Source organism: Arthrobacter sp. Y3221114, from assembly GCF_059092625.1.
Genome location: NZ_JBNHHW010000002.1, coordinates 502,637 through 612,167 on the forward strand (window position 1 = coordinate 502,637; position 109,531 = coordinate 612,167).

The 109,531-nt window shown below is 65.3% G+C and carries 108 protein-coding genes, 1 tRNA gene, 2 pseudogenes and 2 riboswitches (1 of these 113 only partly in view); of the genes and pseudogenes, 54 read left to right on the forward strand and 57 right to left on the reverse strand.

Annotation, left to right across the window (positions count from 1 at the left end; translation table 11 throughout):
* The 3 genes from AC5RV3_RS06430 to AC5RV3_RS06440 all read right to left on the reverse strand — a co-directional run.
* Positions 1-361: the beginning of an extracellular solute-binding protein gene (locus AC5RV3_RS06430; RefSeq protein WP_494121404.1), read on the reverse strand. The gene continues 668 nt to the left of window position 1, outside the view; 361 of the gene's 1,029 nt are visible here — the first part of the coding sequence; it begins with the start codon at positions 359-361; its stop codon lies off the left edge, out of view.
* Positions 362-700: 339 nt separating this feature from the next.
* Complete coding sequence (locus tag AC5RV3_RS06435) at positions 701-1,054, reverse strand: DsrE family protein (RefSeq protein ID WP_494121405.1); 354 nt, start codon at positions 1,052-1,054, stop codon at positions 701-703.
* Positions 1,055-1,082: 28 nt separating this feature from the next.
* The gene (locus AC5RV3_RS06440; protein WP_494121406.1) at positions 1,083-1,277 is read right to left on the reverse strand and encodes a DUF8730 family Cys-rich protein; all 195 of its coding nucleotides are present in this window, start codon (positions 1,275-1,277) and stop codon (positions 1,083-1,085) included.
* Positions 1,278-1,453: 176 nt separating this feature from the next.
* Here AC5RV3_RS06440 and AC5RV3_RS06445 point away from each other — a divergent pair, with 176 nt between their 5' ends.
* The gene (locus AC5RV3_RS06445) at positions 1,454-2,869 is read left to right on the forward strand and encodes an MBL fold metallo-hydrolase (RefSeq protein ID WP_494121407.1); all 1,416 of its coding nucleotides are present in this window, start codon (positions 1,454-1,456) and stop codon (positions 2,867-2,869) included.
* Positions 2,870-2,951: 82 nt separating this feature from the next.
* Complete coding sequence (locus AC5RV3_RS06450) at positions 2,952-4,226, forward strand: MFS transporter (protein ID WP_494121408.1); 1,275 nt, start codon at positions 2,952-2,954, stop codon at positions 4,224-4,226.
* A gap of 110 nt (positions 4,227-4,336) precedes the next feature.
* On the opposite strand, the gene AC5RV3_RS06455 is transcribed toward AC5RV3_RS06450, so the two are convergent.
* A complete protein-coding gene (locus tag AC5RV3_RS06455; RefSeq protein ID WP_494121409.1) occupies positions 4,337-4,594 on the reverse strand; it encodes a metal-sensitive transcriptional regulator in 258 nt (85 codons plus the stop codon).
* 127 nt (positions 4,595-4,721) lie between these two features.
* Here AC5RV3_RS06455 and AC5RV3_RS06460 point away from each other — a divergent pair, with 127 nt between their 5' ends.
* From AC5RV3_RS06460 to AC5RV3_RS06480, 5 genes are all read left to right on the forward strand, one after another.
* Positions 4,722-5,315: a rhodanese-like domain-containing protein gene (locus tag AC5RV3_RS06460; RefSeq protein WP_494121410.1), complete on the forward strand. Its 594-nt coding sequence runs from the start codon at positions 4,722-4,724 to the stop codon at positions 5,313-5,315.
* Between the two features lie 90 nt (positions 5,316-5,405).
* Positions 5,406-5,702: a rhodanese-like domain-containing protein gene (locus AC5RV3_RS06465; protein ID WP_494121411.1), complete on the forward strand. Its 297-nt coding sequence runs from the start codon at positions 5,406-5,408 to the stop codon at positions 5,700-5,702.
* A 38-nt stretch (positions 5,703-5,740) separates the two neighbouring features.
* On the forward strand, positions 5,741-6,625 hold the full coding sequence (locus AC5RV3_RS06470) for a sulfite exporter TauE/SafE family protein (protein WP_494121412.1): 885 nt from the start codon (positions 5,741-5,743) through the stop codon (positions 6,623-6,625).
* Positions 6,626-6,703: 78 nt separating this feature from the next.
* Positions 6,704-7,075 (forward strand): thioredoxin family protein, encoded by a 372-nt coding sequence (locus AC5RV3_RS06475; RefSeq protein ID WP_494121413.1) that lies wholly within the window; start codon positions 6,704-6,706, stop codon positions 7,073-7,075.
* 93 nt (positions 7,076-7,168) lie between these two features.
* Positions 7,169-8,437 carry an MFS transporter gene (locus AC5RV3_RS06480; protein WP_494121414.1) on the forward strand — a complete coding sequence of 423 codons (1,269 nt, stop codon included), beginning with the start codon at positions 7,169-7,171 and terminating at the stop codon, positions 8,435-8,437.
* Between the two features lie 425 nt (positions 8,438-8,862).
* Here the strand turns inward: AC5RV3_RS06480 and AC5RV3_RS06485 are convergent, their stop codons facing one another.
* From AC5RV3_RS06485 to AC5RV3_RS06495, 3 genes are all read right to left on the reverse strand, one after another.
* A complete protein-coding gene (locus tag AC5RV3_RS06485; protein WP_494121415.1) occupies positions 8,863-9,435 on the reverse strand; it encodes a copper resistance CopC family protein in 573 nt (190 codons plus the stop codon).
* Positions 9,436-9,519: 84 nt separating this feature from the next.
* Positions 9,520-10,218 (reverse strand): YcnI family copper-binding membrane protein, encoded by a 699-nt coding sequence (locus AC5RV3_RS06490; protein ID WP_494121416.1) that lies wholly within the window; start codon positions 10,216-10,218, stop codon positions 9,520-9,522.
* Positions 10,219-10,285: 67 nt separating this feature from the next.
* Entirely contained in the window at positions 10,286-10,882 is a 597-nt protein-coding gene (locus tag AC5RV3_RS06495) for a hypothetical protein (RefSeq protein WP_494121417.1), read from the reverse strand.
* A 276-nt stretch (positions 10,883-11,158) separates the two neighbouring features.
* Here AC5RV3_RS06495 and AC5RV3_RS06500 point away from each other — a divergent pair, with 276 nt between their 5' ends.
* The gene (locus tag AC5RV3_RS06500) at positions 11,159-11,290 is read left to right on the forward strand and encodes a hypothetical protein (RefSeq protein ID WP_494121418.1); all 132 of its coding nucleotides are present in this window, start codon (positions 11,159-11,161) and stop codon (positions 11,288-11,290) included.
* 726 nt (positions 11,291-12,016) lie between these two features.
* On the opposite strand, the gene AC5RV3_RS06505 is transcribed toward AC5RV3_RS06500, so the two are convergent.
* Both AC5RV3_RS06505 and AC5RV3_RS06510 read right to left on the reverse strand, forming a co-directional pair.
* A complete protein-coding gene (locus AC5RV3_RS06505) occupies positions 12,017-12,685 on the reverse strand; it encodes a hypothetical protein (RefSeq protein WP_494121520.1) in 669 nt (222 codons plus the stop codon).
* A 303-nt stretch (positions 12,686-12,988) separates the two neighbouring features.
* Positions 12,989-13,420: pseudogene (locus tag AC5RV3_RS06510) on the reverse strand (DUF7793 family protein); the annotation flags it as partial.
* 709 nt (positions 13,421-14,129) lie between these two features.
* On the opposite strand from AC5RV3_RS06510, the gene AC5RV3_RS06515 reads away from it, so the two are divergent.
* From AC5RV3_RS06515 to AC5RV3_RS06530, 4 genes are all read left to right on the forward strand, one after another.
* Positions 14,130-14,630, forward strand: a complete 501-nt coding sequence (locus AC5RV3_RS06515) for a Fic/DOC family N-terminal domain-containing protein (protein ID WP_494121419.1) — start codon at positions 14,130-14,132, stop codon at positions 14,628-14,630.
* Complete coding sequence (locus tag AC5RV3_RS06520; RefSeq protein WP_494121513.1) at positions 14,551-15,234, forward strand: Fic family protein; 684 nt, start codon at positions 14,551-14,553, stop codon at positions 15,232-15,234. Before AC5RV3_RS06515 ends, AC5RV3_RS06520 begins: the two co-directional genes overlap by 80 nt.
* Positions 15,235-15,292: 58 nt before the next feature.
* Positions 15,293-15,454: an antitoxin VbhA family protein gene (locus AC5RV3_RS06525; RefSeq protein ID WP_494121420.1), complete on the forward strand. Its 162-nt coding sequence runs from the start codon at positions 15,293-15,295 to the stop codon at positions 15,452-15,454.
* Positions 15,455-15,540: 86 nt separating this feature from the next.
* Positions 15,541-16,128 (forward strand): hypothetical protein, encoded by a 588-nt coding sequence (locus tag AC5RV3_RS06530; RefSeq protein ID WP_494121421.1) that lies wholly within the window; start codon positions 15,541-15,543, stop codon positions 16,126-16,128.
* Positions 16,129-16,406: 278 nt separating this feature from the next.
* Here the strand turns inward: AC5RV3_RS06530 and AC5RV3_RS06535 are convergent, their stop codons facing one another.
* Entirely contained in the window at positions 16,407-16,895 is a 489-nt protein-coding gene (locus tag AC5RV3_RS06535) for a hypothetical protein (RefSeq protein ID WP_494121422.1), read from the reverse strand.
* 472 nt (positions 16,896-17,367) lie between these two features.
* Between AC5RV3_RS06535 and AC5RV3_RS06540 the strand changes: the two genes are divergently transcribed.
* From AC5RV3_RS06540 to AC5RV3_RS06565, 6 genes are all read left to right on the forward strand, one after another.
* Positions 17,368-18,378: a hypothetical protein gene (locus tag AC5RV3_RS06540; RefSeq protein WP_494121423.1), complete on the forward strand. Its 1,011-nt coding sequence runs from the start codon at positions 17,368-17,370 to the stop codon at positions 18,376-18,378.
* Positions 18,379-19,260: 882 nt separating this feature from the next.
* On the forward strand, positions 19,261-19,560 hold the full coding sequence (locus tag AC5RV3_RS06545; protein WP_494121424.1) for a hypothetical protein: 300 nt from the start codon (positions 19,261-19,263) through the stop codon (positions 19,558-19,560).
* 3,007 nt (positions 19,561-22,567) lie between these two features.
* Positions 22,568-22,807, forward strand: coding sequence for a helix-turn-helix transcriptional regulator (locus AC5RV3_RS06550; RefSeq protein ID WP_494121425.1), 240 nt, complete (start codon positions 22,568-22,570; stop codon positions 22,805-22,807).
* Positions 22,808-22,932: 125 nt separating this feature from the next.
* Positions 22,933-24,087, forward strand: a complete 1,155-nt coding sequence (locus AC5RV3_RS06555) for a tyrosine-type recombinase/integrase (RefSeq protein WP_494121426.1) — start codon at positions 22,933-22,935, stop codon at positions 24,085-24,087.
* Between the two features lie 19 nt (positions 24,088-24,106).
* Positions 24,107-24,403 carry a hypothetical protein gene (locus AC5RV3_RS06560; protein WP_494121427.1) on the forward strand — a complete coding sequence of 99 codons (297 nt, stop codon included), beginning with the start codon at positions 24,107-24,109 and terminating at the stop codon, positions 24,401-24,403.
* A gap of 15 nt (positions 24,404-24,418) precedes the next feature.
* The gene (locus AC5RV3_RS06565) at positions 24,419-24,568 is read left to right on the forward strand and encodes a hypothetical protein (RefSeq protein WP_494121428.1); all 150 of its coding nucleotides are present in this window, start codon (positions 24,419-24,421) and stop codon (positions 24,566-24,568) included.
* 88 nt (positions 24,569-24,656) lie between these two features.
* On the opposite strand, the gene AC5RV3_RS06570 is transcribed toward AC5RV3_RS06565, so the two are convergent.
* From AC5RV3_RS06570 to AC5RV3_RS06585, 4 genes are all read right to left on the reverse strand, one after another.
* A complete protein-coding gene (locus AC5RV3_RS06570; RefSeq protein WP_494121429.1) occupies positions 24,657-25,871 on the reverse strand; it encodes a mechanosensitive ion channel family protein in 1,215 nt (404 codons plus the stop codon).
* Between the two features lie 191 nt (positions 25,872-26,062).
* A complete protein-coding gene (locus tag AC5RV3_RS06575; protein WP_494121430.1) occupies positions 26,063-26,284 on the reverse strand; it encodes a hypothetical protein in 222 nt (73 codons plus the stop codon).
* A gap of 38 nt (positions 26,285-26,322) precedes the next feature.
* Positions 26,323-27,705: an AI-2E family transporter gene (locus tag AC5RV3_RS06580; protein WP_494121431.1), complete on the reverse strand. Its 1,383-nt coding sequence runs from the start codon at positions 27,703-27,705 to the stop codon at positions 26,323-26,325.
* Positions 27,706-28,153: 448 nt separating this feature from the next.
* Positions 28,154-28,630 (reverse strand): general stress protein, encoded by a 477-nt coding sequence (locus tag AC5RV3_RS06585; protein WP_494121432.1) that lies wholly within the window; start codon positions 28,628-28,630, stop codon positions 28,154-28,156.
* Between the two features lie 97 nt (positions 28,631-28,727).
* Between AC5RV3_RS06585 and AC5RV3_RS06590 the strand changes: the two genes are divergently transcribed.
* From AC5RV3_RS06590 to AC5RV3_RS06610, 5 genes are all read left to right on the forward strand, one after another.
* Positions 28,728-29,288 (forward strand): MarR family winged helix-turn-helix transcriptional regulator, encoded by a 561-nt coding sequence (locus AC5RV3_RS06590; RefSeq protein ID WP_494121433.1) that lies wholly within the window; start codon positions 28,728-28,730, stop codon positions 29,286-29,288.
* 299 nt (positions 29,289-29,587) lie between these two features.
* Positions 29,588-30,304 (forward strand): DUF2238 domain-containing protein, encoded by a 717-nt coding sequence (locus AC5RV3_RS06595; protein ID WP_494121434.1) that lies wholly within the window; start codon positions 29,588-29,590, stop codon positions 30,302-30,304.
* 433 nt (positions 30,305-30,737) lie between these two features.
* A tRNA-Val gene (locus tag AC5RV3_RS06600) sits at positions 30,738-30,811 on the forward strand.
* A 381-nt stretch (positions 30,812-31,192) separates the two neighbouring features.
* Complete coding sequence (betT, locus tag AC5RV3_RS06605; protein ID WP_494121435.1) at positions 31,193-33,457, forward strand: choline BCCT transporter BetT; 2,265 nt, start codon at positions 31,193-31,195, stop codon at positions 33,455-33,457.
* Between the two features lie 83 nt (positions 33,458-33,540).
* On the forward strand, positions 33,541-33,975 hold the full coding sequence (locus AC5RV3_RS06610; protein ID WP_493989900.1) for an acyl-CoA thioesterase: 435 nt from the start codon (positions 33,541-33,543) through the stop codon (positions 33,973-33,975).
* A 94-nt stretch (positions 33,976-34,069) separates the two neighbouring features.
* Here the strand turns inward: AC5RV3_RS06610 and rlmN are convergent, their stop codons facing one another.
* Positions 34,070-35,287 (reverse strand): dual-specificity RNA methyltransferase RlmN, encoded by a 1,218-nt coding sequence (rlmN, locus tag AC5RV3_RS06615; protein ID WP_494121436.1) that lies wholly within the window; start codon positions 35,285-35,287, stop codon positions 34,070-34,072.
* Between the two features lie 125 nt (positions 35,288-35,412).
* On the opposite strand from rlmN, the gene AC5RV3_RS06620 reads away from it, so the two are divergent.
* Positions 35,413-35,895, forward strand: coding sequence for a pyrimidine dimer DNA glycosylase/endonuclease V (locus AC5RV3_RS06620; RefSeq protein ID WP_494112312.1), 483 nt, complete (start codon positions 35,413-35,415; stop codon positions 35,893-35,895).
* Positions 35,896-35,999: 104 nt separating this feature from the next.
* On the opposite strand, the gene AC5RV3_RS06625 is transcribed toward AC5RV3_RS06620, so the two are convergent.
* The 3 genes from AC5RV3_RS06625 to AC5RV3_RS06635 all read right to left on the reverse strand — a co-directional run bounded on the left by AC5RV3_RS06625 (position 36,000) and on the right by AC5RV3_RS06635 (position 37,961).
* The gene (locus AC5RV3_RS06625; RefSeq protein ID WP_494121514.1) at positions 36,000-37,166 is read right to left on the reverse strand and encodes an aminotransferase class I/II-fold pyridoxal phosphate-dependent enzyme; all 1,167 of its coding nucleotides are present in this window, start codon (positions 37,164-37,166) and stop codon (positions 36,000-36,002) included.
* Positions 37,167-37,227: 61 nt separating this feature from the next.
* Positions 37,228-37,653 (reverse strand): universal stress protein, encoded by a 426-nt coding sequence (locus AC5RV3_RS06630; RefSeq protein WP_494112311.1) that lies wholly within the window; start codon positions 37,651-37,653, stop codon positions 37,228-37,230.
* A 104-nt stretch (positions 37,654-37,757) separates the two neighbouring features.
* Positions 37,758-37,961 carry a hypothetical protein gene (locus AC5RV3_RS06635; protein ID WP_494112310.1) on the reverse strand — a complete coding sequence of 68 codons (204 nt, stop codon included), beginning with the start codon at positions 37,959-37,961 and terminating at the stop codon, positions 37,758-37,760.
* A gap of 215 nt (positions 37,962-38,176) precedes the next feature.
* On the opposite strand from AC5RV3_RS06635, the gene AC5RV3_RS06640 reads away from it, so the two are divergent.
* Positions 38,177-38,635 (forward strand): VOC family protein, encoded by a 459-nt coding sequence (locus AC5RV3_RS06640; RefSeq protein ID WP_494121437.1) that lies wholly within the window; start codon positions 38,177-38,179, stop codon positions 38,633-38,635.
* A 252-nt stretch (positions 38,636-38,887) separates the two neighbouring features.
* Positions 38,888-39,328, forward strand: a complete 441-nt coding sequence (locus AC5RV3_RS06645; protein WP_494121438.1) for an arsenate-mycothiol transferase ArsC — start codon at positions 38,888-38,890, stop codon at positions 39,326-39,328.
* A 52-nt stretch (positions 39,329-39,380) separates the two neighbouring features.
* Here AC5RV3_RS06645 and AC5RV3_RS06650 read toward each other — a convergent pair whose 3' ends face one another.
* The 3 genes from AC5RV3_RS06650 to AC5RV3_RS06660 form a co-directional block, all read right to left on the reverse strand.
* On the reverse strand, positions 39,381-40,682 hold the full coding sequence (locus tag AC5RV3_RS06650) for an MFS transporter (RefSeq protein WP_494121515.1): 1,302 nt from the start codon (positions 40,680-40,682) through the stop codon (positions 39,381-39,383).
* 353 nt (positions 40,683-41,035) lie between these two features.
* Entirely contained in the window at positions 41,036-41,488 is a 453-nt protein-coding gene (locus AC5RV3_RS06655; protein WP_494121439.1) for a DUF4190 domain-containing protein, read from the reverse strand.
* 68 nt (positions 41,489-41,556) lie between these two features.
* A complete protein-coding gene (locus tag AC5RV3_RS06660; RefSeq protein ID WP_494112306.1) occupies positions 41,557-42,096 on the reverse strand; it encodes a TetR/AcrR family transcriptional regulator in 540 nt (179 codons plus the stop codon).
* A 109-nt stretch (positions 42,097-42,205) separates the two neighbouring features.
* On the opposite strand from AC5RV3_RS06660, the gene AC5RV3_RS06665 reads away from it, so the two are divergent.
* The 4 genes from AC5RV3_RS06665 to AC5RV3_RS06680 all read left to right on the forward strand — a co-directional run bounded on the left by AC5RV3_RS06665 (position 42,206) and on the right by AC5RV3_RS06680 (position 46,983).
* Positions 42,206-43,711, forward strand: coding sequence for an MFS transporter (locus tag AC5RV3_RS06665; RefSeq protein ID WP_494121440.1), 1,506 nt, complete (start codon positions 42,206-42,208; stop codon positions 43,709-43,711).
* An 84-nt stretch (positions 43,712-43,795) separates the two neighbouring features.
* A complete protein-coding gene (locus AC5RV3_RS06670; protein WP_494112304.1) occupies positions 43,796-44,152 on the forward strand; it encodes a metal-sensitive transcriptional regulator in 357 nt (118 codons plus the stop codon).
* Positions 44,153-44,192: 40 nt separating this feature from the next.
* Positions 44,193-44,417, forward strand: coding sequence for a heavy-metal-associated domain-containing protein (locus tag AC5RV3_RS06675; protein ID WP_494112303.1), 225 nt, complete (start codon positions 44,193-44,195; stop codon positions 44,415-44,417).
* Between the two features lie 121 nt (positions 44,418-44,538).
* A complete protein-coding gene (locus AC5RV3_RS06680; protein ID WP_494121441.1) occupies positions 44,539-46,983 on the forward strand; it encodes a heavy metal translocating P-type ATPase in 2,445 nt (814 codons plus the stop codon).
* Between the two features lie 12 nt (positions 46,984-46,995).
* Here AC5RV3_RS06680 and AC5RV3_RS06685 read toward each other — a convergent pair whose 3' ends face one another.
* Both AC5RV3_RS06685 and AC5RV3_RS06690 read right to left on the reverse strand, forming a co-directional pair.
* On the reverse strand, positions 46,996-47,271 hold the full coding sequence (locus tag AC5RV3_RS06685) for a DUF2277 domain-containing protein (protein WP_493989913.1): 276 nt from the start codon (positions 47,269-47,271) through the stop codon (positions 46,996-46,998).
* Positions 47,272-47,454: 183 nt separating this feature from the next.
* Positions 47,455-48,810, reverse strand: coding sequence for an MFS transporter (locus AC5RV3_RS06690; protein WP_494121442.1), 1,356 nt, complete (start codon positions 48,808-48,810; stop codon positions 47,455-47,457).
* Between the two features lie 347 nt (positions 48,811-49,157).
* On the opposite strand from AC5RV3_RS06690, the gene AC5RV3_RS06695 reads away from it, so the two are divergent.
* Positions 49,158-49,835, forward strand: a complete 678-nt coding sequence (locus AC5RV3_RS06695) for an NADPH-dependent F420 reductase (protein ID WP_494121443.1) — start codon at positions 49,158-49,160, stop codon at positions 49,833-49,835.
* Here AC5RV3_RS06695 and AC5RV3_RS06700 read toward each other — a convergent pair.
* Positions 49,819-50,823 (reverse strand): EamA family transporter, encoded by a 1,005-nt coding sequence (locus tag AC5RV3_RS06700; RefSeq protein WP_494121444.1) that lies wholly within the window; start codon positions 50,821-50,823, stop codon positions 49,819-49,821. The two genes, AC5RV3_RS06695 and AC5RV3_RS06700, sit on opposite strands and share 17 nt — an antisense overlap.
* A gap of 108 nt (positions 50,824-50,931) precedes the next feature.
* Here AC5RV3_RS06700 and AC5RV3_RS06705 point away from each other — a divergent pair, with 108 nt between their 5' ends.
* Entirely contained in the window at positions 50,932-51,480 is a 549-nt protein-coding gene (locus AC5RV3_RS06705; protein WP_494121445.1) for a CGNR zinc finger domain-containing protein, read from the forward strand.
* A 116-nt stretch (positions 51,481-51,596) separates the two neighbouring features.
* Here the strand turns inward: AC5RV3_RS06705 and AC5RV3_RS06710 are convergent, their stop codons facing one another.
* From AC5RV3_RS06710 to AC5RV3_RS06730, 5 genes are all read right to left on the reverse strand, one after another.
* Complete coding sequence (locus AC5RV3_RS06710) at positions 51,597-52,535, reverse strand: DUF4261 domain-containing protein (protein ID WP_494121446.1); 939 nt, start codon at positions 52,533-52,535, stop codon at positions 51,597-51,599.
* Between the two features lie 40 nt (positions 52,536-52,575).
* Entirely contained in the window at positions 52,576-53,004 is a 429-nt protein-coding gene (locus AC5RV3_RS06715; RefSeq protein ID WP_494121447.1) for a hypothetical protein, read from the reverse strand.
* Between the two features lie 102 nt (positions 53,005-53,106).
* Positions 53,107-53,718: a hypothetical protein gene (locus AC5RV3_RS06720; RefSeq protein WP_494121448.1), complete on the reverse strand. Its 612-nt coding sequence runs from the start codon at positions 53,716-53,718 to the stop codon at positions 53,107-53,109.
* 9 nt (positions 53,719-53,727) lie between these two features.
* Positions 53,728-55,062, reverse strand: coding sequence for an MATE family efflux transporter (locus tag AC5RV3_RS06725; RefSeq protein WP_494121516.1), 1,335 nt, complete (start codon positions 55,060-55,062; stop codon positions 53,728-53,730).
* A 49-nt stretch (positions 55,063-55,111) separates the two neighbouring features.
* Positions 55,112-56,266, reverse strand: coding sequence for an MFS transporter (locus AC5RV3_RS06730; protein WP_494121517.1), 1,155 nt, complete (start codon positions 56,264-56,266; stop codon positions 55,112-55,114).
* 189 nt (positions 56,267-56,455) lie between these two features.
* Between AC5RV3_RS06730 and bcp the strand changes: the two genes are divergently transcribed.
* Positions 56,456-56,920, forward strand: a complete 465-nt coding sequence (bcp, locus tag AC5RV3_RS06735; protein WP_494121449.1) for a thioredoxin-dependent thiol peroxidase — start codon at positions 56,456-56,458, stop codon at positions 56,918-56,920.
* A 125-nt stretch (positions 56,921-57,045) separates the two neighbouring features.
* On the opposite strand, the gene AC5RV3_RS06740 is transcribed toward bcp, so the two are convergent.
* Complete coding sequence (locus tag AC5RV3_RS06740; RefSeq protein WP_494121450.1) at positions 57,046-58,314, reverse strand: MFS transporter; 1,269 nt, start codon at positions 58,312-58,314, stop codon at positions 57,046-57,048.
* A 95-nt stretch (positions 58,315-58,409) separates the two neighbouring features.
* Here AC5RV3_RS06740 and AC5RV3_RS06745 point away from each other — a divergent pair, with 95 nt between their 5' ends.
* The 4 genes from AC5RV3_RS06745 (at position 58,410) to AC5RV3_RS06760 (ending at position 60,758) form a co-directional block, all read left to right on the forward strand.
* Entirely contained in the window at positions 58,410-59,507 is a 1,098-nt protein-coding gene (locus AC5RV3_RS06745) for a WD40/YVTN/BNR-like repeat-containing protein (RefSeq protein WP_494121451.1), read from the forward strand.
* Between the two features lie 12 nt (positions 59,508-59,519).
* Entirely contained in the window at positions 59,520-59,822 is a 303-nt protein-coding gene (locus tag AC5RV3_RS06750) for a MoaD/ThiS family protein (protein ID WP_494013556.1), read from the forward strand.
* A gap of 70 nt (positions 59,823-59,892) precedes the next feature.
* A complete protein-coding gene (locus tag AC5RV3_RS06755) occupies positions 59,893-60,108 on the forward strand; it encodes an Rv3202a family protein (protein ID WP_494121452.1) in 216 nt (71 codons plus the stop codon).
* A 65-nt stretch (positions 60,109-60,173) separates the two neighbouring features.
* Complete coding sequence (locus tag AC5RV3_RS06760) at positions 60,174-60,758, forward strand: LOG family protein (RefSeq protein ID WP_494112285.1); 585 nt, start codon at positions 60,174-60,176, stop codon at positions 60,756-60,758.
* Between the two features lie 107 nt (positions 60,759-60,865).
* Here AC5RV3_RS06760 and AC5RV3_RS06765 read toward each other — a convergent pair whose 3' ends face one another.
* The 3 genes from AC5RV3_RS06765 to AC5RV3_RS06775 form a co-directional block, all read right to left on the reverse strand.
* Positions 60,866-61,852 (reverse strand): ABC transporter substrate-binding protein, encoded by a 987-nt coding sequence (locus AC5RV3_RS06765; RefSeq protein WP_494121453.1) that lies wholly within the window; start codon positions 61,850-61,852, stop codon positions 60,866-60,868.
* A 181-nt stretch (positions 61,853-62,033) separates the two neighbouring features.
* The gene (locus tag AC5RV3_RS06770; protein WP_494121454.1) at positions 62,034-63,725 is read right to left on the reverse strand and encodes a long-chain-fatty-acid--CoA ligase; all 1,692 of its coding nucleotides are present in this window, start codon (positions 63,723-63,725) and stop codon (positions 62,034-62,036) included.
* Between the two features lie 113 nt (positions 63,726-63,838).
* Entirely contained in the window at positions 63,839-64,504 is a 666-nt protein-coding gene (locus AC5RV3_RS06775; protein ID WP_494121455.1) for a transglycosylase family protein, read from the reverse strand.
* A gap of 366 nt (positions 64,505-64,870) precedes the next feature.
* On the opposite strand from AC5RV3_RS06775, the gene AC5RV3_RS06780 reads away from it, so the two are divergent.
* Positions 64,871-65,068 (forward strand): DUF2795 domain-containing protein, encoded by a 198-nt coding sequence (locus AC5RV3_RS06780; RefSeq protein WP_494112281.1) that lies wholly within the window; start codon positions 64,871-64,873, stop codon positions 65,066-65,068.
* On the opposite strand, the gene AC5RV3_RS06785 is transcribed toward AC5RV3_RS06780, so the two are convergent.
* Together AC5RV3_RS06785 and AC5RV3_RS06790 are read right to left on the reverse strand one after the other, a co-directional pair.
* Entirely contained in the window at positions 65,065-65,577 is a 513-nt protein-coding gene (locus AC5RV3_RS06785; RefSeq protein ID WP_494121456.1) for a metallophosphoesterase family protein, read from the reverse strand. The genes AC5RV3_RS06780 and AC5RV3_RS06785 overlap by 4 nt on opposite strands.
* 22 nt (positions 65,578-65,599) lie before the next feature.
* Complete coding sequence (locus AC5RV3_RS06790) at positions 65,600-66,220, reverse strand: LysE/ArgO family amino acid transporter (protein ID WP_494121457.1); 621 nt, start codon at positions 66,218-66,220, stop codon at positions 65,600-65,602.
* A 70-nt stretch (positions 66,221-66,290) separates the two neighbouring features.
* Here AC5RV3_RS06790 and AC5RV3_RS06795 point away from each other — a divergent pair, with 70 nt between their 5' ends.
* The 3 genes from AC5RV3_RS06795 to AC5RV3_RS06805 all read left to right on the forward strand — a co-directional run bounded on the left by AC5RV3_RS06795 (position 66,291) and on the right by AC5RV3_RS06805 (position 70,553).
* Complete coding sequence (locus AC5RV3_RS06795) at positions 66,291-67,190, forward strand: LysR family transcriptional regulator ArgP (RefSeq protein WP_494121458.1); 900 nt, start codon at positions 66,291-66,293, stop codon at positions 67,188-67,190.
* A gap of 130 nt (positions 67,191-67,320) precedes the next feature.
* On the forward strand, positions 67,321-68,841 hold the full coding sequence (scpC, locus tag AC5RV3_RS06800) for a succinyl-CoA:acetate CoA-transferase ScpC (protein WP_494121459.1): 1,521 nt from the start codon (positions 67,321-67,323) through the stop codon (positions 68,839-68,841).
* Positions 68,842-69,039: 198 nt separating this feature from the next.
* A riboswitch (TPP riboswitch) is annotated at positions 69,040-69,149 on the forward strand.
* 30 nt (positions 69,150-69,179) lie between these two features.
* Positions 69,180-70,553, forward strand: coding sequence for an NtaA/DmoA family FMN-dependent monooxygenase (locus AC5RV3_RS06805; RefSeq protein WP_494121460.1), 1,374 nt, complete (start codon positions 69,180-69,182; stop codon positions 70,551-70,553).
* A gap of 18 nt (positions 70,554-70,571) precedes the next feature.
* Here the strand turns inward: AC5RV3_RS06805 and AC5RV3_RS06810 are convergent, their stop codons facing one another.
* The 3 genes from AC5RV3_RS06810 to AC5RV3_RS06820 all read right to left on the reverse strand — a co-directional run bounded on the left by AC5RV3_RS06810 (position 70,572) and on the right by AC5RV3_RS06820 (position 72,768).
* Positions 70,572-71,399: an oxidoreductase gene (locus tag AC5RV3_RS06810; protein WP_494121518.1), complete on the reverse strand. Its 828-nt coding sequence runs from the start codon at positions 71,397-71,399 to the stop codon at positions 70,572-70,574.
* 10 nt (positions 71,400-71,409) lie between these two features.
* Positions 71,410-72,477, reverse strand: coding sequence for a hypothetical protein (locus AC5RV3_RS06815; protein ID WP_494121461.1), 1,068 nt, complete (start codon positions 72,475-72,477; stop codon positions 71,410-71,412).
* Positions 72,478-72,624: 147 nt separating this feature from the next.
* The gene (locus tag AC5RV3_RS06820) at positions 72,625-72,768 is read right to left on the reverse strand and encodes a hypothetical protein (protein WP_494107199.1); all 144 of its coding nucleotides are present in this window, start codon (positions 72,766-72,768) and stop codon (positions 72,625-72,627) included.
* A 206-nt stretch (positions 72,769-72,974) separates the two neighbouring features.
* Between AC5RV3_RS06820 and AC5RV3_RS06825 the strand changes: the two genes are divergently transcribed.
* A complete protein-coding gene (locus AC5RV3_RS06825) occupies positions 72,975-73,787 on the forward strand; it encodes an SGNH/GDSL hydrolase family protein (protein ID WP_494121462.1) in 813 nt (270 codons plus the stop codon).
* A 259-nt stretch (positions 73,788-74,046) separates the two neighbouring features.
* A complete protein-coding gene (locus tag AC5RV3_RS06830) occupies positions 74,047-75,624 on the forward strand; it encodes an amino acid permease (protein ID WP_494121463.1) in 1,578 nt (525 codons plus the stop codon).
* 57 nt (positions 75,625-75,681) lie between these two features.
* Here the strand turns inward: AC5RV3_RS06830 and AC5RV3_RS06835 are convergent, their stop codons facing one another.
* Both AC5RV3_RS06835 and AC5RV3_RS06840 read right to left on the reverse strand, forming a co-directional pair.
* A complete protein-coding gene (locus AC5RV3_RS06835; protein WP_494121464.1) occupies positions 75,682-78,147 on the reverse strand; it encodes a zinc metalloprotease in 2,466 nt (821 codons plus the stop codon).
* Between the two features lie 7 nt (positions 78,148-78,154).
* Positions 78,155-78,931 (reverse strand): peptidoglycan-binding protein, encoded by a 777-nt coding sequence (locus AC5RV3_RS06840; protein WP_494121465.1) that lies wholly within the window; start codon positions 78,929-78,931, stop codon positions 78,155-78,157.
* A 427-nt stretch (positions 78,932-79,358) separates the two neighbouring features.
* Positions 79,359-79,460: riboswitch (glycine riboswitch) on the forward strand.
* A 432-nt stretch (positions 79,461-79,892) separates the two neighbouring features.
* Here AC5RV3_RS06840 and gcvH point away from each other — a divergent pair.
* From gcvH to AC5RV3_RS06855, 3 genes are read left to right on the forward strand one after another with little or no spacing between them, the layout of a single operon-like run.
* Positions 79,893-80,279, forward strand: a complete 387-nt coding sequence (gcvH, locus tag AC5RV3_RS06845) for a glycine cleavage system protein GcvH (protein WP_494121466.1) — start codon at positions 79,893-79,895, stop codon at positions 80,277-80,279.
* Complete coding sequence (gene glyA / locus AC5RV3_RS06850) at positions 80,276-81,601, forward strand: serine hydroxymethyltransferase (RefSeq protein WP_494121467.1); 1,326 nt, start codon at positions 80,276-80,278, stop codon at positions 81,599-81,601. The genes gcvH and glyA overlap by 4 nt, the downstream gene beginning before the upstream one ends.
* Positions 81,602-81,609: 8 nt before the next feature.
* Positions 81,610-83,025, forward strand: a complete 1,416-nt coding sequence (locus AC5RV3_RS06855) for an L-serine ammonia-lyase (protein ID WP_494121468.1) — start codon at positions 81,610-81,612, stop codon at positions 83,023-83,025.
* Positions 83,026-83,081: 56 nt separating this feature from the next.
* Here the strand turns inward: AC5RV3_RS06855 and AC5RV3_RS06860 are convergent, their stop codons facing one another.
* Positions 83,082-84,116 (reverse strand): AAA family ATPase, encoded by a 1,035-nt coding sequence (locus AC5RV3_RS06860; protein ID WP_494121469.1) that lies wholly within the window; start codon positions 84,114-84,116, stop codon positions 83,082-83,084.
* A 100-nt stretch (positions 84,117-84,216) separates the two neighbouring features.
* On the opposite strand from AC5RV3_RS06860, the gene AC5RV3_RS06865 reads away from it, so the two are divergent.
* Together AC5RV3_RS06865 and AC5RV3_RS06870 are read left to right on the forward strand one after the other, a co-directional pair.
* Positions 84,217-84,519, forward strand: a complete 303-nt coding sequence (locus AC5RV3_RS06865; protein ID WP_494121470.1) for an SCO6880 family protein — start codon at positions 84,217-84,219, stop codon at positions 84,517-84,519.
* Positions 84,509-86,064: pseudogene (locus tag AC5RV3_RS06870) on the forward strand (putative type IV secretion/conjugal transfer ATPase). Before AC5RV3_RS06865 ends, AC5RV3_RS06870 begins: the two are co-directional and overlap by 11 nt.
* Before the next feature lie 771 nt (positions 86,065-86,835).
* Here AC5RV3_RS06870 and AC5RV3_RS06875 read toward each other — a convergent pair.
* Positions 86,836-87,519 carry a FadR/GntR family transcriptional regulator gene (locus AC5RV3_RS06875; protein ID WP_494121471.1) on the reverse strand — a complete coding sequence of 228 codons (684 nt, stop codon included), beginning with the start codon at positions 87,517-87,519 and terminating at the stop codon, positions 86,836-86,838.
* 91 nt (positions 87,520-87,610) lie between these two features.
* Between AC5RV3_RS06875 and AC5RV3_RS06880 the strand changes: the two genes are divergently transcribed.
* Complete coding sequence (locus AC5RV3_RS06880; RefSeq protein ID WP_494121472.1) at positions 87,611-88,987, forward strand: alpha-hydroxy acid oxidase; 1,377 nt, start codon at positions 87,611-87,613, stop codon at positions 88,985-88,987.
* Between the two features lie 637 nt (positions 88,988-89,624).
* Here AC5RV3_RS06880 and AC5RV3_RS06885 read toward each other — a convergent pair.
* A complete protein-coding gene (locus AC5RV3_RS06885) occupies positions 89,625-89,858 on the reverse strand; it encodes a hypothetical protein (protein ID WP_494121473.1) in 234 nt (77 codons plus the stop codon).
* Positions 89,859-90,820: 962 nt separating this feature from the next.
* Here AC5RV3_RS06885 and AC5RV3_RS06890 point away from each other — a divergent pair.
* The 5 genes from AC5RV3_RS06890 to AC5RV3_RS06910 all read left to right on the forward strand — a co-directional run bounded on the left by AC5RV3_RS06890 (position 90,821) and on the right by AC5RV3_RS06910 (position 95,177).
* Positions 90,821-90,991, forward strand: a complete 171-nt coding sequence (locus tag AC5RV3_RS06890) for a helix-turn-helix domain-containing protein (protein ID WP_494121474.1) — start codon at positions 90,821-90,823, stop codon at positions 90,989-90,991.
* A gap of 426 nt (positions 90,992-91,417) precedes the next feature.
* On the forward strand, positions 91,418-92,041 hold the full coding sequence (locus AC5RV3_RS06895) for a hypothetical protein (RefSeq protein WP_494121475.1): 624 nt from the start codon (positions 91,418-91,420) through the stop codon (positions 92,039-92,041).
* Positions 92,042-92,046: 5 nt separating this feature from the next.
* Positions 92,047-92,550, forward strand: coding sequence for a site-specific integrase (locus AC5RV3_RS06900; RefSeq protein WP_494121476.1), 504 nt, complete (start codon positions 92,047-92,049; stop codon positions 92,548-92,550).
* 961 nt (positions 92,551-93,511) lie between these two features.
* The gene (locus tag AC5RV3_RS06905) at positions 93,512-94,405 is read left to right on the forward strand and encodes an MBL fold metallo-hydrolase (RefSeq protein WP_494121477.1); all 894 of its coding nucleotides are present in this window, start codon (positions 93,512-93,514) and stop codon (positions 94,403-94,405) included.
* Positions 94,398-95,177, forward strand: a complete 780-nt coding sequence (locus tag AC5RV3_RS06910) for an SDR family NAD(P)-dependent oxidoreductase (RefSeq protein WP_494121478.1) — start codon at positions 94,398-94,400, stop codon at positions 95,175-95,177. Before AC5RV3_RS06905 ends, AC5RV3_RS06910 begins: the two co-directional genes overlap by 8 nt.
* 288 nt (positions 95,178-95,465) lie before the next feature.
* Here AC5RV3_RS06910 and AC5RV3_RS06915 read toward each other — a convergent pair whose 3' ends face one another.
* The 14 genes from AC5RV3_RS06915 to AC5RV3_RS06980 all read right to left on the reverse strand — a co-directional run bounded on the left by AC5RV3_RS06915 (position 95,466) and on the right by AC5RV3_RS06980 (position 109,518).
* A complete protein-coding gene (locus tag AC5RV3_RS06915) occupies positions 95,466-95,954 on the reverse strand; it encodes a zinc-binding dehydrogenase (RefSeq protein WP_494121479.1) in 489 nt (162 codons plus the stop codon).
* Positions 95,955-96,092: 138 nt separating this feature from the next.
* Positions 96,093-96,395, reverse strand: a complete 303-nt coding sequence (locus AC5RV3_RS06920) for an alcohol dehydrogenase catalytic domain-containing protein (RefSeq protein ID WP_494121480.1) — start codon at positions 96,393-96,395, stop codon at positions 96,093-96,095.
* A gap of 240 nt (positions 96,396-96,635) precedes the next feature.
* A complete protein-coding gene (locus AC5RV3_RS06925; RefSeq protein ID WP_494121481.1) occupies positions 96,636-96,947 on the reverse strand; it encodes a hypothetical protein in 312 nt (103 codons plus the stop codon).
* The gene (locus tag AC5RV3_RS06930) at positions 96,944-97,753 is read right to left on the reverse strand and encodes an SDR family NAD(P)-dependent oxidoreductase (RefSeq protein WP_494121482.1); all 810 of its coding nucleotides are present in this window, start codon (positions 97,751-97,753) and stop codon (positions 96,944-96,946) included. The genes AC5RV3_RS06925 and AC5RV3_RS06930 overlap by 4 nt, the downstream gene beginning before the upstream one ends.
* A gap of 30 nt (positions 97,754-97,783) precedes the next feature.
* Positions 97,784-98,947 (reverse strand): LLM class flavin-dependent oxidoreductase, encoded by a 1,164-nt coding sequence (locus tag AC5RV3_RS06935; protein WP_494121483.1) that lies wholly within the window; start codon positions 98,945-98,947, stop codon positions 97,784-97,786.
* Positions 98,948-99,036: 89 nt separating this feature from the next.
* Complete coding sequence (locus AC5RV3_RS06940; RefSeq protein WP_494121484.1) at positions 99,037-99,822, reverse strand: enoyl-CoA hydratase/isomerase family protein; 786 nt, start codon at positions 99,820-99,822, stop codon at positions 99,037-99,039.
* A 76-nt stretch (positions 99,823-99,898) separates the two neighbouring features.
* On the reverse strand, positions 99,899-101,209 hold the full coding sequence (locus AC5RV3_RS06945; RefSeq protein ID WP_494121485.1) for an NtaA/DmoA family FMN-dependent monooxygenase: 1,311 nt from the start codon (positions 101,207-101,209) through the stop codon (positions 99,899-99,901).
* A 52-nt stretch (positions 101,210-101,261) separates the two neighbouring features.
* Positions 101,262-102,449, reverse strand: a complete 1,188-nt coding sequence (locus tag AC5RV3_RS06950) for a CaiB/BaiF CoA transferase family protein (RefSeq protein WP_494121486.1) — start codon at positions 102,447-102,449, stop codon at positions 101,262-101,264.
* 139 nt (positions 102,450-102,588) lie between these two features.
* Positions 102,589-103,374 carry an enoyl-CoA hydratase/isomerase family protein gene (locus AC5RV3_RS06955; protein WP_494121487.1) on the reverse strand — a complete coding sequence of 262 codons (786 nt, stop codon included), beginning with the start codon at positions 103,372-103,374 and terminating at the stop codon, positions 102,589-102,591.
* A gap of 50 nt (positions 103,375-103,424) precedes the next feature.
* Positions 103,425-105,239, reverse strand: coding sequence for an acyclic terpene utilization AtuA family protein (locus tag AC5RV3_RS06960; RefSeq protein WP_494121488.1), 1,815 nt, complete (start codon positions 105,237-105,239; stop codon positions 103,425-103,427).
* A 31-nt stretch (positions 105,240-105,270) separates the two neighbouring features.
* Positions 105,271-106,695, reverse strand: a complete 1,425-nt coding sequence (locus AC5RV3_RS06965; RefSeq protein ID WP_494121489.1) for a TRAP transporter large permease — start codon at positions 106,693-106,695, stop codon at positions 105,271-105,273.
* 78 nt (positions 106,696-106,773) lie between these two features.
* A complete protein-coding gene (locus AC5RV3_RS06970) occupies positions 106,774-107,319 on the reverse strand; it encodes a TRAP transporter small permease subunit (RefSeq protein ID WP_494121490.1) in 546 nt (181 codons plus the stop codon).
* A gap of 34 nt (positions 107,320-107,353) precedes the next feature.
* Positions 107,354-108,493 carry a TRAP transporter substrate-binding protein DctP gene (gene dctP / locus AC5RV3_RS06975; protein ID WP_494121491.1) on the reverse strand — a complete coding sequence of 380 codons (1,140 nt, stop codon included), beginning with the start codon at positions 108,491-108,493 and terminating at the stop codon, positions 107,354-107,356.
* An 893-nt stretch (positions 108,494-109,386) separates the two neighbouring features.
* A complete protein-coding gene (locus tag AC5RV3_RS06980) occupies positions 109,387-109,518 on the reverse strand; it encodes a flavin reductase family protein (RefSeq protein WP_494121519.1) in 132 nt (43 codons plus the stop codon).
* Positions 109,519-109,531 lie beyond the last annotated feature (13 nt).

Below are 109,531 nucleotides of genomic sequence, written 5' to 3' on the forward strand. Positions count from 1 at the left end.
CGCGCAGGTCTTCCGGGACCGCCTTCTCCAGCTCCTCCGAACGGACCGGCGCAAGCACGTCCTGGCGGGCAGCGTTCCAAAGATTGCCGGCATCCACAGTCATGAAAACATCAGAGGGAGTATCGCTGCCCTCCGCCTTCAGCCGCTCCAGCAGCTCCGCGTCGTCACCGGTAATGAATTCCACCGAGATACCCGTTTCATCGGTAAAGTCAGCGAAAGCGCCCTCCAGGTCATAGTGCCGCGCCGAATAGATCTGCAGATCGGCAGGAGGCTTACCGATACCCATGACGCCGCAGCCGGAAAGTGCCAACGCGGACACCGTCGACGCGACGCAAAGAGCATAAAGCTTGGGTCGATGCATGAAGAGGCACTCCTGAGGAAAGCGGCAACCACCGCGCAACGAAGGTAGGCAAGGCTTACCTTGCCTCAGACATTGTGTCTTAGGGCGCGAGAATAGGCAACATTCTCATTACGTAATCCCGTTGCATGGTTTACTGCGGACCACGCCGTCAGCGGATCGACATGTTGCCTACCAGCGGGGGCAGTACATCCACCAGGACATCGGGTCGCAGGAGGGGCCCGGTCCCCAAGAGGCCCGGAGCTGCTCCGAAATCAGCACGAATCACCGGCGATTGAGTGGCGTACGACTGAGTTCGCCTACGTCTGTGGGCGCCCTGCGGGAGGATCGAGTGGGGCGCTGTCAAATGCGGATGTAGGCGGCGCCGTCTAACTGGCGGCGGGCGAGGTGGGCGACGGCTGCGGGGACCATGGTTATGCCCTCGGCGAGGGAGGTTTCGTCGATGCCTGCCGAACGCATGCTGTTCCTGCAGACGGTGACGGCCGTATCGTCTTCCGCCGCGAGGGCGGAGGCCTCTGCCGCGGAGGAATCGCCTGTGGCCAGCTGGGCGACGGCCGGGCCTTGCACGACGAGTTCGATCTCCGCGGCGGGAAGCTCCGCCCGGGCATTGCGCGCTATGCGCAGCGCCGCGCCGAGATCGGGGAAGGGTGCCTCTCCCGGGCCCGCGAGGTGGAGGATTAACACAGCGTTCTGCATGCCGGCCACCTTAACACGCGTCCCCCGGTCAGCGACCCAGCAATTCTTTGATCCGGCCGAAGATCGAACTCCAGCCCGGACCGGACGGCGGACGCTGCCCAGCCGGGCCGGAACAGGTGCAGCGGCGGGACTGCGGAACGTTTTTCATGACTTGGTCCACATGGTTGCCGCATCCGGCCCAGGTGGCTTTCCCGCATTTCTGGCACGTGGCCACTCGGCACATACTGGCCTCCTTCTCGGTATATCGGGTAGGTGCAGGGACCTGAACCTACCGCAAAGTTTGCATACCCCTTGGGGTATCTTACCAACTCGGGGACGACTTGCGTTGATACCCCGGCGGGTATTATCGTGGGGCACGGACACGTAATACCCCCGGGGGTATAAGGAAGGGAGAAGCACATGCTGCTCGAACGTATTTATGACGAGGACCTTGCCCAGGCGAGCTACTTCATCGGTTGTCAGAGCAAGGGCGAGGCCGTGGTGGTCGACGCCCGCCGCGACATCGATCCCTACCGCCGGCTGGCGGCGGCGAACGGCATGAAGATCGTGGCCGTTACCGAAACTCACATCCATGCCGACTACCTCTCGGGCACCCGCGAACTGGCTGCCGCGACCGGCGCGGCAATGTATGTGTCCGGCGAAGGCGGACCGGAGTGGCAGTACGGCTTTGAAGCCAACCGGCTGCACGACGGCGACGCCATCTCGATCGGGAACATCAGGGTCCAGGCCCTGCACACCCCGGGCCACACCCCTGAGCACCTGTCCTTCTTGGTCACCGACGGCGCCTTCAGCGAAAAGCCCGGCTACCTGCTCTCCGGGGACTTCGTCTTCTCGGGCGACCTCGGCCGGCCTGACCTGCTGGACGAGGCGGCCGGCGGTGTCGACACCCGTTTCGAGGGCGCGAAGCAGCTGTTCGCGAGCCTCCGGGACAAGTTCCTGACTCTGCCCGACCATGTGCAGGTCTACCCGGGGCACGGTTCCGGCAGTGCGTGCGGCAAGGCGTTGGGTGCGATCCCGTCCACTACGGTTGGGTACGAGCGCCTGTACGCCTGGTGGGGCAAGTATCTGGAGGCCAATGACGAGCAGGGCTTCATCGATGAACTTCTCGACGGCCAGCCCGATGCCCATGCCTACTTCGGGCGGATGAAGCGGCAGAACCGGCTCGGACCGGACGTGCTGGGCGAGCGGGGCGAATTGCCCGAACTCGGCAACGAGGCGATCGCGCGGGACCTTGCCGCCGACAAGGTGACCTTCGTGGACACCCGCCCCAATGCACAGGTGCACGAGGGGACGGTGGCCGGGGCCCTGAACATCCCGGCCGGCAACAAGGCAGCCAGCTTCGGCGCCTGGGCCTACAATCCGGAAACGGACAGCCGTCCACTGGTCCTGCTTGCCTCAGATCAGGAGGCTGCGCTGCAGATGTGGGACCACCTGATCCGGGTTGGCATCGACCGGGTCGCGGGCTACACCCCGAGTCTGGCGGGGTTGCCTGTGGTTGTGCCGGCCCTGGTCCGGCCTGAGGACTTGGAGGACTTCGATGCCGCCTTGGTCCTGGATGTGCGGAACAAGACCGAGCACGCCGCCGGACACATTCCCGGCTCCGACCAGCTCAGCGCCGGGCGGGTGCTGTGGAATCTGGACAAGCTCCCGGCCCAGGGTCCCATAGTGACTTACTGTCAGAGCGGGGTCCGCAACTCCGTCGCGGCCAGCACCCTGCGCCGCGCAGGCTATGACGTCGTCGAACTCGCCGGCAGCTACGCGGGGTGGGAAAACTGGAAGAACTCCCGGGAAAGCGCAGACGTCCGCCAACCCTGAACCTGCAAGAAACGGACGGGGCCCGCACGAAGGTGTGGGCCCCGTCCGGTGTAACGATCATCTCGTCCATGGAAGGCACGCCATGCCCGGACATCCCACGATTCCTGCGCCCGTCCTGGGCCTGCGGGCCAACGCGGCCCAGTTCGCCCTGCTGGTTGCCGTGAACGCGCTCGTCGGCGGCATGGTCGGCCAGCAGCAAACCGTGCTGCCGCTGCTGGCCACGCTGGAGTTCGGGCTGACGGGCTTCACCTTCATCTTCACCTACGTGGCGGCCTTCGGCGTGACCAAGGCGGTCGCCAACTACTTTGCCGGCACGCTCTCGGACCGCTTCGGACGCAAGCCGGTACTGCTGGGCGGCTGGCTCTTCGCAGCACCGGTGCCGCTGATGCTCATCCTCGCTCCCGACTGGGGCTGGGTCATTGCGGCCAACGTGTTGCTGGGCATCAACCAGGGCCTGACCTGGTCCACGACGGTCGTGATGAAAATCGACCTCGTCGGCCCGCGGCAGCGGGGTCTGGCCATGGGACTGAACGAGGCGGCAGGCTATGGCGCCGTCGCCGCCTCCTCGCTTCTGGCTGGCTATTTGGCGGGGCAGTACGGGCTGCGCCCGACCCCGTTCCTGTTGGGCCTTTTCTACACCGCGCTGGCGCTGCTGATCTCCGGGGTGCTCGTCCGGGAAACGGCCGGCCATGCACGCTCCGAATCCCGGACCCATACCCCGCGCGCCGACGGGATCCACGACCACCTCCACGAGGACCTGTCCAACCGGCAGATCGTGAGGCAGACCAGCTTGCGCGAACCCGCCCTGTCATCGGCCAGCGTAGGCGGGCTCGTCAACAACATTAATTTCGGCCTCTCCTGGGGCCTGTTCCCACTCCTCTTCGCCACCGCCGGCCTGCCCATGGAACAGATCGGCCTGCTGTTCGCGCTCTACCCCGGCGTCTGGGGAGCGGCCCAGCTCGTCACGGGCGCACTATCCGACCGGATCGGGCGCAAACACCTGATTACCGCAGGCATGGCCACCCAGGCTGCCGCCCTGGCAGTCATCGCGGCCTCGAGCGGCTTCAGTGGCTGGGCCGCCGGAACCGTCCTGTTGGGGGCGGGCACCGCCTTGGTCTACCCCACCCTGCTGGCAGTGGTCGGGGACGTCGCCCATCCCGCTTGGCGCGGCAGGGCCGTGGGCATCTACCGGGTCTGGCGCGACCTCGGCTACGGCGCAGGCGCCGTCCTCGGCGGCATCACCGCCGACTTGCTGGGACTGCACGCCGCCGTCTGGGCAGCTGCAGCCCTCAGCGCCGCCACCGCCGCCGTCATCGCTGTGAGGATGTATGAAACGCTTCCTCCCCGGACCGGGTAGCCCCGGCGCACCACGCACACCATGAAGGTTGAGCCACGCAAAAAGGCGGCCCGGCGCAGTCCACTGCGCGGGGCCGCCTTTCCCGGTCCTGCCGGCGTGCCGGCTCAGGGTCAGGCCAGGGAGAGGAAGAGTTTTTCCAAATCCTTCTTATCCAGGGAGTTGTCCCCCTTGACCATGCACTGTTCCAGTCCGGAGGAGATGATCGCGAAGCCGGCGCGGTCCAGTGCCTTCGAGACGGCGGCGAGCTGGGTCACCACGTCCTTGCAGTCCCGCCCCTCCTCCAGCATGCGGGTCACCGCGGCCAGCTGGCCCTGGGCGCGCTTGAGCCGGTTGATGACCGGGGTGAGTTCGGCGGTGTCAAGTTGCATCGAAGGTCTCCTCTGGAACGGCTGGAAGTCTTTCCCCATCCTATACCCCCAAGGGTGTTTTGCATACCCCCGGGGGTATATGGCAGACTCTTAACGCAACATCCCCCGACCGGAAGGAACAGCCCCCATGGCTTCCGAAACTCAAACCGTCACCACCGTGGAGCCGCAGACCCTGCGTGATTGGATCGACAAGCACGAAGACCTGATCGTGATCGACGTGCGCTCCGCCGCCGAATTCGAGACCATGCACATCCGCGGCTCCTACAACGTGCCGCTGCCCTTACTGTCCGAGCACACCGATGACCTCGCCGAGCGCCTGGGCGCCCAGGTGGTACTGGTCTGCCAGTCCGGCGTCCGTGCCGAACAGGCCCGCCAGCGCCTGGGCACCGCCGGGATCGAAACCGCCAGCGTGCTCACCGGCGGTGTTCCCGGCTTCGCTGCCGCCGGCGGCGACGTGGTCCGCGGCGCCCGGCGCTGGGACCTCGAACGCCAGGTCCGCCTGGCCGCCGGAACCCTCGTGGTCGGCGGTTTGCTCGCGGGCAAATTCGTCTCGCCCCGGCTGCGGATGCTAGCCGGAGCCATCGGCACCGGCCTGACCTTCTCCGCGGCAACCAACACCTGCGCCATGGGCAAGGCCCTGTCCAAAATGCCGTGGAACAAGACCGCGGCCGAGCCCACCGCCGACAAGGCCATCGGGCAGCTGCCCAACAGCGGCGCCTGACCCCTCTCAGACCGGTTCCCGCCCGGGCCCCAAACCGGGCGGGAACCACCCACCCGAACCCACCCACAGACACCCCCAAGGAGGAGCGCCATGGCCGAGACCACCGTCCAGGACACCAACACCCGCCGCACCCGCGACCAAATCCTCGACGTCCGCGAAGACTTCGAAACCGCTGAAGGCATGATTCCCGAAGCCCTGCGCATCCCCATGGACCAACTCAACATCCGCATCGGCGAACTGGACCGGGAACGGGCCATCATCGTCGTTTGCCGCAGCGGCAACCGCAGCGCTTGGGTGGCCGACGCACTCAACGCCGCCGGCTACACGGCAGACACCATGACCGGCGGCATGACCGCCTGGCAGCGCGCCGGACTGCCCACCCGCTAAAACCCGGCCCACGCCCCTGACCCACAAGGACAGACCACATGACCGTCGCCCTCGCGGCCACCCTGCTGCTCTCAGTTGTCATCGGACTCTCCCTCGGCCTGCTCGGCGGCGGAGGATCCATCCTCACCGTCCCCATCCTCACCTACGTCGCAGGGCTCGATCCCAAGGAAGCCATCGCAGCCTCCCTCTTCGTCGTCGGGGCCACCTCCGCCTTCAGCACGATCGACCACGCCCGCAAAGGCCGCGTCCAATGGCGCACCGGACTGGTCTTCGGCGCCGCCGCCATGGCCGGAGCCTTCGCCGGCGGCCTGCTCGGCGGCCATATCCCCGGCACCATCCTCATGATCGCCTTCGCCCTGATGATGGTCGCGACCTCCGTCGCCATGATCCGCGGCCGCAAAAACAAAACCACCACCGGCAACAACAGGCTGCCCGTCCCCAAAATCATCGCCGAAGGTCTGGTCGTCGGCCTGGTCACCGGACTCGTCGGCGCCGGCGGCGGATTCCTCGTCGTCCCCGCCCTGGCCCTGCTCGGCGGCCTCCCCATGCCCGTCGCCGTCGGAACCTCCCTGGTCGTCATCACCCTGAAATCCTTCGCCGGACTCGGCGGCTACCTCACCACCGTCAGCCTCGACTGGGGCCTCGTCGCCGCCGTCACCGCTGCCGCGATCATCGGATCCGTCATCGGCTCCCGGCTCGCCGGCCGCATCCCCGAAACCGCACTGCGCCAAGGCTTCGGCATCTTCGTCCTGGCCATGGGCGTCTTCGTCCTCGTCCAGGAACTGCCCGCACCAGCCGGCGCCGCCACCGCGATCGCGGCCGCCGCACTAGCCGTCGCCGCCGTTGTCTGCTGGTTCGCGGCCCCGAAATGCCCGCTCCGGAAGACCAGCGCACCCGCCGAGCCGGCCCCTGCCGCCCGGTAGCGTTTCGCTCGCCACGCCACCCGAAATAGCGTTCACCAGTCCACCAATCAAGAATCACCAAACCTAAAGGAGACCCTCATGGCCACCATCAACACGACCGGACAGGACTTCGCGGCCACCATTCGGGACAATGACATCGTCCTGGTCGACTTCTGGGCCAGCTGGTGCGGGCCCTGCCGAGCCTTTGCCCCCACCTACGAAGCGGCCTCCGGACAACACGCCGACATCGTCTTCGCCAAGGTAGACACCGAAGCCGAACAATCCCTGTCAGCCGAAGCCGGAATCACCTCCATCCCCACCCTGATGGCCTTCCGCGAAGGCGTCCTGGTGTTCTCCCAACCCGGTGCCCTGCCCGCGGCCGGACTCGAAGAAGTCATCACCGCCGTACGGAACCTCGACATGGCCCAAGTCCACGCAGAGATCAACCGGCAGAACACGGATCCTTCCTAAAGCCAGCCCGCCCGATACATTTGCTTGGTCCGGATCGCCTTCACCGCGATCCGGACCGCTTGCCGTCCCTTCGCCTAGGAAGGTGCCCAAACCGTGGACAACACCACCACCTCAACAATCCGCTCCGCCCAGCGCCGCATCGTGTGGACCCTCGCCACCGCCCAGATCTTCTCCGGGCTGGGCACCGGTGCCACACTGGCCTTGGGCTCAATCCTGGCCGTGGACCTGTCCGGGTCCGAGGTTTGGGCCGGATCCGTGAACACGGCCCTGACCCTGGGCACCGCCGCCACGGCAATCCCGCTCTCCCAGCTGGCCCTGGCCCGGGGGCGCCGCACCGCGCTGGCCACGGGGCTCGCCGCCGCGATCGCCGGTACCGCGATGATGATCGGGGCCGTCATGACCGGGCTCTTCCCCGTGCTGCTCGGGGGCGCGTTCCTGGTGGGGCTGGCCTCGACCGTCAACTTGCAGGCACGCTTCGCCGTCACCGACCTGGCCGAGCCATCCCGGCGAGGGCGCGACCTCTCACTGGTGGTCTGGGCGATCACCATCGGCGCGGTTGCAGGACCGAACATGGTCGGTCCTGGCGCCCTGCTGGCCGGCTGGCTGGGCATCCCGGCCCAGGCCGGACCGTTTGTGATCTCGGCAGCCGGGATGCTCGTCGGCGCCGCCATCATTGGGCTCTTCCTGCGCCCGGACCCGCTGCTGACCCGGCGTGCCCTCGACGGAGACGACACCCGGCCAGCTGCCCGGGACCGCAACCCCTGGCGCTCCGGCTGGCAGATCATCCGCGAACACCCCACCGCCCGGGGCGCGGTGGTGGCCGTGGTAGCTGCCCACGCCGTCATGGTCGCGGTGATGTCGATGACCCCGCTGCACATGCAGCACCACGCCGGCGACTCCGCAGCACACCCGGACACGATCGCCCTGATCGGCTTCACCATTTCACTGCACATCGCCGGCATGTACGCCCTCTCCCCGCTGATGGGCTGGCTAACCGACCGCCTCGGCGCCGCAACGACCGTCATGGCCGGGATGGCAACCCTGATCGCCGCAGTCACCCTGACCGGGCTGCTGCCTTCGAACATGGCCGCAGTCACCGCCGGGCTGATCTTGCTCGGACTGGGCTGGTCCGCGGCCACCGTCGCCGGGTCCACCCTGCTGGTCTCCTCCCTGACCCCGGCCCAGCGCGTCCCCGCCCAAGGCTTCTCAGACGCCACCATGTCCCTGTCCGGCGCCCTGGGCAGCGCGATGGCCGGACCGGTCATGGGCATCATCGGCTACCCCGGCATCAGCGCCGTAGCAGCCGCCTTCGTCGCCACCGCCTCCATAGCCCTGCTGCGCCTGGCCTCAGCCCACCGCTGACAAACCCAAGCTGGGGCAACCCGGAAGACCGCCCGCCCATGTGCCGAACGCCGCCGGTGATGAGTGTTCTCGGGTGCGTCTCCAGTGCTGTGGCGTCGTGGCTCCGGACGGCCGCTGCGGACCACACTTCCGCTCGAAACTGCAGCGTTGACCAGCCGTTAACAGTTAGATGCGATCGGCGAGTCGTCTGCAGCATCCACGCCGCCCATACGGCTTCTACGGTCTGGCACCCACGGTGCAGTACCGCGGGCAGCCGGATATCCAAGAACCGGTACAAGGCAGGATCTTGTGGTGCCGCGAACCCGGAAACACCACCCGCTGCCTCGCGGCCGGCCCCAGCCGCTTTCCTGGATCCAGCACATCCGACAGCTCCAAGTGGGTTGTCTAGTGCGGGGAACCGGCAGGGGTGCCGGTTCCCCGCACGGCTAGGAGGATCGTTTGCCGGGCAGTTTTCGCCGCACGACGAAGGCGATGACCGCTGCAACGGCCATTATTGCGGCTGCGGCGAGAACCATGGGGCCGGTTGGGATTGCCGGGTTGGCGGCAGCCGCTTCCGCGTCGTTCGTTTGATCGGCCGATGATTCGGCAGGTTCGGGCCCCTGGCCGTCTCCGCCGGACGTCGCGGTGAATTCGAACGTGCCCTCAATCGGGTGGGAGTCGGACGAGACAACGCGCCAGGTGACGGTGTAGGGCCCGGCCGGAGCGTCCGGGCTGATGGCCTGGGTGACCGTTTTGTCTACGATGTTGACCTCGCCGACGGCCCAGTTCTGCCCGTCGGCGTCCTGGATTGCGACGACCGATCCCAGGGCAAGGGGGTTGTTGCTGAAGGTCAGTTCGAGGGCGTCGGGCATCTCTTCAACGGTTTCCCCGGCTTGCGGGTTGGTGTCGGTGAGAATGTCGTGGGCGGAGGCGGCAGAGATGGGCGCGAGCAGCGCTGCCGCTGCGAGTGAGAGGGTGGTCAGGGTTTGCCTGAGGGGTCTCCGGCGTGGTTTTGGCATAGGTTTTTTCCTTGTGAAGCGAAGGGTCCTTCCGCGCCGGGCGGGCCGGCGCGGAAGGACCCGGTGTGGGTCGGGTTCGAAAGGCTACTTGGCCGTCTTTCGTGTGCGTGCTAGGGCGAGGCCGCCCAGTCCCAGGCCCAGCACTCCGGCGCCCAGGCCAACGTACGCGGCGACGGCGGTGCCGGTGTTGTCCGCCTGCACTAGCGTGTTTTCCGCGTGTGCGGGCTCCCCGTCATCGTGTCCGTGACCGCCCGTGGCTGCGGTCAGGGTGTAGGTGGGGGCCGGGGCTGCGAGTTCGTGCGGGTCCTGGCCATCGGCGGGCAGTTCGGCCCAGTCGGTCTCGCCCTTCTCGCAGGTCTGCAGCACCGGGAACGCCAGGGTTTCGCCGGACTTGTCCGGGTTTTGCACCTGGACCTCGAAGGCCATCCGGTAGCCGTCTTCCAGCGGCGTCTTTGCTGTGTACACGATCTGGCCGATGTGTTCGGTGATCGTGGTGCCCTCGGCGGTGGTGACCGGTTCGGGCAGCTTTTCCTTGACCTTCTTCACGTCCCAGCCCGTGTACACCGTGGGCTTGGCGTCGGCGATCGTGTCCGGAATGTTGATTGTAAAGCCGGTGGTCGGCGACCCTTCGCAACCGTGCGACGCGGCGAACGTCAGGACCGTGAACGCGCCGGCAACGGTATCGGCAGGGTCAACAGTGACGTGTGCACTGGCTGAGGCCAGGCCTGCGCCCATCAGGCCGGCGGTGGCTGCGGAGACAAAGAGGGTACGTTTGATTTTCATGACAAGACCTTTCACTGAACGCAGCGCTAAACGCGCCTGCGCGAAAATACTGCGGGAAACGAGGGAATCAGTGAAAGACCGGAGGTCCGCGCAGCGGCGGCGAAACAAGGAACGGTGCCGCAATCAGCCGGTAACCGCGCTCCGGCACCACCATTCGGACCAGGCCCGGGAATACAACCGGTTCCGGCAGCGTCACCAAGAGCCGCAGCCAAGCGGCCGTCGCTGCCAACGCTTCCTCCCCGCGCGCCACCAGCGCAGCGGTCGCCAGCGTCGCGGCCACATGGGCCGCGAGCATCGCCGCCCCGACCCCGCCCGAAACCGGCTCGTGGCCGACCATTGGGCCGGCAACACACGAGGCGGCTGCATGCCCGCCGGCATGATGCATGTGCTCCGCCACCGGGACGCAGGACCCTGCCGTACTCAACAGCGCAAAGGCGTGATGGAGCACGAACTGACCGCACGCCAAGACGGCCACCAGCGACGGAACGTTCAGAGACCGCCGGATCCCGGCCGTCACCGCCAGCATCGTGACCGAGGCCAAACCGAACATGAACACAGGCTGAGGCAGGGCTCCGCCCCCGACCGCATGAGCCCCTGCGGACAGGGCGAGGATGATGGTCGACACCACAGCCGCGCGCAGGAGGCGGACATGCTGATCCCGCATCCCCGACCCTCCCTTTTCTATCGTCTGTAGAACCGGGGCCCATTCTAAGCAGACGGCCACATCCCGGCCAACCCCCCGGTCCCGTACCGATCCGTGAAGTTCGCCCTGCCCGGTTTTTGAGCCGCCAGCGAGATTATTTTCCGCGCCTTTGTTCCAGCTCGCGGCGCCTCCAACGGCCCGAACGCGCCGACACGCTCCCAACAGGTGGCCGACACGGCAAGGGGGTCTGTTTACCGTTCCGGCGCTTCACTGATCGAACATGTGTCTTTTTGAGGGATGGCTCGGGATGCCCTGGCGAAGCTGGCGGCCCGCTACTGCAGGCGGGCCGAACCGGCGTCGCTGACGGCGGAGGAACTGTATCTCGAGCACTGCCAGGTGACCCGGGTGGTGCGCGGGGTCCCGGTCTAGGCGTGGATCTGGTTCCCGGGCACGGCCGAACTGCTCGCCGGCGAGGCGTTCGGCTGGATGCCCCGGGCGGTGCACGTCACCTGGACAGACGCAGGGGTTCGCCGGGTGACCTGGCTGTCGGCGTCCGCCGTGCGGCGGCGAAACGATCAGGTACGGAACACGGCTTGGGAGACAGGACGGCAAAAGCCAATGACAGCGGTACAGGAACAACCAGACCGGAGAACGCTCAATGAGCCGGTCGAAATTCGTTTTACCCCCCATGGCGTGCCGCTGGCAGTGCGCCGGCGGGGCCGGCTCTGGCCGGTAGCGGCCGAGCCGGTGCGCTGGTTCAGCCGTTGGAATTGGTGGGAATCCAAGCTGCCTGCCGGGCCCGGGCAAGGCAACATCGTTGAGATCGAGTTTTGGCGCCTGCAGGTGCAGGCCACCTCAACCTCACCGCTGCGGACGCTTGAAGTCCGGAATCATCCGGGCTGGGATGGTTGGCACCGATGTTGCACGCGACGGTCCTGCGTCCCCGAAGGCGGGGCCGCCGCCTACCTAAGCTTGGGAGGCGCTAGGGCCGCCCCCAGCACAGCCCCCGTTTGCTACCTGAGTCCCCGATAGGTTGCACGACCTGAGCAGGACCGGGCCCCGTGCCGGCAACGGTACTGCGGCCGGAAGGTCAGGCCGATAACGGGTGCGTGACCAAAGCATGCGTCACTAGTGCTTGGGGCTGGCGCTTGTTGATCACTTTCGTTCTCCTGCTCCCACCGGCTGTAGATGCCGCAGGAACTCGGAAGTTGAAGTTACCGCGCTAAGAAGGGCTTCTGGAGTCTCGGATTTTCCATCCCGGATGTATTCGCACGGGAGGTCCGTTGCTTCAGGATGTTTCAGAATGAAATCGATGATTCCGGTGCCTTCTTCTACGATGCTGTAGCGAGCGTCGTAGACATCGGTGTACTCGCGGTAGCATCCGGCCAGTCCGTGTTGGTCTCCCTCCGTGACGAGCACTCGGGCAAGCGTGGCTCCAACACTGATGATGTTTCTTTGTGAGCCGATGCCGATTTGTCCGGGCCAGGGAGAATGAACGAGTCCGTTTACCAGGCTGATGGCGTCGCGGATTTCCTGTCGGACGTTGTGGCCCGCGCTGTCGCGGTCGGTCAAACGGGCCAACATGATCTTTCCAGGATTCACGCGGGCGCGCCGTATGCCACTGTTAACGACTCGCGCACGTGCATGGAAGTACGTATCCTGTGCGGTGGTGATCCACAGGGCCAGCTTGACCGGAGAGCGGCGGTAGTGCCGGTACAGGTGGCTCACGATAAGGCCGCGCTCGGCTGCGGCGCATCCTCCGATCAGGTCCACAAATGCGGTAACTCCGGCCGGGTTCAGCGTCTCGGTTATGGCAAGTGCCATGGGAAACGCCTTCGGGCGGGTCTTGCCGCGGAAGGCCCTTGTTACCACGCCCAGAGTTTCCGGCGAGACCTGGATCGGCGGTTGCAACTCCTGTTCCTCCGCCGCGGCTCGCCGCACAGGCGAGGCCCGAGGAGTACTCCTTGGTTCTATCGAGGACGTCAGGGACCCGGAGAGCCCTTTGCTGAAACGAAGGCGCCCAGTGAACACTGGGAGCTCCGAGACCGTATTCCAAGCAGCATTTTTTTGCCGCTTCAAAAGAGGGGTGCTAGCAACCCGGGGACTGCATTGCGTTCGGGCAAGCCATGCCAACGCTTCTGATTCCTGGGAGAAATAGGAGACCGGATAGGCCGGCTGGTGAACCACGCGAAAGAACTGCACGATCGTTTGTTCGACCGGGGTAGTTCCGACTAGGGCCATGCGCGTTACCGAAAGATGTTTTGCGAACTTGCTCAACGCGCCAGAACTGGCAGCACACATCCCCCGCATATCGACCAACATCGGGCTTCGCTCACCGCTTACCAACGCCTCTATCCGTGAGATCGCTGCCAATGCGTCGAAGTCCGTGATCGAAGCGTTCGCGGGCCACCGAACGAACAGGACGCGATCAGTTGAATATCGGATCTCGGGGCGAAAAAGGACACGCGACCCCGAGGATGACTGACTGTATTTCAGCTTTGTTGAGGGAAATACTGTGGACATCTGTAGCCTTTGGGAAAATTTTGGTAAACGTTTCATTAAGGACGGGTAAAGCGTAGACCTAGAAACCGAATGCTCCAACTCTCAAGCGATCAGTAAACTTACTAACCACCAGCCCTTAAAATCGTATTTCTGTCAGTCCTCTTGCTAAATCCCGTACATGGACGGCGAAACTAGGCCCTCCATGCTCGGAACTGCCACTGGCAACGGGTAAGTGAACAAGGTCGACGTCGCCCCAGGTACGGGGTTCATTCTGTAAGCACCCCGCGACCAAAGCCCGTGGCAGGAGGCGGACTACGAGAGATGCAACCCATGGGCGCCGGCATCTTCTGTCCAACGGATACCCGACCGACTCACCCGGCACGGTTCGACGACCTGTAGCGCTGCATTATTGATGCGTAGCGCTGCATCGCTACGCGATGTTGGCCTGTTTTCGGGCCTCCGCCCGCACGTAGCGCTGTAGCGCAGAGATCGTCGAACCTCTTTTGTCAGCACGACGGCAGTGCGCAGCAGTGGTAGCGCGCTTCTGCTCCCTTACATCTTTTTCTTCAAACCAGCGCTACAGCGCTACTGCCTGCATGAGTCCCCTCATAACAAGCCCAGAACCGTGTAGCGCAGAAGTAGCGGAGTGTCCGGGGCAGCGCTACGCCCGCGCTACACATCGGCAGCGAGCCGACAACAACCATAGAGTGCCACGCCCATAGAGCACTGGGCCTGCTCGGGTGACGAGGTAGTCTCCCGCCGGGATATGCTCCAGGCCCGCGGTGATTACCAGGCCACCGTTCCGCCGCCCATCGCCGACGCGCAGGTTGGACTGCCCGCCGAGACGATCGCCTTGGCTGATGATGCGAGCCAGGAACTGGCCCGGTTCGATGCCGAGGCCGGAACGATCGCTGCCCCGCTCGCGTCCATCCTGCTTCACAGCGAATCCGCCTCCAGTTCGGAGGTAGAGAACATCGTCTCCAGCGCCAGGCAGGTGGCCCTCGCGGAGATCGGCCAATCGAAGTCGGACGACGCCCGCCTGGTCGTCGCGAACGTTCGCGCCACGGCTGCTGCGATCGAGCTGTCCGACCGGCTGGATGGGAACTCGATCATCGCGATGCACGATGCGCTGCTGCGGGACACTGGCACCGCAATACACTGGCCATTGGCGCAGCGAACAGGTATGGATCGGCGGCAGCAGCACCTCGCCGCACGCCGCAACGTTCGTGCCGCCCCACCACACCCGTGTTCCCAGCCTCATGGCTGACCTGGTCGCATTCGCCGGGCGCACCGACGTGCCCGTGCTCATCCAAGCGGCGATCGCGCACGCGCAGTTCGAGACCATCCACCCCTTCCCTGACGGCAACGGCCGGACCGGACGGGCACTCCTCCAGGGCATGCTCCGCCACGGCGGCTTGACCCGCAACATCACTGTGCCCTTGTCGGCAGGACTCTTACAGGACACCAACGCCTACTTCCGCGCGCTGGCCGAGTACCGGGCAGGGAAAGCGGACGCCATCGTAACCGCCGTGGCAGAGGCGTCTTTTGCTGCAATCCGGAACGGCCGCCGGCTGGTCGATGACGTCCAAACTGTCGCGAAACGCTGGGACCACCGGGTCGTGGCCAGAAGCGACTCCTCCGTGCACTTGGTAAAGAGATACCTGCTCCGCCAACCGGTCGTGAACACCAGGACCACCGCGGCAGAGCTGAGCATCAGCGAGGTCGCCGCGCAGAACGCGGTCGACCGGCTGGTCGAGGCCGGCGTGCTCACACAGAGCACCACCGGCCGCCGGAACCGTATCTGGCAGGCGCCGGAGATCCTCGCCGCACTCAATGCATTCGGCGTACGAGCCAAACGCCGCCGCGGCTGAAAACCACATACAGTCACTGACGTCGGCAGAATTGATATTGGAGACAAGGAGGCCCGGAATGCTTACGAAGGATCAGAAGCGCGAACTGACGATCGACACGATGGCCAGCTGGGCTCTGGAAGGCATGGAGCCTGACCGCGAGACCGTCGAGGACATCAACTCATACATCGACGGCCGGATGACGCTCCACGAATTCATTGAGAAGTCGAAGACACTCTGATGCACGCGGCCGCGTGGCCGCCTCGACCCCGTCCTCCTCGCTGCCAGCCTCTCGTAGGATGATCTGAACTAAAAGGTAGGGGTCTCATGGCGGATGAAGTCTCGGTTCGGCAGCTGCATGCGGACCACTCGCCTACCCCGAGGTGGTTGTCGTCCATCTGGACAAAAACGGCGATCGGTCTGGCGCTGGTTCCTGCATACGTGCTCCTCTTGCACCGGTTCGCATATCTGTCCGGGAACGCCATCCGGACAGACTCCCAAACGATCGGTGCTGCAATAGGCGACGTTGCGCTGTGGGGGGCAGCTACTATGGCAGGCTTCGGGCTGTTCGGGATCCTGGCCACGCTCTACTTCCGAAACGGACGCGCCGTCGTACCGGCCTGGGCGCTCGTACTTTTGATGCTGCTTGTCCTGCCGGCGATCTGGCTCACGGTGGCACTTATCCAAGCTGCAATGACTCTTTCCGACGCCCCTGTCCATCCATCGGTTGGGACATTGGTGACCGATATGTATCTACCCGTGACGCTACTTGTCACAATCGTGGCGTTGGTCCAACGGATGACGCAGCAGCCGGAAAGCCGGTGGTGGCGGTGGACGGCGTTGACGCTCGGCGTGGCTCCCTTCCTGGCCGTCACCATCCTGCAGATCGTCGTGATAGCTGCGGATTTGGGATGACGGATGCCGCCCGTGATAGCGCGGCTCTGCGCTATGCACCCCTTTTTTCTGCTCAGCCCCGTCTCACTTCAAGGGGGGGTTTTTTACCCCCGATAATCTCAGTTATCCGCACAATCGGCGGGCAGGGACGTTTTTAGGTTGTGAGGGGCATAAACGGGGATCGAACGCTGGATTTTGGGGTAACTGGCTCTTGGAAGAACCGTTAATCAAGAACCCAAACTGCGCGAGCGCTGATCAACCGCTGACAACCGCGCAACGAGCAGCCAGGCCGACTATTATCACTCTGGTATGCCCGGGAGTGCCGGCTTGGCCACTGCCCTAGATTGGGAGTTACCGGAACGACGATTGCCCCTGACAAGCAGCGGCAGGGTCATCCCGGCCAGAAGCTTCACCTGCGGCGAAGTCTCCTGCCATAACTTTTTGCCCAGCGTAATCCTGAGCCGTGCCGCGCGGATCTCCTTGCGCAGTTCAGAGGCAACCTGTTCCCTGCTAGTCGGGCCGTAATTCCTGCGATAAGTCGCAGTATGCCCCTCCCGTCCAACCGAACGATCGGCGGCAACTTCATCCCGGGCCAGACGCTTCACTGTCATGCAGGTTTGACGGCCCGGATCCTCGTCCGGGCGACCTTGGCCGTGCTGCCAGGATTTCGCGAGGCAGCGGTCAAAGACCTGCTCCTCGTTCGTCGGGCCGTCCGTTCTACATTGAGTCACTTCGTCGGCGCGCGCGGGGCCGACGTCGAGACGCATCGACACAGTGCGCGGCATCATCGAACGAGGCAAACCCTACACATTCCGGCACCGCGCCGTGGAGGCTTACCTCACGCGTACTGGCCGGACATCAGCTGTTTTAGTCGGTCAAAGATCTGCTCAGGGAGCGAGCTGAATACGATCGAACCGATAAGCACCGAGAAGAAACCGACGGATGGACGCCGGTCGTTGGCTGATGCTCACGCCCGTTAACAAGGGCAAGAGGGAACTAGGCACTCAGTTCGTGGCTGCGCCGAGTCCGCAAGGGCTACCCCCTACAGATAAGTGAGGCTCAGACAATTCGCCGAGGGTGCTTCCACGACCATGTTTAGGCGGCAGTTGGCACTTTGTCGGTGTGCACTTAGTCACAGCTAGCCACAGCATTTGTGCGGTAAAATTGCGTCGTTTAACCTCATTTTCGAGCGTACGTAGCAGGCGCCTGGCCTGCTCAGCGCAAAAAGGGAGTCCTCAGCGCAGCGCTAGGGTTGCCCCCATGAGTCACCGCCATCAACCGGACGCCGCCAACGACGCCATGCAAGCCCTGAATCACGCGAAAAGGGGCAGTGCAACTCCTACAGTCGACTGGGCATTTCCTGCTGGAGCGCGAGGCTTCAAAGCGCGACGACCAGGGCGATGCTGCCTCTGCGGTGCTGCAATCGTCGTCGGAGACTTGATCTGGCCAAACGTGGTCGGAGGTTACGCCTGCAACCGCTGTAAGTCTTCGACCAAGCCCACTTGGGGCGGCGTTCTCCGGAAGGCACTTAATCGGCTGCGCGAGAAAAGGCACATCGCTCTCGTTAAAGACGATCTCGCGGCCATCGCGGAAACCATCGATCAGCTCGGTACCCTCACCGCCGTACGAAGAGGAGACCAGAGCGAGTGGCGTGCGCATAGGAGCACCAGTCTTTATGGTGAAGATCTGACCGCCGCTGCGCAGGCCGATGAGCCGGCTCAGACCTTTGGCCTGGTTCTTGACGCTCTCGAATACCGTTTCAGCCCGAACTTCAGAACGAACATGTTTCTTCGCCTCGCCAGGTTCATCGAAGACCCTGAATCAACGGACGGCTACTGGACCGAACTCTTCCGCCAGCGACGCATGAGGCCTGCGGTGACCGTCCTTCACCTTCCGGACCCAGATTGGGGCTGGGAGCCGCCCTATGACAACGTCCTCGACCTCGTTATGAGGCAACGAGGCTGGCACGCCCGGGAAAGCGAAGAACTGGGCAGCTACTCCTTCGATTGTTGGATGTTCGGTCCGCTCAGCAGTATCCGGAACCTTCCCCATCCAAGGTCATGTGAGCTGGAAAGTGCACTCACATACATTCAGTGCACGGGCGACGGCACTTACGAGCTTTGGTGGCCCGATGGACGGGAGCAAACCTTTGTGTCACGTCAGAGTTTGCTGCGAGTGCTGCACGTGATCGAGGAACGCTCTTGGGTACCCACGGATCAGGATTTGCGTTTGATCGGCGGTGCGCCGGGCCGCTGCACTCCGGTGTCATAAGTTCCGGTTCTTGTGATCCTGCGGGCCGTTTATGGGCGTTGACCGTGGCCGTACAACCGCGATACGACTCCGCACGACCCAAGTCATGCACAGGCTTCCGTCCTGATTTGGTCGCGCAGGCCGGTGCGAGCGGAATGGGTCCGACGAACCTGGTCTCAGCCTGAGAACAGCCAGCTTCGCCGACGACGGGGTTCACGATCCCGATGGCCTCGGGCTCATCACCATAGTGGACAACGGCCTGACCGAGAACGAACCGGGCACACCGACAGCACGCGTCTACGGCTGCACTGCGCCTGACAACTCAGTGGTTCGACAGCGCTGAGCGCTGCCACGGCCACCTTGGGAAGTACCGCCGATTGATTTCCATCGGCGGTACCGTTCCTGCAGACCGCCGACCCCGGTAAAACTCCTAGTCAGAGCGCGATTGCCGCTGCTCGGAGGGCGGTTTACGGAGGGCGGCCGTACCGGCTAATGTACCGCCGGAAAAACGGCAAATTCACGCTCTGACAAGGGCAAACACCCAAAAGTACCGTATGTACCACCTCGTAGACGAAAACCCTATGCGCATGCGCGCATGTGTGTACTTTCTGAAATCACGTGGTACATACGGTACTTTTCTCTCTCTGTTTGTTGATTTTTAGGGGTAAAGCGGCCAATTGTGCGTACCGCGGATGGAAATCCGGCCGAAAATCCGCGGTACACTGCACCCGCCCTGAGCAACCCCCAAATTGCCCACCTGACTAGGGCAAACGCCCCGACGAGCAAAAAATGCTGCCCGGAAATCGGCGGTACATTCCGCGGTACATTTGCCCGTTTTGCACCCCTTCGAGCCTAAAAACCGCCCAAAAACCATCGAAATCGCACCCAGAAGGAGGTCCGGACATGCTGGGCACCGGCCACAAATGCGCCACCGCCATCGACGAGCTCGTCAAGCTGAGCACCGACCAACCGGCCTCGCTGGGTGACCTCGACGCCCTGAGCGCCGCCTGCGAATGCATTGACGAGCTGTTCGTCTGTACGGACGAGCTCCGAGCCGGCCCCAGAATCGCCTCCTTGTGGGACGCCGTCGCCGCGACGATCAACCCTCTGCGAATCCTACTAGCAAGTCCTGACGTTCTAGGAACCTTCGCCAGGCGCCTCGCCTGGAGCTTCCTTCCGGTCGAATTTCTCCACGCCCTATAGGACCACTGGATAACCGAGCAGTTCCCCAACGATGTCGGGTTCTAGAAGAAGGCTTCAGCCGGCGCCTGAAGAGCGCCGCTGCCAAATCGGGCGACTGGTTCCCCGACCGTGCCCGCCCCGGCACGCGGATGAAAGCTGCCGAGGCGCTGGGAGGCAGACAACAACGAAAGTGGCGAAGCTCGAACCCTTGGCTGGCAAGCAAATAGGGTCGGAGCTACGAAAACACTTAGAAGTGCGTCCCGAAAGCGGCGGGAGGGGCGACCCGGTTGCTCCCCGGCTCAAGCCCGAGGGATGCAGTTCGGGCGCTGGCCTAAAGACTGACCATAGGTCACTGAGGCCTGACGCACGGTGCGCGGGCGGCAAAAATGTACCTGCACGTACCTACAGGGGTGCAGGTACGCTCGAAATGGATAAAACCGCAGGTCAGACGCCGTTTTCGCGGTTTGCGGGGAAAAGGCCCAAAAGGCCAAATTTGTCTCTGACCTGCGGAAACAGTGAATGTACCTGGTGTACCCGCTCTGGGCGAACCCCTTATACGTGAGAGCACGTAGGGCGGGATGCCATATACGTGGGCTTTCTATCCTCTTATTTATAAGAAGTAGTAGTTACAGCAGGTACATGGGCCCTGGCAGCCTGCAAGATCGTAGATATTCCACGGATCGCGTGTACCTGGTGGTGTACCTGGAGGGGTGGTTCAGCAGGTACGCGAGCAGGTACACAGCGGCCCATACTCGAAGAGCAGCACATTCTGTCCCAGGTAAATTGAACTGCTTCATCTTGGAGAAGCTCGCAAGGCAACGCACGAATTCAGATCTATGAGCTGCCCACCCTTCCCGCATCTTCGTCCAACTGCCATAGCCCTTCGACGGGATCAGCAGGGCGTTCGTCTGAAGAGCCATCCGCCCGACGTTCCTAAGCCGAAATCATTCAGGTCTGATTTTCAAAAATCATTTCGCGATGCCTTTCGCTGCGAGTAATCAGCTGACGGCATTCCGGCCGGGGTCACTGGAGCCGCTCTCAGGCGGAGAGCATCGGAGCCTCTTATGGCGAAGTCAATCGACGGAGGCCGCGGGCGAGCGAAGCGGAGGAGCGGCACCGTCGGAGGCACCCGAGAACGCCCCCGATGGGGCGTTGGAGGGCAAGGAGCGAAGCGACGCAGTAAGGGGCCCAAGGAGCGCCAGCGACGAGGGTGAGGAAGCCTGGAGGACGGAGCGAAGCGAGTGTCGGCCGGGTGACCGAAAGCGCGTCGGCTGAGCCGACGCCGAGCAAGATTCCGACGAGCGAAGCGAGGATGGAAACGCAGCCCGGCGCCACGCCCCCTTATGCCCTTTTCCTTTTTCCCCCGCATTCGGAGCTCTAGCGGAGAATCGGGGTCAAATTTCCCGTCGCATCAGCGGAAAAAGATGATTCGGCCCCTCTGTCAACAACGCCGAAACCCTTGTGAACAACATAAGGCGTTGTTGACAGTGGCATCACTTTCCGTTGGAAAGACGGGGTTTGGCTGTCAACACGGTTTTGAACGCAGTGACGCCGTGTTGACAGGCATCGAGCGCAGCGACGGAGCGTGTGTTGACACTTCTGTCACCATGCTCATTGAACCCCGCCGCGGACGCGGGCACGCGGCTGCCTTCGCCTCATATCAGTGCAGGCCGGAGCCTCGCGGAGGCCTCTCGGTGCCGCGAAAAAGGGTTGGTTCCATCCCACCTGGCACCACCGCCGAAACCGTAGGTTCCGTCGAGTGTAGTGGTACAAGTGGCATCCTTTTCCGTTGGAAAGACGGGGTTTCGTTGGTACCAAGGTTTGAGGGGAAGTGACGCCTAGGTACCAACGATGGAGCGAAGCGATACAGGGGGTGGTAGAGCTTGCGGTACCGGCCTCTCTTTTCGACCCCGTCGCGGACGCGCGAACGCGGCCGCTTTTGCCTCCCAACGGCGCAGGATCGAGGATTACGGAGACCGTGGATGAGTGCTGTTCCCTCGCCGGCCTGATCACGAAGGAGCATACGACACCGCCAGACACAGCGCGGTAATCGAGCTACCAACCGACGCCCCGGTCACGGGCGCGAGTGGGGCTCCGATGAGAGGTGTGGCCGGCGGCTCCCAGGTCGTGATCTTCGAATGCTCGTCACAGTGCGAGGTGGAGGCGGCGCAGAGCTTAACGCCACGGAGGATGTACCAGCAATGGAGTCGACGGGTAGGAAAACGAAGCCAAAGACCATGAGATGGACAGAAGACGGCCCCTTCCCGGACCGGTCACGGTCAACGCGGAGAGCCCAATTCTCCGAAGGCCGGAAAGTGACCATCATCTGGCCGAAAGACGGTCACATCATGGCCCTCTTTCAGACTCACATAGAGCATGATCTTCTGTGCCCAGATAGTGACCACGAGCTGGCCCTAGACAGTCCAATTTCCGGCCGAACGTGGGTAAATTGTGGCCAATTCCTGGCCGGAAAGCGGTCACATTGACGTGATCCGCTGTGCTCCGTTCGCCTCATCTGGTTGGCCCCAATTGGGCACCTTCGGATGCCCTCACTCACCCTTCTCGATCGTCCGCCGAAGCACTCCTTATTCCCTAACATAGAACATCTAACGCGAGGGAACCACGCCCACGACGCCCACGAAAGTCCTGTGGTCGACAGCGTAGACGGCAACGATCTCATGCAGTGGCTCATGGCTGAGGAACGGTCGACAGAAATGCTGTGTGGGTACTCTTTAGCGGCGGTGACAATCATCAGGCTGCATTCCCGGTAGGTCGCCGGGAGAGCGCATTAGATCCTCGTCCGAGGGCGATTTAGCGAATCGGCTAAAGTCAGGCTCCCGGGCCACGTCGGGCCATTGTGGTACGTTCATATCAGCCCGAATGAATGAAGGGTCAGAATCACACAGCCGACCGGCTGTGTGATCTCTACGAGTGGACGCGCGCCGCCGGTGCACGGCCGCCAGGGTAGCCGGTAATAGGCTCGGCGGACTCGGTCCCTCGGAAGTGTCGATACTTTCGAGGAGCAACCATGACCACTTCAGTTCTCCCAATCAGCGCGCCCCCGATCATCGCGACGCCACCCGGTGGGTTGCCGAGCATCGCTGCCGCCGCATATCTTGGCGTCGCGCGCAAAACGCTCTCCAATTGGCGCGCGCTTGGCGAAGGCCCGCCCTATGTCCGGCTCGGTAAGTCCGGGGCCCGGATCGTCTACCGGGTGTCGGACCTAGACCAGTATCTCGCCGAGCGCGTGATCGGCGTTGAGCGATGAGCGCCGGCGGCGAGAACACAGGCCGGTTACCTCGCGCTGGCCGGCAACGCTCAGCCACAACCCGCCTTGACGTGGGTCACCACTCCATCGACCGAGCGACGCCGCGTGAGCGCGAGGGTGTGTGGTTGCTCGACTGGTCCATCCGGCTCCACGATGGGCGTTTGTTGTCCAAGCGCTCTCAAGGTGCGACCAAAGGCCAGGTCCGGCAGCGCGCCAAGATTACTGCCAAGGAGTTGCTCGCCACCGGCGGGGGCACCTGGAAGACAACTTCTCCTCTGAACGAGTACATCGATCAGGTATCCCGACCCGCCATCGAGAAGGCTCAACTGCGTCCCAACAGTCGTGCGAGGTACCTCCTCGCGCTGGGCCAGCTCGTTGGCGAGTGCAGCACACACTCTCACTCCGATTCTCTGAGCAGGCACTCGATCGCCTCCGGCACACGCTTCCGAGCCTTGGAGGCATGCCTCCAGGAAATTGCCGAGTTGCATGGCTCGGAGAGCGCCCGGCAGGCCCGATCCGTCCTTTCCAAGTACGTCCTGCAGCAGCTAAACCGCGACGAGGTGATCAACGGCAACCCGTTGTCAGGGATGTCGATAGATCTGACGAGTTCGAAGCAGGTCAGTAGCAAGCGAGGCGGTCAGGCACTGACGAAGGATCAGTACGCCGCAGTCCTCGATTACCTCCTGGCGCTCGATCCAGCCGAGGGCCAAACCAAGGCGAGGCGAGGACGCTGGTCGCTCGCGGACCGTATCGCCAAACGCCGCAATGCCGTTGAGCTCACCCTGTTGCAAGCGACCACAGGTCTACGCGTATCGGAAGCCAATTCGCTAACCTGGCAGCACATCAACACCGACGACGACACGCTCCACGTGACCGTGACGAAGTCCGTCTCCAAGACCCATAGGCCTCGCCGTGTGCCCGTCCTGGACACTCGGGTCGCAGAGCGCCTACTGGCACGGCAGAACGCAGCAGTAGACGATTCGGCGCACGTCATTGGTGCGCCGACAGACCAGATGATTGCTTGGGACCGCGACAACTGCCAGAAGGCAACCACGCCGCTCTATATCGAGCTGGGCGAGTCGCTCAATATCGAGCTTCTGAAGACTGCCCGGACTCACGTCTGGCGCGCGACCCTGAACTCCCTCCTGCTCAATCAGGTGCCTGAGGTGGTCCGGGCGGCCTTCTTTGGACACGACACGGCGGTGAACCGGACTGCGTACACCGACCTCGCCGACACATCCAGCATGGTCAATGCAGCCCGGAGGCTACGGGAGGTCTGAGTTACGCGACGCGCAGGCCATGGTCGACGACGGTTTGGTCGCCAAGGTGTCGCGTCCCGACGTCGCTCTGGGCTGCATGCACTCGCCCGGGAGGCTCGATGCCGTACCTCTCGGTGGACCCGGTGGTACTGGCGGCCTCGATCGTGCTGCGGCTGCAGAAGACGACGCGGGCGGCCCCGCAGGGACACCGTCCTGGAAACTACTCAAGGATGCCTGTCAGCTCCTCATCCGGGCCGAACCGCCGGAAATCGGCACCGCTGAGCTGATGCTGGTCCTGCTGGTGGCAGTGGCACTCCCGGTGCCGAAAACCACCTGAAAGTTCTTCGGGCTGGTGGTCGTGGCCTGCAAGGAGCGCGGGCTGCTTCCGTCCGCCAACTACAACCGCGTCCACGTGGCCCCGCCGCTGAACATCTCCACCCCAGCCGGTCTGACCATCCTGGTGGGAGCGCCGGAACTGGCGGGCGCGCACGTTCAGGGCTGAGGGGCGCCGCCGACGCGAGAAGACCCGGCCGAGCGGAGCCCCTGTGCCGGACATACCCGACCCCCGGAGCTGCCACGAAGCTGCGCGCCTACCCGCCCTGGTTCGCCTTTCGCTCGCGTTCCTCGTAGGCCTCGTCGCCGGGGCCGGCGAACGCCTGGTTGCGCTCGATGGCGTCGATGGAGCCGGTGAACAGCTGAGAGTCGCCCGCGCCGGTCATCGCCGCGGCCGCGGGACGCCGGCGGCCAGCGACGGAGGTCTCGCCGCTATTCACCGGGCCGACGGCTTCCCACCGCTGCCGGGGCAGCGCCTGCGGGTATTCGCGCTGCAGGAAGGTAACCATAGATTCCCGCACGAGGCAGCGAAGGTCGAACAGTGTGCCGCTGTCCACGGCACTGACCAGGATGCGCACGCGGACCAGCGAGTTGACGGCGTCGGTGACCTGCAGGATGGCGGTGCGTCCGTCCCAGATCTCGGCCGACTCCACCACGGCCTTGAGGTGCTCGCGCAGCTCGTCCAGGGGAACCCGCCAGTCTACGTCCAGCTCCACCGTTCCCAGCAGGGCTGCGGTCCGGCGGGTCCAGTTCTCGAAGGGCGTGCTGGTGAAGTAGGTGGAGGGCAGGATCAGCCGCCGGTCATCCCAAATGTGGACCACCACATAGGTCATCGTGATCTCCTCCACCGTGCCCCATTGGTTCTCGACCACCACGACGTCATCCACCCGGATGGCATCCGTGAAGGCCAGCTGCATGCCGGCAAAGACGTTGGTCAGGGAGCTCTGCACCGCGAGGCCGGCGACCACGGACAGGACGCCGGCGGAGGCCAGGATACCGGCACCAAGGGCTCGGACCTGGGGAATGGTCAACAGCACGCACGCGACCGCGATCGTCACGATCAGCGCCACTGCCACACGGCGCCCCAGGATCACCTGCGTCTTGAGCCGGCGCAGCCGGCGGTTGTCCTTGGTGTCCGTGCGGTACTTGGCCAGAATGGCCGCCTCAATGACCAGGAGTACGACGACAGCGAACCAGGCCAGCGCAGCTATGAGCACCATGATCAGGACGAAGTCAACGGCGGTGAACCACGGCTCATCGGCGGAGGTAATACGCAGGCCCACCCGGATTCCGATGACAGCCAGCGCCACCCGGAAGGGGCTGCGCCCACGGGCCGAGACATCCCGGATGTTCGGCACACGCCGGAACAGCTGGTTCACTGCAACCCGCAGGAGCGCGGTGATCACCAGTGCTGCGGCAACGGCGATCAGCACTACTGTCGCCGGCTGGATCAGGTAGAGATAATCATCCATATTTCCGATGGTGCAGACCCGGCGCGGAGCCTGTCCAGTCGGGCTGCGCGACGCCCCGGACAGATACTGGTGCTCGAATGCTTGGAGTTTCCTGCCCAGGACCCGGAGAAATTCGTTACCGGCGAGTTCAAATTGTCCAGCTCATACCCCGGGCAACTACAACGGCCGACGACGGCGGCCGCAGACCTTCCCTAGGAAAGGCCCCCCGCCGTCGTGCTTGAATGCCAAGATTTCTTGCCGCTATCGGTGACGCTTCTCACCAAATTCGTTGTTGGTGGTGAGAAGGAGGTGGCGGTATTGGCCTTTGAAGTAGAGCAGGGGTGGCCGGGGTGCCAATCTGGGGTGCTCATTTCAATGACTTGTCCGTTGACGATGTAGTGGTCTCCGGCTTCGTATTCGGCGTAGATGCCCATGACCGCACTGCTGCTCTTCGGCGGCGCGGCACCCAGCATCAGGCCGGGCCGGCGCCGGTGTCGCGGACGGCTCTGCTACCGCCCGCGCCGTCGTCGTTCGTCGCATGGTCCCGGGACTCATCCATGGCCGTCGGCGCACCATCGTCGGAATGTGCCGTGTCATCGGCGGAGGGACTCGCCGGCGTGAATGAGATGTCGCGCACGTACCGGAGCACGACGATGCCGACCGCCGTGACCGGCGCAGCCAAGAGGGCGCCCGTGATACCGAACAAGGTGCCAGCCACGGTCACCGACGACAGCACGACGGCCGGATGGATATGGAGCGCGCGCCCCACCAGCATCGGCTGGAGAATATTGCTCTCCAATTGCTGGACCAGCAGCACAATGCCGAGCACGATGAGCGCCGTCGTCCAGCCGCCGGAGAGGAGAGCCACAAAGGCAGCCAGCGCGCCGCTTGCGATGGCTCCGAGGATCGGGATGAAGGCCGAAAAGAAAATCAGCACCGATAGCGGCAGTGCCAACGGAACGTCCAGGATCCAGAGCCCCAGTCCGATGAACACCGCATCTACGAAGGCAACGGCAGCCTGAGCCAGAATGTACCCCGATAACGTCTGCCATGCCTTCACCGAGACCGCCTTGATATGCGCATATGCACGGGCATTGCTCCAGTGCGCGACCCACGGCAGGAATTTGTCTCCGTCCTTGAGGCTGAAGAAGACGAAGACGACGACCAGCAAAAGGATGATGATCCACGATGTGATCGTTCCCACACCGCTATAGATCCCGGAGGTAATGCCGGAAAGGATGGCCGAGAAGTTCTCCCGCACCTGCTGCAGTCCGGTGTCAATCAACCCGTTTAGATCCACGTTCTGCAGATTGAACGGAGGACCCGTGAAGAAGGCACTGATCTGGGTCAGCGTTTGCCGGGCCTGCTCCACCAGCCCGGAGGTCTCCGACAGCAGGGATGGAATCATCCACCGTATGATGCCGTAGATTACCGCGAACAGGGCCACGATGATCACCAGCGCCGCCAGTGCGTTAGGCAGCGCTTTCCGCAGCAACCGGTTGACAGGCCACAGGATACTGCTCAGCAGCAGCGCCAGCAGGATGGGAAAAACCACGGTCCACAAGTAGCCGGCAATATTCCAAAGAACTGCTGCTCCAAGAATGAGGACGATTCCCCCGGCCACCCATTTGACGGTCCCGACGAATATTCTGGCGAATTCCCCTGGTCCTCCCTGCCGGCCTAAGGCTTGGCCGCCCTCGGCTTCGCTCTGCTGGTCGCGGTTTGCTTGCGGCGCCCGGCGCCCACGGTCCTGAGAGGAATCCATACTCTTTATCCTGCCGGAACGCTCCGCTCCGTAGTAGTCATCCGGTGCGGGGCTATTGTGAGGCCGGCCCTGGCGAATGAACTGAGACACCACTACTGACGGCTAGCTGAAAGACAACGCCGCGGCTGCGAAAACAGATCCGGGCAGCGGTGTGCCCCGTCGTTCTTCAGCTCCGCGAGTACCGCGGTGTCCTAGGCGCATCGGAACCCGATGTGCGTGGTGGCCGAGGCCCGGCCCTGGGGCTGTCGGGCGGCCGGCCGATAACGCAGGCATTACTCGGGCGCGCAGAGGTGGGATCCGCCCTTGACCACAAAGACATCGCGGGGTGTTTGGGCCGATGTTCGGTCTGCCGGGATCGCCCGGCGTGCAGCACGAGGAGGCGGCGGCCTGCCGGGGGTAGCAGGAGCTTCACCAGTCGGCCGTCCGTTCCCATCGTTGCCAATCAGGTCCACGGTTTCGTAGGCGTTGGCCGGGTAGGCGCCGACCGGGGAGGTCGCCGGCCAGCCGTCCTCGGCAAGGACCGGAGCCTCCTCTGCCGTTACCGGTTGGCGATAACAGATGCCTCGGCGAAGTATTCGGCATCGACCATGACGGCGTAACGCTCGGCTTCAAGGGACTTGACCGACTTGAAGTCCCGGCGACCGCCGGTGCTCCAGTGCCCGATAAAACCGAAAACAGCTCCCCACGCGGCCGCAATAAGTACACTGCCCAGCAGCACGCTAAGCCAGACAATGCCGGGGATGAAGAGTCCGAACAGCAGGCCTATGAGCAGGCCGAACCAGGCGCCGCCGGCGGCGCCGGCCAAAGCTGCCTTCCCCTTGGTCATCCGACCGGTGACCTGTTCCACGCTGCTGATCCCCAGACCAACGATGCGTACGTGTTCGACCGGGAACTTCTCATCCGAGAGCCGGTCCACCATGCGCTGCGCCTGTACATAGTCGCTGAACTCGGCCAGCACAGCAGAAGCGCCAGGCACGGATGTCCGGGATTGGTGTTGGAATAATTCGCTGGTCATGTTCTTACCTCCGGTGGTTCTTACGTTTGCGGATGGTCCCAGCCTACCCGGGATAGTTCGGTTAGGCGAACCGAACCGATTTTGCTAGGGTGGCTCCATGCCCGATTCCTCTAAAAACAATGAGACCGGCGGTGAACAGCCCACACCGGGGGTTCAGGTCCGCCACGGCTTCGCCTTGCTGCTCCAATGGGCCAGCAGGAAAAAGACCCGCCGCTACGTCTTCGGCCCCGAAGCCGAGGACCTCTCGCCCACCGACACGGCACTGCTGGAATACCTGACCAGGAGCGGCCCGATGCGGCTTTCCGACCTGGCCGCGCAGTGGGGAGTGAACAAATCCACCATGACCCCGCAAATCCGCCGCCTCGAAGCCAGGGAACTGATCGACCGCCGACCGGACCCCGCCGACCGGCGGGCAACCCTCCTAGAGACATCCGCCGCCGGGATTCAACTGCAACAGCAGATCGGCGCCGCCGGCGCGGCAGCGTTCGATGAAATACTCTCCAGCTGGTCACCGGAAGACAGGGAAATCCTCGGTGCCATGCTGGTCCGCTTCGCCAACGAACTCTCCGCCGCCACGCCCCGGCTCTTCCAAAGCACCGCGGCAGCCCCCGACGACATTTCTCCAGTCCACAGCCCGGAAAGAACCCCCGACCCCTGAACAACCCCCGGCCCGAGATCTCCGCGACGTCTTCGACTCGCGACGGGGCAGCGCTCTCCCCCATTCGTTGCCTTGCAATGGGAGATTCCTTTCCACGAAAAAGGGCTCGGGGACCTGCCACCCGACGTGCTGGCGGCTGGGCACTCCGGGGCTGGCCGCTGCCCCGTTTCGGTGCCACGTCGCGGCGCCGTATTGCCACCGCGTGTCTCGTGCTCCCGAACTGCTGTCGTCGCCGGAGGGCATCTGCGTGCTTGTCCGCCCCGAACCGCTCCCATGAAACTTTGTGAAGGAATGACTGAATGAGTGAAAGCAACGAAATACGAGAAAGTGTGACGTCCAGCGGCGCGCTCAGGCGGCACACCCCCCTGATCGCGGCCGAAGCCCTTTTCGCGCTCTCGGCACTCAGCGCGCTCATCCGCGGCGAGTCCATGTCAGCCGTCATCCCCGTCGCACTGCTGCTGGCCTCGTTCCCGGTTCTGCTGGTGGAGCGGTGGGCGCGCGTTGAGATCCCCGCACGGCTACAGGGGCTGTACGCCGTGCTGCTGCTCGGCGGCCCGTACCTGGGAAGCCAACTGGGTTTCTACGCCATATGGACACCGTGGGACACGGTTGTGCACTTCTACTCCGGATTCGTCGTCGCGCTCGCGATCGTTTTTGCCCTGGGCAAAACCGGCCGCCGCTACGGGTTCTCGATGCCACCCTGGCTCGCGGCGGCGATGATCGTCGCGTGCAGCGGTTTCGTCGCCCTGCTGTGGGAGATCGCGGAGTTCGCCTCCGATGCCGTGCTCGGCACCGCCGCCCAGATCACCAACTTCGACACCATGACGGACCTGATCGCCGGAACCGCGTCGGCGATCATCGTGGCAGCCACGCTGTTCCTCGTTCAGCACAAGGGATGGCTCCCCTCCGGCGAGGTCCTGACGCAGGGCCCGCCACCTCGGCAGGTACCCGATGCGCACACCCCGGCCGCGGTGCATCCTCGGAGTGCTCCGGTGACCGAAGGCGCCACGCGATAAGACCCGAATCGCCGGGCCAATGTGGCTCGCAGTGACTGGGTGCGCCAGAATATCCGAGGGGCGGATTTCCTCACGGAGCCGCCGTAGGGCGTGGAGCCAGCGTCATGACGGCGAATGGCAAGGTAGCTGTAACTCCGGTCTAGACTCCGTTCTAGCTGCGGGATTCGGCGGTATGACTCCGGGCCACCAAACGCTCTGGTGCGCCGATAAATAGGCCTTGACGTGGGGAAATTTCGCTCGTTTCCGGCGTGTTCGAATGGAACAGCTCATACCCCGGGCAACTACAACGACCGACGACGGTGGCCGCACACCTGCCGTAAAACAGGCGCCCGGCCGCCGTCGTGCTTGAATCACAGGTTTTCCTTGGAGCATGCGGTGACGCCCCTCACCAAATTTGTCGTTTGGAAACTGGGGGGTCTACAGTCAGAGCTGCCGCAGGGTGGAGCAGTTCGGCAGCTCGCCGGGTTCACAACCCGGAGGTCGTAGGTTCAAATCCTACCCCCGCAACTACTAGTGGGACCCTTGCCTGTTTCAGGCTGGGGTCCCACTTTTTTGGCATGATCCCCCCGCCGGGGCGCACCTCGGAGCAGTCCGGCAGCGCCCGACTACCGAGCCGAGGGCAACACGGGCAGCAGCCCTGGCCCGCCGGTACCGGCGCCGGGAGCCGCTGGCCAGGAGCACCGCATGGCGGAGCCGCGCCGCGGGTTTGTCCCGGAAAGCGGCGTCCAGGCGGGGGCGGGGAGACGGAGTCGGGGACCGGAAAAATTGCTCCCCCGCAGGTGGGCACGGACAGGCTTGGGAGGTCTACGCTGTTCACCGCCACGGTTTTTTGGGCGACGTGCCGCTGACGAGAGCGGCAGGCGCCGCCCGCGAGAGAAGGAGAATCCGATGGCTAACGCCGAAGACGACAGCATCTCGAACAATGAGGCGCTGAAGCCACTCGTCGAACGCAGTCGCTTCGGCGTGGCGGAACGGCGCAAACCCGCCGACGCCGATTCCGAGGCCAAGCGCCCGCCCATATCCAGCACGGAACTGAGCAAGGGGCCCGCCGAACTCACCGAGAACCGCGGCCCCCGGGTCAACTGGCGGGTCTTCATCATCTCGTCGGCGATCGTCCTGGCCTTCTCCATCTGGGCCATCGTCGCCCCGGGCAACGCGGCCGGCACGATGCACACCATGGTCGGCTGGATCGCCACCAATCTGGGCTGGTTCTACGTCCTGACCGTCACCCTGGTCATTCTTTTCGTCCTGTGGGTGGCCCTCTCCAAGGAAGGCAGCGTCAGGCTCGGCCCCGACCATTCACGCCCCCAGTACAACCTGTTCACTTGGGTCGCCATGCTCTTCGCCGCCGGCGTGGGCATCGACATGCTCTTCTACTCCGTCACCGGCCCGATCACGCAATACATAAACCCTCCCACCGCCGCACCCGAATCGGCGGAAGCCGCGCAGGACGCCGTCGTCTGGACCATGTTCCACTACGGCGTGGCCGGCTGGTCGATGTATGCCCTTCTCGGCATGGCGATGGGGTATTTCGCGTACCGCTGGGGTATGCCGCTGTCCATCAGGGCCGCGCTCTACCCGCTGCTGGGTAAGCGGGTGCGCGGCGCGACCGGCGACGTGATCGACATTTTCGCCTTGGTGGGCACCGTCTTCGGCGTAGCCACGTCGATGGGCATCGGCGTCGTCCTGCTCAACGTCGGCTTCAGCTGGTTGTTCGGCCTGCCGGAGGGGCTGGCCCTGCAGATTGCCCTCGTGCTCGTCGCCGTCGTCATGACTGTAGCGGCCTGTACTTCCGGCGTGGACAAGGGGATCCGGTGGATTTCCGAACTGAACCTCTGGGCTGCCGGAGCGATGATGCTCTACATCCTGGTCACGGGCAAGACCTCGTTCCTGCTGAACGCGATGGTCGAGAACATCGGCCGCTTCATCTTCTCCCTGCCGGAGCGCACCCTGCAGACCCTGGCCTACGAGGAGGACGGTTCGGCGTGGATGGCCGGCTGGACCCTCTTCTTCTGGGCCTTCTGGCTGGCCTGGGGCCCGTTCGTCGGCCTTTTCCTGGCGCGGATCTCGCGCGGCCGGACCCTGCGGGAATTCGTCATCGCGGCCATCACTGCTCCGGTCCTCTGCGACTTCTTCATCGTCTCGATCTTCGGCAACAGCGCCATGAGCGAGGTGCTCGCCGGGAATACCGAATTCGCGCAGGAGGCCATCAACAGCCCGGAGCACGGGTGGTATGCGCTGCTGGAGATGTTCCCGGGCGCGCCGTTCCTGATTGGTCTGGCCACCCTCTCGGGCCTGCTGTTCTACCTCACCAGCGCCAATTCCGGTGCGATGGTGATGTCGAACTTCTCCTCCATGATTCCCGATCCGGCGATGGATGGGGCCAAGTGGCTGCGCATCTTTTGGGCCCTGGTCACGGCGTTCCTCACGGTGGCCATGCTGGTGGCCGGCGGCGTGACGACCATGGAATACGCCACTCTGATCTTCGCGTTGCCGGTGACCGTCATCGCGTATCTGGTGATGGCTTCCTTCTCGAAGGTGCTGAGGATGGAACGGGCCGAGCGCGAGGGGCAGGTGCTGCGACGGCGCACTGCTGCCGCCCACGGCGGGCAGGTACCGGAGAAGACCTGGCGGCAACGCCTGGCGCGGCTGCGGTCCTACCCGTCGAACAAGGCCGTGGCACAGTTCGCCGAGCGGGTCGTGCAGCCGGCGCTGCAGGACGTCGCCAAGGAATTCACCGAGCTCGGCTACGAGGCGGAGATGACGACGACGCCGAACCCGAAGACCGGCATCGACGAGCACACCCTCATGGTGTACATGGAGGACCACCGCAACTTCCATTACCAGGTGGCCGCGGTCGAGGCCCCTGTGCCGACATTCGGCGGCCGCAGCATGCCCCGCGAGATCGACACGTACTATCGGCTCGAGGTGTTCACCCAGACCGGCAGCGAGGGCTATGACCTCATGGGTTTGACCCAGCAACAGGTCATCAACGATGTCCTCGACCGGTACGAGGCACACCTGGCGTTCCTCAAGTACTCCAGCGAACACGCCTACGCCTCGGTGCTCACCCCCGTGGTCCCGCCGACGACGGAGTCGATTCCGCATGTGCCCAAGAAGGCCGACGACGTCGAGAGGCTCGACGAGTCCTAAAACCGCGGGACGGCGTCTCGGCGGGCTGACTGTTCCGAGACGCCCCGGCCGAGCCGCCGGCCCCGTTCCGATACAGTCGTTCCATGGGCACCGACGACATTTCCTTCCATACCCGCAAGTGGGTTCGCCCCGAAGATCTCAACGCCAACGGCACCCTTTTTGGTGGCAGCTTGCTGCGGTGGATCGACGAACAGGCGGCCATCTACGCCATCGTCCAACTGGGCAACGGCAAGGCAGTGACCAAGTACATGTCGGAGATCAACTTCGTCAGCTCGGCCCGCCAGGGTGATCTAATCGAGATGGGCCTGAAAGCCACGCATTTCGGCCGGACGTCCCTGACCATGCGGGCGGAGGTGCGGAACATGTTCACCCGCCAGTCGATCCTGACCATCGACAAGATCGTGTTCGTGAACCTGGGCGAGGACGGCAAGCCCGCACCGCACGGCTACACCGAGATCACCTACAGCCGCGACAGGGTCCCCCGGCAACATCTGGATCCCTCGGCGGTCCCGGACTAGCGGGCAGGCCTTCCGCTGGCGGCGACGAGGGGTCTGAAACCGGCGGCGGGCCGGATCCGAGGACCGGCCCGCCGCCGTCGTTGTTTGTGAGAAGTTACTCCGTCGCCGCCAACTGGCCGCAGGCGCCGTCGATCTCCTTGCCGCGGGTGTCGCGCAGCGTGGTGGGGACGCCGGCGTCGTTAAGCCGGGCCACGAACTCGCGGGTGACGTCCGGGTCGGACGAGGTCCAGATGGAACCCGGGGTGGGGTTCAGCGGGATGGGGTTGACGTGCACCCAGCCGCGGCCGCGCTTGTTAAGCTTCTTGGCCAGGAGGTCGGCCCGCCACGCGTGGTCGTTCATGTCCTTGATCAGCGCGTACTCGATGGAGACGCGCCGGCCGGTGCGCTGGTAGTAGCCGTAGGCGGCGTCGAGCGCCTCGTCGACCTTCCATCGGGAGTTCACCGGGATCAGCTCGTCGCGCAGCTCGTCGTCCGGGGCGTGCAGGCTGAGCGCGAACGTGAAGGGGAGGTTTTCATCCGCCAGTTTGTTGATCGCCGGCACCAGGCCCACGGTGGAGACAGTGATGCCGCGGGCGCTCATGCCCAGGCCCTCGGGCGCCTCGTCCACCATGCGGTGCACGGCATTCATCACGCGCTTGTAGTTGGCCAGCGGCTCGCCCATGCCCATGAAGACGATGTTGGTGACGCGACCCGCGTCGTGGCCGGCGTCCTTGCGCTTGCCGCCGAGGCCGCCCTCGGCGATGACCCGGTTCGCCTGGACGATCTGGTCCAGAATCTCCGCGGTGGACATGTTGCGGGTCAGGCCGGCCTGGCCGGTGGCGCAGAACGGGCAGTTCATGCCGCAGCCGCACTGGCTGGAAACGCAGAGCGTGACTCGGCCCGGGTAGCGCATCAGCACTGATTCGACCAGCGAGCCGTCGAAGAGCCGCCACAGGAACTTGATCGTGTCGCCGTTGTCCGTGGTCAGGCGCTTGACCTCGGTGAGGAGGGTGGGGAAAAACGCCTCCGCCAGTTCCGCGCGCCGCTCCTTGGGCAGGTCGCTCATGCGCTCGGGGTCGGTGGTGTAGTGCTGGAAGTAATGCGTGGACAGCTGCTTGGCGCGGAACGCCGGCAGTCCCAGCTCCTTCATCTTTTCCTGCCGCTCGGCCAGCGTCATGTCGGCAAGGTGGACCGGCGGCTGCGTGACCCGCGGGGACTTGAACTGCAGCAGCGGCCGGCCCTCGCTGGTGACGGCCTGGTTCCAGCCCTCGGCGGCGGGACGCACCTGGGGCCGGTCGGAAGTTTTTTGGGGGGAAGAAATCTGCGAAGACATTGCCACCCATTGTCTCACAGGCACGATATAGTTCTCCCTTCGCCGCCGCCGGCTGCCCGGACCGCCGCTGCAGCCGGCTGCGGTGGTCGCTGCCCCAACCGCCGCGGTGTGCTTATTCTGGTCCAATGCGGATATGGAGCCTGCACCCCCGGCTGCTCGACCGCAGGGGCCTGGTGGCCTGCTGGCGGGAGGCCTTGCTGGCGCAGAAGGTTCTCGCGGGCGAAACCAAGGGCTACCGCAACCACCCGCAGCTGCAGCGTTTCCGTGCCGCGGAGGATCCGATGGCAGCCATCGGCGCTTATCTGGAGGGGCTGGCAGCCGAGGCGGCGGCCCGCGGATATGGCTTTAACACCGGCCTGATCCGGTGCCCGGGAACCTCGGCCGCCGGCGCTGCCGCACGGGAACGGCAGCCCCTCCTGCCGGTCCATTCGGAACAGCTCAGCTTCGAACTGAGGCATTTGATCGCCAAGATCACGGTCCGGGATCCGGACCACGCCGTGGTCCTGAACCGTGGGCTGGAGCAGCAAAGCCCCGGCTGGGTCCCCGACCCGCATCCGCTGTTCACCATGGTCGAGGGACCGGTGGAGGATTGGGAACGGCCGGCGTGACCGCTTTCGGCTCGCCGGCGTAACCCGTTCCGCGCCAGCGTGGGCTGTCCGGCGGCTAGCGGCTCCTTGAGAGCGCCTGGGCCCAAGCGTGAGCGGCCCGCGACCTAAGCGTTCCGGCCGTGGCTCTCCTGGAAGCGGACAATGCGCTCGATGGCCGAGGCCACGGCGTCCGCGCCGGCGGCAAAGGACAGCCGGACGGAGCGGGTGCCGTGGACGGCGTCGAAGTCGGCGCCGGGGACCAGGGCCACGCCCTCTTCCTCCAACAGCGCCCGGCAGTAGTCGGCCGAATCGGCGAAGCCGTTCAGCTGTTGTCCGAGGTCGGCGTACAGGTAGAAGGCCCCGTCTGCCGGTGCCGCATTCCCCCACCGGAGCCGGCCCAGGTTCTGCAGCAACACGGCACGTACCTCGGCGAAGGCGGCCACCGCCGCATCCGCCTCCGTGTAGGAGTCCGCGCTGAACGCCGCCAGTGCCGCCAGTTGGGCCGGCGCCGGCGGGCACAGCGCCACGTTTCCGGCGAGCGCCTCGAAGGCCGGCGCCAGATCGCCGGGCATCAGCGCCCAGCCGAGCCGCCACCCCGTCATTCCCCAGTACTTGGAGAAGGAAGAGACAACGACGCCGGTGCGGTCCAGTTCCCAGGCGCAGGTTCCGCGCGAATCCGGTTCCGTGGGATCGGCCGGATACGTGATGCCGTGGTAGATTTCGTCGCTGATGAGGCGGACCCCATGCCCAGCGCACCAGGCCGTGAGCGCGGCGAGCTCGCTCCGCGACACCATGGTGCCGGTGGGGTTGGCCGGCGATGCCAGCACGAGGCCAGCCAACGGCCCGTGATCCGACTCCGCTGCGGCCAGCAGTTCCGGCGTCGGCTGGTAGCGGACCTCGGGACCGCAGTCGATCTCCACTACCTCGCAACCGAGCGCCCGCAGAATGTTCCGGTAGGCCGGATAGCCGGGCCGTGCCAGCGCCACGCGGTCCCCCGGGTTGAAGGCGCTCAGGAACGCCAGCACGAAGGCTCCGGATGAACCCGTGGTCACGGCCACTTCTTCCGGGGCCACGTCCAGCCCGTACCAGCGTCCGTAATGACCGGCAATCGCTGTCCGCAACTCCTGGACGCCCAGCGCGCTGGTGTAGGTCAGCGGCTGGCCGGAGGCATGGATCTCGGCGGCCCTCGCGGACACTGCACGCGGGGCGCCGCCCGACGGTTCCCCCGCGCACAACGAAATAACGTCCCGGCCGGCAGCGCGCATCTGCGCCACCCGGTCCAGGATGCTCATCACTTGGAACGGCGGAACCTGGGCACGGCCGGCCACCTGCAGTTCGTTCACGATCCCGGAATCAGCCGGCGGTCTTGGCGATGTACACGTCGCAGGCCGCCTTGTGGGTGACCGAACTGGCCACGCTGCCGAGCACCCGGCCGAGCCCCTGCATGCCCACGTTCCCGACCACGATCAGGCGGGCGTTGACGCGTTCCGCCTCTTCCACCAACGCGTCCTGGGGCTTGCCGAGCACCGCCGTGAAACTGGTCCGCAGGCCCTCCGCACCCAGTTCCGCTGCGACGTCCCTGGCTACCTTTTCGGCCCTTTCGGACTCGTGGATGTACCACTTGTCGTTTCCGATCGCCACTACTTCCGTCGCATCGGATTCGTGGGCCGTGACTACCCGGAGCTCGGCACCCATTGATGCGGCGAGTTTCGCTGCGGTGCGCGCCGCCTTCATGGCGGTTTCGCTGCCGTCGACTCCTACGATGATGATTCCGGCCATCGGGCCACCCCTTCGAGCACGTCGTCTGGCGGCCACGTGGGCCGTTTCACACCAACTTACCCGCCCCGGGCCCGACCGGCCGGGAGCGCCGCCCGCCGTCGGCGTCAGTCCACGAACTCCGACTGGGTCTCGATGAACTCCCAATCTTCTTCCGGCAGCGTGGCCTCCTTCAGGTCGGGCCCGCCGGCCTCATAGACCGCCGCCGCCGCATCTGCGTCCACCACGTCGGCCCGCAGGTTCTCCCGGAACCACTGCTTATGCCCGGTCGAAAGCTTCAGCCACCACTGTTCAATCCGCAATTCCGCCATCTCGCGCCTCCTTCGCCTCGCCGCTACTACTTCCACCGTAGGTCTGCGGTTTCCCGCGGACAAGGGAGGCCCGCCCGCAAAGACCCCGGCCGTGGCGGCAAAACTACCTCTGCCGATAGCTCTTGGCTCGTACCGGCCGCAGTGCCACAGTGGACCTCGTCCACACTCCCGTTGCGCCCCGCCGGCCGGCGGGCCCCTCCTGGAAGGATCAGCCAATGGACCGCATGGTTTTCATCAACTTGCCCGTCAGCGACCTTAAAAAGGCCACCGATTTCTACACCGGGCTGGGTTACACGCTGAACCCGGACTTCTCCTCCCCCGATGCGTCCTCGGTGGTCATTTCCGACACGATCGTGGTGATGCTGCTGACGCAGGAGCATTTCGGCAAGTTCCTCCGCGACGGCGGTATCCCGCATCTGGGCTCGAACGCCAAGGAAGTGCTGGTGGCCCTCAGCGCGGACTCCACCGAGGAGGTCGACCAGTTCCTGGCCAAGGCCGAGGCCGGCGGCGGTGCTGTCTACCGGCCCGCCGAGGCCGAGATGCCGGGCATGTACGGGGCCGCCATCACCGATCCGGACGGACACGTCTGGGAGATCATGCACATGTCACAGGAGGCGATGCAGGCAGTCGCGGAGCAGAACGCTGCGGCGGGCAACCCCGCGGAGGCCCAGTAGCTTCAGCGCGGATCGGGTTTCCCTGCCGAACCAAGCCACATTCATGGAAAGCCTCAATCCACCGCGGGGAGGCGTCGTGTGCCCCGGGTTAGATGCGCTGTGTGCCCCGAATTATCGACCGGCCGGTTCCGGGTTCACTGGCCTGCAATTATTGCCCGCGCACCTATGGGTCTGCCCGAAGTTCTGGCACAGTGAGGAGAAGCAGCCGGCGCCGGCAGCGGGGCCGGGAGCCGAACGACGCGGAGGGCCGCCATGACTGCCTCAACAACGGGCACTACCCGTCCGACCGTCCTGTTCGTGGGCGTCCGGGATGCCGGCCGCTCACAGATGGCCGCGGCCTATCTCTCCCAGCTCGCCGAGGGCGGCATCGAGGCCCGCTCGGCCGGCACCCGGCCCGGAGGACGGCTCGACGCCGCCGTCGTGGAGGTTATGGCAGAAGAAGGCATCGACCTGTCCGCGGTGCGGCCCACGGCGGTCACCCACGAGTCGGTCAACAAGGCGCAGATGGTGGTCACCCTGGGTTCCGGCGACGAATGCCCCGTGGTCCCGGGCCGGCGCTACGAAGACTGGGAAGTCGATGACCCCGCCGGCCGGGACGCCGCCGGCGTCCGTGCGGTCCGTGACGACATCAAGCACCGGGTGCAGCAATTGCTGTCCGAGTTGCAGCCCGCGCTGCACCCGGACGCGCAGTGAGCCCTCGCGAGGGGCGCCACGGGCGGGATGCGGGAGCTGCCCGTGGCCGGAATCAGGTTCCCGACGCTCCGGTGGTCGCCTCCGCATACGAGGCCGAGACCCGGTGATAGACCGGAGTCAGGAAGGCCAGCAGTGCGGCGACGATCATGATGATCCCGGCGACCAGGAACACCAGGGCGATGCCCCGGGACGTCCCCTCGCCCAGGAGCGGTGCCAGCTGGGCCGAGCCCTCAACCGACCGGGCATATGGAATGATCCAGACTTGCGCGATCGGTGCGATGAGGAACGCGGTGATCGGCGCAGCCGCGGACTCGAGCGCCATGGCGAATCCGAACACCCGACCCTGCCGTTGAAGGGGAACCACCTGCTGGATGACCGTCTGCTCGGCGGCCTCCACCACAGGCACCAGGACCAGATACAGCCAGATCCCTGCGACGTACAGCCAAGCCCACTCGCGCAGCGTGAACACCGCACCGAGGGCCCCCATCACGATCACCGCGATGAGCATGGTGCGCAACGGATTGCGCCCAAGTCCGAACTTGCCGATCATCGCCCCGCCGACGATGAATCCCGTGGAACCGAGCGCAAGGTACGCGCCCCACAGCTCCACGGGGAACAGTTCCAGGCCATAGGGATCCATGAGCGCCATGTAGACCCCGCCGATGAAGTTGTTGAAGGTGGAGAACAGGATCAGCGCGAACAGTCCGGCAATGGCCAGCACGGCGGCCATGGAACCGCGCAGGTCGAAGCTGCCGTGCGCGTCCGTGGCGGCCGCGCGCACTTCCTCCGGCATGCGCAGGGTCAGCAGGTGCGCGAACGCCAGGGCTGTGAGCACCAAGGCGACGACGATCGTCGCGCCCATGCCCAGCAGCCCGACCGAGAGGCCGGAGAGCACCGAGGTGACGATGAACATGAGTCCCTGGACCATTCCCACCAGTCCGTTGGCGTTGGCCCGCCGGTCCGGCTCGATCAGGATAGTGACGGTGGTGGAGAGGGCAATGTTGCGCATGTTCTCCACCACCGCGCCGATCAGAATGATCAGGGAGAAGACCCAGAACCACGGCCGGGTGAGGTCCAGCAGCCAGGCTTGGGGGGTTAACAAAAACATGGCCCCGGACAGAAGGAACATCACCAAGGTGAAGGCGGCGGCGAAGCGCATCACGACCAGCTTGCGGTAGCGGTCCACAAAGGTGCCGAAGCTGATGCTGGAAAGCGCTATCAACAGCATGTACGCGCCGCCGATCACCCCGGTGGCGATCACGTTGCGGGTCTCCAGGTACACCCAAAACGTCAGCGCGAACCACAAGTAGCTGGTGGTGATGTTGGCCAAGGCCGTATTCACCAGGATCCCCATGAACGTGCGGTACCGCTGTGCAGGGCTGCGCAAGGTCGTGTCGACTGCGTCCGGGGTGACCAGGCTCTGACCTTCGCCGGACCCGCCCTGCACCGGGACAGCGGCCGCCCCCGGGGTGAGACCCGCAACCTCTTGTTGAGCCGGGGGCCCGGTCGGGCCCGGTTCCTGCTCGGTCATGCGTCCCAGTGTAGTGATCAGGCTTCGGCACGGACACAGTTTCGCCGATCGGGAATGCCTACAACTCTGTGCTGATCTTCGGCCGGCACGGGTGCCCTAACCGGCGTGCAAATCGCCGGAGACGGCGCCGCCCGTGCGGGGACGGCCTGCCGGCTCTCTGCCCGGCACGTGGCTGGTTAGCCGCAGGTGACGGTGACGCCGTCCACGAGGTGGTTGCCCGGGCCCAGGTCGCCACAGACTTCCATCATGTAGCCGATGCCGGCGATCGTGATGATCGTGAACAGAATCAACAGCACCGTTCCCACGGCGCCGATGATGATGCCGGCGAGCGCAAAGCCGTTCTTCGCATGCGCGCGCTTGGACTGCACCATGGCGATGATGCTGACGATCAGCCCGACCACCGTCAGCGGCCCGAGCAGGGACAGGACAAAACCGATGATCCCCATGGTCCTGCCGGGAACGGGTTGTCCGGGACCGGGCTGTCCCGGGTGGCCGTAAGGCGCGTTGGGTTGCTGGTATGTCTGGCCAGCGCCCTGTTGCGGATAGGCGGGGTAGGTCCCCTGCGTGGACTGCGGCTGTTGGGAAGCCGTTGGCTCGGGATGCTCGCCGTAGCCGTTGGGAGTAGACATGAGGTTCCTCTCGTCGGTGCGTAAACGATTTATCGTTCCCCACGAACCCTAAGCCCGGCGGCCGCGGATCAGCCCCGGCTCACCAGCGTGTCGACCTGTTCCAGCAAGGCATCCATCTCGCCGTCGGCCAATTGGTATTGCTGCGCATCCGGCGAGAAGAAGGTTGCGCTGTAGTAGAGGCCGTCGCCGATCAGCTTCACGGCCTGGGCCACAGGCCGGCTGCCCAGCGCCTGCTCCAAGGCATCCAGCCACAGCTCCTGGATTCCGGCAAAGGTCCTGGCGGCGGAGGGGTGGCCCTGCTGGACCAGGCGCGCCACGGCCACGATCGCCCGATCCAGCGGCGAACCGACGAACTTGGACGTGCGCACGTAGTAGCGGGCCGCTCCTTCCGGGGCACTGAGGATCTGCTCCGCGTCTGCTGCAGTCAGTGCGGACAGCCGCTCGCACAGGGCCTCGACCATGGCCTCCTTGGACGGAAAGTGGTACAGCAGCCCGCCCTTGGACACCCCGGCCGCCGCCGCGACGGCATCCATGGTGGCGGCTCGTTCGCCCTCTTTGATCAGGATGTCCTCGAAGTTATCGAGGATCCGGTCTCTCGCACTGGCCATCCATCCATCCTAGGACTACGCTCTCCGGCCGAAACGCCACCCCTTTTGCAGGTAAACCGTCCAGACGGTACAGTAACTCCTGCGTCCCCCGATTTCCGAAGGATCCACCATGCTCACCGTTACCCAGCGCGCCGGGCGCAAAGAATGGACCGCCCTGGCCGTCTTGATGCTTCCGGTCCTGCTGGTCGCCGTCGACAACACCGTGCTCAGCTTCGCGCTGCCCGCGATTTCCCTGGCCTTCAGCACCAGCGGCACCACCCTCCTGTGGATCATCGACATCTATCCGCTGGTACTCGCCGGCCTGCTGGTGGCAATGGGCAGCCTGGGCGACCGGTTCGGCAGGCGCCGGATGCTGATGATCGGCGCGGCCGGATTTGCCGCACTCTCCGCACTCGCCGCGTTCTCCCCCAGCGCCGAACTGCTGGTTGCCGCACGCGCCGGCCTGGGCGTCTTCGGCGCCATGCTGATGCCGGCCACCCTGTCCCTGATCCGGAACATCTTCACGGACCGGACGCAGCGGCGCTTGGCGATCGCCATCTGGGCCGCCGGGTTCTCCGCCGGCGCTGCGCTCGGCCCGCTGCTGGGCGGCCTGCTGCTGGAGCACTTCTGGTGGGGTTCGGTCTTCCTGCTCGCCGTGCCCATGCTGCTGCCGATGCTGGTGCTGACGCCGGCGTATGTGCCGGAGTCGCGCGACCCCGAGCCCGGGCCGGTCGATGCGGCCAGCATCCTGCTCTCGGTCGCAGCGCTGCTCCCTGTTGTTTACGCCATCAAGCAGCTGGCCGGCGGCGGGAATCCGGGCGTCGCAGCGGTAACGTTCGCCCTCGGCATCGCGGCCGGCTGGCTGTTCGTCCGCCGCCAGCTGCGCCGTGCGAATCCAATGCTGGATGTCCGGCTGTTCCGCCACCGCCCGTTCACTGGCGCCGTGCTGGTCAACCTGTTGGCCGTTTTCTCCCTGGTCGGCTTCCTGTACTTCGTGTCCCAGCATCTCCAATTGGTCCTCGGGCTCAGCCCGCTGCGGGCCGGCCTGGTGCTGCTGCCAGGTTTGGCGGTCACCATTGCGGCCGGGTTGCTCGCGGTGCCGCTGGTCCGCCGGATCGCGCCGCACCGGGTGGTGGCACTTGCGCTGTTGCTGTCGGCGGCGGCGTACGCGCTGGCGGCTTCGACCCCGGACGCGTCGGCGGTGACCCTGATGACGGCATTCGCGCTGCTCGGCGCGGGAGTCGGCGCTTCCGAGACGCTCTCCAACGACCTCATCCTCTCCAGCGTCCCGGCGGCCAAGGCGGGGGCCGCTTCCGCCGTGTCGGAGACGGCCTACGAAGTCGGCTCCGTCTTCGGGACCGCCGTGCTCGGCAGCATCCTGGTCGGCGCCTACCGGCGGAACATCGCCCTGCCCGCCGGGCTGACCGCGGAACAGCAACAAGCTGCCGGCGAGACTCTCGGCGGGGCCATCACCGTTGCCGGACAGTTGCCGGAACGCACCGGGAACGCCCTGCTCGATTCCGCGGTCCATGCCTTCGACAGCGGCGTGACCGTCACCGCCGGACTGGCCGCAGTCCTCATGGTGGCTGCAGCGTGGCTCGCCTTCCGGACGCTGCGCATCCCGCAGCACCAGTGAGCCGGAGCGCCGCGTGTCACATATCCTTGCGTCATACCCCTAGGGGGTATAGATTGGCTCTGTAGTCCACCGATCGAGGAAGCCATGAGCCACACAGCACTGCCCGCGGAAACCGAAGCCGTCACCTCCCCCGCCGACGAGCACATCGGCCACGCCTACACGTCGGACAAGGAAGCGTACCTGCGCCGGCTCAAGCGCGTCGAGGGCCAGGTCCGCGGCATCGCCCGCATGGTGGAGGACGACAAGTACTGCATCGATATCCTCACCCAGGTCGCCGCCGTCAACAAGGCCCTGCACGCGGTCAGCGTGGGCCTGCTCGAAGACCACATCGGACACTGCGTCGTCGGCGCCGCCAAGGAATCCGAACTCAGCGGCGACCCGCAGATTGTCCAGGACAAAGTCAGGGAAGCCTCGGACGCCATCGGCCGGCTGCTGCGCTGACCTTCCCGCCCAACACATACCCCACCCCCAGGAGACAGACATGAGCATCACCACCATCAGCATCGACGGCATGACCTGCGGCCACTGCGTGGACGCCGTCACGGAAGAACTGCAGGCCCTCGACGGCGTCCGGGACGTCAGCATCGAACTCAACAAGGGCGGAATCTCCACGGCGACGGTCGATTCCGAGGCGGATCTTGACCCGGCCCAGATTGGCGAGGCCGTCGCCGAGGCCGGGTACACCGTCGTCGCGCAGAACGCGTAGGGCCAGACCTACTTCCGCGAGTACGACGACGGCGCCCTTTCGCCGACGTCCGCCCCCCTTCGTGCCCCCGGCAGACGCGCCGCCCCCGCACCGCCCCACGCAGAATCGAGATACCCAAACGATGGCCTCCCATCCCGGCACCGTGGATCCTGTAGCAGAGCCGAACCCGACCAGAACCGTACAACTGGCGATCGAGGGCATGACGTGCGCCTCCTGCGTGAACCGGGTGGAACGCAAGCTTGGCAAGATCGACGGCGTCCAGGCCAGCGTCAACCTGCCCCTGGAGTCGGCCGTCGTGAGCGTCCCGGACGGCGTCACCGACCAGCAGTTGGTGGACACGGTGAATGCCACCGGTTACAAGGCCCGGGTGAAGCAGCAACCGCATTCCGGGCCCGCAGCACGGCACGGGGATGCCGGCCACAGGCACAACGGGAACCCGCAAGCCGACCACCGCACCGGCCCGCCCCAGGACCGGCACGACCACCCCGGGCCTGCCGGGCACGGCGAAGACGGCGAGCACGCCGATCACGTGGATGGCGAGGACCACATGGCCCATGGCGGAACCGCCGGCCAGCTGCGTCCGCGCCTCTGGACGGCCGCCGTCCTGACCGTGCCGATCTTCATCATTTCGATGATCCCCGGGGCCCAGTTCCCGCACTGGGGCTGGGTGGCCTTTGCCCTGAGCATTCCCGTGGTGTTCTGGTCGGCCTGGCCGTTCCACCGCGCCGCCGCGGTCAATGCCCGGCACCTGGCCTCCACCATGGACACCCTGGTGTCCATCGGCGTGCTGGCCGCCTTCTTCTTCTCCGCCTGGCAACTGGCGATGGATCCGATGATGACCCAACACGTGCACGGCGACATGACCGAGCACGCGTTGTACTTCGAGACCGCCGCCGTGGTGGTCACCTTCCTGCTGCTGGGCCGCTATCTGGAAGCCAACGCCAAGCAGAAGGCCGGCGACGCGCTGAAGTTGCTGCTGAACCTGGGCGCGAAGGAAGCCACCGTCCTGCGCGACGGCACCGAAGTGAAGGTACCGGCCGCCGGGCTGGTGCCCGGGGACGTCATGGTGGTCCGTCCGGGCGAGAAGATCCCCACCGACGGCTACGTGGTCGACGGCCACTCGGCCATCGACGCGTCCCTGCTCACCGGCGAATCCGTGCCGGTTGAGGTGGATGTGGACGACGCGGTCATCGGCGCGACCATCAACACCTCCGGCCGGCTGCTGGTCCGCGCCACCCGGGTCGGATCGGACACCACGCTGGCCCAGATGGGCCGCCTGGTCAGCCAGGCGCAGGCCGGCAAGGCACCGGTTGCCCGGCTCGCGGACCGGATCAGTTCCGTGTTCGTGCCCATCGTGCTGGTCATCGCCGTCGCGACGTTCGTCCTGTGGATGATCTTCAGCGGGGACCTGCGCTCCGCGTTCACGGCCGCCGTCACCGTGTTGGTCATCGCCTGCCCGTGCGCCCTGGGACTGGCTACGCCCACCGCGCTGCTCACCGGCACCGGCCGGGCGTCCCAGCTGGGCATCCTGATCAAGGGGCCGCAGATCCTCGAGGACACCCGGCACGTGGACACCATCGTGCTGGACAAGACCGGCACCGTGACCACCGGGCAGCAGGCGGTGGAGGGCGTGCTGGCCCTGGCGGACCGCAGTGAAGACGAGGTCCTGCTGCTGGCCGGCGCCGTCGAGGCCGGCTCCGAGCACCCGATCGCCCTGGCCATCGTTGAAGCAGCCCGCAAGGTTGCGGCGCGCACCGCCACGCCGTCCGGCGCGACGGCGGGCAAGGACGCACTGCCGGCCCTCTCCGATTTCCACAGCACGGCAGGCGGCGGCGTCCGCGGCACCATCATCGACCGCGACGGCCGCGGCAGCACCGTCGTCGTGGGCCGCAACAACTGGATGGACGAAAACGGCATCGTCCTCGCCGACACCCACCGCGAGGCACTGCTGGAGCAGCAGCAGGCCGGATCCACGGCGGTCTGGGTCGCCGTCGACGGCGCCATCGCCGGAATCGTCAGCCTCCAGGACACCGTGAAGGAGAACTCGGCGGCCGCCATCGCACGGTTTAAGGACCTCGGCCTGCACCCCATCCTGCTCACCGGCGACAACGCCGCGGTGGCCGCCGAGGTGGCGGCCGAGGTCGGCATCGCCCCCGGGGACGTCTTCGCCGATGTGCTCCCCGAGGAGAAGGTGGCCGCGATCAAGCGGCTGCAGGACGAGGGCAAGACGGTCGCCATGGTGGGCGACGGCGTGAACGACGCCGCCGCGCTGGCCCAGGCCGACCTGGGCATCGCCATGGGCGCCGGCACCGACGTGGCCATCGAGGCCGCGGACCTGACCGTGATGGGCAGCGACCTCGGCCAGGTGGTGCAGTCCATCGAGCTCAGCCGCCGGACGCTCTCCACCATCAAGTCGAACCTGTTCTGGGCCTTCGCCTACAACACGCTCGGGATCCCGGTGGCCGCGCTCGGACTGCTCAACCCGATGATCGCCGGCGCCGCGATGGCCGCCAGCTCCGTGCTGGTGGTGGCCAACTCGCTGCGGCTGCGCCGCTTCGGGCGGTAGGGGGCGCCGGGCCTAGACGGTGGCCCCGTAGCGGACGGCGGCGCGGGCCCGGGCCTTCGCGGCTTCTTCCTCACGGTTCTTCGGGGGCGCCGCGGTCACCAGGTCGTCGAGCAGGTGGGCGGTGATGTGCGCGATCTCGTGCACGGCCTGGTTGAATGCTTCCTCGTTGGCCTTGGACGGCTTGTTGCTGCCGCTGACCTTGCGCACGTACTGCAGCGCCGCCGCCTCGATTTCGGCATTCGTCGCGGCGGGTTCGAAGTTGTGGAGCTGGCGGATATTCCGGCACATGTCGGGCCTCCGGTTCGGATCGTGGATGCTGGCTGGTTCCAGTTTGCTCCCCCGCCGCGGCATCGCACCACCCCCGCACACAACGGCCGCGGGGGCCCCACACCCTCCCACGCACGACGGCGGGGCCCGGCACAGTGCCGGGCCCCGCCGTCGTTCCGGGGTTCTAAACCAAACTGCAGCCGGTTAGTGCTTGCCCACCGGTTCCCGCTCCCCGACCGCTTCCCCTGCCGGGGCGACCGAGGCCAGCACCGGCTTGCCCAGCATGGAAATCACTACGGCGCCGATCAGCATCGGGATGATGAACAGGAAGTACAGGTCGGTAGGCTTCCAACCGCCGTCCATCAGTGCGCCGGCAATGATCGGCGAGGCGATCGCACCCACGCGGCCCATGCCGATGACCAGGCCCAGCGCTGTGCCGCGCACGTCCGAGGTGTAGTACGTGGGGCTGATGGCCAGCATGCCGGCAATCGGGGCGTTGGAGCCGAAGCCGACCAGCGCCGCGGCAAACAGCGCGCCGGCCAGCGATCCGGTGGAGAGCGAGAACGCACCGAAGGTCAGGCCGCCGATCACGAAGAACACCGCGAGGACCTTGCGCATCGGGAAGCGGGCACCGAAGACGCCCAGCACGACGGCGCCGATGATCGCGCCGACGCTGAAGAGCACGCCGGCGGTGATGCCGTCCTGCTGGCTGAAGCCGCTGGCGGTGACCAGCTTGGGGGTCCAGGAGTTGGCGAAGTAGAAACTGGCCATCAGGATGAAGTAGGCCAGCGAAATCAGGATGGTGCGGCGCGCATTGACCCCGGTGAGCACGTCGGCAAAGCGGGACTTCTTCTTGGCCGGGGCCGCTGGCAGGGCCGGCAGTTCTTCCACGACCGGCTGGCCGATCCGGCGCAGCACCTTGTTGACGCGCTGCAGGGCATTCTCCGGGCGGCGGACCAGCAGGAAGTCGACGGACTCGGGGACCGCTTTCAGGATGAACGGGATCATGACCACGGTGATGATGGCGCCAAAGAGGAAGGCGGAGCGCCAGCCGAACGCGGTGATCAGGGCGCCGGTGGCCATGCCGCCGAGCACACCGCCGATGGGCTGCCCGATGCTGACCAGGGCCAGCGCGGTGGAGCGCCGCTTGGCGTTGGAGAATTCGGAGGCCAATACGTTGGCCGTGGCCTGCAGGGTGCCCACCGCCAGGCCCGTGATGAAGCGCAGCACCACCAGCACGGCGTATCCGGGCGCAAACGCCGAGACAAGCATGCCCACGGCGACGACGGCCGCACCGATCACCAAGGTTTTTTGGCGGCCGATGATGTCGGCGACGCTGGAGACGAAGATGGAGCCGATCGCCATGCCGATCAGCGCCGAGCTCAGGAGCACGCCCAGCTGGCTGCCGGTCAGGCCCCAGTCCTCCATCACGGCATTGGCGCTGAACGCCATCACCAGGACATCGAAACCGTCGATCATGTAGAGCGCCATGCAGATGGCGATGACGCCGACCTGCGTGCGCTTCATGGGGGCTGCCTCGATGCGGGCTCTGATATCCATAGCGGACCTAACTTGTTGCTGATGCAGCCGCTCGGCAGCGGCTACAGACTGAACGACCGGTAAGTTCGGTTGAGCAATCAACTCTATGACCCGCGCGACCCGCTCCTGTGCCACACACCATAGATATGTGAGCAAGCTCTCGTGGCGGGTGTTACAGCACCTGCAGCCGAGCCTCGTTGAGATAGACGCCGAAGTTGTCGCCACGCCGCGGGCCCCGCTCGCCGCTCAGGCGGGGAAACCCCCGCGGCTTCTTCGGCCGCACTGGATCGCTCCAGGCGAAAGGAGCACAGTGAGTGGTGAGGGGAGTCACACTCGGCCCGGTAGCCCGCACTGAACAGGAAACCATCATGAAAACTGCAGTCCTCGGAACCGGCAGAGCCGGCCGAACCATCGCAGCACGCCTCGCCGAGCTCGGCCACACCGTCAGCATCGGAACCCGCGATCCCGAAACTACACTGTCCCGGACCGGGACTGACGCCATGGGCACACCGCCCTTCGCCGCCTGGGCCGCCGACAACCCCGGCATCGGCGTCGCCCGCTTCGCCGACGCCGCGGCCGGCGCCGAGATTATCGTCAACGCAACCAACGGCGGCGCCTCCCTGGACGCCCTGGCTCAGGCCGGGGCCGAAAACCTCGACGGCAAGGTCATACTCGACATCGCCAACCCCTTGGACCCCAGCACCGGGATGCCCCCGACCCTCTTCGTCAAGGACACTGATTCCCTCGGCGAGCAGATACAGCGCGCCTTCCCGGCCGCGCGCGTCGTGAAGTCCCTGAACACGCTCACCGCCGACCTCCAGGCCCGCCCCGCACTGCTCTCCGACTCCGGAACGGTCTTCGTTTCCGGCAACGACGCCGATGCCAAGATCACGGTCACCGAGCTCCTGAAGGATTTCGGCCATCGGGATGTCATCGACCTCGGCGACATCACTACCGCCCGTGGTGCCGAAATGATCCTGCCCATCTGGCTCCGCCTCTGGGGCGCGCTCGGCACGCCCCAGTTCAACTTCAAGATCGTCCGCTAGCCCTCTGGAGATGCTTCCGCTTTAACGCCGGCTTGGGGCCGCGCAATTCGTCGGCGCGGACCAGCACCACGCCCGTCACGATCAACACGCCGCCAACCAGTTGGATGGCCGCGGGCAGCTCGCCCAGCAGCAGCCAGGCCCAGATGACGGCGAAGAGCACTTCGGTCAGCGAGACGAAGGAAGCCACCTTGGTGCCCAGCGCCCTGGCCGCCATGATGCCGGTGACATAGGACAGCACGGTGGACAGCAGCACCAGTCCAACCAGCGGCACCCACCACTGGGTTTGCCAGCCGGCCAGCTCAACGCCGGCCGTGCTGAAGGCCATCGGCAAGATCTGCACCGCGCCCAGGGCGACGATGGCGGCACCGCCCACCAGCAGGCCGCCGGCGGCCAGCACCAGCGGCGGCAGCGAGTCGTTCTGCTTGGCGGTGATGAAGAAGTAGACCACCAGGCACACGGCGGCACCGAGCCCCCACAGCACGCCGGCAACGTCCAGCTTGACCGGCCCGAAGACGTCGAGGACGAGCATGAGGCCGGCCACGGCCAGCACGGTACCGGCGATGGTCGCTGGCCGCGGCAACCGGCGGCTGGTCAGCCAGAGCCACAGCACGATCAGCACGGGCGCCAGGAACTCCAGCAGCAGCGCCACCCCCACGGAGAGGGTTGCAACGGCATTGAAGTAGAAAAGCTGGCAGCCGGCCACGCCGATCAGCCCGAACAACACGATGGTCTTCCAGTTTTGCCGCAGCTGGCCCCACCGGCCGCGCAGCAGGAAGGCGGCCGGCAGGAACAGCACCAGCGCCGCGCACACCATCCGCACCGCCACCGCAGAGCCAGGCGTCCAGCCGGCCTCAAGCAGCGACTTGGCGAAGGGCCCCGAGAGTCCGAAGATCGCCGAGGAGGCCAAGGCGATGCCGACGCCGGCCACGGCGGAACCCGGGTGCGGCGGGGCTGTCTGGGTGCGCTGTTCGGCGGCGGTGGTGGCCATGACGGATCCTTGGGGAAGTGCGGGTTCGCTCCCGGCGCAGAACGGGTCTGTCAGGAGTCATGAGAGGTATACTCCTGACAATAACGCTGCCACTGTTCAGGAGTCAATGTGGTCTTTGCTCATGACACGGAGTACTCGCTGGTGGACGCGGCCCGGCTGATCAATACGGCCGAGGTCCACCCGGACACCCTCGCCAGCGTGGCGGATCTCGATGCTCTCGTGGACGATTTCGGTTTCACCGGCTCGCGGACGCATACGACGGCGGAGCTCGAGGCGGTCCGCGCCCTGCGCCCCGTACTCAAGGAGGTCTGGTCCGCGACGGAGGACCGCGCCGTCGTCGTTGTCAATACAATCCTGGCCGACGCCGGCGCCATCCCGCAGCTGGTCAAGCACGACCAGTGGGACTACCACTTGCATGCCACCCGCCCGGATGCGCCGCTGGAGGTGCGCATGGCCGTGGAGGCGGCGATGGCGCTGGTGGACGTGATCCGCGAGAAGCAGCTGGAACGGCTGCGGATCTGCGCCGCGGACGACTGCACCGCGGTGCTGGTGGACCTGTCGAAGAACCGGTCGAAGCGTTTCTGCGATACCGGCAATTGCGCAAACCGTACGCACGTGGCCGCCTACCGGGCGCGCAAGTCGGCTGCCGCCCGCTGACCGACGGGCCGGTGCCCGGCCTGGAGTGGTTGAGCGCCCGCCGCGGCCCTTAGCGGCTGCCGGACGCCCGGCCACACGCCCCGCCGCGGCCCTTAGCGACTGCCGGCCGCCCGGCCTCACGCCCCGCCGTGGCCCTGGCGGCTGCCGGCCGAGTAGGGCGGGCCGGGATCCAGGTCGATGACCGTCCGCAGCGGCGGCAGCAGCGAATCTTCCCAGCCGGCGGTGAACCTCATGCCCTCCGGACCGTTCAGCTGGCTCTTGGGCTGGATGACGGGACCGTGTTCGAACAGGTAGGCGGCCACGTTGAAGGCCAGTTCCACCATCTGGTTCGGATCCTTGTCGCGGAAGTGCACCTGCACGTCCGGCAGGCCCAGCTGGTACATGCCCAGGCTGTCCACGACCATGGCGCCCTCGTCGTTGCTGACCAGGAAGAACCGCATATTCACCGGGCCCGCCAGCGGGTGTGCCGCCTCCAGCTCCCCGGGGTCCCGCCAGTGGGAGTTGTGCAGCCACCGGACCGCGGCCGGCCGGGTCTCGGCGGCCAGCAGGCGCAGCACCCGCTGGAAGGACTCGACCCGCGGCTTGGGTTCGAAGCCGCTGGCCACCACTTCCGTCACCAGGATGCGGTGGGTGCAGCCGGGCACCTGCTGCTCGGCGTCCGGCCAGGACCAGCTTTGGTCCGCGGGGGTCGCCTCCAACGCCTCGGCGGCGGAGAGCGGCCCGCGGGGGACGGCCACGCCGGTGCTCAGCCGGATAGTCTTCACGCCGGAGGCGCCGTTGATGTCGAAGGAGTGCCCGGCGTGCGGCAGCAGGGCAACGCCGTCGGAAAAGGAGGCGCCGGGGAATTCCGCCGTCAGGCGCGCCTGGAGGTTCTCGCTGAAGAGTCGGGGATCCGACCGATACCACAGCTCCGCGGCCAACGTGGTCTTGGCCTCGGGCGCTGGTCCACCGCCGGGCACGGCGGTGTCGCCGGACGCCGTGGTGTCGCCGGACGCGGTGGTGTCGCCTGGCTCTGCCGGGAAGGGCAGGTGCGGGCAAGGCTGGCCGGAAGTCATGCTGCCAGCTTGTCAGGCCGGCCGGGCCGGCGCCAGCGCATCAGCGGCGCGCGCCGCCGTCGTCGTCGTTACCCGAAAGACGGTTGGTGGCCTGGTCGGGATTTGCGGCGGACTCCGCCGCCTGCTGTTCTTCCACCTGGGCCCGGCTCTGCGGCGTGCCCGGGGCCGGCACGGCGCCCGCGCCGCCCGGGATCTTCGAAGAGACGCGATGGATCCCGGAGCCCTGGCTGAGGTGTTCCGGATTCTCCTTGGTGGACATGGTCAGCACCGCCACGATCAGCAGCGAGGCGATGAAGGCGATGCCGGCCGCCGTGACGCCGAGGTCCCAGCGCAGCAGGTTTCCGGACCCGCCGGTGGCGAAGACCATGGTCAGGGAGCCGGCGATCACGGCAAGTACCGCCGAGAAGATCAGCGGGCCCTTGACGGACATCCGTCCTTCGTCCGGACGGCCAGACGCGTTCTTGCCCACGATGATTTCCTCCTGCTGACGGATAAAGCCTGCATCCAGTCTACCGACTGTAGAAGTTGCCGCGCAGGCGCCGGTGGCGGGGACCACACGTGCGGGCGGTATTCAGCCGGCCGCGGGCTGCCGGGCGTCGTGGCGCAGGCTGAGGGCGGCGATCAACAGGACGACGGCGATGATGATCGCCGCCCCGCCCAGCACACCCAGCAGCGCGTGCGGACCGAGGTGCGCGAAGAACGGCAGCGCGACACCGAAGCCCACGGACACGGCGCCGGTGGTCAGCCAGTCGCGGGCCAGCACGGAGCCGGCCTGACCGGTCGCGGCCGGGGTGCCCGCGGACCTCCCCGGGACGTCGCCGTGGGAGGGCCGGTTGCTCCACCAGAGCATCAGCTCGGCCCCGCCGGAGACCAGCAGCGCCGCGGTGGCCAGCACGGTGAACATCGGCACCGTCTGAAGGGCGCAGGCCAGGATGCCGGCGACGGCGAGCACGGCGGCCTGCAGGAGCAGCAACTGGCGGTGGGCAGCAGCCGCCGGCTTGCGCGCCAGCAGCCAGACCGCCCCGCCGCTGAGCAGCAGGAAAAGCCCGCCGGCCAGCGCCATCACGGTGCGGTCGGGTTCCTGCCAGAAGATGGTGGTGGCGCCGAAGGCGGCGGCCACGAGGGCGCGGATCAGGACCGGCTGCCAGAATACGGCCGCCTGGGTAGTACTCGGGATCGTCACGGTTCCAGCCTAATGTGCCCCGGTGACCATCCACGCATCGTTGCGGACCCGCCAACCGAGCGTTACCGCGCGCGCCGCCGTGTAGCCGAGCCCGAAGGCCGCCCACAGCCAGACGAGACCCGCTGCGCCGGTCAGCCCGGCCATGGCCACCCACATCAGCAGGGGCACGTAGGCAACCAGATTCACGACGCCGGCGATCGCCAGGTAGCGCGCGTCGCCGGCGCCGATCAGCACGCCGTCCAGGACGAAGACAAGCCCGCAGATCGGCTGGCTCAGGGCGAGAAGCCAGATCGCGGCCGTGAATGCCTGGTGGACGGCCGGGTCGGAGGTGAAGACCCAGCCGAGCACGGGGGCTACCGCCGCCAGCAGCAGGCCGGTCACTACGCCGAATCCGACGCCCCAGACGATCATCCGGCGGGTCAGCGAGTGTGCCAGCGCCTTGTTCGAGGCACCGAGTTCCTTCCCGATCAAGGCCTGGGCGGCGATCGCGATGGCGTCCAGCGCGAAGGCTAGGAAACTGTACATCGTCATCACCAGCTGATGGCCGGCCAGGCTCACCGGGCCCTGCGAGGTGGCCACGAAGACCGTGGCGAGCAGGGCGATGCGCATGCTCAGGGTCCGGAGCATCAGCCACGACCCCACGTGCGTGGTGGCCCTCAGGCCGACCCAGGTGGGCCGCAGCCGCACACTGTGTTTGACCGCCCCGCGGTAGACGATGACGAGGTAGACCGCCGCCATGGCCCACTGGACCAGGCTGGTGCCCATGGCGGACCCGGCCACCGAGAGCCCCATCCCGTAGACCAGCACGAAGTTCAAACCGATGTTGGCCAGGAAGCCCACGCCGGCGACCAGCAGCGGGGTCTTGGTGTCCTGCAGGCCGCGCAACACCCCGGTGGCCGCCAGCACGATCAGCATGCCCGGCAGGCCGGGCATCGACCAGCGCAGGTAGTCCACCGCGAACCCCTGCACCTGCCCGCTGGCCCCCATGGCCGCGGTCAGGTCCGGTGCGAAAGCCCAGCCGGCGGCGGCCAGCACCACGCCGACGGCGAGCGCAAGCCAGATGCCGTCCCGCCCGACGCCGTACGCATCCGAGACCCGGCCGGCCCCCAGCAGCCGCGCCACCGCCGGGGTGGTCGAGTAGGCGAGGAAGATCATCAGTCCGACGACGGTCTGCACCACGGTGGCGGCCAGGCCCATCCCGGCCAGTTCCGCCACGCCAAGGTGTCCCACGATGGCCGAATCGGCCGCCAGGAAGAGCGGCTCGGCGATCAAGGCGCCGAAGGCGGGGATGGCGAGTGCAAGGATTTGCCGGTTCAGGCTCCGTCCCTGCCGCTGCTCGGCAATCTTCTCCGGGTTCACGCCCTCCAGCTTAGGCGCCTTCGGGTGGCCCACCTCACTCCGTGCCGCCGCGTCCCCGCAGGGCGGGCACCGCCGTCACCCCCGCCACGACGGCGAGCGCGGCGGTAAACGCAACGACGCCGGTCCAGCCGAACCGGCCGAAGAAGAGGCCGCCGACCCAGCCGAACAGGCTGGACCCGGCGTAGTAGAAGAGGTTGTAGAGGCTGGACGCCTGGGCCGCGCCAACCGTCGCCAGCCGCGGCGTCCAGCCCGACGCGACCGAATGGGCGGCGAAGAATCCGGCCGTGAACACCAACAGTCCCAGCAGGATCAGCGGCAGCGAATCGGCCAGCGTGACCGCCAGCCCGGCGATGCTGACCAAGATCGCGCCCAGCAGCACGGGCAGCCGGCCGGTCCGCGCCGTTAGGCCGCCGGCGACCCGGGAACTCACGGTCCCGGCCAGGTAGGCCAGGAACAGCAGGGAGGCCAGCGAGGCGGGCAGGGAAAACGGCGGCGCCTCCAGCCGGAAGCCCAGGTAGTTGTAGACGGCGACGAAACCGCCCATCAGCAGGAAGCCCTGGGCATAGAGCGCCAGCAGCGGCGCCGAGCGCAGGTTGGCCAGGATCCGCTGCCCCAGCCCCGGCCCCTGTCCGCGCGGCACCGGCCGGAAGCCGCGCGGGGCCGGTGCGAGCCGGACGAACAGCACGGCGGCAAGCGCGGCGGCGGCGCTGACGGCCAGCACGCCGGCGCGCCAATCGGCCCACTCCCCCACCGGCCCGGCGATGAGGCGGCCGGCCAGGCCGCCCACCGTGGTGCCCGCCACGTAGGTGCCCGCCGCGACCGCCGCGTGCAGCCGCTGCACCTCCTCGTTCAGATAGACCAGTGCGACGGCGGGGATGCCGCCCAGCGCGGCGCCCTCCAGGAAGCGCAGCGCCAGCAGGGCGGGGAAGTGCGGCGCCAGCGGCAGGGCCAGGCCCAGGATCACGGCGGCGCTGATCGCCCACGCCATGGTGCGCTTGCGGCCGGCGCGGTCCGCCACCGCGGACCAGGGGATGACGGCCAAGGCCAGGCCGATGGTGGCGGCGGAAAGACTGAGCGCGGCATCGGCTGCGCTGACCTGGAAGCTTCGGGCGATGCCGGGCAGCACCGCCTGCACCGAATACAGCTGCGCAAAGGTGGCGAAACCGCCGAAGAGCAGCGCCAGGAGCATGTTGCGGTATCCCCGGGTGCCTTTCGGGTGGCCTGCCCAGGGATGCTCCGCGTCACTCACGCCTTCGATGCTAAGCCTGCCGCACGCAATGGTTGACCATGCCGCACATGTGCGGCGCAGGCCGCGCCACTACACTCGGATCAGTAGCGAAGCTTCGCAACTGGTACGTTTCGATGAAAGAGGATCTCCGTGTCCCAGCTCCAGCCCGGCATGTCCGCCCCCGACTTCACGCTCTCCAACGCCGACGGCAAGAAGGTCTCGCTGTCCGACTACGCCGGCGGGAACGTGGTGGTCTACTTCTACCCCAAGGCCGCCACCCCCGGCTGCACCACCGAGGCCTGCGACTTCCGCGACAACCTCAACTCCCTGCAGGCCGCGAACTACGACGTCATCGGGATCTCGCCGGACGGTCCCGAGGCCATCCAGGCGTTCAGCGACGCCGAGGGCCTGACGTTCCCGCTGCTCTCCGACCCCGATTTCGCCGTGGCCAAGGCATACGGCTCCTACGGCGACAAGACCTTCGGCGGAAAGGTCATCACCGGCACGCTGCGCAGCACCTTCGTGATCGGTCCGGACGGAACCATCAAGCACGCCGAGTACGACGTGGACGCCAAGGGCCACGTCGCCCGCCTGCGCGAGACCCTCGGGGTCTGATTAGGGGGCTTCCCAACATCCCAAGCACGACGGCGGTGCTCAGCCATCGCCGTCGCGCTCCGTTTCGGGTCCCTGCTCCACTCAACAACCGGAGCAGCCGCCCGAACCGGAGCGCCAGGCCGGCTTTAATCGGCCGGCCGCCGCCCGCCGCCGCCACCGCCGGTGCGCACCGTCAACCGCGCCGCGGCGGCACCGCCCAGCACCGCGCAGGAGAACCAGATCGCGCCGCCCGGGCCGAGCGGAGCGGCGACCAGGCCCGCGGCCAGCGGCAGCACAACCTGCCCCACCCGGTTGCCCAGCAGCCGCAGTGCCAGCGCCGAGCCCCGGGACTCCGGCCGGACGGCGTGGCTGATCAGCGTCATGGTCAGCGGCTGGCCCAGGCCCAGGAGGAAGCCGCCCACGAACAGCGCCGCCGCGGCCACCCAGAACGACTCCAGGACGAACGGCGTCACCGCGATCGCCGCGCCCGAGCCCAGCAGGCTGACCACCAGCAACTGGATCCGGGTCCAGCGATGCACCAGCCAGGGCAGCAGGATCCGGGAGATGATCGACGCGCCCGCCCGCACGGCCAGCAGGACGCCGACCCAGAGCGGGGGCACCCCGAGCTCCTCGCCGACCAGCGGCAGGAACGCCACCAGGATGTCGATCACCGAGAGCAGCGCCATGGACGCCAGCATGTTCCAGGCCACGCCGGGCCGCCGCAGGATCTGCAGCACCGGCTCCTTCACCACCGGCTCCCGCGCGGCGCCGCCGTCGTTCTTGCCGCGGCGGAGCCGCCGGGCCGCGGCACCGGGATGCGCGCCGATCAGCATCACGGGCGCCCCGGCGGCGGCAATGCCGGCCGCCAGCAGCAGGGCCAGATCGATGGCGCCGAGCCAGCTTGGCCCCACTCCCGCCGTCCCGCTGCCCAGCAGCAGCCCGGCGAGCAGCGGGCCGAGCAACTGGCCCAGCGAAAACGCGGCGGTGAACCAGCCAAAGCCCGTGTCCATCTGATTCAGCTGCGCATACCGCCCGATGGCGGACTGGCCGGCAATGGTGAATACCAGGTGCCCCACCCCGAGCAGGGCCATGGATACCGCGATGACCACGAATCCCTGCGCCAGGGCCAGCCCCAGCGTGGCCACCGCCAGCAGGGCCGCACCCAACGCGACCATGCCCTTGAGCGAAGGAATACGGTCGCTGACCCGCCCCAGCCACAGCGCCGCCACCACCGGCAGCACGGCGTAAACGGCGGTCACCACGCCGATCACTGCCGCGTCTCCGCCCAACGCCAACAGCTTGTAGGACACCACGGGCCGCGACACGTTCAACGACGTCTGGGTCAGCACGGCGGCCGCCATCAGGACCCAGAGCCAAAGGCGGGACCCGGGCTGGTGCGGCGGCTGCGTGCTCATGTCCTCGTTCCTGAAGTAAGGTCGGCCTCCCCATTCTGCCCCGCGCCCGGCCGTTCGCCGCAAAACCGTTGCGCAGCCCGTGCCTCGGTGGTCGAATGGGTGGCATGGCTACTGGGGAGACCGTCCTGGCAATCGGGACCAAGAAGGGCCTGTGGCTCGCTACCAGCCGCGACCGGACCAACTGGTCCCTGTCCGGCCCGCACTTTTTGATGAACGAGATCCCCAGCATCGGGATCGACCAGCGCGACGGCTCGACCCGCCTGCTGGTGGGCGCCCGCTCCGAGCACTGGGGGCCCACGGTCTTCCGCTCGGAGGACCTCGGCGAGACCTGGACGGAGCCGGAGAACGGCGCCATCCGCTTCGGCGACGACGACGGCGCGGCGCTGGAGCGGATCTGGCAGATCCAGTCCGACGCCGCGGACCGGCCGGGCGTGGTCTGGGCCGGCTGCGAACCGATTTCCGTCTGGAAGTCCACCGACGGCGGCGAGCACTTCGAGCTCAACCGTGGCCTGTGGGACCACCCGGACAAGGACCAGTGGGGGGCCGGTTACGGCGGGGCGGCCGTTCATTCGGTCCTGCCGAGCCCGCAGGATCCGGATACCGTGCACGTGGCGATGAGCACCGGGGGCGTGTACCGGACCACCGACGGCGGCGCCAGTTGGCAGGCACGCAACCACGGCATCAGCGCCTACTTCATGCCCGACCCGAATCCCGAGGTGGGCCAGTGCGTCCACAAGATCGCGAGGGATGCCGCCGAACCGTCCACCCTCTTCGCGCAGAACCACCACGGTGTCTACCGCTCGGACGATTCCGGCGACAACTGGCAGTCCATCGCCGACAGGCTGCCCACCGATTTCGGCTTCGTCATGCTCACCCATCCGCGGAAGTCCCGGACCGCCTGGGTGGTCCCGATCAAGGCCGACGGTGAACGGATCCCGCCGGACGGGCATCTCGCCGTCCATCGGACGGACGACGGCGGCGCCACCTGGGCGCGTTTCGCCACCGGATTGCCCGATTTGGACTACAACGTGGTGCTGCGCGACGCCGCTGCCGTGGACACCGGGGATCCGGCCGGCGTCTACTTCGGCACCCGCGGCGGCTCGGTGTATGCCAGTGCCGACGAGGGCGAAGTGTTCGTGGAAGTGGCCTCGGGGCTGCCGGACGTCCTGTGCGTCCGCGCGGCCAACCTGTAAGGAGGGATCCCCGTGGTGGGTGTGGCGGAAAAGGCGGTCACCGTCGTCGTGCCCAGCCTGCTCGCCAAGGTCACCGGCGAGCAGCGTGAGCTGACCGTGCCGGCATCCGGCCCGCAATCTGTGGCGGAGATTCTGGACGCCTTGGCCGGCGACTACCCGGTCTTCAACCGCCGGGTCCGCAACGAAACCGGTGCCATCCGCCGCTACGTCAATCTCTATCTCGACGGCGAAGACATCCGCACGCTGCAGGGGCCGGCCACGCTCGTGGCTCCCGGACAGGAACTGCTCATCATCCAGTCGGTTGCCGGCGGATAGGAACCACGTTTAGCTACCGTAGTGATCAGACGACCGCATGAGACCGAACCAGACAACAGGAGGGCCCGCGATGACCAGTACCGGCAACCACGAAGCAGACGTCCCCGAAGCAGATGAAGCCGACCGCGCCTGGCAGGAGCGTCCGGTCGATGAGGACGCCGCGGACACGGCCGTACCAACCGTGCTGCCGGTCGACTGGGAAGCGAACGAGGCCGACCTGCAGGAGCAGCTGGAACTGATCAAGCCCGACGACGACGACGAGTATCCGCGCGGGGAAGCCGAGTAAGACCGGTCCGCCAGGGACGCCGGAGCGCGGCCAGGGCGTGGTTGCGGCACTGGAATAATAGCCGCATGCGACTTGCAGTTTTCACCGGATCAGCCAGCGGCACGGACGACGTCTACGCGCGGGAGGCGGAGCGGTTCGCCACCGAACTCGCCTCCCGCGGCATCGGGATTGTGTACGGCGGCGGTCAGGTGGGCCTGATGGGCGTGGTCGCGGACAGCGCGGTGGCGGCCGGCGGCGACGTGGTGGGCGTGATCCCGGAGTCGTTGGACAAGACCGAAGTAGGTCACGTCGGGCTGAGCAGCCTGCACGTGGTGGACTCCATGCACGAGCGCAAACAAATGATGGCCGACCTGGCCGACGCGTTCGTGGCGCTGCCGGGCGGCATTGGAACGCTGGAGGAGATTTTCGAAGCCTGGACGTGGCTTCAGCTCGGTATCCACGAGAAACCGGTGGCCTTCCTGAACATCAACGGCTTTTGGGACCAACTGCTGGCTACCATCGACGGCCTGGTCGCCAGCGGCTTCCTCAAACAGGACTATCGGGATGCCGTCATCGTGGCCGGCTCCGCCGCCGAGCTGCTGGACGCCATCGACGGCTGGAGGCCTCCGGTGCGCAAGTGGCGGGATCCCGGCGAGCGCAGCCGGATCTAGCTGCTGCGACGGAACGCAGACAGCGCCCCTCCCTTCCGGGAGAGACGCTGTCGGGGGGTATCAGACGCCGGGAGGCCCCGCCGTCGTACCGGGTGAGGACCCGGCCCTTACGGGAAGAACTTGTCCAGCTCCGCGGGCTTCCCCAGCGTGCCGTACTTCAGGGCCGCGTCGGCGAGCTTCTGCGCCGCCTCCATGTTGAAGTCCTTGCGGAAGGTCGGCAGGGCCATCTCCGCGCGGGCGTCTTCGTCGATCTTGGTGTAGGTGCCCACGATCTCGCGGACCTCGTCCGGGTTCTCCTGCGCGTACTCCAGCGAGCGGTTCATCGCGGCCTGGAACTTCTTTACCAGCTCCGGATCGCCGGAAACCGTGTCGCCGGTGGCGAAGTAGCCTGAGATATCCAGGTTCTTGTCGAAGTCGGCGAAGTTGTAGGAGACCACGCGGCCGCCGTCCTCGACTGCCTGGGACAGGAACGGATCCAGGATCCACGCGGCGTCCACCTGCCCCTTGGCCAGGGCGGCCGGGGCGTCCGGGAAGCCAATCTCCACGAATTTCACGCTCTCGGGGTCGCCGCCGTCGGCCTCGATCACGCTGCGGATGGTGGTGTCGCCGATGTTGGAGAGGGTATTCACCGACACGGTCTTGCCGGCCAGGTCCTTGGGCGACTTTATGTCCGAATCGCCATTAACCACTACCCCGCCGAAATCGTGCGAGGTGTCTCCCGAGGTGGAGTTGCCGTTGGCCACTAACTGGATGTCCAGGCCCTTGTCGTTGGCCACCATGACCGACACGACGTTGCCGAAGGCGAAGTCGAACCCACCGCTGACCACGGCGGGGATGGCCGCCGCGCCGCCGGCGACATTCTGGATGTCCAGGTCCAGTCCCTCTTCTTCGAAGAACCCCTTCGAGTCGCCGAGCCACAGCGGGGCGGTGTCCACAATCGGAATCACGCCGACGGTCACCTTGGTCAGGCCCCCGGGGGCGGCGGATTCGTTCCCGCCGGCCTCGTTGCCGCCGCCGCTGGGTGATCCGGATCCACAAGCCGCCAGTCCAAGCGCGGAGACACCTGCCAGCAGCGTCAGTATTGTTCGCTTCATGTCACTTCCTCAGTTCGAAAAAATCAAGTGACAGCGCCCGCGGTCTCCCCCAACCGGAAAGCGCGGCCATTGCGCTGCCACCGGGGACCACTATGTCACGGCTCACACCGCATGCTCGCCGCGCGTCCGTAATGTGACGCGTCACGCATCTCGCTGCAAGACCCCCACGCGGGGAGGCAAATCACCGGGCAGCGAGTTGCTCCTTGACCTGCTTGCGGAGCACCTTGCCCAGGATGGACTTGGGCAGCTCCTGGGCCGCAACTATCCGGCGCGGGACCTTGTACGCCGCGAGCCGGCCGCGGCAGTAGTCCCGCATCCCCTGTTCGTCCAGCCTGACGTCGCCTCCGGGGCGAAGCACGACGGCGGCCGCCACCTCCTCGCCTCCCTCCGGACGCGGAATGCCGACCGCCGCGGCCTCCATCACGTCGGGGTGGGAGCGGAGGGCGTCTTCGACTTCCGACGGCGAAACATTGAAGCCGCCAGTGATGATCAGTTCCTTGACCCTGTCGACGATGCGTACGTTGTGCTGCGCGTCCACGGTGACGATGTCGCCGGTGCGCACCCAGCCGCCGTCGAGCAGGACCTCCGCCGTTTCCTCCGGCTTGCCCCAGTACCCCTGGAAGACCTGCGGGCCGCGGATCAGGAGTTCACCCGGCTCGCCGGGGGCGACGTCGTTGGACGGGTCCTCCGGATCAACCACCCGCATCTCCGTGTTGGGGAACGGAACACCGATCGTGCCGTTCTTCCGCGTGGGCGCGAACGGGTTGCCCAGGGCCACCGGCGAGGTCTCCGTCATCCCGTAGCCCTCCACCAGCAGGCCGCCGGCGGTCTCCTCCCATAAGTCAACGGTGGCCTGCGGCAGGTTCATCGCACCCGAGATGGCGAACCGCACGGACCCCAGATTCACCCGGCGCTTTCTGGCTTCCCGGGCGGTCCGCTCGTAGATGGGCGGCACGGCGCAGAATATGGTGGGCGGAGTCTTCTTCGCCGCCGCCAGCACCAGGTCCACGTCGAACTTGGGGAACAGGACCACCCGCGAACCGATGAGCACCCCGAACGTCAGGTGCAGGGTCATGCCGAAGGCGTGGAACATCGGCAGGATGGCGTACATGACCTCCTTGCCCTCGGAGATTCCGTGCATCCAGGCGCGGCCCTGCTCCGCGTTGGCCCGCAGGTTCCGGTGCGTGAGCATGGCGCCCTTGGGCTGTCCGGTGGTGCCGGAGGTGTACTGGATGGCCGCCAGATCGGTCACCGCCGGCCGGGGATGCGACTTCTTCAGCGGCCTGGCCTGCAACAGCCTCTCCCACGTGACGGTGCCCTTCACCGGCGCGGTCAGCGCTGTGCGCGCCTTCCTCGCAGCCGGGACCGGCAGCCGCAGGGCCAGGCGCTTCGCCCGGGGCATCGCACGGGTCAGGTCCACGGACACGATCGCCTTGACCTCGATGTCCGGCGGGAACCCCTGCACTTTGGCCACCACGTTGTTCCAGACAATGGCTACCGTCGCCCCGTGGTCCTCGAACTGGTGGCGCAGTTCGCGCTCGGTGTACAGCGGATTATGTTCGACGACGACGGCGCCCAGGCGCAGCACGGCGTAGAAGGCCACCACGTGCTGGGGGCAGTTCGGCAGGATCAGGGCCACGCGGCTGCCCGGGCCTACGCCGAGCCGGCGCAGGCCTTCCGCTGCCCGGTCTATCTGGCGGCCGAGCTCCCGATAGCTCGTCGTGGCGCCGAAGAAGTCGAGGGCCGTCTGCTTCCGGAACCGGCGGACCGAGGTTTCCAGCATGTGGGACAGGGATTCGGTGGGAACTTCGATCTCGGCCGGCACGCCTGGCTGGTAGTTCTGCAGCCACGGGCGGTTTTCAACGGTGGACACAGCAGTGGCCCGTCCTCTCACTCGGTTGATACCAGTCTAGGGCGCGTCTTTTGGGCCCAACCAACAAGGCCCCGCCCTCCGGTCGGAGAACGGGGCGTTGCTGGCACAGCGAATTACTGCGCGGGCAGCTGCAGAACCTGGTCCACGAAGATCAGGTTCGGATCGGCAACAGTGTCCGCATTGACCGCGAACAGATCCTGCCATCCGCCCTGAAGGCCCAGGGACTGGGCGATCTTGCCCAGGGTGTCGCCGGGCTGGACTGTGTAGGTTTCGCCGCTGACCGCCGGGGCCTGCACCGCGGGCGCGGCCTGTACCGGGGCCGGCGCGACCGGGGCCTGCTGGACCGGCGCCTGGGCGACCGGAGCCTGCTGGACGGGTGCCTGCTGGATCTGGGCCGACTGGCTGCTCACCTGCGACCCTCCGCCGCCGCCGGACAGTCCCAGCTTGGACGAGCAGGCAGGCCAGGCGCCCCAGCCCTGGCTGTCCAAAACGTTCTCTGCCACGGCAATTTGCTCGGCGCGGCTCGCGTCAGCGGCAGAACCGCTGCCGCCGTTCGCCGCCCACGTGCCCGGGGCGAACTGCAGGCCGCCGGAGTAGCCGTTGCCGGTGTTGATGTTCCAGTCACCGCCGGACTCGCACTGGGCCAAGGCGTCCCAGGTCGCCCCGTCGGCCGCGTTCGCGGCCGGTCCGACCAGCGCAACGCTGGCTCCGGTCAGGGCGACGGCCGCGAGGCCGCCACGGAGGGCACGGCTAAGGTTCAGGTTTTTATTTGGATTCACAATGCTCCGGTTAGGCCGCCTTGTGCTCAGTCCGTCCCCGAACGTCTCCGCACCGCCGTCAGCCACTCGCATAATCGAGGTCATGTGGACGTCTGCCATTCTGACGGCGAAAGGCGTGGGCAGCGTCCGGGCATTCCATGGGTAAATCGCGCCGGAAGTTCCGGCATCCCCTGGCACGGTCATCTCACCCGCGCACGAACTGCACGTTACCGTAAAGTAACCAACGTTGCAAAACCGTGATCTTGGCGCTGCGTGTCGGGCGACGCTGCGGCGCGGAACAAGGGTATGGCCGCCCCCGCGAACTATTCCCAGCGAACGCCCCAGCACGTAGCCTAGGGAGTCCCTAGTGGATCGGAAGGACTTCCCATGGCAGACAATCCCAGTCCCATTGATATCCAGAAGGCGCTGGGCGGCGTCGACTACCCCGCTTCCGCCGCCGATTTGGTGAAGAACGCAGAAGAGTCCGGGGCCGGCGACGACGTCCTCTCGGCGCTCAAGAACCTTCCCGACCGGCAGTATGAAACGCCCGCGGAAGTCAGCAAGGCGGTTTCCGACAACAATTAGCGCGTCCTCGGCTCCACCGGCACCAGCCGGACGTCCACCAGGCTGCCGCCCTCGGCGGTAGCCGTCATGTACGTACAGACCGGCTGGCGGCGGCGGTCGGTTGGCGACCCCGGGTTCAGCAGCCGCAGGCCGCCGGGCGACGTGGTGTCCCACGGGATGTGGCTGTGCCCGAACACCAGGACGTCAACATCGGGAAAGCGGGCCTCGCACCGTTGTTCCCGGCCCTGCGCCGCTCCCGTTTCGTGGATCATGGCGAACCGGACGCCGTCGATGGTTGCCTCGGCAATCTCCGGCAGCCGCGAGCGCAGGTCGTCGCCGTCGTTGTTGCCGTACACCGCGACCAGCCGCCGGCTCCGCTCGTCCAGCTCGTCGAACAGGTCGGCGGTGACCCAATCGCCGGCGTGGAAGACGACGTCCGCCGCCTCCACCGCGTCCCACACCTGGTCCGGGAGGCGCCGCGCGCGTTTGGGCACATGCGTGTCCGCCAGCAGCAGCAAGGTGGTGGCCATACCGGCATCCTCGCATATCCGGTCAGAGATAAAGGGCCATCCGCAGCCCGAGCACCAGCATGACGACGGCGATCAGTCCGTCGAGCAGGCGCCAGGAGCCCGGCCGGGCGAAGAAGGGCCGCAGCAGCCGGGCGCCGAAACCGAGGGCGCTAAACCAGATAAGGCTGCCCGCCACGGCGCCGGCGCCGAAATACCAGCGCAGTTCCGGCCCCTGGGTGTTGGCGATGGAACCAAGCAGCAGGACCGTGTCCAGATAGACGTGCGGGTTCAGCCAGGTCAGGGCGAGCGCAGTGGCAGCCGTCGTGGCCAGTCCCCCGCCGGAGCGATTGGCCGAGGCGGTCAACACGCCCGGCCTGATCGCCCGTTTGGCGGCGAATACCGCGTAGGCCAGCAGGAACGCCGCCCCGCCCAGGCGGATGACGTCGACAACTGCCGGAGCGGCCTGGATGACCGCACCGATGCCGGCGATCCCGGCGGTGATCAGCAGGGCGTCGGAAACCGCGCAGATGAGTACGACGACGCCGATGTGCTCGCCGCGGATACCCTGGCGCAGCACGAAGGCGTTCTGCGCCCCGATGGCGACGATCAGGGCCAGCCCGGTTCCCAGGCCCAGCAAAACTGTGGGTGCAATAGCGGTAGTCACAACAGTCGACGCTACTGACAACCCGTGCATCAGTACAGCTAAAGAATTTTGGGTTACGTAAGCTGGACTTATGCAGCCGTTCCAGTTCGACCATCTGGCGACCTTCGCCGTCGTCGTCCAGGAAGGAAGCTTCGATGCGGCCTCCCATGCGCTCCACGTGACGCCTTCGGCCGTGTCCCAACGGATCAAGGCCATGGAGCAGGCGGCGGGGCAGGTCCTGTTGCAGCGCACCGCCCCGGTGCGGCCGACTGCTGCCGGAGACGTGGTGCTGCGGCTGGCGCGGCAGGTGCGGGTCCTGCAGGACGATGCGCAGCGCGAACTCGGCGGCAACGGTGACGGCGTGGCCCTGCCGCTGGTGGTCAACGCGGATTCGCTGGCCACCTGGTTCCTGGGCGCGCTGGCCCGCATGCCGCGCGAGCTGGGCGTGTTCTTCGAAGTCCAACGCGAAGACGAGCAGCATTCAACCTCGCTGCTGCGGGCCGGACGGGTGACGGCGGCGGTGACGGCCACGCCGGAACCGGTCCAGGGCTGCTCGGTGGAGGCGCTCGGCTCGCTGCGCTACCGGGCCGTCGCCAGCCCGGCCTTCCTGGAGCACTGGCGGCCCGCCGGGGCAGGGGACGCTGATGTGGCGTGGCTGGCGGCCGCGCCCGTGCTGGATTTCGACCGCAAGGACGACCTGCAGGAGCGCTTCTACCGGGAACTGACCGGCGCTGCCTTGGCGGCGCCGCGCCACTATTTGCCGGCCTCGGCGGAGTTTGCGGCAGCCGTCCGGCTGGGCTTCGGGTGGGCGCTGCTGCCGGAGCAACAGTGCCTGGCGGACGTTTTCAACGGGACGCTGCACGAGCTGGCCCCCGACCTGCCGGTGGACGTGCCGTTGTACTGGCAGCGCTGGAAAATCAGCTCGCCGGTGCTCGACGAACTGACTGCCTGCGTGCGGCAGACCGCCGGAGAACAGCTGCGCCAGCCCTAGCCTCACGGGCCGAAAATCACGCCGCGCGCGGCGTACCGCCCGTCGGCAGGAGCCCGTTTCTCCCCGCCCGGAGCCCGGGTGCCTGGCCCGACCCCTAGAGTGGAAGGGGAGATCCAGACGAAGGGGCACGATGCAAGACCGCATTCGCAACGCCCGCCTGCTCGAGCGCGTGATGTCCGCGGAGCAGGCGGCTGAACTGATCAAACCCGGCATGACGGTGGCCATGAGCGGCTTCACCGGGGCCGGTTATCCGAAGGCCGTGCCGCAGGCGCTGGCGGCGCGGATGGAAACCGCGCATGCGGCCGGGGAGCAGTTCAAGATCCGCGTGCTGACCGGCGCTTCAACGGCCCCCGAGCTCGACGGCGCCCTCGCCAAGGTCGACGGGATGCAGCTGCGGCTGCCGTACCAGTCGGACCCGGCGCTGCGCGAGCGGATCAATGCCGGCGAGCTGGATTACATCGACATGCACCTCAGCCACGTCGCCCAGCACACCTGGTTCGGCTTTTTCGGCGATGTCGACCTGGCCGTGGTCGAGGCCGTGGGCGTCCTCGAGGACGGACGGCTGATCCCGTCCACCTCGGTGGGCAACAACATGACCTGGCTCCGGGAGGCCAGCCGGGTCATCGTGGAGATCAACAACGCCCAGCCGCTCGGCCTCGAAGGCATGCACGACGTCTACCACGGCACCGCACTGCCGCCGGAACGCAGGCCCATCCCGCTCGTGAATCCGGACGACCGGATCGGTGAACCCTACCTGGAGGTGGATCCGGACAAGATCGTGGCCATCGTGCACACCGACGCGCCCGACCGGAACTCCCCCTTCAACCCGCCCGATGAAAACTCGCAGCAAATCGCGGGCCACCTGCTGGAGTTCCTGGACCACGAGGTCCGGCGCGGGCGCCTGACCGAGCAGCTGCTCCCGCTGCAGTCCGGGGTCGGCAATATCCCCAACGCCGTGCTGGAAGGCCTGGCGGCCGGCGGCTACCGCGGCCTGACCGCCTACACCGAGGTCATCCAGGACGGCATGCTGCAGCTGCTCAAGGAGGGCGTGCTGCGCATGGCCTCCGCCACGTCCTTCTCGCTCAGCCGCACCGGTCTGGAGGAGTTCAACGCGAACGTGGACTACTACCGCGAGCGCATCATCCTGCGCACCCAGGAAATCTCCAACCACCCCGAACTGGTCCGCCGGCTGGGCTGCATCTCGCTCAACGGGATGATCGAAGCGGACATCTACGGCAACATCAACTCCACCCACGTGGCCGGCACCAAGGTGATGAACGGCATCGGCGGCTCCGGCGATTTCGCCCGGAACAGCTACCTGTCCGTCTTCATGTCACCGAGCACCGCCAAGGGCGGGAAGGTCTCCAGCATCGTGCCGATGGCCAGCCACGTCGACCACACCGAGCACGACACGATGATCGTGATCACCGAGCAGGGGCTGGCCGACCTGCGCGGTCTCGCGCCGAAGCAGCGGGCGCGCAAGATCATCGAGACCTGCGCCCACCCCGACTATCGGCCGATGCTGCAGGACTACTTCGACCGTGCCTGCCGGGACAGCTTTGGCAAGCACACCCCGCACCTGCTCGGTGAGGCCTTGTCCTGGCACCAGCGCTTCGTGGAGACCGGCAGCATGCTCCCCGCGCAGCAGTAACGGCCGGCCTCGCCCACCCCGGGCGGAGGTCTGTCCGGCTCTCTGGCTCTCCAGCTCTCCAGCTCTCCGGCTCTCCGGCCGTCCGGCTCCCCGGCTCCCCGGCTCCCCGGCTCCCCGGCTCCCCGGCTCCCCGGCCGGGAGTATGACGCCGTCGTACCGGCGGTCTTTCGCCGCCCGGTGCGGCAGACGGTAGGCTGCTGGCTTGTACACGGGAGTCCGGTGAGCCGGGCTGAGAGGAAGCTTCTCAAGTTTCGACCGTTGAACCTGATCTGGATCATGCCAGCGCAGGGAGCAACCCTCACACCCGTGCCCTGTTCACTCAACAGAAGGGCGCGAAAATGCAGACATCCGACGGCATGCACCTGGTGGCGATGGTCAACCCGCCCACCAGCCAGTATTCGGAGAACTGGCGGCATCCGCTCTCCCGGCGCGACTGGCTGAGCGCGGAGTTTTATCTTGATCTGGGCCGGACACTGGAACGAGGCTGCTTCGACATGCTGTTCCTGCCCGACGCGCTGGCCGTCCCGGAGGACAACGCGGGCGACTTCGCCACCACGCTGGTCACGGGCGGCAAGGGCGCCATCTATCTCGACCCCTTGGTCACCCTGTCACTGGTTGCCGGGGCGACTCGGCACCTGGGGTTGGCCGCCACCATCTCCACGACGTTCACCCCTGCTTACACCATCGCCCGGAAGCTTCTCTCGCTGGATCACCTCTCCGGCGGCCGGGTCGCCTGGAACATCGTCACGTCCACCACGGACGCCGAGGCCGCCAACTTCGGCCTGCCCTCCATTCCGCCCAAATCGGAGCGTTACGACCGGGCCGACGACGTCGTCCAGACCGTGGTGGACCTGTGGGAAACTTGGGAGCCCGGGGCGCTGACACCGGATGCGCCGGCACGCCGGTTTGCGGATCCGGAGCGTGTCCACCGGATACCCGAACGGTCCCGCTCCGGCGGCGGCGACCGTCCGCTGGGCCGCGGTCCGATCACCCTGCCGCGCAGTCCGCAGGGAAGGCCGGTACTCATGCAGGCCGGATCCTCCCCGCGCGGCATGGAGTTCGCCGCCCGCTGGGCCGAGGTCGTGTTCGCCGTCGCCGACACTCCGGACGCCATGCGCGCGGTGCGGACCGAACTGCGGGCACGCGCCGCCGCCGCCGGACGGAATCCGGATCGGCTGGCCGTGCTCCCGGCCGTCCAGCCGATCACCGGCGCCACTCCCGCCGCCGCCCGCCAAGCCGTAATGGGCTTGGAGGCGGCGCTCGATGAGGAGGACGTTCTGACGAAGTTGGGCCGGCTCCTTCACGCAACCCGGGAGGACCTGAAGCCGGACGGCAGCGCCGAGGAGTTGCTGCTGGCCCATCGCGGGGCCACGGGCAGCGAGGGCTTTGAAGAGATGCTCCTGTCGGCAGCCCGCCGGGAATCGATGACCGTCCGCGAACTGGCGACGGCGCAGGCCATGAACCAACTGCACCCTCAGCCCGTGGGCGATCCGGCGGACATCGCCGACTACTTGTGCGAACTCTACGACTCTGAGGCGGCTGACGGTTTCGTGATCATGTCGGCCCTCTACCCCTCCTCGCTCGAAGAGTTCGTCAACGGGGTGGTGCCGGAGCTGCAGGCCCGGGGCCGGTTCCGGACGGCGTATTCGGGACGCACCCTGCGCGATCACCTGGGAGCCTCCCGGAAGGGCAGTCGCTCCGTCGCGTCTTAGCAGCGGTTCCGCGCCGGTTCAGCGCTGGTAGACCCTGGCGAGCACGGCGTCGAAGACCCGGTCGGGCAGGAGCCGGCGAGCGCCCATGATCGTCCGCGCGCCTCTGCCGACCGGGTACCGGCCGCGCGTGCGCCGTGCGGCCGCCACCCGGGCAATGCGGCGGCCAACGATGTCCGGCCGCGTTCCCGTGCGTTCCGTGTAGGCCCCGGCAATTGCCCGTGCCACGCTCTCCGCCTGCGGCGCGTAGGCCGTCCCTTGGGAACTCCGCTGCAGGCTTTCGACCGCGATGGCGTCCCACTCGGTCAGGATCGGCCCGGGCTCGACGATCACCACGTCGATGCCGAAGGGCCTGAGCTCCACTCGAAGGCAGTCCGACAAACCCTCGACCGCGAATTTCGCCGCGTGGTACCAGGCGCCCAGCGGTTCGTAGAACACGCCGCCGATCGAGGAGACGTTAATGATCCGCCCGCTGCCCTGGGCCCGCATGGCCGGGGCCGCCAGTTGGATGAGCCGCCCCAGCCCGAACAGGTTTACTTCGAACTGCTGCCGGGCGTCCTCCAGCGGCACGTTCTCAATCGCGCCGTATGAGCCGTAACCGGCATTGTTGACGAGCACGTCCAGCCGCCCCTGCTCCGAAAGGACTTGCTCCACCCCGCGCACCATCGACGCGTCGTCGGCCAGGTCCATCTCGAGGACGCGGACCCCGTGCTCTTCCAGCGGGCGCATCCGCTCCAGCCGGCGCGCGGCCGCATAGACGATGAAGCCGCCGCGTGCCAGCTCCCGGCACGTATGTTCCCCGATCCCGGAGGACGCTCCGGTTACCAGTGCGACTTTGTCCCTCACCATCACGCCCGCCTCACTTCTCCAATGCCATGACGACGGCGGCGCGCGCCTCGTCCGGCAGGTTCCGGGCCGCGCCGTCGGGAGCGAAGAGCCGCCGGTAACCGTCGAGTTCCACGGTCAGCGGTGCGCCGGCGCTTTGCCCCTTGGCGAGCGGCCACAGCACGGCAAGCTCCGTTGCGTCGTCGGCGCATTCGCTGTCAGCCGGATCCTTTGCGGCCGCCTTCAAGATGACGTCTATGGCCGGGCCCTCAAGGCTACCTCCCCTAAAAAACGTCCCGGACACGATCTCGAACACGTCAAACTCCAGGTTCGGCTGCGCGTCGGCGGGGCGCTCGTCGTCTTCATTCGTTATCCGCTCGGTCCGGTACTGGCAGATCTTCATCGTGTCGGCCTCGCCAGCGCTGGGCAGAAGGCCGGGGGAACCCGGCATGCCCTCGCCGCTGCTACGCGGCTGCGCGCCCGCCGTCTGCTCGAAAGGTACCAGCGCAGCCACTCCCGGCATCGGCTTGATGCCCCACTCGGCGGGGCAGCCAGCATCCAGCGCCGCCCTCGGCTGGATCAGTTCCCTCCGGTGCTGCTTCGACTCGATTACGGTCATGCCCGCCAGAACCTCGCGGACCCCCGGTTTGGTCTTGCCGCAGGAATCCGTCGGCCACGCGGCACGCATGGCCTTGCCGGCCGCATCCACGAGCCACAGATCGGGGACCATTTCCATGTCGGCGGTGCAGGCCAAATTCGCCCTGGGTCCGTCGCTGGGCTGCGCCAGCGCCTTTAACAGTGCGTCAATGTTTCCGGTGAGGCGCTCTTCCGTGAACGCCGACCACAGGCCATCCTCGTCCTCGACGGTTGCCATCGCCAGGGCGTCACAGCGGATGACGTCGACCAGCGCGAAGGCTTCGGGCACGCTGCCGGCCGCCGGCGGCGGAGGCGCGGACGGCCGCCCTGGTTCGACGATGTGCTGCACCGTGGTGCAATCGACGGCGTCGACCAGCTCGGCCTCGGGCCGTGTTTGTTCTCCGGGGTTTCCAGGTTGCTGCCCGCAGGCCGCCACGGTGGCGACGGTCAGCAATGCCGCCATCATCGGCCCGAGCAACCGCCCTCGGCCTCCCTGCCGCCGCTTATGCTTCACCGCGCCCGTCCCCCGATCACCGTCGATGCCGACAGTGTAGCGAGGCCGCCGACAAGCATGACGAGTGCCGCGGCTGAGGGACCGGAACCGACGGAGGGTTCAGGAAAGACGGCGGAACTCGCCTGCCCGGAGCTGGACATAAATCGGCAGTGCCAACTGGATGTGTGAGACGCCGACGGGCTCGTCAAGCAGTTCATTGATCGAGGTCTGCCCTTCCAGCTCGGTCACTTGGCGCCCATCCATGACTCGACCCTACGTCGACAGGACGCTCCCTTAACTAAGACACGCGAGCGCGTTCCACCAGCCGGTAGCCACCTGAGAGCGGATGTTGGAAAATTTACGCGTCGGGGGCTTCGCCCTCAACGGGGTCCCACCCCAATGAGGAGCGTTAGTTGCGGTTCCATTTGGGGTTGGCCTCAGGACGTGGCCCTCGTCCCAGAGGAGGTTCCGTGGGCAGCACCGTCCGGTTCCTGATCCTGGCGCTGATGTTGTTCGCGCTGCTTGCTATGCCGGGGTCCGCGGCCCTGCGATCGGATCCAAGCGCCATTGCAGGACTCGGAGATTCCATCACCCAGGCCGCAAACACCTGTTGCAAGCCCGGCAACTATCCGGCCCAGTCCTGGTCCACCGGCGACGGGCTGTCCGACGGCATTCAGAGCCACTATGAGCGGCTGGTTGCACTGCACCCTCAGACGAGCATCAGCAATTACAACAATTCCGCCGGCGGCGCCGAGGCCGCTGATCTGCCGGCGCAGGTGGCCATGGCCGTGGCCCAGAAGGCGGACTACATCACCCTCCTCATTGGAGCCAACGACCTGTGCGCCTCTTCGGCAGCAGCGATGACGTCCACCACCGACTTCACCGAACAGGTCGCTACTGCTCTCGAGGCTCTGCATCACGGGCTGCCGCACGCCAACATCTACGTCAGCAGCATTCCCGACCTTCATCGCCTGTGGTCCGTTCTGCGCACCGATCAGGAGGCCAGACGGGTCTGGGCGTCCAACGGAACCTGCCCGTCCATGCTCGGCGCCGAGGTCACCGAGAACCAGCGGCAGGAAGTTGTCGCCCGCGAGCTGGCCTTCAACGAGATCCTCGCCGACACATGCGCAAGGTATAAGAACTGTCACTGGGACCGCGGCGCCGTCTACGCCTACAGGTTCTCCGCCACCGAAATCAGCACCCTGGATTACTTCCACCCCGGCCCCGGCGGCCAGGCCGCACTGGCCGAACTGACGTGGCAGGCATTTCAGGGACGCCGTTGACCCCGGATAGGGGGACGGGCCGTGCAGCACACGGGCGCGTAGCAGATGAACAAGAGATATTTACTCAAAAGCGCGAGTAAGTTAGCAACTCTGATGCTTTTTCTGCGGCTAACTCCGGCACTCGTAAGATTTTGAGGTCCTTGTCAGCAACATTCGCTTCGCATAAAAACTCTTTTTCAGCGCGTGTTAGCTTGATCACCGTCCTTTCCGGCGGGCCCGCCGGAAAGCTCAACCAACGCTGCTACCTTCCGGAGGCACCATGGGATTCAGCTCCCCCACGCACACAGACGACAGCGCTGTCGCGCCCGGACCCGCTGCAGAAACACGACGCGGGTCCTCCCCGGGGACAGGGGCAGGCCGCACCTCCGGCAAGGCCGACAACGAACTCAAGCGCGGGCTGAGCAGCCGCCACCTGCAGATGATCGCCATCGGCGGTGCGATCGGCACGGGGCTGTTCGTGGCCTCGGGCGGCACGATTTCCCAGGCTGGTCCCGGCGGAGCCTTGGTCGCCTATGCGCTGGTCGGCCTGATGGTGTTCCTGCTGATGCAGTCGCTGGGCGAAATGTCGGCCAAGATTCCGGTGGCCGGCTCCTTCCAGACCTTTGCCACCCGTTTTGTCTCGCCGTCCTTCGGGTTCGCGATCGGCTGGAACTATTGGTTTAACTGGGCCATCACGGTGGCCGCCGAGCTGGTCGCCGCCGGAATCATTATGGATTTCTGGTTCCCGGGGGTCCCCGGCTGGGTGTGGGCCGGGGTCTTTCTGCTGGTCTTGACCGGGCTTAACGCCCTCTCCGCCAAGTCCTTCGGTGAGTCAGAGTTCTGGCTCTCCCTGATCAAGGTCGCCGCAGTGGTGCTCTTCCTGATCGCCGGCGTGCTGATGATCTTCGGCATCCTCGGGGACAACTCCCCGGGCCTGAGCAACTGGGAAAACCGCGATGAGGTGTTCCACGGCGGTTGGGTCTCGATCATCTCGGTCTTCATGATTGCAGGGTTCTCCTTCCAGGGCACCGAGCTGGTGGGCGTGGCCGCAGGCGAAGCCAAGAACCCGCGCCGCGAAGTGCCGAAGGCGATCCGCACGGTCTTTTGGCGCATCATGCTCTTCTACATTGGTGCCATCTTCATCATCGGCTGCCTGATCCCGTTCACCGATCCGAGTTTGCTGGCCTCCGGCGAGGCCGATGTCGCAGTATCCCCGTTCACGCTCGTCTTCTCGCGCGCCGGAATTGCCTTCGCGGCGGCGCTGATGAACGCGGTGATCCTGACCGCCATCCTCTCGGCGGGCAACTCGGGACTATATGCCTCCACGCGCATGCTTTATGCCATGGCCCATGACGGGAAGGCCCCGAAAATCTTCCGGAGAACCAATGCCCGCGGCGTGCCGATTCCGGCGCTGCTGGCCACCGCGGCGGTGGGTCTCTTCGGATTCCTCTCCGCGATCGTCGGTCAGGGCGCGGCCTACTCCTGGCTGCTGAACATGTCCGGCCTGTGCGGCTTCATCGTGTGGGCGGGAATCGCTGTCTCCCACTACCGCTTCAGGCGCGGCTTCCTGGCCCAGGGCAACAAGGTCAGCGACTTGCCGTACAAGGCCTCCCTGTTCCCCATCGGCCCGCTGCTGGCCTTCGCCCTGCTGGTCCTCGTGATCGCCGGACAGAACTACGAGGCCGTGCTTGCCGGACGGGGCATGGAGGTGCTTTCCTCCTACATTGGCTTGCCGGTCTTCATCGTTTTGTGGCTGGCCCACCGCTTCATCACCAAGTCCAAGGTGGTGCCGCTGCTCGAGATGGACCTCGGGGCACCCGAGGACCTCGAGGACGAACCCGCCGGCGCCACCCGGTGACCCTGCAGCCGCCGGGCTGCCCTGGCGCTGCGGGGCGCCGGCGGTAGCTGCCGAGCGTTATCCGCTCGGCACCGGCGCCGGTTCGTCAGCCGGAGCGGGCGCAGGGGCGGGCTCCTGCGCGGGGGCGGGTTCGGGCTGCGGTGTGCCGGTGGGTATCGGTGCCGGGGATGTCGTCGCCGTTCCGGGCTCGGGTTCACCGGCGGGTGTCTCTGCCGGGGCGGGTGGCTGCCCGCTGCCGGTGTCCGCCGGAGGTGTTGCCTCCGGAGACGAGCCCGTGTCGGAGGCCGGCTCTGTTTCGGACGCCGCGTCGGTGCCTGTGTCGGCGCTGCCGTCACCGATGGCGGCGTCTTGTTCGATGATGCCGAGAATGCGCTGCTTGTAGTCGTTCAGCCGGGCCTGGATTTCGTCCAGGGGAACGTCTTCGAGCGACCGGCCGTAGGCGGCGATCTCCTCCCACAGGGATGCCAGTTTCTCCATGCCTGCGTCGCTGAGCGGACCGTCGAGGGTGAGGACCAACTGGCTGGCGAGGGCGTAGGTGAGGCACTCGACGCAGTTGTAGTTGGCCGCCGCCGAAAGGTTTTGGGGGACGACGACGTCGGCCTGGCCGAGGATCAGGACAACCTGAAAACCGACGGCGACGGCGGTGCAGCCCCGGCACGAAGCGAAGGCGTAGGCCTCGTTCGTGGCGTCTACCGGTCCACCGTCGGCCCAGACAAGGGCGAAGGCGACGTCGTAGACCACGGATCCGTCCTCAACGTTGACGGCAAGGGCCTGGTTTCCGTCCTCCTCCGGGGCCAGCGGCCGGTCGAAGGGGAAGACCCAGGCCGGCGGTGTGCCGGTGCCGACGTCAGTACCGGTGGTGCCGGCACCGCCGTCGTTCGTCGGATCTTCGCCGATGTCCGCGGTGGCGGTCGCTTCGCGCCCAGGCTGATCGTCACGGGGAACAAGGACCATCGCCAGTTGTGGATTCTCCGCCGTCGGCAGGTCGGTACCGGACGGCCACGCCGCCACCGTTTGTCCTGCGCGGCCTTCGGTCAGCCCCGCCGATGACACCGGGGCGAAGGAAGCTGCCGCATCGAACAGGGTTCCGCGCTCGTAGGGCTGCACCGGGCGGTAGGCGCCGTCGTCGGGCCACCAGGCCCAGGCCAAACCGGCGAGAACGGCGACGGCGGCGGCCATGGCAGTCACCCGCCGGAGCGGCCGGCCACGGGTTTTCGCCCAGACCGCCGTGCCAAGCTGGCGGGCCAGGCGCAGCAGGATGTAGGCAATCCCGAGAATGGGAAGCGCGACGGCGGTGATCGCCAGGACACGCACGGCCATGCCGGCGAAGTCACCGTCCGAACCGGCATCGGCCAACAGCCTTTGTTGGTCCATGATGCTGGCCCAGGCCGTCCCCAGGACCCGGGGAAGCGAGACCACCATCATGAAGAGGCAGAACAGGAGCAGCGGAACCGTGACCAGGACCCAAGCTGTCACGACGGCCCTGGCCCAGGGCTTGAGCAGCTTGGGTTCGGGATCGGACCACCGCCAGGGCAGCAGCCCCAGCAGGGTGGGCTTGATCCGTTGGAACAAGTCGGGAACCCCGGTTGCGTCAGCGAGAATGTGGTAGCCGTCGAAGCGAACCAGGGGCAGCAGTTGGCGCACCATCTGCAGTATCTGGGTCACCACCACCAGCAGCAGCGCGTCGAAGCCGGTGAGCCACCAGGCAGCTATCGTGCCCACCACGACGATGGCGTTGAAGTACAGGCCGCCCAGATCCGTGCGGAGCCGGCCGCCGCGTCCCAGCCGGTAGGAGTCTGTGACGTCGGTGTAGAAGGCGGGCCAGATCAGGTACAGGCCAACGCCCATGGCTCCCGGCGTTGCGCCGCCGCGGCGCGCCCCGGCGGCATGGCCGAACTCGTGGAAGCCGGCTGAGAGAAGGGTGATGGCGAAAACCAGGAGCAGCAACCCGGGATTGGCGAAGGCTTCGTGCGTTGCCGAGCCGAGGCCCTTGACCATGAGCACCCACCAGCACGCCGCCAAAAAGGCCAAGGTCACGGGCAGGGCGATCAGCGGATGGAACAGGACGGCGAACGGAGCCGTCAGCTTCCGGGTCAGCGCGGGATCCGTGACCGTGTAGCGGAAGCGCATGCCCAGCAGCGGGCTGGCCTTTTTGACTTCCGGTTGCGAGCCGTCCGCGAGCCGCAGCAGGCCCAGCGGCAGCAGCTGTTTTTGGATCAGCGTCTGCACGTTTCCGGCAGTGATCAGCCTGCCGGACTTCCCGCCGGCGTGTTCGGCAATTTGGTCGAGGCTTCGGGAGCCGTCCACGCCCTCCAAAACCGCATAGAGCAGCGGAGTGAGCTGAAGCGTCTGGCCGTCCGCGCGCCGGACCAGCGCGGGCGGCTCCCGGTAGCCGGATCCCTGTGCCGGTCCGAGGAGCTGCACGCCGTCGGCCAGCGCCGGGACGTCAATCGAAGGCGCAGCAGACCGGCCGCCGGGCAGCACGTCACTCGTGGCCGGCGGCCGGCTCGGACTGATGCTCATTCAGGGACTATTGCTCGAGGTCGGACTGCTGGCCGGCATTGGCCTCGGCGCTGCCGTCGATCTGCTGGTTGATGATGGCGTCCTGCTGCGCCACCGCGACGGCATTGCTGTCGACCGAGCCGATATTCGCCGCCACCGCGGCGTCAATCGGCGCGGCAACGTTGGCGTTGGCGGCCACAGCACCGTTGATCGGGGCCGCAATATCGGCGTCAGCAGCCAGATTGACGTTGACGTTGAGCAGGTTCCCGTCGAGGGTCGACCCAAGGCCTTCCGTGACCGATCCGGTGTCGGGCAGGGTGCCGTCCGGCAGCGTGCCATCGGGAAGGGTGCCATCCGGCAGCAGCGCCGGTTCAGTGGCCTCCTGCCCGGTGGCGTTCTCCAGCGGAAGGCCGGAATCACCGGCGGCGGCCGTCCCGGCAGCGGAGCCGGCCGTTGCCCCGGCGTCGTCCACGGTGTCATTGCCCTGGTCGATGGTGCTGTCCTGAGTTGACTCGGCGGTCGCGTCCGCAGTGATGCCCTGGTCGATGATGACGCCCTGATCGGACAGGGCCTGCGCCGTGGAGCCGGACGAGAGGATGTTGGCCGAGGCGGCGGCATCGATGGGGGCCGCCACGTTGGCGTTGGCCGCGACGGCCAGATCGATCGGCGCGGCCGCATCGATGGCCAGGTCGAGATCGGCATTCAGATCCAGGATGGACGCGACTTCCTTGTCCGGCAGCGCCGTTCCGGACTGGGATTCGAGTTCCTCCGGCGACAGCGGCGTGCGTCCCTGTTCGTTGCTCATCAAAATCTCCGTCTCCGGCGCCTGGCGCCTTCCGTTCCAACCCGTGGTCGAGTTGATTATCGGCCCGGCGGCACCGGGCCCTGATCGTTTGCCCTCCTCTTCAGCACATCAACGCAAAGCATACTGATGAATCCTTTTATTGTGTAGGCGCCGGTGCGGTCACGGGCGTGCGGCGGCCGACGAGGCCCTGAATGTGCCGGGACGGGGAGTGACTGCCGGCGGGACCACCGGAGAGCAGGCGCCGGCGCTACCGGAGAGGCGGCCGTCGGGGGACCGGAGAGTAACGGCCGGCGGGACGGGACCTTGAATTGGCGGCCGGGCGCAACCTGGAACGGCGACGAGGCATGATGTTTGGCGGCGGGAATTTGGGATCCCGCGGGCACTGTGTGTAGGGTGTGAGGCGAATCACCCACAACTGAATGCCTTTTGAACCGTGGCGGGAGAGTCCTTTCCGCACACCATCCGGGCAGGCGCCGTAGGAGCAAATCCTCCCCAGGAATCTCTCAGGCCCATGTACCGCCGCGGCGAGGCAACTCTGGAAAGCAGTCAGGCAGCAGCCTGGCTCACCGACGGTGCAAGCGGATCACACTCCGCGGAATCTCTCAGGTCAGATACAGAGCGGGGAGGAACCCCAATCCCAGCCGAGCCCTCGGGCCGGCCCGATCTTGGAGTTCCTCATGACTTCCTACCTGCAGCGTCGCGTCCTCCGCAGACATTCAAAGACTTGGTTGCCGGCCCTGGCCCCACCTTGATCCCCGCCCCGTCGTTCCCGACGCCGGCGCCTGATCCTCGAGCCAAGGAGCCCGGGGATCCAACGGCCATCGATCGCTTCATCGAAGCCATGATCGCCGTCCGCAAGTGCTTCCACGAAGCTTCAAGGCAAACAAAAACGGGTGCACTGCAGGGACCGAGGCGGCCTCCTCCTCTCCTCAACAAAAGCGTGTTTACGAAAGGCATCACAGTGAGCAAAGTCAACGCGGAACTACGATACTCCGCAGAGCATGAATGGGTGGCCGCAGACGGTTCCGGCCCGTCCAGGATCGGCGTTTCTGCCGTGGCAACCGAGGCACTGGGCGACATCGTGTACGTGGATCTTCCCGAGGTCGGCACCGTCGTCACGGCCGGCGAGACCTGCGGTGAAATCGAGTCCACCAAGTCCGTTTCGGATCTCTACTCTCCGGTGACCGGCGAGGTCACCGAAGTCAACGGCGACGCCGTGGCCAATCCCGCCGTGATCAACGATGATCCCTACGGCGCGGGCTGGCTCTTCACCGTCCAGGTGTCGGAGGAAGGCCCATTGCTCTCCGCCGAGGAGTACGCCGCCGCCAACGGTGGTGAAGTAGCATGACCGCGGCCATGACGGCGGTCGCCAGCGCCAGCCTGAACGCGGACCTGGGCGTCCTCGATCCGGAAATCGCCGCCCAGATCGACAACGAGCTGCGCCGCCAGCAGGCCGGGCTGGAAATGATCGCCTCGGAGAACCACACCTCTGTCGCCGTCATGCAGGCCCAGGGCTCGGTGGTGACCAACAAGTACGCCGAAGGTTACCCGGGACGCCGGTACTACGGCGGCTGCGAGCACGTCGACGTGATCGAGCAGCTGGCCATCGACCGGGTCAAGGAGCTGTTCGGGGCCGGCTTCGCCAACGTCCAGCCGCACTCCGGTGCGCAGGCCAACGCCTCGGTGATGCACGCCCTGATCAAGCCCGGCGACACGATCCTGGGCCTGAACCTGGCCCACGGCGGGCACCTGACCCACGGCATGAAGATCAACTTCTCCGGCAGGCTCTACAACGTGGCCGCCTACGGCGTCTCCGAGGAGGACCACCGGGTCGACATGGCCGAGGTGGAGCGGCTGGCGCAGGAGCACAAGCCGCAGCTGATCATCGCCGGCTGGTCCGCCTACCCGCGCCAGCTCGACTTCGCGGAGTTCCGCCGGATCGCGGACGCCGTCGGGGCGTACCTGATGGTGGACATGGCGCACATCGCCGGCCTGGTGGCGGCGGGCCTGCACGCCAGCCCGGTGCCGCACGCCCACGTGGTCACGTCCACCACGCACAAGACGCTGGCGGGTCCGCGCGGCGGCATCATCCTGACCAACGAGGCCGACATCGCCAAGAAGATCAATTCTGCGGTGTTCCCCGGCCAGCAGGGCGGGCCGCTTCAACATGTCATCGCGGGCAAGGCCGTGGCGTTCAAGATCGCCGCGTCCGAGGAATTCGCCGACCGCCAGCGGCGCACGCTGGCGGGCGCACGGATCCTGGCCGAGCGGCTGTCGCAGCAGGACGTCGCGGAGAAGGGCATCACGGTGCTGACCGGCGGCACCGACGTGCACCTGGTCCTGGTTGACCTGCGCAATTCCGAGCTGGACGGCCAGCAGGGCGAGGACCTGCTGGCGGCCATCGACATCACGGTCAACCGCAACGCGGTGCCGTTCGACCCGCGGCCGCCCATGGTCACCTCCGGCCTGCGCATCGGCACGCCGGCGCTGGCCACCCGCGGCTTCGGCGACGAGGCGTTCCACCAGGTCGCGGACATCATCGCCGAAGCCCTCATCGCCGGACCGGCCGCGGACCTGTCCGGCCTGAAGGCCCGGGTGGAAGCACTGGCCCAGGCGCATCCGCTCTACCCGGACCTGGCACCGGTTTCCACACCAACCGAAGGTCGTTAAGGAGCATCATGGCCGTCGGCGTCTTCGACCTCTTCACCGTGGGCATCGGTCCCTCCAGTTCGCACACCGTCGGCCCGATGCGGGCAGCCGCAGTCTTCGCCGGGGAACTGGTGTCAACGGGTGTGCTGGACCGGGTCGCCGGGCTGCGGGTGGACCTGTACGGATCCCTCGCGGCCACCGGCCGCGGCCACGGCACCTTCACGGCGGTGATGCTCGGGCTGGAAGGCTTCCAGCCCGAGCAAATCCTGCCCGACGACGTCGAATCCCGCCTGGCAGAGATGGCCTCGACCGGCGAGCTGCAGCTGTGCGCGCGGGTCGAGGGCTCGGCCGGACTGACCCTGGACTACAGGGTCGAGGACATGGTGCAGCATCCGCTCACCGTGCTGCCCCGGCACACCAACGGAATGAAATTCCAAGTGACCGACGACGCCGGCGCGGTCCTTCACGAGGCGACGTTCTTCTCCGTGGGCGGCGGCTTCGTGGTCCGCGACGGCGAGGAAAGTGCGGCAGCGCGTGAACTGGACGCCTCCAAGGAGGGGCTCCCCTACCCCTTCCGGACGGCGGCGGAACTGCTGGAACACTCCCGCAACACCGGCCTGGGCATCAGCGACATCATGATGCTCAACGAGAAGGCCTCACGCTCCGAGGCGGACATCCGTGCCGGCCTGATCCACATCTGGCAGGTGATGGAGGAATGCAAGGACTCCGCCATCAAGCGCGAAGGTCTCTTGCCCGGGGGGCTCAACGTCCGCCGTCGGGCCCCCGCCTGGCATGAGCGGCTGCGCAAGGAAGACAAGGACCGGGACCACAAGTACTGGCAGGAATGGGTCAATCTCGTGGCCCTGGCCGTGAACGAAGAGAACGCCTCGGGCGGCCGCGTCGTCACCGCACCAACCAACGGAGCGGCCGGAATCATCCCCGCGGTCATGTTCTACGCCACGCACTACGCGCCGGGCATGGACAAGGCCACGCAGGCGGACAAGGACGACGTCATCGTGAAGTTCCTGCTGGCAGCCGCCGCCGTCGGGGTCCTCTACAAGGAGCAGGCCTCCATCTCCGGCGCCGAGGTCGGCTGCCAGGGCGAGGTGGGCTCCGCGTCCTCCATGGCCGCAGCGGGACTGGCCGAGGTGATGGGCGGCAGCCCGGCGCAAGTGGAAAACGCCGCCGAGATCGCCATGGAGCACAACCTGGGACTGACCTGCGACCCGATCGGCGGCCTGGTGCAGATCCCCTGCATCGAACGCAACGCCATCGGCGCCGCCAAAGCCGTGAACGCGGCCAAGATGGCGCTCTGGGGCGACGGCACGCACCGCGTCTCGCTAGACGAAGTCATCATCACAATGCGCGAAACCGGCAAGGACATGAGCTCCAAGTACAAGGAAACCGCAATGGGAGGACTGGCCGTCAACGTCGTCGAATGCTAGGCGCCCGGCCAGCCGCAGCGAACGCAGCATTCGCCTGACAGCCGCCGCGGATCCGGTCAGGCCAGCCAGCGCCGCCAGCGTGACTGCTCCGGTTCCGGCGTTGGTTCCGGCTCCGGCTCCTCACCCAAGGCCAGCGCGGCCTCGACGATGTCGTCCTCGGTGAGCGTCATGACGGCCTCACGATCGAGCGCATCGAAACTTCGTTCCCCGTCCAGCGACAGCCGCAGCGCCTGGCGGTTGAGCGCCTGCTCGAACAGCGTGCGGGCGAACCGTGCGTTGCCGGAGTCCTCGCCCGCGTGAAGCCCGGTGAAAATGCGGCGCAGCATCTGGTCCGCACCCGGCTCCAGCGTGTACTCGTGTTGGGCCAGCATCTGGTGGAAGATCGTCTGGAGTTCGTCGATGGAGTAGTCGGGGAACGTGATCTCGCGGGCGAATCGGGAGCGCAGTCCGGGGTTCGAGAGCAGGAAGGACTCCATCAGTTGCGGGTACCCGGCCACGATCACGACCAGGCGGTGGCGGTGGTCCTCCATCCGCTTGAGCAGGACCTCGATCGCCTCGGGACCGAAGTCCGCCCGGCCGTCGTCCGGGGCCAGCGCGTAGGCCTCATCGATGAACAGGACACCATCCAGCGCACGCCGGATCACCCGGTCCGTCTTGATGGCGGTCGCGCCGACGTACTGCCCCACCAGGCCCGAACGGTCGACCTCGACCAGGTGGCCTTTCTGCAGTAGACCGACCGCGCGGTACATCTCGGCCAGGAGCCGCGCCACGGTGGTCTTGCCCGTGCCCGGATTTCCGAGGAACACCAGATGCTGTGATGTGGCCACCTCCGGCAGGCCGTGCGCCTTACGGCGGGCCTGGACCTGGAGTAGTGCGACGAGGGCCCGCACCTGTTCCTTCACGGTCCCCAGTCCGACCAGCGTGTCGAGCTCGGCCTGCACCTCGGACAGCGGCCGGGCCGGCCCGGGCCTCGCACCGATGCGATCACCGACCAGGTCGTCGACGCGCTCCGAACCGTGCAGCTTGAGCTGATCGGCCAGATGGCCGACGGTTTCGCGCAGGTCGTCGAGCGGATTGCGGCTGGCAGCCATGCATCCACTGTAGTACCCGGTTCCCGACCGGGGTGAGGTTGGCCTCACTAGTACCACCCCCCCCTTTTTGGCCGTAGTTCACGCGACACAGGAGTCTCCGTTGGATAATGCGCGGAGAAGCGCACTCCGGAAGACGTTTGCCCGTGACCTCGCCTCGCGGATTCCGGGACTGTCGGCCCGCCTGCAGTCCACCGGAGCCGGAATGGCCCGTCCGATGCCGGCACAGGAACTCTGCGAGATCGTCCGGGTCGCATTCGATCCCCCCGCAGCGCTGATCATTGATGAAGCCCACGCCGCCGGATCCCGGGTATCCCTGACCTGGGGCGAGGTCGACCCGACCGCGACGCAGGCGAACTGGGACGACTACCGGCACGAGGGCGCGTTCTCGCCTCCTGGACCATGACCGGCGCACCCCGCGGGTCCGTGAACTCCTCAGTCCTTTCCCGGTTGCCGGTCCCGGCGCCCGCGGCTGGTCCGGACGGGGCGGCGGCATGGCCCGGCTCGTCCCGTCCGTAAAGGAATACCGGGGAACGACGGTCCAGGTCTGCGGCCTCTGGCCGTTGTCCTCCGGTGCGTCATCGCCCATGATCAGCGTCCCGCTGGGCCGCCATGAAGAAACCCAGGCCACGGTCTGCTGTGACCCGATCAGCTGGTTCCAGCGCGCACGGCTCATCTCCAACCCCTCCGCCTTCATCCCCGGCAAACCCGGACTGGGTAAGTCCACGCTGGTCCGCCGCATGTTTCTGGGCCTCTCCGCCCAAGGCATCCATCCCCTGGTCCTTGGGGACCTGAAGGGTGAGCACGTCAAAGCAGTCGAGGCCCTGGGTGGGCAGGTCATCAAGCTCGGCCGTGGTGTTGGGTACCTGAACATCTTCGATCCCGGGCAGGCCGTCGAGGTTGCCGAGCTCCTTGAGGCACACGGCCACCACGAAGCCGCCACCCGGGTCCGGGCCGACGCGCACGGCCGCCGCCTGAACATGGTCGTCTCGCTGATCACCATCAGCCGGAACAACCCGCCCACCGATCAGGAACAGACCATCCTGGACCGGGCACTAAGGGTCCTAGATGACCGGTTCGACGGCATCCCTGTTCTGAAAGACCTCCTGGACGTCATCGTCTCCGCACCGGATGAACTGCGTCAGGTCGCACTGGACCGCGGCGACATGAACATCTACCTGCAGGAGACACGGGCGCCGGAAGCAACTCTGCTGGGCCTGACCGGCGGAGGAAAGCTGGGAGAAATTTTCTCCCGGCAGACCACCAACCCGATGAGGCGGGACCGCGCCGTGGTCTTCGACGTCTCCAGCATCGACGAAACCGAAACGGACCTGCAGGCCGCCGTGCTGCTCGCCGGCTGGTCCTACGGATTCGGAACCGTGAACGTCGCCAACGCCCTCGCGGACGCGGGCCTGGAACCGCGCCGGAACTACTTCGTGGTCCTGGACGAGCTGTGGCGGGCGCTGCGCTCCGGCAAGGGCATGGTTGACCGGGTGTACGCCCTGACCCGCCTGAACAGGTCCGTCGGCGTCGGACAGATCATGATTTCCCACACCATGTCCGATCTGCTGGCGCTGCCGGCAGAAGAGGACCGGATGAAAGCCAAAGGTTTCGTGGAACGCTCGGGCATGGTGATCTGCGGCGGTCTGCCGGCCTCGGAGATGCCCCTGCTGACCTCCGCGATTCCCCTCTCCCGCGAGGAGCAGCAGAAGCTCATCTCGTGGCAGGATCCGCCTGCCTGGGACTCACGCGGTCTCGATGTCGACCCCCGGGCCGGGGCAAGTTCCTGATCAAGGTCGGCGGCCGGCCGGGCATCCCCGTTCAGATCGGGCTGACCTCCATCGAGAAGAACGACGGCCTGAACGACACCGACACCCGCTGGCACCCACCCGCCAAACCTCCCCTGGGACCGGTGGCTGCCCGGTTGCCCGGCGAAGGAGGAACGCTGTGAGTGCTCCAAACCGTAAGGGAATGGGCCTGGGGGATGCCCTGCTGGTCTGGCTGGCCATTGCGTTCATCATCGTCTTCGGCGGAGGCCTCATCGGCAAGGACGGATCAACGGACCCGACATTGACCTTCTGCGCAAAGAAACCACCGCCACTATCAACGGCGCCGACGACTCACACTTCAAGGACCCCGAATTCGTCAAAGCCGCCAAGGACATGCGCGAAACCAGGCTCCTAGCCGAGGGCGGCTTCAACGGCTCCCAGTCCGCGTCAATGGAACAGCGCTACGAGAGAGCCGAGAAGGAACTCTTCACCCGCCTCGAAGGTGTCGGCCGCGAGATTGATAACCGCGTCACCGGCGACGATAGCGGCCGGCTTCACGCGCAGGGCCTGAATTCTGAAAGCACGTCGGCCGCCGGGTATGGTTCAGCTGAGCGTCAGGAAGCTTTCGCAGCATCCTTGGCAACTACTGGCGCCAATGAAAATCAGGTTCGGGGTCGCGCAGCGGCAGAGCGCAGCGAGGGCACACACCCCAGCGCAGCCGTCACCCTGGGCAAAAAGGCACAGCCAAGGCAAAAAAGACCCGTACCGGGGCAGCTATGGGCGCGGAGCGGGCCAGGAGCGCTCCCTCACGATAGGACATAACTTGCTCCACTTGTCGGGCTGAATCAGCGATGCAATGCCCACGCCTGCGCCGGAGGGTTCAGAGACGAAGAGGCAGGGCGGCAGCTCCACCAGCAGGGCTCCCTCGAACCGCAGGGGTATCCTCGGGGGCCTCACCCGGCGAGACCGGCCTCTTTGTAGTATCCCTCGATGTGGACTGCCACGAGAAAGGCCGCCCGGGCGCCATCGTTGTCGTTGATCGCTGCCAAGATCTCCCGGTGCTCGGCCCGGAGGCGTGCTGAGGTGGCGTCCCAGTCGGGCAGGTTGGCCGTGAGTTTGCCCGCGTAACTTTGGATGGCTTCCCGAAGGGAGCCCATCATGGCGCTGACGACTGCGTTCCCCGCCGCTTCTGCGAGAGCCACGTGGAAGCGGACGTCCAACCCGAGGAACTCTTCCGCATCGGGAGTGGAGTCCATCCGCTCGAGAAGCGTCGCGGCTTCTATAAGCGCCGGCGAATCGGTCCGGGCACGTTCCACAGCCCAGGATTCGAGCAGCACGCGCGTCTGCACAATGTCCGCCACCGGCAGGTGGGAGGTGGCGACGTGGAGCCGCAGCGTCGAGCCTAGGGCCGCCGTCGGGTCCGCTATCACCACGGTGCCGGACTCCGGGCCGGACCCCACGCCGGCACGGACAACACCCATGGCCTCCAAAACCCGGATCGCTTCACGGACCGATGTGCGGGAGACCTGCAGCTGTTCGGCGAGGGTGCGTTCCGCAGGGAGCCGCCCGCCGAGAGCAAGCCGGCCGCCGGAGAACTGGTTCTCGATCCACTGCAGGACAAGCTGGTGGGTGCGCATGGACCAATAGTACCTGCTGTGGTTGGACCACATCAGGTATGGTGTGGCTGGACCACATCGCACACCCGCTCCCAAGCCCCTGGAGGCAGCAATGACGCAGACCATCGATCCCGGCAACCCACTGGCCCCCACCGCGCCGGCGGCCACCACTCCGGCCGCGACGGCGGGGGTCTCCAATCCCGCCGCCACGGCGCCGCTTACGGGTCCGGCCCCCCCCGCGCTCAAGCGCCGGATCCCCCGATATCCGGACCTCGCCCCGCTGATGCAGTTCAAGAAGCCCGAGTTTAGCCGCGCGGCGAAGCTGCGCCGCGCCAGCACCATCTGGGACCTGCGGGACATGGCGAAGCGCCGCACGCCGCAGGCACCTTTCGACTACACCGACGGCGCGGCCGAAGCCGAGATCACCCTGCGGCTGGCGCGCCAGGCATTCCTGGACATCGAGTTCCGTCCCGGCATCCTGCGCAACGTCTCCAGCATCGACCTGAGCACCGACATCCTGGGCCGGCCGTCCAGGCTGCCGGTAGGGATAGCCCCGACCGGCTTCACTCGGATGATGCAGTCCGAAGGCGAGTACGCCGGGTCCCAGGCCGCGGAAGCCGCCGGCATCCCGTACACGCTGTCCACCATGGGCACGGCCTCCATCGAGGACGTTGCCCAGGCTGCGCCCTACGGCAGGAACTGGTTCCAGCTGTACCTGTGGACGGACCGGGACCGCTCACTGGAATTGATTGAACGTGCGGCCATGGCGGGAAATGACACGCTGATGGTGACTGTGGACACCGCCGTCGCCGGCGCCCGGCTCCGGGACGTGCGCAATGGCATGACCATCCCGCCCGCACTCACCCTCAAGACCGTGCTGGACGCGTCCTACCGTCCGGCCTGGTGGTTCAACTTCCTCACCCACGAGCCTCTGACGTTCGCGTCGCTCTCCCGCTATACCGGCACCGTGGCGGACCTCATCAACTCCATGTTCGATCCCACGCTCACGTTCGAGGACCTCGACTGGCTGCGGGAAACATGGACGGGCAAGCTCGTGGTCAAGGGCATCCAGACCGTCGAGGACGCCCGCAAGGTGGTCGACCACGGGGCCGACGGCATCGTGCTGTCCAACCACGGCGGACGCCAGCTGGACCGCGCCCCCATTCCGTTCCACCTGCTGCCCGAGGTGTCCGCCGCGCTCAAGGCGGACAACAGCGATGCCGCCATCGTCCTGGACACCGGCATCATGAGCGGAGCGGACATCATCGCCGCCCTGGCCCTCGGCGCGGACTTCACCCTGATCGGCCGCGCCTACCTCTACGGACTCATGGCTGGCGGCCGGGCCGGGGTGGACCGGGCACTGCAGATCCTGGAAACCGATATGCAGCGCACCATGGCCCTGCTCGGGGTCGGCAAGATCTCCGACCTGACCCCGGACCACGTCCGGATCCAGATGCCGATGGCTCACAGGGGCCCTACTTTGCGGTAATCCAGAGGACAGTCTTGCGAAGAGACCTCCGCTGCGCGTCCAGCCGTGGCAGCTGATAATGCCTTCACCGTGTCTTGCGCGACTTCTCGGACCGAGGCCGGGAATCCGTGGGGGTGCGGTCTGACAGCGAACGGGTTGCACGCCAATGGGGACAGCTTGAACTGTGCGGAGGGCTCCACCTGACCCCAATGGGCACAACCCAAACCCGTCAGCTGTTGACAGGATGGTTGGCCTGGCACCCTGAGTGAGGACATGAGGAAGCCTCCGCGCGAATCCGTCAGGACTCAAGCGGGGAGGCTGCCGACTCTCCGAGCATGGTGCGTCGGTCATGCCACCCGGGTCTCGTCCGCTGCTGCTCTTGGGTTCCCTGCCCATCCGGCGGACCACAATCCTCATAGTGTGGGACCACGCTCAGCGGCACTGAGGTGTAGTGGTGGTGGCGGGGCCAGCCTGACGTCGGTGCGGAAACCCACGAATCGGTTGGAGGGCGCCGTAGGCTGCCTCGGTCGTCGGGCTGAGAGCCACCCGGCCATCGACCGTCCTTCGGATATGGGCGTCCGCTGGCGCGGCCGGCTGTTGGGTCCAGTGCCTCCGTCGCAGTGCTCCGGTGACCCTGGCCCTATGGGTGGTGAGCCCTTCACGGCTTTTCCGTATCGGACCTGAAGCACTCCGTACTTGCCAACTCCCGGGCGTGAGGGTTTCTGGAGAAATCCACTGTTTGCAGGTGCCGGACCTCGTTACGACGCAGGCCCCAGCAGTAGGCGACCTTGAAAAGGACGGCGTCGCGGTAGGCCGGCAGCCAGCCTTTGCGCCCCAGGGTCGCGATCCGGTCCACCTCGTCGTCCGCCCGGTCAAAGAACGCCTGCAGCATGCGCCGGCTGAAGGGGCGACGCTTGGGAGCCGATTCGTTCGCCTGGGCATGGACCGCTGTGTCCAGTCGAAACAGACCTGTGCAGGGTGCGTTCCAAAGTACTGTTCACAGACCCGGTCCTAGCCGTAATCGGGAGACGCCACGTAGGCGCAAAACGCCCGGAGCGCTGCCTGATGGCTCCTGATAGTGGATTGGCAGCGTGCTTGACGCTGCGCAGATCCCCAAAGAACTCATCGACATGCGCCGGCGTCCACTGCCACGGGTACTCGTTCGTCGATTCCTGAAACCGTCACCAGCCGTTCCCAGGACTCGATAGTGCCAAACGCCAGATTCCTGCTCAACTGCTGGTTGCGCCAGCCATCGAGCATCTGGGCGAACACATGATTCTCAGGATGAAGGAAACGCACGGCCCCGAACTGGAAGAGTGATTCCGCAGGTCAGGCGTACTTTTCAGGCGACGCGCAGCGCGGTGCCTGGTCAAGCGGCGGTGGAGGGGCTGATCATGCATCGGATGCAACTCCAAGAACAGGCGCAGCGAGCTCTGGTAGCCCAGCACCGTGGTGTGTGCAGCTCCACGCAGAGCCCGCAGTTCAAGGAAGAACTCGTCCACCACTGCCACATTCCACGACCACGGATACGCATCGGCGAAACGCCGGAACCGAGCCACATCCGCGCGACGGTGCTCGCTGGCAGCTCCTTCGAAGGATTCCAAGCACACCGTCCACACCTCCCGAGTGCGCCAAAAAGCCCGCAGGTAACCGGCGGAACCGGGGGTACGTCTATTCGGATCCAATGCGAACATCACGGAGTTAAGTTGACATAAGGTAGTAGCTTATCGGCGTCAAAAGCACGGGAGCTGAAGCAGCTGCGAGAACTTTCGCTTCCTGACGTATCCGGCGTTTCCGCAGGTCAGACGAGCCTTCTGCAACGACCGCATTGGCATGCTGGACCTGAATTTGCTCGTGGATTCCGAGAGCCAGGTTTACCGGCTGGTCACGGCCACGCCGGAACGCATTCCGGCCAGGACGTTCGCGGCCCTTTGCGACATCCTGGACTGCACCCCCAACGACCTGTTCGAACCCTTCGTCGAGATGCGCGCCGCGGCGACAGCCGACGCACCCCGGCGCAGCTAAGACCTGGGAATCCAACCCGGTAACCCGATCGCCAAACGCATCCGCCTCGTCACCCCCGAGGACGGTGAGTAGGCCACGCAAGCCGGAGGACCCGATCCGCTGGCCGGTCCCCTGCAACCGCTGCGGCCAGCACCACCAAACCGTCGCACGGTACCAAACCGTCGCACGCTGGCCCGCCGGCGGAGTCTGCGGCTACTGCTACCAGCAAACCAAACGCACCCGCGGCATCTGCGCCTGCGGACACGAAGGCGTCCTGCCCGGCCTCATCGACACCCAACCCGCGTGCCGTCGATGCTCGGGCATCCGACTCAACGTCGACTGCTTGGCCTCCGGAGCTGAGGACGGACTTCACACGGCGGTCGCTGCTGGACCTGCGTCCTCGGCAATGTCCTAGATGGCTTGCTCACCGACCCGGCCACGGGATCCATGGCCAACGATCTGATCCCGCTGGCGGCGGCGCTGAAGTCTGTGAAACGGGCCAACAGCGGCCTGACCTGGATCCGCCAAAAGCACGTAACAGCGTTCCTGCGAAACCTCGCGGTCGCACCCGCGATCACGCACGAAACCTTCGACGGACTGCCCGAGTCACGCACCCGCGAATACGTCCGAGGACTCTTCATCGAGCACGGGGTGCTCCCCCGCCGCGACGAACTCCGGATGCGCTACGACAACTGGGCAGCGCAAGCCCTCGAACGCGTGAGTGACCTGCAGAACCGTGAAGTGATCCGCCGCTACATCCGCTGGCACCACCAACGACGGATGAACCACATGGACGAAGTCAGCCGCGGAACCTTCCTGCGTGCCAAACAGGAAGTCACCGTGGCCATCGACCTCCTCAACTGGCTCACCGGCCACGGCATCAAACTGCCCGACCTGCAACAATCCCACCTAGATGTATGGCAAGCAGAAGGGCCAACGACCCGGCGCATCGCCGAGCGCTTCCTCAAATGGGCCATCAAAACCAAAGCCGCTGCGGCAGGCTCGCCATCCTCCCGCACCGCCGCGGAACCAGTCCCAAACTCGACAAGACAGGACAGGACGAAGCGCTGAACAAGGTGCTCCAACTGGACGGACTCGACGTACGGGACAGGGCCGCCGCGATCCTCATCCTCGTCTTCGGACAACAGGCCGAAAACATCGCTCGGCTGACCTGGGACGACGTGACCATCACCGAAGACCTGGTCACCATCCGGCTCGGGTCAATCCAGATCGCGTTGCCTGATCCGCTGGACCTGCCGTGGCGGGAACTCGCTGAGAATCCCGGCCACAACCTAACCGCCTCACACCCGAGCACCAACTGGGTATTCCGCGGAACATCGCCAGGACGACACATCGACCCAGGGCACCTGACAGCGCGACTCCGCAGAATATTCAGCACCCGGGCGGCACGGCTCGGAACTCTCCACGAACTCACCAAACTCGCGCCCGTGGCCATCATTGCCGATGCGCTCGGCTACTCCCCGGCTACGATCGAACGCCACGCCACTGACTCGGCCGCCGCCTACGCCCAATACATCGCAGCAGCAAGAACCTCCCGGCAAAACACGCCACGTGTCTAACAGGCATTCGGCCGCGACGGTCCGAACTTTCGAAAGGGCAACCTGCTAAGAGGGCTTACGGCAACGGCGGAAATCGCCTACTCCCGGCCCACGAATACCCGCGCATGCCAGTTTGCAAGGTCTTGGTCAGAAGGGGTATGGGCTGTCCGGTGCGGATCAACTCGGCCGGCAGCCTTTACTAGCAAATGGCTGAATGCCTGTGTGTAGAGGTTGATGTGCGACTGTCGGACACAAGAGTTTGCCGACACATCCAACGCGTCTGGTGACCTGCCCGGACCGGCAGGCCATCCGGGGACGCGACTATGCATAATACGGGGGGGTCTTAGCCATCCCAGTCCCTGCAGGACTTTTCGCCGTTCTTCTCCCGGGCGATTTGGGAGCGGTCCCAGCCGCCGGACATTGGCCATGAATTTTCGTAAGCACTTTCCCCTTCCCATTTCGCGAGCACATTGGTGAGTCTCGTCGGCCCCTTGACACTGGATGTCGTTACCGACCAGACTGGGCCTACCGATCCATCGGTCGGGAGCAGGCAACGCAGGGGTTCCTGTGGTATATCCGGCAGGTGCGACCCGCCTGCGGTACAAATGGCGGGACTGATCATGTCTCTCTCCCTCCTACCCCCGGTATACCTCCGTGATCTGCGGCCACTTCTACCTCTGCGCTGCTGGCTCAGCGCCGCCGGTGCTGCTAATTGCTGTTGACGAAGCCACGCTGAGCCCATAGTGGCGGGGCTGGAATGTTAAGGGCAAGACCCTCGGCGCAGCCATGAGCTGCGGTGGCTTCCCCATTGGGCCTCTTGGCGGAGGCCGCAGGAGGGTTCGAGCACTATCTCTCGACACGCCGGATGCTCCTCCCGCCTCAGCCACGATGGGCGCGAATGTTCCTTCATCACGTCCCGTCCCTAAGGCGGACCCGCCCAGCCGTCTGTGCAAAGACATACATGAGAAAGAGGAACACAACAATGAAGATCGGGGACATCGAGATTACGCCGCTAATCGACGGCGAGGCGGTTGTGCCTAACACCGCTTTCTATCCCAACTTGCAAGAATCCGATTGGGAGCCCTACCGCTACCTGCTCGAGCCGGTGTTTGGTCAGTGCCAGCACCTCAACACGCTTGGCGGTTACCTGATTCGCGCGGGCGACCGACTCATCGTAGTCGATGGCGGGTCAGGGCCGCAGCCCAAGTGGCCGTTCGCCGGTGGGGGCTTTCGTTCCTCACTTGCCGCAACCGGTCTGGACCGTGCGGAGGTGACCGACGTGGTCTTCACGCACCTGCACTTCGACCACATCGGTTGGGCCAGCGTAGAGGGGAAACCGTACTTTCCAAACGCGACGTACCATATTGACCAACGTGAGTGGAACTGGTTTCTGTCTCCTGACTTCGGCTTCACTGAAGATGAGATTGCCAAGAGTATGGAGCGCCTCGAACTGTCGGCGCACTACTTCCACCCGGAGAATGACGCGCCAGCAGTTCGTCTGCGACCGATCGTAAATCAGATTGAGTTCTTTCGAGCAGACGAGGAGGTAGAGCTGCTGCCTGGTGTCGTAGCCCTCGACGGCAGTGGGCATACTCCGGGACAGGTTGTCCTGGAGTTACGCTCCGCTGGTGAGCATGGTTTGGTGCTGGGCGATCTCGTGCATGCCCAGCCTGAATTGATCGATGACAACGAGCGCGGCCAGTGGAACCTCCACAGGCATACGGACCACGACCGCGCCCGCGCTGCGGTAGAGCACTTCAGCAAGCGCATGTGGGACGAGAAGATCCCCGCTGCCGGAGGGCATTTCCCGGGTCTCCGCTGGGGCCGGGTAGTGCGCGACGGCGGTCAGCGCATCTGGGAGGAAATCCGTGGCTGAGCAGAAACAACATATCGGCCGGCTCACTGGCAAGGTGGCGATCGTCACGGGAGGTGCATCCGCGGCCGGGTTGGGTTTCGCCATCGCCCGTCTCTTCGCACAAGAGGGCGCGGCGATCATGCTCGCCGACATTTCCCCCGCCGTTAGGGAACGTGCCGAGCATTTCCCGGAAGGTTCCCGGGTTGAGGTGATGCAACAGAATGTCCAGGAAGAGTCCGATTGGATCGCCACGTTTGACGCAGCCCGGACAATGTTTGGCTCGGTCGACATCTTGGTCAACAACGCTGGGATTACCCGCCACGCCCCGATCGATGAGATGAGTTACGAGACCTATCGCTCGGTTATCGACACGAACTTGACCGGGACGTGGCTCGGTTGTAAGCACGCTGTTCGGGAGATGAAACGAAGCGGTCGTGGTGGCGCCATTGTGAACGTCGCTTCGATCAGTGGCATCGTCGGGATGCGTCATAGCTCTCCATACGGGTCAAGCAAGGGTGGCATCCGGACGCTTACCAGAGTGGTCGCGCTGGAAACGGCAAAGGAGAAAATTCGTTGCAACACAATCTGCCCTGGAATCATCCACTCGGACATTCGACCGCCGTTGCTGGAGCAGGACCCCAAAGAGTTACAGATGCGTCTCGACAGCATCCCCATGGGACGACTGGGCGAACCGGACGATATCGCCCGGGCCGCGCTCTACCTCGCCTCAGAGGACGCTCGGTACGTGACCGGGGCAGAAATCGCCGTAGATGGCGGCTACACCGCTCAATGATGGCCTAGCACCGAGTGCCCCAAGAAGTGAAGTTGCATCCTCGCCGGATATGGATCGGGCTTGGCGACGAAGGCAGGCGGAAACTGACCCATGATTTCGCTGCCGGTCATGGCTGCCTTGTTCCGCATCGAGCGTGGATAGAGGCGGGTCCAGTGAATATTTGCGCTTTTAGGGTCCATCTGTCGGGTGTTTGGGGGCCGGCGGGCCGAGCGCGCAGTAGCGGACTTGGGTGCCGGTAGTGGCGAGTCTGGGGGCCGCCCGGACCGGACTGCCTTACAAACCCTGACGCTAAGAAACGACAGACAAAACTATCTTGCCCATAACATGATTTGTCTCTCCTATCGTGTGGGCTTCGCTGGCCAGCTCCAAAGGCACTACGGAGTGTATAAGTGGCCTCAGCTCGCCCCGAAGGGCTAGGTTCCCGATGGCAAGCATCCCCGCATGATCCGGTTCCACAACCAGTCTGAAGCTGCTCCTATCACCGGTGGCAGCGGTTGCTGCATCGGATGCCAATAGTGAGATCAGGCGTCCCCCCTTCCGCAGTAGGGCAAGTGATCGCTGCTCGTAGTCACCACCTATCGAATTGAGCACAACATCGATATCGCGCAGGGTCGATGCGAAGTCCTCCTCGTTGTGGTCAATCAACTCATCGGCGCCTAGCCTGCGTAAAGCATCATGTTTCTGGGCACTGGCTGTTCCGATCACATAGGCGCCGCGCGACTTGGCTATTTGAACAGCCAGGTGCCCTACCCCGCCGCCGGCAGCGTGGATTAGCACCCTCTCGCCAGCGCGCAGACAAGCTGTGTCAACCAGTGACTGCCAGGCGGTCAGGCCGGCAAGGGGAAGTGCTGCAGCAGCAACGTGGTTAAGGTTTGCCGGTTTTGGTGCGAAATGGCGTGCAGGTGCCGTGATGTATTAAGCATAGGCACCGGCTGGATGGGGGAACTTGGCCATGCCGAACACCTCTTCACCGGGGCTAAATATCGTAACGCCTGTCCCGATTTCCTCGACGACACCCGAGACGTCGAAGCCCAATACAAAGGGAGGGACAGCCCCGCTGGGGAATTGTCCTTTAGCCCGTGTTTTCCAATCGACAGGGTTGACTCCTGCAGCATGAACCTTGACCAGGATTTCCGTCGGTTTCGGAGTGGGGCGGAGCATTTCTATCTGCTGCAGAACCTCTGGTCCTCCGGCGACTTGTTGGCTTATCGCACGCATTGGGAGAGCTCCTATAGTTCGGGGGGCCATGAGCCTCGTTTCCTCAGTAGCGGACGATCTAAATGGGGTGGTTCGCCCAACTGGCTGGGCGCCCTGCTTTATATTGAAGAAGGTGTTTCAGTGCTCAGGACAATATGAAGATAAGGTCTCCACCCAAGTCGGAGAATATTTACTTGGGTGGAGAGGCCAAGCCACCGAGGTTATTGCAATAAGTGGATTTCCCCATGGTGGTTTCTTTATCTAGTTTTCGATTGTTTCGATGTGTGCTCGCAGTGATTTCCTGTCATTGCTGAGCCACCCTTTCGATCGTGCGTACACGACCATAGCGTCGAAGTCCGCGATCCAGGAGGGGCCGTACTCCTCTCCTGCCTTGCGGAGCACATCCACGCTGAGCCAAGCATGCTGGGCATCGATACGACCTTTCAAGCCCAGCGACTCCTGGAGGTCGCGGTCCGGTACCTGGTGGCCCTGCACGATGACCGATAGTGACTTGAGGTTGCTTATATCGGAGATCGTCGAGTTACGTTCCTTGGGATCAATCGTGATGATCATTCGGAACCGCCGGAGCCGTTGGACGTGGAAGACATTTCGCGTACCTGCCTTACGCCGCTCATCTGACCCGTGGCGGTCCACCCCCCGTCGATGACGAATTCTGAACCAGTGACAAACGAACTTTCATCCGAACACAGGTATCCGACGAGTGGTGAAATTTCGTTTATGGCCGCAAGTCGCCTGAGCGGCGTGGTGAGCCTGTAGCTTTCGATCAATCCAGGATCGGCCTTGTGAACCATGGGGCTATCGACCACACCTGGATGTACCGAGTTCACACGGATTCCAAACTCCGCGAATTCCATGGCCGCGGTTTTTGTCAAGCCCCGCAGAGCCCACTTCGTGGAGGTGTAGGCAGCTCCGGTGTGGGCGGTCATCCCCGCAGTGGAAGAAATATTGACGATTGATCCACCGCCCGCAGCCGCCATGTGCGGGACAACAGCCTTCATCCCCAGCAATGGTCCCGTGAGATTGACCTGCAGGACTTTGTCCCATTCGACCATCTCCACATCGCGAATCCCGATCCGACTTGCAAGTCCGGCGTTGTTCACGAGCGAGTCAATCCTGCCGAACCTCGAAACAGCAGAGCCCAGAGCGTCCTTCCAATCGCCGGGGTTGGACACGTCGAGATGGACGCTCAGGGTTTCTGCTCCTGACTCCGCAAGGGAATCTGCCAACGAATTTGTAAGATCGTCGGCCACATCAGCGAGCACCACGGCTTGACCCAATTTAGCGAAGTACTCCGCGTGAGCCGCGCCCTGCCCTCCCGCTGCGCCGGTGATCACCACCACCTTGCGTTCATTGTCCATTGTTCGCATCCTTCCATCGCGATGACATGCTCATCGTGACACCCGTTCCTTCTCCCACTGGCCTGCTGCGGCAGTTCGCGCCGCAGCGGTTTCGCTCCGGTTTTGCTCTTGGGCCGCCACCAACCGCTCGTAAGAGTTCGTGGGTGCAGCAAGCTGGCCGTTGAAACGCGGCATGACTTCCTCGGCGAAGAGCTCGTAGCTCCTAAGAGTGCTGGGCCAGTCCGCATAGTCCACTCCCTGGAAAAGGTAAGTGCCGAAACCGCCGGACCGGTCGATGAGCCGCTGGATCTGTGCAGCGGCCATGTCAGGCGTGCCGATCACTCCGCGGCCTTCATCGTTGATCGTCTTGGCCAGTTCTGCGGTGGTCTCCGGAACCGGAATCGCGGACGGCGAGAACAGCGAATGGAACTGGTACTGCCACCGCAAACCGTACTCGCAATCCTGGACGGCCTTTTCGACTGTCCTTGCAACGTGCATGGGCCCCATCAGACGCCACCGACCGCGGTCCGGGACGTGGCCAGTTCGGGCGCTCTCTTCTTCGATGATCGACCAATGCACCGGTAACTGATCATTGCCTGCAGGATCTGTCGCCGCCAATGAAAGCATCCCGAGTCCGTGCCGACCGGCTAGTTTTGGGCCGGAGGGCGATACGGTACCGACGACGTTCACGTCGATGTTGTTGTAAGGCGAGAGTTGCAGCACAGCCTCGTTCAGCGTGAGCCAGTCTGACTCGTAGGAGACGGTCTCCCCCGCAAGGAGCCGCAGGATGATTGACAGCGACTCTTCCATGCGAGGCCGAAGTTGCACGGCGTTAAGGCCGAGCATCCGGGCGTCCATAGGCAATTGTCCGGGCCCGGCTCCAAACATGAAACGGCCGCGTGTCATATGACTCAGCTGAACGATACGCTCAGCTACCTGATAAGGGTTGTGGTAGGGAAGGGATACCACCCCGGTGCCCAAGGCGATACGGGAAGTTTTTTCTGCCGCCGCCGCGACGATCAGTTCAGGCGAGGCGACTGTCTCCACCCCGCTTGAATGGTGTTCACCTATCCAGATTTCATCGAAACCCAACTGGTCAAGATGGGCCGCCAGCTCAATCGTCCGGCGGAGAGCTATGGTCGGGTTCAGGCCCACGAGGTGCTGGGGCGGGACGAACGCCCCGAAGCGAAGCGGCCTCAGATCATTATTATTCACTCTAACTCCTCGATAAATTCATACAACTAGCAGTGGCCGCACAACCGGCAGCCATGAGCGCACCAATGCCATAGTCTGGTTCGTTTTTCCTAGCGCCCGGCCCAAACGGGCTGGCGCTTCTCCAGGAAAGCCGCTGAACCTTCTCGGACGTCTTCGCTGGCAAAGGCGATAGCCCGCAGGGTGTTGAGATAGGTCAGGGAGTCTTCAAACGACATGTCCCGGGAGGCGTTGAAAGCCTCGAGCCCGATCCGCATCGCATACGGACTGTTTGCTGCGAAGGATGCAGCTACGTCCAGAGCCTCTTGGTCGAGTTCGGCCGCACTCACGACCCGATTGACGACACCTGTGGAGAGGGCTTCCTCTGCGTTCATCAGCCTTCCGGTGAGTGAGAGGTCTAAAGTCAACCGGTCGCCGAGAATCGGTCGTACCAGCGGCAGAACCGTGAGCGGGAACAGGCCCAGCTTCACTTCAGGGAGGCCGAAGCGCGCCGAATCAGCGGCGATGGCGTAGTGGGCCGCGCAGACCAGCCCGAACCCGCCTCCGGCAGCGGTGCCGTTCACCGCGGCGATCACCGGTTTGCGCAGCCACTTCCGCATCGCGAAGACCTCCAGTGGCGGGTAATTATCGAGTGTCTCCGAGATCGGTTGACCCGTTGACTTGTTGAAGTCCGACTGGTCCCCGCCTGCGCAGAAGGCAGGCCCGGTGCCGGTGAGCACAATTGCATGCACCGTGCTGTCCGAATTCAACTCACGGAAGGTTTTGACGATCTGCTTCGCCGTGCTGAAACTTAGCGGATTACGCTTTTCCGGGCGATTCAAGATCACCCGGGCTACGGGTCCGTGGAATTCCACGTCAATTGCGGTGCTGTCTTCCATTGTTACCTAACTCAGAGAGATGTTTTTGTTGGCTTGGCGACTGAAATGACCCGAACTGTGGGGGCCGGAGAGTCAGTCACTGATGGAGGTTCTCGCGCAGAGTCCGACCGGGGTACTCCCGGCGGTAGACGCCTTTCTGTTGCAGGATCGGGACAACATTGTCGACGAACTCTTCAATGCTCGATGGGCTCACAGTGGGACTGATTACGAATCCATGTCCGCCGCTTTGCCGCCACAGGCCTTCCAGTTCCTCTGCCACCTGTTCTGCTGTCCCGACAATCCGCTTTGCGCCCACTGCCATGCCGAAATCCAGTGCAGCGTCCTTGAGAGTAGGTTTGCGTCCATCGACTGCTTCAGACACTGCCTCCGCGAGTCCTTTAGAACCGGGGACGTCGAGGTCCTCAAGCGGCGCGTCCAGATCATACTGTGACAGGTCCACGCCCAACGATCCGGAAAGCCGGGCGAGACCTGCCTCGACAGGAACACTTTCGCGGTAGGCCTGTTCCCGTCGTACCGCCTCCTCAGTTGTGCTTCCGATTATGGGCTGAACGGCAAAGAGAGCCTTGACCTGGCCGGAGCGGCTTGCACCGTCGGTGGCCGCTCTTAGCTTTTCCATGTATCTGGTCATGCCTGTCACGCTTTTCTGGACTGAGAACGTTGCGTCCGCGTGTTCCGCTGCATAGCGGAACCCGCGCGGTGATGCCCCTGCCTGGAATATGATCGGGCGCCCCTGGGGAGAAGGCAGGGTGGGGACGTAGCCCTCGCTTTTGTAGTATTCCCCGTTGTGGGTGACCCGCTTGACCCTGGTGGGGTCGGCAAAAGTTCTTGTCTTGCGGTCAGCTACAACCGCCTCGTCGCCCACACTGTCCCAGTAGGCCTCGCACACGCTAAGGTATTCATCCGCCAACTCGTACCGCTCATCGTGCCCGATCGGATCGATTCCCAAGGCCTTGTGTTCGGCGACGTTATGGCCGGTAACGATGTTCCAGCCGATTCTGCCACCGGACATGTAGTCAAGAGTGGAAAGCCTGCGGACTGCCATGTAGGGATGGGTGCCTGAGGTAGAAAGGGTGATGACGCACCCGAGGTGCTCCGTCGCGGCTGCCATCGTCGCTGCCACAGGCATCGGGTCAAAAGCTGGCCAGTTCACCCCGTACCGGATCGCTGTTTCCTGCCCGCCACGGTATCCGCCGCTTGGTGCAGGGGTATCTGCAAAGAACACAGCATCGAACAATCCGCGCTCGAGTGTTCGTGCCGCGTTCTGCCAGTAAGAAAAGCTCCCCAGCCCCTGCAACTGGGCGTCCGACGGATCAGCCCATGCTCCTAGCGTATGAGTCGAGGGGTTGCTCATCATGATCTGGACAAGATGCATGGTTTTATTCGTCATTCGTACTTCACTCCTAGGTTTTTCTGCGAGGCAAACATCGGTGACGGGGCTGTCAGCTGATGCAACCCCGTTTAGTCAGATCGTCAATCTGGTCCTGTTCAAGGGAAAGTACCTCGCAGAGCACTTCCGATGTGTGTTGGCCCAGTGACGGTCCGGCCCAGCGCACCCGTCCGGGTGTTAAAGACATCTTCGGGACGACACCGGGCATGCTTATCGTGCCGGTCCGGGCATCGTCCACGTCGATGATGTTCTCCCGGGAGGCGTACTGTTCGTTCTTAACGATGTCTTCGGGTGTCAGGACCGGGCCGACGAGGATTCCCGAAGACTCCATTTCCCTCAGCACGAAGTCGATGTTGTGGGCCGAGCACCAGTCCCGGGCGGCCTGGGTGATTGACTCCGTCCTGTTCCCGGCGGGTTCGTTGGCCGGGGGACAATATTCCTCGACCCGTGCGGTAAGGAACTCATCGAGCCGCTGGATGGTCGCTGCGGTTGCTGCTGAGACGATCACGTTGGATCCGTCCTGCGTGCTGCAGATCGTGGTCACGAATGCGTCCCCGAACGGGAAATCGCCGCCCTTGCGTGTTGCATTGAGGCCGGCCTGTTGGTGCAGGGGGATCTGCCACTCGATCATGCGGAACAGCGGCTCATACAGGGCCAGGTCGATATGCTGGCCTCTCCCGGCACCGTGGCTTTGTCGGGCCAGCAGAGCACTGACGACACCGAATGCACCCATGAGACCTGCGGTGGTGTCGCCTATTGAATACCCCGGATGAACGGGGGGTTCGTTAGGGTTGCCGGTCAGGTTCGTGGCTCCGCTGAACGCTTCCGCGATCTTGCCGAATCCTCCCCTTAAGCGGTACGGCCCGGTCTGGCCATACCCGGATATGCTCAGCATGACAAGGTCCGGGTTGATTTCGTGGAGCGTTTCCCACCCGATGCCGAGGCGGTCCATGACTCCCGGACGGTAGTTTTCTATGACCGCGTCTGCCGTTCCAGCGAGTTCCAGGAACAGTTGACGGCCTTCTTCGCTCTTGAGGTCGATACATACCGATCTCTTATTTCTGCCGGTAACAGCCCACCACAGGCCCACGTCGTTGATTTGTGCCCCCATGCCGCGGTGAGTGTCGCCAGTCCCCTTCGGCTCAATTTTGATTACATCTGCGCCGAAATCCGCCAGCAGGGCGCCGGCGAAAGGTACAGCCACCGCGTGCCCGAGCTCGAGTATGCGCAGCCCGTGCAAGGCAGATGGCTCTAGATTCTCAAACATAGTCTTCCAATTTCTATCGCTAAAACATGCATGTATCGTTGCCGGTAGGGACTAGCTCTGATTCGGCTCATCCGGCACCGGGCGAAGCCCGATGGCAGCCAGTACGGACCGGTTATCGGCCCTGCCACTGTGGAATGCGGTTTTCCTTGAATGCCCGGGGCCCTTCCTGGGCATCGTCACTCGCATAGACCGCTGCGAAGAGCGCGTCGGCAACCGCTTCCCCCGCCAGTGGCCCCATCTCGCTCCCGAACTGCGTCATCTGGAGATGGGCCCTCACCGTCAGGGGAGCGTTCCCCGCAATCACCCGCGCCATGGTTACGGCCTCTTCCAGTGCCTCTCCTCTTCCGACGACTTTGTTGACAAAGCCCAGTTCGTACATCCGTTGCGCGGAGAGGGACTGCGCTGTCAGGAGGAGTTCCATCATGACTTTCTGCGGCAGCATGGCGCTCAGGGCTGCCGACCAAGGCGCGCCTCGGCCCCAGCGCGCTTCGGTAATAGCGAACGAGGAGTGTTCCGCCGCTATACAGAGGTCACACATCTGGGCCAGCAGGAAGCCGCCGGCCATTGCAACACCTTCCACCGCCGCGATGATCGGTTTGTCGAGCTTGACGTTTTTACGGAATCGCGGGGTGAAGTCCATGCCGGGTTCCTGGATGGCCTGGCTGGCCAGCTCCGTTAAATCCGCTCCTGCACAGAAGGCCTTGTCGCCCGCGCCGGTCAGCACGATGGCGCGGCATGAGGGATCGTCATTCGCACGCCTCAAGGCATCGAAAAGTCCTTGTCTTGCATCTGAGTTGAGGGCGTTCCGCTTCTCCGGGCGGTTGATGGTGATGATCCCGACTCGGTCGTCCACTTCATAAAGAACTGCAGGCATCGTTATGGCCTCTTTCTTATCCAAGCTCTATTAATCTCATTACGCACAATATGCGTGCACGCCTCCGCCACGGCTCATGTCAGTGATACGGGTACCTGGACTTGCCGGGAGCCGAGGTATTCCCCGATGCCCTTGGCTTGCGGGTCGATCTTGGTGCAGGCGGCAACGCCCATTTCGAGGTAGCCGTGAATCACGAAGTTCATGCCCTCGATCTTCGGGAACAGGTGCCGGTCGATGCGGTATTCCCTGACGTTGGGCAGCAGGTCCTTCAGTTTCTCCACCGTCAGTTCGTCCACCAGATAGGAGTACGCCTCGGGCGTTCGGGCCCAGACGCCCAGGTTTGCCACGCTCGCCTTATCTCCCGACCTTGTCCCGAACAGGTCTCCGAACACGATGTCAGTGCGAGGAGACTCGGAATGAACCACCGCTTCTGCAATGTCCTGCGGATGCACGGCGGCTTCAGATGCTGTTCTGGCTTGGAACTGGTCGATTTCCTCGTGCGGACCCCAGGCAGTTTCTGTTCCGTCCGTTGCGTCGAAAACGATCCGAGCGGTGAGTTGTTCCTTGGGGATGAGGCATGGCCATTGAACACCGGCCAGGCGCTCTCGCTGCGGAGGGGTTGGAAAATACAGGCCCGGGAAGTTGTTGACGCCGAGCTGGGTGATGCGGTCGGAGAAGCCGGCTCGGCCGACCTTTTCCTTCTGGGTGCTGAGCACGGAAATGACGACCCAGGCGGTGGCCTCCTGGAAGGTTCCGGAGTTGGGATTCGCCGGTCCAATGACAGACCAGTCATAGGAATCATAGGATTCGAATCCTCCGATGGCGCGTTCGACTTCGCGCCGCAGCCATGCGACCTTCTCTGTCGTGCGGGCCCCGGTGACCCCGACCATCATGGTGTTGCGGTACCCGCCCTCGTAGGTGAGTGACAGCTTCGTATACGGCGTGGGCGTTATACCGCGTGAACCGGTCAGAGCGACTCGTCCATCGCCCAACGGTTCGACTGCCACGCTGGTCAGGTCCCCACACACGTCCGGGTTTTCGTACCGGGGACCGGATACTTCGTATAGCAGCTGTGCTTTCACGGTATCGACGGTGACCACTCCCCCAGTACCTTCTGGCTTGGAGATGACGGAGTCGCCGTTTTCAAAGATTTCCGCGATGGGCAGCCCGGGTAATCCAAGGTCGGGGTTCTCGTGGAAGAAAGAGAAATTACCGGCAGTTGCCTGCGCCCCGCACTCGATCACGTGGCCGGCGAACAATGCTCCGGCAAGCTTGTCCCATTCGTCTCGCTGCCATCCGAAGTGCCAGGACGCGGGACCGATGACCAGTGACGCATCGGTGACGCGGGGACAAATGACGATATCAGCACCCTGTTGGAGGGCCTCGGTGATAGCCCAGGAGCCAAGGTAGGCGTTTGCGGTCAGGATGGAACTGTCGTCGGCTTTCAATGGGGTTCCCTCGTCGAGGTGGGGGAACAGCTCACCGTCCTCGCGGAGTTCGCGGATCCGGTCAAGAACGTCGTCACCGGTGATGGCGGCCACCTTCAGGTCAACGCCGCGCTTCGCGGCCTCGGCCTTTACGGCCTCGGCGCAGCCCAGGGGATCGAGTCCTCCGGCGTTCGTGACGAGTTTGATTCCGCGATCCTTGATCTCCCCCAGGTAGTCGGAAACATAGCTCACGAACCCCTCGGCGTATCCCTTTCCACCGCGCAGTTCATTCTTGCGAAGAACGAGCATGGTGAGTTCGGCGAGATAATCACCGGTCAGGACATCCACGCCGCTGTCAATCAGCTGTCTCAGGCCATCGACCCGATCGCCGTAAAAGGCGGTGAACTGTCCAACTTTCAGGGATTCGGACTTATTACGCACAGGATCCTTCTTTCGTTTCAACGTGAATTCTTATTGCTGTGCTGCGGGCGGACTATCCGCCCATCATGCTTGGGATGAAGGTCGCTATCTCAGGGACAGCGAAGATGAGGGCGGTAACGAGGATGTCCATGGCAATGAACGGAAGGACTCCTTTGAATGTCTCAGCTGCCGTGACCTTCCCGGAGGCCGCCGCCACGACAAAGCAGTTGATTCCCACCGGTGGTGTCAGCAGGCCGATCTCGATGAGCTTGACGACCAGGATGCCGAACCACACGCCGTCAAATCCCAGTTCCATGACGATCGGGTACAGCAGCGGCATGGTGATGACGAGGATGGCGATCGAGTCCAGGAACATCCCGAGGGGAATCATCAGGACTAGGATCGCGACGACTACAAGTTCCGGCGCAACGTCGAGTTCCTGGATTCCTTTGGCTAGGGCTTGCGGGACGCGTGATGCGACCAGGGCGACGCTGAAGAGGCTGGAACCGATAACGATGAAGAAGATTGTGCTCGAAAGTCGTGCGCCCTCGACAAACGACTTCAGAGTGGTCCGCACGATTGAACGTGTTCCCTCTCGACGGAGCTCCCAGACCATCATGACCAATGCTGCCAGGGCGCCGATGGCGCCGGATTCCGTGGGTGTGAACAAACCTGAGTAGATGCCGCCGATGACGATGGTAAAGAGCAGTCCTGCCCGGAAGACTGCGCGCAACGGCAGCTTCCCGCTCCCGGATGCTGGAGCCGGGGACGCTTTGGCTGAGTCATCCGGAGTCGGCTGAAGATAGGTCGTAAGGGGTCCTGCTCCAGCATAGGCTTCTTCCTTGACACGGGCCGATTTTCCGGCCTGCGTTCGTTGCAGCTGCCTTGCCTGGTCTTTGCGCGCCGCCACCATGATGTAGACGATGTATGCGATTGCCGAAACTATCCCCGGAAGTATGCCCGCCATCAGCATCGCGCCGGTTGACTCACCCGTAAGCACCGCGTACAGCACGAGAATGACGCTGGGTGGGATCATGGCTCCGAGCGTTCCGGCCGAAGCTACGATTCCGGCGGCGAAGTGTTTTGAGTATCCGTAACGCAGCATTTCCCCGACCGATAGCTTCGCCATCGTTGCTGCGGATGCGGCAGACGATCCGGAGACGGCACCGAAGCCGGCGCTGGCCATCACCGCGGCGACTCCCAGGCCGCCCGGTACCCGGCGGAATACCCGGTTCGCGATGGTGAATAATTGTTCGGCAAGTCTGCCGTGGATGGCAAAGACTCCCATCAGGATGTACATCGGGATGACGGTGAGGGTGAATTGGCCAACCGAGTTTAGCGGTGCTGATCCCATGAAGGCCGTCGCCTGATCGCTGCTTCTGAGGACAATGATCCCGAAGGCGCCGGATATAGCAAGTGCGGCACCGATCGGCGTTTCAAGCAGCAGCAGGACGAGTAGAACACCAACCATGAGGAGCACGACAACCGTAGGTGTCATTGGTTTGTTCTCCTTTGAACCTGAACCGAAAATTCATTGTTTTGAAAAGTCTGCGCCGTGTCGAACGCGTTTACGCTGTTAGGCATTGGTCAAATCCGCCTCGTCATGGGTGGGCCAGTCGCCCTTGTCTTGAATGGAGGACCGGATGAAGTAGGCCGCCTTCATGAGAGAGACGATGGTGATGACGACCAGGCCCAGCGCCAGTACCGTCTTAGCCGGCCATAGCGGCCAATTGACCACTCCGCTGTTAAACTCTCCCGAGACAAAAGATTCAATAGCTCGCAGACCGCTGGCATAGGCCATCCAGCCCATGATCCCCGTCAAAAGTATTTGGGAAATGCTTCGCAAGATCACTCGAACCCGAGTAGGGAGGATGTCCCCGAGAAGCGTCATCTTCATGTGCGAGTCCTGGAATTCGGCGGTGCCAAGTCCGAGGAACGCAACGGCAATCAGCAGCAGGGTGTTCAAATCGAACAAACCGGGCAGGCTTTGATTCGAGACCAGCCGGATTCCCACATCGAGCGTGATTCCGATCATCATCGCTACGCCGGCTGTTGCGGACAGCACACCGCTGAAATCGGAGATTCGCCGCACAAAACCCATGGCTTTGTCCATCGTTTTCATCTAGCATTTCCTTCTCTAGACGTTGTCCCGGCCATCAAAGGCCGAGCTTCTCGAGGCAAGCGATCCGGGGATCCGAGCCCTCGTCTCGGTGTGCTTCGGAGACCTCTATGAACTCGTCATAAATGGCTTCAGCGTCGGCCACGCCGGCCTTTTCGGCATCGGACACCCATGTGGCCTTGATGTCATCGGCGACAAGCTCTTTCCACTCGTCGGTCTTGGACTGCTCCCACACCTTGAGCGTCGCATTCTCGGCGAGGGATTCACAGTGCTTGGCATTGGCTTCAGTGCGCTTGTCCACGGTGCGGCCTGCGAAGAATTCCACGCTGACCTCCTCGAAAACCTGCTGCACCTCCGGCTCCAGGTTGGCAAATACATCGCTGTTGATCATCAGGGCTTGGTTCGAATATGAGCCGATTCCGGTGTCCGTAATGTAGGGGGCAACCTCGTAGAGATTCCACTCATCGGTGCCACCCATCGTCTGCACGAAAGCATCGAGGACGTTCTTGTCCACGGCGTCGTACAGTTCAGGGGTAGCCACCGATGAAGGGTTGGCGCCGGCAGCGATCAACGCCGATGTTAATGCCGGGCCCGTGGACCGGATCCGAAGGCCTTCAAGTTCGGCGATATTGTCAAACGGAGTCTTCGTACCTATCATTGCCGCCGTCGCCGGGAAAAACTGGAGCAGCTTCACGCCCAAGCCATCGAGTTCATCATCGATAGCAGGAGAGTTTTCTCGCACCGAGGACAGCGCCGTCATCCTAGCCTGGTCGGTCGCCCCCCACGTGGGTACGTCAGCGACAGTAAGCGCCGGGAATTCGCTGGGAGTGTAAGCCGGCGAGGTCAACGCCATGTCCACCCGCCCGTCCTGGACACACTTTAGGGATTCCGCCACATCGCAACCAGTGCCACCGGACCCTGCATGCTCAATCTCATAGCTCACCTTGCCGCCTGTTCGAGAGACAACTTCATCCATGAACGCGATCGCGGTTTGAGCATCGGCGTGCTCATCATTGGGAGTGATCGCCGTAATGAGCAGATGTGCGGTCTCACCGCCGTTGCCCGAGCCCGAGGCCGCACCACATGAGGTGACGGTCAATGCGACTGCCACCGCCGCCACTGTCATAGCACCGTAACGGCGGATCCCAGAAACCGGCCGTTTCAAGTTCTTGTCCAATTTCGAGCCCTTCAACTAGTAGGAGTCCAAGCATCTTGGCTAGACCGCCAAGGTGATCCTCCCCGGAGTCCATAGCAATGAACCTATGGCGTGAAGGTGCCGCTAACGATGCTGCCCCAGAATGTTCGAATTCCCGGGGTGCTTATTACGAAGAAGCGAAAAATCCTCTTACCGAGCGATCGATCACTCGGTAAGACTATCGAGTGTCCATGATCACAGTCAATACATTTCTCGTTGCTACGCCTTATGCTCTGGCTCATGATCCGTTTATGGCGTGTCAACGGCACCATGGGAGGAGAGGGTGCCCTTGGTGACCACCATAGGGAATGCGCCGTGCGGCCAGTAAGTTTTGCCACGCTGGTTTTGCTGACGGCCTTCCCCGGGTATACCAGGGGGGCGCCGCTTATTTGTCAGCGAGGGCAAGGTCAGGCGAACAGGACCGGGCGAATAATTGAACGAAACCCAGGGCAATTCAGCACTGATAGAACCTAGGCCCAGCATCGCAAATGATAGGGGCAGAAGCAGACGAGGCCGTCGGATCCTGCTAACCCCGTGCCAGTCGCTTCGGTGACTAATCATGCACACCAGCGCTACTCGGCTGCCGACTAGGACTAACACTATGATTCTGGTTGCCCGAATGCGGCACTGCAACCGGCCAAGGGTGCAAGCTCCGTGCGTTTCCGATCCGTGTCCTTCGGCGTGGAAAAGGTGCTAGTGCCGTCAGACAGTTCTTCAGCCGCTTCGAGCAACGGTATGGGATCACTACCGCGGAACGACGAACACATTTACTTACAGGCAAGATCTTTCTTTACGCCAGCGTTGCTGGTTACGCCGTTAAGGCCAGCGGGCTTAACGGCTCCATCCGCGGCAGCGCGTACTGGTCTGGGCGGCTTTTAGTCGTTGTGATTGTGAACGTATTTGTACTGTCCCCTGAAGAACAGGAGGGGATCCTGGGCGGGGTCCGATTCGAGCGCGCGTACCCGGGCCACGACGATGGTGTGGTCCCCGCCGTCGTATTCGTCCACCAGGTCGCATTCG

Bases quoted from the DNA above. Each gene is read 5' to 3' on its own strand.
- AC5RV3_RS06435 (WP_494121405.1), bottom strand. From the start codon at position 1,054: ATGCAGAACGCTGTGTTAATCCTCCACCTCGCGGGCCCGGGAGAGGCA.
- AC5RV3_RS06440 (WP_494121406.1), bottom strand. From the start codon at position 1,277: ATGTGCCGAGTGGCCACGTGCCAGAAATGCGGGAAAGCCACCTGGGCC.
- AC5RV3_RS06445 (WP_494121407.1), top strand. From the start codon at position 1,454: ATGCTGCTCGAACGTATTTATGACGAGGACCTTGCCCAGGCGAGCTAC.
- AC5RV3_RS06450 (WP_494121408.1), top strand. From the start codon at position 2,952: ATGCCCGGACATCCCACGATTCCTGCGCCCGTCCTGGGCCTGCGGGCC.
- AC5RV3_RS06455 (WP_494121409.1), bottom strand. From the start codon at position 4,594: ATGCAACTTGACACCGCCGAACTCACCCCGGTCATCAACCGGCTCAAG.
- AC5RV3_RS06460 (WP_494121410.1), top strand. From the start codon at position 4,722: ATGGCTTCCGAAACTCAAACCGTCACCACCGTGGAGCCGCAGACCCTG.
- AC5RV3_RS06465 (WP_494121411.1), top strand. From the start codon at position 5,406: ATGGCCGAGACCACCGTCCAGGACACCAACACCCGCCGCACCCGCGAC.
- AC5RV3_RS06470 (WP_494121412.1), top strand. From the start codon at position 5,741: ATGACCGTCGCCCTCGCGGCCACCCTGCTGCTCTCAGTTGTCATCGGA.
- AC5RV3_RS06475 (WP_494121413.1), top strand. From the start codon at position 6,704: ATGGCCACCATCAACACGACCGGACAGGACTTCGCGGCCACCATTCGG.
- AC5RV3_RS06485 (WP_494121415.1), bottom strand. From the start codon at position 9,435: ATGCCAAAACCACGCCGGAGACCCCTCAGGCAAACCCTGACCACCCTC.
- AC5RV3_RS06490 (WP_494121416.1), bottom strand. From the start codon at position 10,218: ATGAAAATCAAACGTACCCTCTTTGTCTCCGCAGCCACCGCCGGCCTG.
- AC5RV3_RS06495 (WP_494121417.1), bottom strand. From the start codon at position 10,882: ATGCGGGATCAGCATGTCCGCCTCCTGCGCGCGGCTGTGGTGTCGACC.
- AC5RV3_RS06500 (WP_494121418.1), top strand. From the start codon at position 11,159: ATGGCTCGGGATGCCCTGGCGAAGCTGGCGGCCCGCTACTGCAGGCGG.
- AC5RV3_RS06505 (WP_494121520.1), bottom strand. From the start codon at position 12,685: ATGGCACTTGCCATAACCGAGACGCTGAACCCGGCCGGAGTTACCGCA.
- AC5RV3_RS06515 (WP_494121419.1), top strand. From the start codon at position 14,130: ATGCTCCAGGCCCGCGGTGATTACCAGGCCACCGTTCCGCCGCCCATC.
- AC5RV3_RS06525 (WP_494121420.1), top strand. From the start codon at position 15,293: ATGCTTACGAAGGATCAGAAGCGCGAACTGACGATCGACACGATGGCC.
- AC5RV3_RS06530 (WP_494121421.1), top strand. From the start codon at position 15,541: ATGGCGGATGAAGTCTCGGTTCGGCAGCTGCATGCGGACCACTCGCCT.
- AC5RV3_RS06535 (WP_494121422.1), bottom strand. From the start codon at position 16,895: ATGATGCCGCGCACTGTGTCGATGCGTCTCGACGTCGGCCCCGCGCGC.
- AC5RV3_RS06540 (WP_494121423.1), top strand. From the start codon at position 17,368: ATGAGTCACCGCCATCAACCGGACGCCGCCAACGACGCCATGCAAGCC.
- AC5RV3_RS06545 (WP_494121424.1), top strand. From the start codon at position 19,261: ATGCTGGGCACCGGCCACAAATGCGCCACCGCCATCGACGAGCTCGTC.
- AC5RV3_RS06550 (WP_494121425.1), top strand. From the start codon at position 22,568: ATGACCACTTCAGTTCTCCCAATCAGCGCGCCCCCGATCATCGCGACG.
- AC5RV3_RS06560 (WP_494121427.1), top strand. From the start codon at position 24,107: ATGGTCGACGACGGTTTGGTCGCCAAGGTGTCGCGTCCCGACGTCGCT.
- AC5RV3_RS06570 (WP_494121429.1), bottom strand. From the start codon at position 25,871: ATGGATGATTATCTCTACCTGATCCAGCCGGCGACAGTAGTGCTGATC.
- AC5RV3_RS06575 (WP_494121430.1), bottom strand. From the start codon at position 26,284: ATGGGCATCTACGCCGAATACGAAGCCGGAGACCACTACATCGTCAAC.
- AC5RV3_RS06585 (WP_494121432.1), bottom strand. From the start codon at position 28,630: ATGACCAGCGAATTATTCCAACACCAATCCCGGACATCCGTGCCTGGC.
- AC5RV3_RS06590 (WP_494121433.1), top strand. From the start codon at position 28,728: ATGCCCGATTCCTCTAAAAACAATGAGACCGGCGGTGAACAGCCCACA.
- AC5RV3_RS06595 (WP_494121434.1), top strand. From the start codon at position 29,588: ATGAGTGAAAGCAACGAAATACGAGAAAGTGTGACGTCCAGCGGCGCG.
- betT (WP_494121435.1), top strand. From the start codon at position 31,193: ATGGCTAACGCCGAAGACGACAGCATCTCGAACAATGAGGCGCTGAAG.
- AC5RV3_RS06610 (WP_493989900.1), top strand. From the start codon at position 33,541: ATGGGCACCGACGACATTTCCTTCCATACCCGCAAGTGGGTTCGCCCC.
- rlmN (WP_494121436.1), bottom strand. From the start codon at position 35,287: ATGTCTTCGCAGATTTCTTCCCCCCAAAAAACTTCCGACCGGCCCCAG.
- AC5RV3_RS06620 (WP_494112312.1), top strand. From the start codon at position 35,413: ATGCGGATATGGAGCCTGCACCCCCGGCTGCTCGACCGCAGGGGCCTG.
- AC5RV3_RS06625 (WP_494121514.1), bottom strand. From the start codon at position 37,166: ATGAGCATCCTGGACCGGGTGGCGCAGATGCGCGCTGCCGGCCGGGAC.
- AC5RV3_RS06630 (WP_494112311.1), bottom strand. From the start codon at position 37,653: ATGGCCGGAATCATCATCGTAGGAGTCGACGGCAGCGAAACCGCCATG.
- AC5RV3_RS06635 (WP_494112310.1), bottom strand. From the start codon at position 37,961: ATGGCGGAATTGCGGATTGAACAGTGGTGGCTGAAGCTTTCGACCGGG.
- AC5RV3_RS06640 (WP_494121437.1), top strand. From the start codon at position 38,177: ATGGACCGCATGGTTTTCATCAACTTGCCCGTCAGCGACCTTAAAAAG.
- AC5RV3_RS06645 (WP_494121438.1), top strand. From the start codon at position 38,888: ATGACTGCCTCAACAACGGGCACTACCCGTCCGACCGTCCTGTTCGTG.
- AC5RV3_RS06650 (WP_494121515.1), bottom strand. From the start codon at position 40,682: ATGGGGATCCTGGTGAATACGGCCTTGGCCAACATCACCACCAGCTAC.
- AC5RV3_RS06655 (WP_494121439.1), bottom strand. From the start codon at position 41,488: ATGTCTACTCCCAACGGCTACGGCGAGCATCCCGAGCCAACGGCTTCC.
- AC5RV3_RS06660 (WP_494112306.1), bottom strand. From the start codon at position 42,096: ATGGCCAGTGCGAGAGACCGGATCCTCGATAACTTCGAGGACATCCTG.
- AC5RV3_RS06665 (WP_494121440.1), top strand. From the start codon at position 42,206: ATGCTCACCGTTACCCAGCGCGCCGGGCGCAAAGAATGGACCGCCCTG.
- AC5RV3_RS06670 (WP_494112304.1), top strand. From the start codon at position 43,796: ATGAGCCACACAGCACTGCCCGCGGAAACCGAAGCCGTCACCTCCCCC.
- AC5RV3_RS06675 (WP_494112303.1), top strand. From the start codon at position 44,193: ATGAGCATCACCACCATCAGCATCGACGGCATGACCTGCGGCCACTGC.
- AC5RV3_RS06680 (WP_494121441.1), top strand. From the start codon at position 44,539: ATGGCCTCCCATCCCGGCACCGTGGATCCTGTAGCAGAGCCGAACCCG.
- AC5RV3_RS06685 (WP_493989913.1), bottom strand. From the start codon at position 47,271: ATGTGCCGGAATATCCGCCAGCTCCACAACTTCGAACCCGCCGCGACG.
- AC5RV3_RS06690 (WP_494121442.1), bottom strand. From the start codon at position 48,810: ATGGATATCAGAGCCCGCATCGAGGCAGCCCCCATGAAGCGCACGCAG.
- AC5RV3_RS06695 (WP_494121443.1), top strand. From the start codon at position 49,158: ATGAAAACTGCAGTCCTCGGAACCGGCAGAGCCGGCCGAACCATCGCA.
- AC5RV3_RS06700 (WP_494121444.1), bottom strand. From the start codon at position 50,823: ATGGCCACCACCGCCGCCGAACAGCGCACCCAGACAGCCCCGCCGCAC.
- AC5RV3_RS06710 (WP_494121446.1), bottom strand. From the start codon at position 52,535: ATGACTTCCGGCCAGCCTTGCCCGCACCTGCCCTTCCCGGCAGAGCCA.
- AC5RV3_RS06730 (WP_494121517.1), bottom strand. From the start codon at position 56,266: ATGCTCCTGGCGCTGCTCTTCGGCGGTTTCGCCACCTTTGCGCAGCTG.
- AC5RV3_RS06740 (WP_494121450.1), bottom strand. From the start codon at position 58,314: ATGAGCACGCAGCCGCCGCACCAGCCCGGGTCCCGCCTTTGGCTCTGG.
- AC5RV3_RS06745 (WP_494121451.1), top strand. From the start codon at position 58,410: ATGGGTGGCATGGCTACTGGGGAGACCGTCCTGGCAATCGGGACCAAG.
- AC5RV3_RS06755 (WP_494121452.1), top strand. From the start codon at position 59,893: ATGACCAGTACCGGCAACCACGAAGCAGACGTCCCCGAAGCAGATGAA.
- AC5RV3_RS06760 (WP_494112285.1), top strand. From the start codon at position 60,174: ATGCGACTTGCAGTTTTCACCGGATCAGCCAGCGGCACGGACGACGTC.
- AC5RV3_RS06765 (WP_494121453.1), bottom strand. From the start codon at position 61,852: ATGAAGCGAACAATACTGACGCTGCTGGCAGGTGTCTCCGCGCTTGGA.
- AC5RV3_RS06780 (WP_494112281.1), top strand. From the start codon at position 64,871: ATGGCAGACAATCCCAGTCCCATTGATATCCAGAAGGCGCTGGGCGGC.
- AC5RV3_RS06785 (WP_494121456.1), bottom strand. From the start codon at position 65,577: ATGGCCACCACCTTGCTGCTGCTGGCGGACACGCATGTGCCCAAACGC.
- AC5RV3_RS06795 (WP_494121458.1), top strand. From the start codon at position 66,291: ATGCAGCCGTTCCAGTTCGACCATCTGGCGACCTTCGCCGTCGTCGTC.
- scpC (WP_494121459.1), top strand. From the start codon at position 67,321: ATGCAAGACCGCATTCGCAACGCCCGCCTGCTCGAGCGCGTGATGTCC.
- AC5RV3_RS06805 (WP_494121460.1), top strand. From the start codon at position 69,180: ATGCAGACATCCGACGGCATGCACCTGGTGGCGATGGTCAACCCGCCC.
- AC5RV3_RS06810 (WP_494121518.1), bottom strand. From the start codon at position 71,399: ATGGTGAGGGACAAAGTCGCACTGGTAACCGGAGCGTCCTCCGGGATC.
- AC5RV3_RS06815 (WP_494121461.1), bottom strand. From the start codon at position 72,477: ATGATGGCGGCATTGCTGACCGTCGCCACCGTGGCGGCCTGCGGGCAG.
- AC5RV3_RS06820 (WP_494107199.1), bottom strand. From the start codon at position 72,768: ATGGATGGGCGCCAAGTGACCGAGCTGGAAGGGCAGACCTCGATCAAT.
- AC5RV3_RS06830 (WP_494121463.1), top strand. From the start codon at position 74,047: ATGGGATTCAGCTCCCCCACGCACACAGACGACAGCGCTGTCGCGCCC.
- AC5RV3_RS06835 (WP_494121464.1), bottom strand. From the start codon at position 78,147: ATGAGCATCAGTCCGAGCCGGCCGCCGGCCACGAGTGACGTGCTGCCC.
- AC5RV3_RS06840 (WP_494121465.1), bottom strand. From the start codon at position 78,931: ATGAGCAACGAACAGGGACGCACGCCGCTGTCGCCGGAGGAACTCGAA.
- glyA (WP_494121467.1), top strand. From the start codon at position 80,276: ATGACCGCGGCCATGACGGCGGTCGCCAGCGCCAGCCTGAACGCGGAC.
- AC5RV3_RS06855 (WP_494121468.1), top strand. From the start codon at position 81,610: ATGGCCGTCGGCGTCTTCGACCTCTTCACCGTGGGCATCGGTCCCTCC.
- AC5RV3_RS06860 (WP_494121469.1), bottom strand. From the start codon at position 84,116: ATGGCTGCCAGCCGCAATCCGCTCGACGACCTGCGCGAAACCGTCGGC.
- AC5RV3_RS06875 (WP_494121471.1), bottom strand. From the start codon at position 87,519: ATGCGCACCCACCAGCTTGTCCTGCAGTGGATCGAGAACCAGTTCTCC.
- AC5RV3_RS06880 (WP_494121472.1), top strand. From the start codon at position 87,611: ATGACGCAGACCATCGATCCCGGCAACCCACTGGCCCCCACCGCGCCG.
- AC5RV3_RS06885 (WP_494121473.1), bottom strand. From the start codon at position 89,858: ATGCTGCAGGCGTTCTTTGACCGGGCGGACGACGAGGTGGACCGGATC.
- AC5RV3_RS06895 (WP_494121475.1), top strand. From the start codon at position 91,418: ATGGCCAACGATCTGATCCCGCTGGCGGCGGCGCTGAAGTCTGTGAAA.
- AC5RV3_RS06905 (WP_494121477.1), top strand. From the start codon at position 93,512: ATGAAGATCGGGGACATCGAGATTACGCCGCTAATCGACGGCGAGGCG.
- AC5RV3_RS06920 (WP_494121480.1), bottom strand. From the start codon at position 96,395: ATGCGTGCGATAAGCCAACAAGTCGCCGGAGGACCAGAGGTTCTGCAG.
- AC5RV3_RS06925 (WP_494121481.1), bottom strand. From the start codon at position 96,947: ATGATCATCACGATTGATCCCAAGGAACGTAACTCGACGATCTCCGAT.
- AC5RV3_RS06930 (WP_494121482.1), bottom strand. From the start codon at position 97,753: ATGGACAATGAACGCAAGGTGGTGGTGATCACCGGCGCAGCGGGAGGG.
- AC5RV3_RS06940 (WP_494121484.1), bottom strand. From the start codon at position 99,822: ATGGAAGACAGCACCGCAATTGACGTGGAATTCCACGGACCCGTAGCC.
- AC5RV3_RS06945 (WP_494121485.1), bottom strand. From the start codon at position 101,209: ATGACGAATAAAACCATGCATCTTGTCCAGATCATGATGAGCAACCCC.
- AC5RV3_RS06965 (WP_494121489.1), bottom strand. From the start codon at position 106,695: ATGACACCTACGGTTGTCGTGCTCCTCATGGTTGGTGTTCTACTCGTC.
- AC5RV3_RS06970 (WP_494121490.1), bottom strand. From the start codon at position 107,319: ATGAAAACGATGGACAAAGCCATGGGTTTTGTGCGGCGAATCTCCGAT.